At 72.5% G+C, this 113,063-nt stretch carries 113 protein-coding genes and 5 tRNA genes (1 of these 118 running past the window's edge); 67 read left to right on the forward strand and 51 right to left on the reverse strand.

Annotation, left to right across the window (positions count from 1 at the left end; all coding sequences use genetic code 11):
• Positions 1-125: 125 nt before the first annotated feature.
• From ABIC52_RS08990 to flgN, 6 genes are all read right to left on the reverse strand, one after another.
• On the reverse strand, positions 126-1,046 hold the full coding sequence (locus ABIC52_RS08990; protein ID WP_354027128.1) for a hypothetical protein: 921 nt from the start codon (positions 1,044-1,046) through the stop codon (positions 126-128).
• Positions 1,047-1,118: 72 nt separating this feature from the next.
• A complete protein-coding gene (locus tag ABIC52_RS08995) occupies positions 1,119-2,057 on the reverse strand; it encodes a hypothetical protein (RefSeq protein ID WP_209677009.1) in 939 nt (312 codons plus the stop codon).
• A 261-nt stretch (positions 2,058-2,318) separates the two neighbouring features.
• Entirely contained in the window at positions 2,319-2,687 is a 369-nt protein-coding gene (gene fliW, locus ABIC52_RS09000; RefSeq protein ID WP_126890605.1) for a flagellar assembly protein FliW, read from the reverse strand.
• Complete coding sequence (locus ABIC52_RS09005) at positions 2,684-3,565, reverse strand: flagellin N-terminal helical domain-containing protein (protein ID WP_250366829.1); 882 nt, start codon at positions 3,563-3,565, stop codon at positions 2,684-2,686. The genes fliW and ABIC52_RS09005 overlap by 4 nt, the downstream gene beginning before the upstream one ends.
• Before the next feature lie 2 nt (positions 3,566-3,567).
• Positions 3,568-4,983: a flagellar hook-associated protein FlgK gene (gene flgK, locus ABIC52_RS09010; RefSeq protein WP_354027129.1), complete on the reverse strand. Its 1,416-nt coding sequence runs from the start codon at positions 4,981-4,983 to the stop codon at positions 3,568-3,570.
• Positions 4,984-4,990: 7 nt separating this feature from the next.
• Positions 4,991-5,476, reverse strand: coding sequence for a flagellar export chaperone FlgN (gene flgN / locus ABIC52_RS09015; protein WP_126890608.1), 486 nt, complete (start codon positions 5,474-5,476; stop codon positions 4,991-4,993).
• Positions 5,477-5,967: 491 nt separating this feature from the next.
• Between flgN and ABIC52_RS09020 the strand changes: the two genes are divergently transcribed.
• The 17 genes from ABIC52_RS09020 to ABIC52_RS09100 all read left to right on the forward strand — a co-directional run bounded on the left by ABIC52_RS09020 (position 5,968) and on the right by ABIC52_RS09100 (position 20,803).
• On the forward strand, positions 5,968-6,783 hold the full coding sequence (locus tag ABIC52_RS09020; RefSeq protein WP_354027130.1) for a sigma-70 family RNA polymerase sigma factor: 816 nt from the start codon (positions 5,968-5,970) through the stop codon (positions 6,781-6,783).
• A gap of 121 nt (positions 6,784-6,904) precedes the next feature.
• Complete coding sequence (locus ABIC52_RS09025; RefSeq protein WP_354027131.1) at positions 6,905-8,041, forward strand: flagellin N-terminal helical domain-containing protein; 1,137 nt, start codon at positions 6,905-6,907, stop codon at positions 8,039-8,041.
• 92 nt (positions 8,042-8,133) lie between these two features.
• Positions 8,134-9,534 (forward strand): flagellar filament capping protein FliD, encoded by a 1,401-nt coding sequence (fliD, locus tag ABIC52_RS09030; protein ID WP_354027132.1) that lies wholly within the window; start codon positions 8,134-8,136, stop codon positions 9,532-9,534.
• A gap of 11 nt (positions 9,535-9,545) precedes the next feature.
• The gene (fliS, locus tag ABIC52_RS09035) at positions 9,546-10,022 is read left to right on the forward strand and encodes a flagellar export chaperone FliS (RefSeq protein ID WP_354027133.1); all 477 of its coding nucleotides are present in this window, start codon (positions 9,546-9,548) and stop codon (positions 10,020-10,022) included.
• Positions 10,012-10,377: a hypothetical protein gene (locus tag ABIC52_RS09040; RefSeq protein WP_354027134.1), complete on the forward strand. Its 366-nt coding sequence runs from the start codon at positions 10,012-10,014 to the stop codon at positions 10,375-10,377. Before fliS ends, ABIC52_RS09040 begins: the two co-directional genes overlap by 11 nt.
• A 362-nt stretch (positions 10,378-10,739) precedes the next feature.
• Positions 10,740-11,084, forward strand: coding sequence for a flagellar basal body rod protein FlgB (locus ABIC52_RS09045; protein WP_126890613.1), 345 nt, complete (start codon positions 10,740-10,742; stop codon positions 11,082-11,084).
• On the forward strand, positions 11,081-11,476 hold the full coding sequence (locus tag ABIC52_RS09050) for a flagellar basal body rod protein FlgC (RefSeq protein ID WP_224442989.1): 396 nt from the start codon (positions 11,081-11,083) through the stop codon (positions 11,474-11,476). Before ABIC52_RS09045 ends, ABIC52_RS09050 begins: the two co-directional genes overlap by 4 nt.
• A complete protein-coding gene (gene fliE / locus ABIC52_RS09055) occupies positions 11,476-11,838 on the forward strand; it encodes a flagellar hook-basal body complex protein FliE (protein WP_354027135.1) in 363 nt (120 codons plus the stop codon). Before ABIC52_RS09050 ends, fliE begins: the two co-directional genes overlap by 1 nt.
• Positions 11,838-13,514, forward strand: coding sequence for a flagellar basal-body MS-ring/collar protein FliF (gene fliF / locus ABIC52_RS09060; RefSeq protein WP_354027136.1), 1,677 nt, complete (start codon positions 11,838-11,840; stop codon positions 13,512-13,514). Before fliE ends, fliF begins: the two co-directional genes overlap by 1 nt.
• Positions 13,511-14,560: a flagellar motor switch protein FliG gene (gene fliG / locus ABIC52_RS09065; RefSeq protein ID WP_354027137.1), complete on the forward strand. Its 1,050-nt coding sequence runs from the start codon at positions 13,511-13,513 to the stop codon at positions 14,558-14,560. The genes fliF and fliG overlap by 4 nt, the downstream gene beginning before the upstream one ends.
• Complete coding sequence (locus ABIC52_RS09070) at positions 14,553-15,215, forward strand: FliH/SctL family protein (RefSeq protein ID WP_354027138.1); 663 nt, start codon at positions 14,553-14,555, stop codon at positions 15,213-15,215. The genes fliG and ABIC52_RS09070 overlap by 8 nt, the downstream gene beginning before the upstream one ends.
• Positions 15,212-16,543: a FliI/YscN family ATPase gene (locus ABIC52_RS09075; protein ID WP_354027139.1), complete on the forward strand. Its 1,332-nt coding sequence runs from the start codon at positions 15,212-15,214 to the stop codon at positions 16,541-16,543. Before ABIC52_RS09070 ends, ABIC52_RS09075 begins: the two co-directional genes overlap by 4 nt.
• The gene (locus ABIC52_RS09080; RefSeq protein ID WP_354027140.1) at positions 16,543-16,974 is read left to right on the forward strand and encodes a flagellar FliJ family protein; all 432 of its coding nucleotides are present in this window, start codon (positions 16,543-16,545) and stop codon (positions 16,972-16,974) included. The genes ABIC52_RS09075 and ABIC52_RS09080 overlap by 1 nt, the downstream gene beginning before the upstream one ends.
• Positions 16,971-17,696 carry a C40 family peptidase gene (locus ABIC52_RS09085; protein WP_354027141.1) on the forward strand — a complete coding sequence of 242 codons (726 nt, stop codon included), beginning with the start codon at positions 16,971-16,973 and terminating at the stop codon, positions 17,694-17,696. Before ABIC52_RS09080 ends, ABIC52_RS09085 begins: the two co-directional genes overlap by 4 nt.
• Positions 17,693-19,117, forward strand: a complete 1,425-nt coding sequence (locus tag ABIC52_RS09090; RefSeq protein ID WP_354027142.1) for a flagellar hook-length control protein FliK — start codon at positions 17,693-17,695, stop codon at positions 19,115-19,117. The genes ABIC52_RS09085 and ABIC52_RS09090 overlap by 4 nt, the downstream gene beginning before the upstream one ends.
• Positions 19,118-19,141: 24 nt before the next feature.
• Positions 19,142-19,573, forward strand: coding sequence for a flagellar hook assembly protein FlgD (locus ABIC52_RS09095; RefSeq protein WP_209677026.1), 432 nt, complete (start codon positions 19,142-19,144; stop codon positions 19,571-19,573).
• Positions 19,574-19,627: 54 nt separating this feature from the next.
• Complete coding sequence (locus ABIC52_RS09100) at positions 19,628-20,803, forward strand: flagellar hook protein FlgE (protein WP_354027143.1); 1,176 nt, start codon at positions 19,628-19,630, stop codon at positions 20,801-20,803.
• A 147-nt stretch (positions 20,804-20,950) separates the two neighbouring features.
• Here the strand turns inward: ABIC52_RS09100 and ABIC52_RS09105 are convergent, their stop codons facing one another.
• From ABIC52_RS09105 to ABIC52_RS09125, 5 genes are all read right to left on the reverse strand, one after another.
• A complete protein-coding gene (locus ABIC52_RS09105; RefSeq protein ID WP_354027144.1) occupies positions 20,951-22,003 on the reverse strand; it encodes a BLUF domain-containing protein in 1,053 nt (350 codons plus the stop codon).
• A 203-nt stretch (positions 22,004-22,206) separates the two neighbouring features.
• Complete coding sequence (locus tag ABIC52_RS09110) at positions 22,207-22,815, reverse strand: class F sortase (RefSeq protein ID WP_354027145.1); 609 nt, start codon at positions 22,813-22,815, stop codon at positions 22,207-22,209.
• Between the two features lie 33 nt (positions 22,816-22,848).
• On the reverse strand, positions 22,849-24,345 hold the full coding sequence (locus ABIC52_RS09115; protein ID WP_354027146.1) for a tyrosine-protein phosphatase: 1,497 nt from the start codon (positions 24,343-24,345) through the stop codon (positions 22,849-22,851).
• A 287-nt stretch (positions 24,346-24,632) separates the two neighbouring features.
• Entirely contained in the window at positions 24,633-24,836 is a 204-nt protein-coding gene (locus ABIC52_RS09120; protein WP_354027147.1) for a LacI family DNA-binding transcriptional regulator, read from the reverse strand.
• Positions 24,837-24,987: 151 nt separating this feature from the next.
• Positions 24,988-26,508, reverse strand: coding sequence for a SulP family inorganic anion transporter (locus ABIC52_RS09125; RefSeq protein WP_354027148.1), 1,521 nt, complete (start codon positions 26,506-26,508; stop codon positions 24,988-24,990).
• A 181-nt stretch (positions 26,509-26,689) separates the two neighbouring features.
• Between ABIC52_RS09125 and ABIC52_RS09130 the strand changes: the two genes are divergently transcribed.
• From ABIC52_RS09130 to ABIC52_RS09140, 3 genes are all read left to right on the forward strand, one after another.
• Positions 26,690-27,076: a MerR family transcriptional regulator gene (locus ABIC52_RS09130; protein WP_354027149.1), complete on the forward strand. Its 387-nt coding sequence runs from the start codon at positions 26,690-26,692 to the stop codon at positions 27,074-27,076.
• Between the two features lie 209 nt (positions 27,077-27,285).
• Positions 27,286-27,672 carry a MerR family transcriptional regulator gene (locus ABIC52_RS09135; protein WP_354027150.1) on the forward strand — a complete coding sequence of 129 codons (387 nt, stop codon included), beginning with the start codon at positions 27,286-27,288 and terminating at the stop codon, positions 27,670-27,672.
• A gap of 193 nt (positions 27,673-27,865) precedes the next feature.
• Positions 27,866-28,690: a hypothetical protein gene (locus tag ABIC52_RS09140; protein ID WP_354027151.1), complete on the forward strand. Its 825-nt coding sequence runs from the start codon at positions 27,866-27,868 to the stop codon at positions 28,688-28,690.
• Positions 28,691-28,747: 57 nt separating this feature from the next.
• Here the strand turns inward: ABIC52_RS09140 and ABIC52_RS09145 are convergent, their stop codons facing one another.
• The 4 genes from ABIC52_RS09145 to ABIC52_RS09160 form a co-directional block, all read right to left on the reverse strand.
• Positions 28,748-29,560 carry a GrpB family protein gene (locus ABIC52_RS09145; protein WP_354027152.1) on the reverse strand — a complete coding sequence of 271 codons (813 nt, stop codon included), beginning with the start codon at positions 29,558-29,560 and terminating at the stop codon, positions 28,748-28,750.
• Positions 29,446-29,862 carry a hypothetical protein gene (locus ABIC52_RS09150; protein ID WP_354027153.1) on the reverse strand — a complete coding sequence of 139 codons (417 nt, stop codon included), beginning with the start codon at positions 29,860-29,862 and terminating at the stop codon, positions 29,446-29,448. Before ABIC52_RS09150 ends, ABIC52_RS09145 begins: the two co-directional genes overlap by 115 nt.
• 75 nt (positions 29,863-29,937) lie before the next feature.
• Positions 29,938-30,597 (reverse strand): hypothetical protein, encoded by a 660-nt coding sequence (locus ABIC52_RS09155; RefSeq protein ID WP_354027154.1) that lies wholly within the window; start codon positions 30,595-30,597, stop codon positions 29,938-29,940.
• Between the two features lie 36 nt (positions 30,598-30,633).
• Positions 30,634-30,822, reverse strand: a complete 189-nt coding sequence (locus tag ABIC52_RS09160; protein WP_354027155.1) for a hypothetical protein — start codon at positions 30,820-30,822, stop codon at positions 30,634-30,636.
• Between the two features lie 180 nt (positions 30,823-31,002).
• Here ABIC52_RS09160 and ABIC52_RS09165 point away from each other — a divergent pair, with 180 nt between their 5' ends.
• The 6 genes from ABIC52_RS09165 to ABIC52_RS09190 all read left to right on the forward strand — a co-directional run bounded on the left by ABIC52_RS09165 (position 31,003) and on the right by ABIC52_RS09190 (position 39,045).
• Positions 31,003-31,887 (forward strand): helix-turn-helix domain-containing protein, encoded by an 885-nt coding sequence (locus ABIC52_RS09165; RefSeq protein WP_354027156.1) that lies wholly within the window; start codon positions 31,003-31,005, stop codon positions 31,885-31,887.
• Positions 31,888-32,306: 419 nt separating this feature from the next.
• Positions 32,307-32,639: a hypothetical protein gene (locus ABIC52_RS09170; protein WP_209823673.1), complete on the forward strand. Its 333-nt coding sequence runs from the start codon at positions 32,307-32,309 to the stop codon at positions 32,637-32,639.
• A gap of 428 nt (positions 32,640-33,067) precedes the next feature.
• Positions 33,068-34,474 carry a glycosyltransferase gene (locus ABIC52_RS09175; RefSeq protein ID WP_126892346.1) on the forward strand — a complete coding sequence of 469 codons (1,407 nt, stop codon included), beginning with the start codon at positions 33,068-33,070 and terminating at the stop codon, positions 34,472-34,474.
• Positions 34,471-36,384 (forward strand): right-handed parallel beta-helix repeat-containing protein, encoded by a 1,914-nt coding sequence (locus ABIC52_RS09180; RefSeq protein ID WP_126892345.1) that lies wholly within the window; start codon positions 34,471-34,473, stop codon positions 36,382-36,384. The genes ABIC52_RS09175 and ABIC52_RS09180 overlap by 4 nt, the downstream gene beginning before the upstream one ends.
• A gap of 3 nt (positions 36,385-36,387) precedes the next feature.
• On the forward strand, positions 36,388-37,542 hold the full coding sequence (locus tag ABIC52_RS09185; RefSeq protein WP_202976563.1) for a right-handed parallel beta-helix repeat-containing protein: 1,155 nt from the start codon (positions 36,388-36,390) through the stop codon (positions 37,540-37,542).
• 72 nt (positions 37,543-37,614) lie between these two features.
• A complete protein-coding gene (locus ABIC52_RS09190; protein WP_174234754.1) occupies positions 37,615-39,045 on the forward strand; it encodes a UDP-glucose dehydrogenase family protein in 1,431 nt (476 codons plus the stop codon).
• Positions 39,046-39,159: 114 nt separating this feature from the next.
• On the opposite strand, the gene ABIC52_RS09195 is transcribed toward ABIC52_RS09190, so the two are convergent.
• Positions 39,160-39,909 (reverse strand): inositol monophosphatase family protein, encoded by a 750-nt coding sequence (locus tag ABIC52_RS09195; protein WP_354027157.1) that lies wholly within the window; start codon positions 39,907-39,909, stop codon positions 39,160-39,162.
• Between the two features lie 150 nt (positions 39,910-40,059).
• Between ABIC52_RS09195 and ABIC52_RS09200 the strand changes: the two genes are divergently transcribed.
• The gene (locus ABIC52_RS09200) at positions 40,060-40,635 is read left to right on the forward strand and encodes a DUF6611 family protein (RefSeq protein ID WP_354027158.1); all 576 of its coding nucleotides are present in this window, start codon (positions 40,060-40,062) and stop codon (positions 40,633-40,635) included.
• Between the two features lie 73 nt (positions 40,636-40,708).
• Here ABIC52_RS09200 and ABIC52_RS09205 read toward each other — a convergent pair whose 3' ends face one another.
• The 5 genes from ABIC52_RS09205 to ABIC52_RS09225 all read right to left on the reverse strand — a co-directional run bounded on the left by ABIC52_RS09205 (position 40,709) and on the right by ABIC52_RS09225 (position 46,445).
• A complete protein-coding gene (locus tag ABIC52_RS09205; protein ID WP_209677046.1) occupies positions 40,709-41,383 on the reverse strand; it encodes an NUDIX domain-containing protein in 675 nt (224 codons plus the stop codon).
• Positions 41,384-41,771: 388 nt separating this feature from the next.
• Complete coding sequence (locus ABIC52_RS09210; protein WP_354027159.1) at positions 41,772-42,404, reverse strand: pentapeptide repeat-containing protein; 633 nt, start codon at positions 42,402-42,404, stop codon at positions 41,772-41,774.
• A gap of 563 nt (positions 42,405-42,967) precedes the next feature.
• Complete coding sequence (locus tag ABIC52_RS09215; RefSeq protein ID WP_354027160.1) at positions 42,968-43,900, reverse strand: acetamidase/formamidase family protein; 933 nt, start codon at positions 43,898-43,900, stop codon at positions 42,968-42,970.
• The gene (locus ABIC52_RS09220; RefSeq protein ID WP_354027161.1) at positions 43,897-45,345 is read right to left on the reverse strand and encodes an APC family permease; all 1,449 of its coding nucleotides are present in this window, start codon (positions 45,343-45,345) and stop codon (positions 43,897-43,899) included. Before ABIC52_RS09220 ends, ABIC52_RS09215 begins: the two co-directional genes overlap by 4 nt.
• Positions 45,346-45,515: 170 nt before the next feature.
• Positions 45,516-46,445: a proline iminopeptidase-family hydrolase gene (locus ABIC52_RS09225; protein WP_354027162.1), complete on the reverse strand. Its 930-nt coding sequence runs from the start codon at positions 46,443-46,445 to the stop codon at positions 45,516-45,518.
• A gap of 84 nt (positions 46,446-46,529) precedes the next feature.
• On the opposite strand from ABIC52_RS09225, the gene ABIC52_RS09230 reads away from it, so the two are divergent.
• Both ABIC52_RS09230 and ABIC52_RS09235 read left to right on the forward strand, forming a co-directional pair.
• The gene (locus tag ABIC52_RS09230) at positions 46,530-47,261 is read left to right on the forward strand and encodes a FadR/GntR family transcriptional regulator (protein ID WP_209677050.1); all 732 of its coding nucleotides are present in this window, start codon (positions 46,530-46,532) and stop codon (positions 47,259-47,261) included.
• Between the two features lie 204 nt (positions 47,262-47,465).
• A complete protein-coding gene (locus tag ABIC52_RS09235) occupies positions 47,466-48,563 on the forward strand; it encodes a type I restriction endonuclease (RefSeq protein ID WP_354027163.1) in 1,098 nt (365 codons plus the stop codon).
• A 57-nt stretch (positions 48,564-48,620) separates the two neighbouring features.
• Here ABIC52_RS09235 and ABIC52_RS09240 read toward each other — a convergent pair whose 3' ends face one another.
• Complete coding sequence (locus tag ABIC52_RS09240) at positions 48,621-50,201, reverse strand: Na+/H+ antiporter (protein WP_126891859.1); 1,581 nt, start codon at positions 50,199-50,201, stop codon at positions 48,621-48,623.
• A gap of 147 nt (positions 50,202-50,348) precedes the next feature.
• On the opposite strand from ABIC52_RS09240, the gene ABIC52_RS09245 reads away from it, so the two are divergent.
• From ABIC52_RS09245 to ABIC52_RS16205, 3 genes are read left to right on the forward strand one after another with little or no spacing between them, the layout of a single operon-like run.
• On the forward strand, positions 50,349-50,840 hold the full coding sequence (locus ABIC52_RS09245) for a helix-turn-helix domain-containing protein (RefSeq protein ID WP_209823667.1): 492 nt from the start codon (positions 50,349-50,351) through the stop codon (positions 50,838-50,840).
• A 3-nt stretch (positions 50,841-50,843) separates the two neighbouring features.
• Entirely contained in the window at positions 50,844-51,266 is a 423-nt protein-coding gene (locus ABIC52_RS09250) for a PIN domain-containing protein (RefSeq protein WP_354027164.1), read from the forward strand.
• Positions 51,263-51,391, forward strand: coding sequence for a VapC50 family PIN domain-containing toxin (locus tag ABIC52_RS16205; RefSeq protein ID WP_494337756.1), 129 nt, complete (start codon positions 51,263-51,265; stop codon positions 51,389-51,391). The genes ABIC52_RS09250 and ABIC52_RS16205 overlap by 4 nt, the downstream gene beginning before the upstream one ends.
• 285 nt (positions 51,392-51,676) lie before the next feature.
• Here ABIC52_RS16205 and ABIC52_RS09255 read toward each other — a convergent pair whose 3' ends face one another.
• The 3 genes from ABIC52_RS09255 to ABIC52_RS09265 form a co-directional block, all read right to left on the reverse strand.
• Positions 51,677-52,333 (reverse strand): DUF1345 domain-containing protein, encoded by a 657-nt coding sequence (locus tag ABIC52_RS09255; protein ID WP_354027165.1) that lies wholly within the window; start codon positions 52,331-52,333, stop codon positions 51,677-51,679.
• Between the two features lie 94 nt (positions 52,334-52,427).
• Positions 52,428-53,549, reverse strand: coding sequence for a DUF475 domain-containing protein (locus ABIC52_RS09260; protein ID WP_209677054.1), 1,122 nt, complete (start codon positions 53,547-53,549; stop codon positions 52,428-52,430).
• Between the two features lie 164 nt (positions 53,550-53,713).
• The gene (locus ABIC52_RS09265; RefSeq protein WP_354027166.1) at positions 53,714-55,291 is read right to left on the reverse strand and encodes a helix-turn-helix domain-containing protein; all 1,578 of its coding nucleotides are present in this window, start codon (positions 55,289-55,291) and stop codon (positions 53,714-53,716) included.
• A gap of 234 nt (positions 55,292-55,525) precedes the next feature.
• Here ABIC52_RS09265 and ABIC52_RS09270 point away from each other — a divergent pair, with 234 nt between their 5' ends.
• The 13 genes from ABIC52_RS09270 (at position 55,526) to csrA (ending at position 66,216) form a co-directional block, all read left to right on the forward strand.
• Positions 55,526-55,810 (forward strand): flagellar FlbD family protein, encoded by a 285-nt coding sequence (locus ABIC52_RS09270; protein WP_126891864.1) that lies wholly within the window; start codon positions 55,526-55,528, stop codon positions 55,808-55,810.
• A gap of 1 nt (position 55,811) precedes the next feature.
• On the forward strand, positions 55,812-56,627 hold the full coding sequence (locus tag ABIC52_RS09275; protein WP_354027167.1) for a motility protein A: 816 nt from the start codon (positions 55,812-55,814) through the stop codon (positions 56,625-56,627).
• Positions 56,628-56,629: 2 nt separating this feature from the next.
• The gene (locus ABIC52_RS09280; RefSeq protein ID WP_354027168.1) at positions 56,630-57,565 is read left to right on the forward strand and encodes an OmpA/MotB family protein; all 936 of its coding nucleotides are present in this window, start codon (positions 56,630-56,632) and stop codon (positions 57,563-57,565) included.
• Between the two features lie 65 nt (positions 57,566-57,630).
• Positions 57,631-58,512, forward strand: a complete 882-nt coding sequence (locus ABIC52_RS09285; protein ID WP_126891867.1) for a flagellar motor switch protein FliM — start codon at positions 57,631-57,633, stop codon at positions 58,510-58,512.
• On the forward strand, positions 58,509-59,213 hold the full coding sequence (gene fliN, locus ABIC52_RS09290) for a flagellar motor switch protein FliN (RefSeq protein WP_209677055.1): 705 nt from the start codon (positions 58,509-58,511) through the stop codon (positions 59,211-59,213). Before ABIC52_RS09285 ends, fliN begins: the two co-directional genes overlap by 4 nt.
• Positions 59,214-59,216: 3 nt before the next feature.
• Positions 59,217-59,810, forward strand: coding sequence for a FliO/MopB family protein (locus ABIC52_RS09295; protein WP_354027169.1), 594 nt, complete (start codon positions 59,217-59,219; stop codon positions 59,808-59,810).
• A complete protein-coding gene (gene fliP, locus ABIC52_RS09300; protein ID WP_209677058.1) occupies positions 59,807-60,631 on the forward strand; it encodes a flagellar type III secretion system pore protein FliP in 825 nt (274 codons plus the stop codon). Before ABIC52_RS09295 ends, fliP begins: the two co-directional genes overlap by 4 nt.
• On the forward strand, positions 60,631-60,903 hold the full coding sequence (locus ABIC52_RS09305; RefSeq protein WP_354027170.1) for a flagellar biosynthetic protein FliQ: 273 nt from the start codon (positions 60,631-60,633) through the stop codon (positions 60,901-60,903). Before fliP ends, ABIC52_RS09305 begins: the two co-directional genes overlap by 1 nt.
• Before the next feature lie 2 nt (positions 60,904-60,905).
• Complete coding sequence (locus ABIC52_RS09310; RefSeq protein ID WP_354027171.1) at positions 60,906-61,682, forward strand: flagellar biosynthetic protein FliR; 777 nt, start codon at positions 60,906-60,908, stop codon at positions 61,680-61,682.
• A gap of 6 nt (positions 61,683-61,688) precedes the next feature.
• A complete protein-coding gene (locus tag ABIC52_RS09315; RefSeq protein WP_126892610.1) occupies positions 61,689-62,879 on the forward strand; it encodes an EscU/YscU/HrcU family type III secretion system export apparatus switch protein in 1,191 nt (396 codons plus the stop codon).
• Positions 62,876-64,930: a flagellar biosynthesis protein FlhA gene (locus ABIC52_RS09320; RefSeq protein WP_209677060.1), complete on the forward strand. Its 2,055-nt coding sequence runs from the start codon at positions 62,876-62,878 to the stop codon at positions 64,928-64,930. The genes ABIC52_RS09315 and ABIC52_RS09320 overlap by 4 nt, the downstream gene beginning before the upstream one ends.
• Positions 64,905-65,942 carry a hypothetical protein gene (locus ABIC52_RS09325; RefSeq protein ID WP_354027172.1) on the forward strand — a complete coding sequence of 346 codons (1,038 nt, stop codon included), beginning with the start codon at positions 64,905-64,907 and terminating at the stop codon, positions 65,940-65,942. The genes ABIC52_RS09320 and ABIC52_RS09325 overlap by 26 nt, the downstream gene beginning before the upstream one ends.
• 4 nt (positions 65,943-65,946) lie before the next feature.
• Positions 65,947-66,216, forward strand: a complete 270-nt coding sequence (gene csrA / locus ABIC52_RS09330) for a carbon storage regulator CsrA (protein ID WP_126892520.1) — start codon at positions 65,947-65,949, stop codon at positions 66,214-66,216.
• 105 nt (positions 66,217-66,321) lie between these two features.
• On the opposite strand, the gene ABIC52_RS09335 is transcribed toward csrA, so the two are convergent.
• From ABIC52_RS09335 to ABIC52_RS09345, 3 genes are all read right to left on the reverse strand, one after another.
• Entirely contained in the window at positions 66,322-66,885 is a 564-nt protein-coding gene (locus ABIC52_RS09335; RefSeq protein WP_126892521.1) for a hypothetical protein, read from the reverse strand.
• A complete protein-coding gene (locus ABIC52_RS09340; RefSeq protein ID WP_354027173.1) occupies positions 66,882-67,547 on the reverse strand; it encodes a DNA-binding protein in 666 nt (221 codons plus the stop codon). Before ABIC52_RS09340 ends, ABIC52_RS09335 begins: the two co-directional genes overlap by 4 nt.
• Before the next feature lie 69 nt (positions 67,548-67,616).
• Positions 67,617-69,716: an acyl-CoA dehydrogenase family protein gene (locus ABIC52_RS09345; protein WP_354027174.1), complete on the reverse strand. Its 2,100-nt coding sequence runs from the start codon at positions 69,714-69,716 to the stop codon at positions 67,617-67,619.
• Between the two features lie 209 nt (positions 69,717-69,925).
• On the opposite strand from ABIC52_RS09345, the gene ABIC52_RS09350 reads away from it, so the two are divergent.
• Positions 69,926-71,389, forward strand: a complete 1,464-nt coding sequence (locus ABIC52_RS09350; protein WP_354027175.1) for a peptide MFS transporter — start codon at positions 69,926-69,928, stop codon at positions 71,387-71,389.
• 182 nt (positions 71,390-71,571) lie between these two features.
• Here ABIC52_RS09350 and ABIC52_RS09355 read toward each other — a convergent pair whose 3' ends face one another.
• The 5 genes from ABIC52_RS09355 to ABIC52_RS09375 all read right to left on the reverse strand — a co-directional run bounded on the left by ABIC52_RS09355 (position 71,572) and on the right by ABIC52_RS09375 (position 78,192).
• On the reverse strand, positions 71,572-71,874 hold the full coding sequence (locus tag ABIC52_RS09355; protein WP_209677071.1) for a hypothetical protein: 303 nt from the start codon (positions 71,872-71,874) through the stop codon (positions 71,572-71,574).
• A gap of 535 nt (positions 71,875-72,409) precedes the next feature.
• Positions 72,410-75,775, reverse strand: a complete 3,366-nt coding sequence (locus ABIC52_RS09360; RefSeq protein WP_126892117.1) for an ATP-binding protein — start codon at positions 75,773-75,775, stop codon at positions 72,410-72,412.
• On the reverse strand, positions 75,772-76,533 hold the full coding sequence (locus ABIC52_RS09365) for a DUF4194 domain-containing protein (protein WP_126892116.1): 762 nt from the start codon (positions 76,531-76,533) through the stop codon (positions 75,772-75,774). The genes ABIC52_RS09360 and ABIC52_RS09365 overlap by 4 nt, the downstream gene beginning before the upstream one ends.
• Entirely contained in the window at positions 76,530-78,044 is a 1,515-nt protein-coding gene (locus tag ABIC52_RS09370; RefSeq protein WP_126892115.1) for a DUF3375 domain-containing protein, read from the reverse strand. Before ABIC52_RS09370 ends, ABIC52_RS09365 begins: the two co-directional genes overlap by 4 nt.
• Positions 78,045-78,119: 75 nt before the next feature.
• Positions 78,120-78,192: transfer RNA gene (locus ABIC52_RS09375), tRNA-Val, on the reverse strand.
• A gap of 413 nt (positions 78,193-78,605) precedes the next feature.
• On the opposite strand from ABIC52_RS09375, the gene ABIC52_RS09380 reads away from it, so the two are divergent.
• From ABIC52_RS09380 to ABIC52_RS09420, 9 genes are all read left to right on the forward strand, one after another.
• Positions 78,606-78,677: transfer RNA gene (locus ABIC52_RS09380), tRNA-Gly, on the forward strand.
• A gap of 82 nt (positions 78,678-78,759) precedes the next feature.
• A tRNA-Cys gene (locus ABIC52_RS09385) sits at positions 78,760-78,833 on the forward strand.
• Positions 78,834-78,878: 45 nt separating this feature from the next.
• Positions 78,879-78,953 (forward strand) — tRNA-Val (locus tag ABIC52_RS09390).
• 119 nt (positions 78,954-79,072) lie between these two features.
• Entirely contained in the window at positions 79,073-79,756 is a 684-nt protein-coding gene (locus tag ABIC52_RS09395; protein WP_209823654.1) for an SMI1/KNR4 family protein, read from the forward strand.
• A gap of 234 nt (positions 79,757-79,990) precedes the next feature.
• Complete coding sequence (locus tag ABIC52_RS09400; protein ID WP_209823653.1) at positions 79,991-81,973, forward strand: alpha/beta hydrolase; 1,983 nt, start codon at positions 79,991-79,993, stop codon at positions 81,971-81,973.
• Positions 81,973-82,500: a hypothetical protein gene (locus tag ABIC52_RS09405; protein ID WP_354027176.1), complete on the forward strand. Its 528-nt coding sequence runs from the start codon at positions 81,973-81,975 to the stop codon at positions 82,498-82,500. Before ABIC52_RS09400 ends, ABIC52_RS09405 begins: the two co-directional genes overlap by 1 nt.
• Before the next feature lie 35 nt (positions 82,501-82,535).
• The gene (locus ABIC52_RS09410) at positions 82,536-83,045 is read left to right on the forward strand and encodes a hypothetical protein (protein ID WP_354027177.1); all 510 of its coding nucleotides are present in this window, start codon (positions 82,536-82,538) and stop codon (positions 83,043-83,045) included.
• A 103-nt stretch (positions 83,046-83,148) separates the two neighbouring features.
• Positions 83,149-83,643, forward strand: coding sequence for a hypothetical protein (locus tag ABIC52_RS09415; RefSeq protein ID WP_209677079.1), 495 nt, complete (start codon positions 83,149-83,151; stop codon positions 83,641-83,643).
• Positions 83,640-84,005 carry a hypothetical protein gene (locus ABIC52_RS09420; protein ID WP_126892109.1) on the forward strand — a complete coding sequence of 122 codons (366 nt, stop codon included), beginning with the start codon at positions 83,640-83,642 and terminating at the stop codon, positions 84,003-84,005. Before ABIC52_RS09415 ends, ABIC52_RS09420 begins: the two co-directional genes overlap by 4 nt.
• A gap of 58 nt (positions 84,006-84,063) precedes the next feature.
• Here the strand turns inward: ABIC52_RS09420 and ABIC52_RS09425 are convergent, their stop codons facing one another.
• Positions 84,064-84,270, reverse strand: coding sequence for a hypothetical protein (locus ABIC52_RS09425; RefSeq protein WP_354027178.1), 207 nt, complete (start codon positions 84,268-84,270; stop codon positions 84,064-84,066).
• Between the two features lie 305 nt (positions 84,271-84,575).
• Between ABIC52_RS09425 and ABIC52_RS09430 the strand changes: the two genes are divergently transcribed.
• Positions 84,576-84,647: transfer RNA gene (locus ABIC52_RS09430), tRNA-Gly, on the forward strand.
• Positions 84,648-84,709: 62 nt separating this feature from the next.
• On the opposite strand, the gene ABIC52_RS09435 is transcribed toward ABIC52_RS09430, so the two are convergent.
• From ABIC52_RS09435 to ABIC52_RS09455, 5 genes are all read right to left on the reverse strand, one after another.
• Entirely contained in the window at positions 84,710-85,504 is a 795-nt protein-coding gene (locus tag ABIC52_RS09435; RefSeq protein ID WP_354027179.1) for an FAD-binding oxidoreductase, read from the reverse strand.
• Complete coding sequence (locus ABIC52_RS09440; RefSeq protein ID WP_354027180.1) at positions 85,501-86,094, reverse strand: molybdopterin-dependent oxidoreductase; 594 nt, start codon at positions 86,092-86,094, stop codon at positions 85,501-85,503. Before ABIC52_RS09440 ends, ABIC52_RS09435 begins: the two co-directional genes overlap by 4 nt.
• 192 nt (positions 86,095-86,286) lie before the next feature.
• Positions 86,287-87,177 carry a glycosyltransferase family 2 protein gene (locus ABIC52_RS09445; RefSeq protein WP_209823649.1) on the reverse strand — a complete coding sequence of 297 codons (891 nt, stop codon included), beginning with the start codon at positions 87,175-87,177 and terminating at the stop codon, positions 86,287-86,289.
• On the reverse strand, positions 87,174-88,727 hold the full coding sequence (gene rfaE2 / locus ABIC52_RS09450; protein ID WP_354027181.1) for a D-glycero-beta-D-manno-heptose 1-phosphate adenylyltransferase: 1,554 nt from the start codon (positions 88,725-88,727) through the stop codon (positions 87,174-87,176). Before rfaE2 ends, ABIC52_RS09445 begins: the two co-directional genes overlap by 4 nt.
• Positions 88,724-90,148 carry an aldehyde dehydrogenase family protein gene (locus tag ABIC52_RS09455; protein WP_354027182.1) on the reverse strand — a complete coding sequence of 475 codons (1,425 nt, stop codon included), beginning with the start codon at positions 90,146-90,148 and terminating at the stop codon, positions 88,724-88,726. Before ABIC52_RS09455 ends, rfaE2 begins: the two co-directional genes overlap by 4 nt.
• Before the next feature lie 156 nt (positions 90,149-90,304).
• On the opposite strand from ABIC52_RS09455, the gene ABIC52_RS09460 reads away from it, so the two are divergent.
• The gene (locus tag ABIC52_RS09460; RefSeq protein ID WP_126892635.1) at positions 90,305-91,426 is read left to right on the forward strand and encodes a glycosyltransferase family 9 protein; all 1,122 of its coding nucleotides are present in this window, start codon (positions 90,305-90,307) and stop codon (positions 91,424-91,426) included.
• A 380-nt stretch (positions 91,427-91,806) separates the two neighbouring features.
• Here ABIC52_RS09460 and ABIC52_RS09465 read toward each other — a convergent pair whose 3' ends face one another.
• From ABIC52_RS09465 to ABIC52_RS09495, 7 genes are all read right to left on the reverse strand, one after another.
• Positions 91,807-92,511, reverse strand: a complete 705-nt coding sequence (locus tag ABIC52_RS09465) for an SDR family oxidoreductase (RefSeq protein WP_058727890.1) — start codon at positions 92,509-92,511, stop codon at positions 91,807-91,809.
• Positions 92,512-92,649: 138 nt separating this feature from the next.
• Positions 92,650-94,095 (reverse strand): PfkB family carbohydrate kinase, encoded by a 1,446-nt coding sequence (locus ABIC52_RS09470; RefSeq protein WP_354027183.1) that lies wholly within the window; start codon positions 94,093-94,095, stop codon positions 92,650-92,652.
• Positions 94,092-94,718, reverse strand: coding sequence for a D-sedoheptulose-7-phosphate isomerase (locus ABIC52_RS09475; RefSeq protein WP_058727889.1), 627 nt, complete (start codon positions 94,716-94,718; stop codon positions 94,092-94,094). The genes ABIC52_RS09470 and ABIC52_RS09475 overlap by 4 nt, the downstream gene beginning before the upstream one ends.
• The gene (locus tag ABIC52_RS09480; RefSeq protein ID WP_209677088.1) at positions 94,715-96,118 is read right to left on the reverse strand and encodes a glycosyltransferase; all 1,404 of its coding nucleotides are present in this window, start codon (positions 96,116-96,118) and stop codon (positions 94,715-94,717) included. The genes ABIC52_RS09475 and ABIC52_RS09480 overlap by 4 nt, the downstream gene beginning before the upstream one ends.
• Positions 96,115-97,116 (reverse strand): glycosyltransferase, encoded by a 1,002-nt coding sequence (locus tag ABIC52_RS09485; RefSeq protein ID WP_354027184.1) that lies wholly within the window; start codon positions 97,114-97,116, stop codon positions 96,115-96,117. Before ABIC52_RS09485 ends, ABIC52_RS09480 begins: the two co-directional genes overlap by 4 nt.
• 147 nt (positions 97,117-97,263) lie before the next feature.
• On the reverse strand, positions 97,264-98,382 hold the full coding sequence (locus tag ABIC52_RS09490) for a glycosyltransferase family 9 protein (protein ID WP_354027185.1): 1,119 nt from the start codon (positions 98,380-98,382) through the stop codon (positions 97,264-97,266).
• Positions 98,379-98,930: a D-glycero-alpha-D-manno-heptose-1,7-bisphosphate 7-phosphatase gene (locus tag ABIC52_RS09495; protein ID WP_126891590.1), complete on the reverse strand. Its 552-nt coding sequence runs from the start codon at positions 98,928-98,930 to the stop codon at positions 98,379-98,381. The genes ABIC52_RS09490 and ABIC52_RS09495 overlap by 4 nt, the downstream gene beginning before the upstream one ends.
• Before the next feature lie 61 nt (positions 98,931-98,991).
• Between ABIC52_RS09495 and ABIC52_RS09500 the strand changes: the two genes are divergently transcribed.
• The 4 genes from ABIC52_RS09500 (at position 98,992) to ABIC52_RS09515 (ending at position 102,105) form a co-directional block, all read left to right on the forward strand.
• Positions 98,992-100,017 (forward strand): glycosyltransferase family 9 protein, encoded by a 1,026-nt coding sequence (locus tag ABIC52_RS09500; protein WP_354027186.1) that lies wholly within the window; start codon positions 98,992-98,994, stop codon positions 100,015-100,017.
• A 61-nt stretch (positions 100,018-100,078) separates the two neighbouring features.
• The gene (locus ABIC52_RS09505) at positions 100,079-100,435 is read left to right on the forward strand and encodes a PRC-barrel domain-containing protein (protein WP_354027187.1); all 357 of its coding nucleotides are present in this window, start codon (positions 100,079-100,081) and stop codon (positions 100,433-100,435) included.
• Between the two features lie 110 nt (positions 100,436-100,545).
• Complete coding sequence (locus tag ABIC52_RS09510; protein ID WP_354027188.1) at positions 100,546-101,601, forward strand: SGNH/GDSL hydrolase family protein; 1,056 nt, start codon at positions 100,546-100,548, stop codon at positions 101,599-101,601.
• Positions 101,602-101,634: 33 nt separating this feature from the next.
• On the forward strand, positions 101,635-102,105 hold the full coding sequence (locus tag ABIC52_RS09515) for an NUDIX hydrolase (protein WP_126891594.1): 471 nt from the start codon (positions 101,635-101,637) through the stop codon (positions 102,103-102,105).
• 22 nt (positions 102,106-102,127) lie between these two features.
• Here the strand turns inward: ABIC52_RS09515 and ABIC52_RS09520 are convergent, their stop codons facing one another.
• On the reverse strand, positions 102,128-103,510 hold the full coding sequence (locus ABIC52_RS09520; protein WP_161972635.1) for an MFS transporter: 1,383 nt from the start codon (positions 103,508-103,510) through the stop codon (positions 102,128-102,130).
• A 231-nt stretch (positions 103,511-103,741) separates the two neighbouring features.
• Positions 103,742-104,608 carry a hypothetical protein gene (locus ABIC52_RS09525; RefSeq protein WP_126891596.1) on the reverse strand — a complete coding sequence of 289 codons (867 nt, stop codon included), beginning with the start codon at positions 104,606-104,608 and terminating at the stop codon, positions 103,742-103,744.
• Positions 104,609-104,683: 75 nt separating this feature from the next.
• On the opposite strand from ABIC52_RS09525, the gene ABIC52_RS09530 reads away from it, so the two are divergent.
• Positions 104,684-104,929, forward strand: coding sequence for a hypothetical protein (locus tag ABIC52_RS09530; RefSeq protein ID WP_209677100.1), 246 nt, complete (start codon positions 104,684-104,686; stop codon positions 104,927-104,929).
• 22 nt (positions 104,930-104,951) lie between these two features.
• Here ABIC52_RS09530 and yidC read toward each other — a convergent pair whose 3' ends face one another.
• Together yidC and ABIC52_RS09540 are read right to left on the reverse strand one after the other, a co-directional pair.
• Positions 104,952-105,686 carry a membrane protein insertase YidC gene (gene yidC, locus ABIC52_RS09535; RefSeq protein ID WP_126891598.1) on the reverse strand — a complete coding sequence of 245 codons (735 nt, stop codon included), beginning with the start codon at positions 105,684-105,686 and terminating at the stop codon, positions 104,952-104,954.
• 56 nt (positions 105,687-105,742) lie between these two features.
• Positions 105,743-106,045: a hypothetical protein gene (locus tag ABIC52_RS09540; RefSeq protein ID WP_209677102.1), complete on the reverse strand. Its 303-nt coding sequence runs from the start codon at positions 106,043-106,045 to the stop codon at positions 105,743-105,745.
• Positions 106,046-106,111: 66 nt separating this feature from the next.
• Between ABIC52_RS09540 and ybaK the strand changes: the two genes are divergently transcribed.
• The 3 genes from ybaK to ABIC52_RS09555 all read left to right on the forward strand — a co-directional run bounded on the left by ybaK (position 106,112) and on the right by ABIC52_RS09555 (position 110,105).
• Positions 106,112-106,597: a Cys-tRNA(Pro) deacylase gene (ybaK, locus tag ABIC52_RS09545; RefSeq protein ID WP_126891600.1), complete on the forward strand. Its 486-nt coding sequence runs from the start codon at positions 106,112-106,114 to the stop codon at positions 106,595-106,597.
• A gap of 95 nt (positions 106,598-106,692) precedes the next feature.
• Positions 106,693-109,284, forward strand: coding sequence for an ATP-dependent Clp protease ATP-binding subunit (locus tag ABIC52_RS09550; RefSeq protein WP_354027189.1), 2,592 nt, complete (start codon positions 106,693-106,695; stop codon positions 109,282-109,284).
• A 572-nt stretch (positions 109,285-109,856) separates the two neighbouring features.
• Positions 109,857-110,105, forward strand: coding sequence for a hypothetical protein (locus ABIC52_RS09555; protein WP_354027190.1), 249 nt, complete (start codon positions 109,857-109,859; stop codon positions 110,103-110,105).
• A gap of 135 nt (positions 110,106-110,240) precedes the next feature.
• On the opposite strand, the gene ABIC52_RS09560 is transcribed toward ABIC52_RS09555, so the two are convergent.
• Entirely contained in the window at positions 110,241-111,248 is a 1,008-nt protein-coding gene (locus tag ABIC52_RS09560; RefSeq protein WP_354027191.1) for a glycoside hydrolase family 6 protein, read from the reverse strand.
• Between the two features lie 164 nt (positions 111,249-111,412).
• Between ABIC52_RS09560 and ABIC52_RS09565 the strand changes: the two genes are divergently transcribed.
• Together ABIC52_RS09565 and thrS are read left to right on the forward strand one after the other, a co-directional pair.
• Positions 111,413-111,955, forward strand: a complete 543-nt coding sequence (locus ABIC52_RS09565; protein ID WP_126891604.1) for an adenine phosphoribosyltransferase — start codon at positions 111,413-111,415, stop codon at positions 111,953-111,955.
• A 94-nt stretch (positions 111,956-112,049) separates the two neighbouring features.
• On the forward strand, positions 112,050-113,063 hold the 5' portion of the coding sequence (thrS, locus tag ABIC52_RS09570) for a threonine--tRNA ligase (RefSeq protein ID WP_126891611.1). Its footprint extends 975 nt past the window's final position; only the first 1,014 of its 1,989 coding nucleotides appear in the window; the start codon lies at positions 112,050-112,052; the stop codon falls past the right edge of the window.

Below are 113,063 nucleotides of genomic sequence, written 5' to 3' on the forward strand. Positions count from 1 at the left end.
CCGTGGCGCGACCCCATCCCCCCCCAAAGCTATCACCGGGGGGGGGGGGGGGGGCGGGGGGGGGGGGGGGGGCCCCGCGGCCCCCGCGCCTCCCGTCCGTCGACGTGATCACGTCGTCACGTGCCTCAGTCGCGTTCCTCGCGGTGCGGGGTGTCCGCCCACAGGTCGTCGTCGGCCCGGCTCTTCCGGCGCCACGGCAGCGCGCGACGCTCGTGGTCGTCCGATCGCTCGTCCAGCGCGCCCGTCGCCTTGGCGGCGCGGCCGCGCTCATTCGTCGGCTTCGCCTCGAGCACGATGGTGAAGTGCCGCGGGGGCAGGCCGAAGCCCTCGCGGGAGGCCTGGACGACCTTCTTGCCCAAGGCGTGGTTGCCGAGCCCCCCGACCGCTGCACCGATGCCGAACGGGAGCGCACGACCGAGGACCGATGCACCCTGCCGCGCGGCGAACCGCTTGATGAACTGGTCGCGGACCTTGCCGCCGATGCCGCTCACGACCTGCTTCGGCAGCGAGGCCGTCACCATCTCGCCCCAGAACGCCGAACGAGCCTGGCCGCCGGCGGCCTGACCGGCGAGCTGCTTGACGAGCTGCGTGCCGGGAGCGCCGAGGATGAGGGCCATCACGAGGGTGCGGGAGCGCTCGGGGTCCTCGAGGGCGATGCCGTGCACCTCCGTCACCGACTGTGCGAAGAGGGCGGTGGCCTCGAGGAAGCCGACGGTCTCGGCACCGCTCAGTCCGAGGGCCGCAGCCATGCCGACGCCGGGGATGACCGCACTCGCGCCGACGGCAGCGCCGCCGGTCGTGACCGCCGCCAGGTACTGCCGCTCGAGGATCTGGATGACCTCGGCCGGACTCGCGTTCGGGTGACGTCGTCGGATCGAGTTCACGTGCGCGACCACCACCGGGCGCTGCACCGCGATCACGCGGTCGAGCATCTTCGCCCACCCCTTCGGGCTGTCGGGCGTCGGGGTCCGGTCGTCGCGGGTGTCGGACTGGACCGGGGCGGGCGGCATCGGCACGATCGCCCCGTCGTTGTGCTGTCGGGCCATGACGATGACGGTACGCCCGGGCGGTGGGAGCTCCGCTCGCGCGGGTCGCCGCGCGCGTCGACCTGGCGGAGATCACCGGCACGGGATGCCCGCTCGGAGGAGCTTCGCACGGAGTCGCTCGGGCTCCACCAGGTCGGCCCAGACGACCCGGACGACGGTCCTGACCTCGGGGAACGAGCGGACGAAGTCCTCGCGCTGCTTCTCGTGCCAGTGCGCGGCAGCGGCCTCCGGACCCTCGCCGTACTTCCCCCGCCCGTCCACCTCGACCACGACACCCTGGTCGGGGAACCAGAAGTCGACCACTGCGGTCCGCTCGCCCGTGCGCGTGAAGACGTGCTGCTGGACGGGCTCCGGCGCTCCCAGCTGTCGGAAGCGCACCCGGCACACCGACTCCGCCGGTGAGTCCGTCAGCGCCGACCCCATCCCGAGTGCGATCGCCGCCTTGTCGTGCGCAGTGGCAGACGCCCCGGCTGCCTCCGAGAGCATCGTCGGGAGCAGCTGACGGCCGTGCAACGCGGCGTCGATGATCGGGAGCGCGGTGCAGAGCGGTTCGGTCGCGGCAACATCGACCAGGACGTCGACGAGCGGTTCGACGGTCACGCCGGCGAACATCGACGGGCTGTACGGCGGCGTGCCGGCCCACCTTCCGCGAGGTGCTCGCGCGACGGCCGGACGGGTCCGCAGGTACGCGGTGGTCTCGACGCGAGACCGCCGTGGGTCCCGCAACTCCACGCGGTCCGGTGGGGCACCGACGAGGGGGAGCCCGTAGGCGAGTGCGGCGCTGCGGTGAGCGAGCAGTCTCGGGGGACGGATGCGGTGCGCGGTGGCGCGCACCAGTAGGAGGTGGTGTTCCTCCGGCATGAGGTCGGTGATCGCTGATGGATCGACCAGGACGCCGGGACGGATCGGCCGGAGCTCGCCACGCTGTGCACGACGTTGCAGTGCGCGGCGCTCTGCGGAGGTGAAGTGACTCGTCCGGATCAGCGGGACGGCGAGGACTCGTTCGTGCATGTCCGCCAGCCTCGCGTCCTCGACCGGGGCGATCGGCGGGGGTGAGTCGAACTGGGGATGGTGAGCCGAGCCTCCCGGCTGTGCAGGAGTGGCGGCGGCGAGAAGTGCGACGAAGTTGCTGTCGGACGACAGCGGATCTGTCGCGTCAGCCGCGGGCGAGCGCAGTCGCGCGAGAAGTACGACAAACCCGTCGTCGTACGACAGCGGGCGAGTCGTACGACAGCGCAGGCCCGACGTGACGCCCCGCGCCCGCGCCGCGCGCTACCGCCGCGCGAGCTCGGCGCGCAGCGGCAGGTCCTGGTCCTCGAGGATGAACTGCGCGCCGACAGCCGTGCGCGCGTGCACGACGACCGGGGCGAGCAGGTTCACCGTCGTGCCGGACGCCCCCGGGTTGGCGACGACGAGCAGCATCGCGTCGGCGGGGTCGGTCAGGCCGATCGTGGCCGCTTGCTCGTCGGTGAGCTCGGGCGCGTAGTCGGGCAGGTGCACCGCGGCGTCGAGCAGGAAGAGCCGGGCATCGTCGCCGTGCAGGGCGAAGAGCCCCTCGGCGCCGTCGACGGGCTCCAGGGTGAACACGGGTGCCGGCGACAGCCCGAACGGGGGCGTGGGGAAGGTCAGGTCGATGCTCATCGGAGGTAGTCCATCAGGGTCGGCTGCAGGACCTTCGCGGTGACGGCGAGGGCTGCCTGGTAGGTGGTCTGCTGCACCTGCAGGTCGAGGACGGCACCGGCGAGGTCGAGGTCCTCGATGCCGGCTCGGCGGGTCTCGAGTGCGACGGACGAGGTCTTCAGCGCGTCCTGCGCGCTGAGCGCCGCCGCGTGCCGCACGCCGACGTCGGCCTGTGCCGCTCGGAGGGTCCCGAGTGCCGCGTCGACGTCGTTGAGCTTCGGGTTCACGTTCACACCGTTCTGGAGGTCGGCGACGATGCCGTCGATCACCGCGAAGGCCGACGACGCGCCCGAGCCGAAGGCCGCCGCGCCCGGGGTGTCGACCCGCACGGTCTGGGCGTCGCCGACCCGTCGGGACACCGCCGTGGTCGCAGCGGCGAAGCCGTCGGCGCTCGTGTACGCGGTCGACGAGGTCGACGAGCCCGCGAACACCGACCGCGTGCCGTAGGTGCTGTTGGCGGCCGACTCGAGGTCGGCCTTTAGTGCCCGGAACTGCGTGATGAACGCGTCGCGGGCGGTGTCGTCCATCACACCGGAGTTCGCGGCCTGCACGGTCAGGTCCCGCACCGTCGCGAGCACCGAGTGGGCACCGGTCAGGGCACTGTCGGTCGTCGCGAGCCAGCCGACGGCGTCGTTCGCGTTGCGCGTGTACTGCGCGGCGGCGGCCTGCTCCTTCCGCACCTGCATCGACGAACCGGTGCCGACCGGGTCGTCCGACGGCTTCGCGATCGCCTGCAGCGTGGTGGCGCGCTGCGTGGCCTCGGCCACACGAGCGGCGTTGGCCTGTAGTCGCTCCGTCGCCGATGCGATCGACATCTGGGTGGTCACACGGGTGATCACGGTCAGCCCCTCCCGACGAGTCCGACGCGGTTGATGAGCGTGTCGAGCATCTCGTCGACCGCGGTGAGGACGCGCGCCGCGCCCTGGTAGGCGTGCTGGTAGCTCAGCAGGGCGACGTTCTCCTCGTCGAGGTCGACGCCGGCGCCGGACTGCTGCTGCGTGCGTGCGCTGGTCAGGGCGAGTCCGGTGAGCGTCGCCTCCGACGTGGCCGTCCGGGAGGCGCTGCCCACCCCCGCCACGAAGCTCGCCCAGGTGCTGTCCGCACCCCCGGCGACCGTGCCGAGTCGCGAGAGCGTGTCGGCGAACGAGTCGTCGAGTTCCCCCGCCGCGTTCCGCGTCGCGAGGCCCGTGCCGTCCGTCGGGACGACCGAGAGTCCCTGGGCCGCCGGTGTGCCGGTGGCGAGGGCGAAGAACGGCTGACCGGTGGCCCCCGAGGGCGTGGTGCCCTTCGCGTGCTCGGCGTTCACGGTCTCGGCGAGGCGGGTCGCGACCCGGTCGTACGCGGCGGAGGCCTCGGCGATCGCTCCACCGGTGCCACCGGAGGCCGGGGCGAGGAGCGAGAGCGCACCGCCGATCGAGCCGCCGTCGAGTGTCACCGTGCTGGCGCTGCCCGTGGTCCAGCGGAGGGCGACGGCCGTCCCGTCGCCGAGCCGGGTGCCGCCGTCGAGCGCGACGGTGCGGACGGTGTCGCCCTGCACGAGCGGGTTGCCGCCCAGCAGCACGTCGACGGTGCCGTCGGTGTTCGTCCGGACCGTGCCGCCCGCGAGTCCGGCGATCTGCTGGGTGAGCTGGTCGCGCTGGTCGAGCAGCTCGTTCGCGTTGCCGCCGGCGGCGAGGGTCGACCGGATCTGCCCGTTCAGGTCGGCGACCTGCGCGGCGGCGCCGTTGAGCTGGTCGACCTGGGTCGCGGCGGTCGATCGGACGGTGGTCCACTGCGTGTCGAGGGCCCTGGAACCGGTGGCCAGGCTGCCCGCGACCGTGGAGGCCGCGGCGATCACGGTCGAGGCGGCTCCCGCGTCGTCGGGGTGCGCGGCGAGGTCGCTCCACGCCGACCAGAAGACGTCGAGCTGCGCCGAGAGGCCGTTCTTCCCGGGTTCGTGCAGGCCGTCCTCGATCGCCGAGAGGCCCGTCGCGCGGGTCTGTGCCCACGCCGAGGAGCCGGTCGCGGTGCGGAGGCCGGCGTCGAGCGTCAGGGAGCCGAGACGGGCGATGCCGTCGACCGAGACGCCCTGGCCGGCGAGGGCCGCGGTGCCGTGCACGAAGCCGGTCTGGACGGCGGGGACCGACGACTGCGTCACACGCTGGCGGGTGTACCCGGCGGTGCCGGCGTTCGCGATGTTCTGCCCGGTGACGTCGATGCCCGCGCGGGCTGCGGTCAGGCCGGAGTAGGCGGTCGCGAGGGATCCGAAGGTGCTCACCACGGTGCTACAGGGTCCCCTCGAACAGGCGTGCGCCGTCGGAGCGGGAGCCGGAGCTGCCCGAGGCGTCGTAGGTGGACGCGTCGCCGACCGAGCCGGCGAGGGTCTCCTCGGTGGCCTGCGTCGCGGTGCGGAGGAAGCGGTCGTTCTCGTCGCGGAGCGCGCCGATCTGCGTCGTCAGCTCGACCATCGCGGTGAGGTGCGCAGCGAGGATCTCGCCCCAGGGGCCGTTCGGGGCAGCGGCCACCACGTCGCGCAGCGGTGCGTCGGGGTCGACGCCCCACTCCTCGGCGACGGCGGCGCTCGACGCGGCCCGCTCGAGTCCGGTGCTGCGGAGGCGTTCGAGCACCTGCTCGACCTCGCGGCTGGCGTGCGACACCCAGCGGGACCGCCCGGCGGCGAGCAGGAGCTGCTCCTCCTCGAGCTTGAACGTGAGCAGTTCGAGCAGTTCGCGCTCGCGCCAGAGGACGGCGGACAGGTCGTTCACGCTCATGGCTCCTCCCGGTTCGGGATCGGTGTCGGCGACGGTCGGGTCGTGCCGGTCCGCCTTCCGGTGGACAGCGGGGACTATCGACGCCGCCGCGTCGGACGTAAGCGGACCGCGGCGGTGGACGCGGCCACGAGGCGGGCGGATGCTGCTCCGTGGTGTCGGGCGGTGCCTCCAGACCGGGCCGTCGGGGGACGCGTCGTCACCCAGACCGGGGGACAAGAACGGTCGTGGCGGCCCGTGTGTCCGCCGAAGTGCGGACCGTCGGAACCCCGCGTCCCCCCGCACTGGGGACGTTCACAGCCGGCACCGGGGACTTCCCAGCCGATACATTCGGAACGCACCGCAGGGGTCCGCCCCGGCACCGCGTCGCAGGGGCGCGGGTGCGCCGCCCGGAGGGAACCGGGTGGTTCTTCGTCGACCGCACCGGCCTCCCGAGGGCCGGTGTCCGTCGCGCCCACGGACGGGTCAGTCAGCACGTCGACCAGGGGAAGCCAATGGACCGGAACGCACGCAACGCGATGATCGTGGAACACCTGCCGCTCGTCGGCTACATCGTGTCGGACGTCCGTGCGCGCGCCACCCACCTCGACCGCGACGACCTGGCTGCCGTCGGGTCCCTCGCACTCGTCGCCGCCGCCGAGGCGTTCGACCCGGATCTCGGCGTGCCCTTCGGTGCGTACGCCCGCACCCGGATCACCGGTGCCCTCGCCGACGACATGCGCTCCGCCGACTGGGCCTCCCGCGGCACCCGGAAGCGGATCCGCGAGACCCTCGCGACGCAGGAGGCCCTGTCCGCCCGACTCGGTCGCTCCGTCGGCGTGCAGGAGATCGCGGACGCGATGGGCGTCGACCGCCAGACCGCCGCCGACGCGATGTCCGACGCGGGCCGCACGGTCGGCACGCTCGACGAGACCGTGCACGACGTCATCGCGTCCGACCAGCCGCTGCCCGGCGAGGACCTGCTCGAAGCCGAGAAGCGCCGCTACCTGCGCGCCGCCGTGGCCGCGCTGCCCGACCGGATGCGGTTCGTGGTCGAGAACGTCTACTTCGGTGACCGCTCGGTCACCGAGGTCGCCGCCGAACTCGGGATCACGCACTCCGCGGTGTCGCAGCAGCGGTCCGAGGCGATGCGGCTGCTGCGCGACGGACTCGCCGAGCACTACGGCGACGGCACCGCGGTCGAGCCCGTGTCCCGCACCACCGCCGCACGGCGCAGCGCGTACCTGGCGCGGGTCGCCGCGAACGCCGCCGCCGGGGTCGCGAGGGCCGTGCAGGACGCGTCGGCGCCGACGGCCGTGGCGGCCAGTTGATCTTCGGCGAGGAGATTTCCTCGCCGACACCTAACGACCTCGGCGAACCTGCCGAGAGTCACGGATGTCAGCCCATGGACGGGCAGGCACCACCACCCAAGGATTCACGGAGGAAACCACCATGGGTATGTCCATCAACACCAACCTCTCGGCACTCAACACGTACCGGAACCTCAACTCGACGCAGAACGACCTGTCGAAGTCCCTCGAGAAGCTCTCGACGGGTCTCCGCATCAACCGTGCTGCCGACGACGCTGCCGGTCTGACGATCTCCGAGGGACTCAAGTCGCAGGTCGGTGGCCTCACGGTCGCCGCCCGCAACGCGCAGGACGGCATCTCCGTCGTGCAGACCGCTGAAGGTGGCCTCACCGAGACCCACTCGATCCTCCAGCGCATGCGCGACCTGGCCGTGCAGGCGGGTAACGACTCGAACAACGGCACCTCGCGTACGGCGATCTCGACGGAGGTCGGCGAGCTCCAGAAGGAGCTCACCCGTATCTCGCAGTCGACCAACTTCAACGGCCTCAACCTGCTCGACGGGTCGAACGCCACCATGAAGTTCCAGGTCGGTGCGAACGGTGACGCCAGCAGCCAGATCACGGTCGACCTCTCCGGTGCGAACGTGGCGGACGTTGCGAAGTCGCTGTCGGTGCTCAACGGCCAGGAGTTCGCTCCGACGGACATGTCGAAGCTTGCCGCCGGTACCTTCACGTCCACCAACGGCAGCACGGTGACGACGGTCACGACGGGCACTCTCACGGCTCCCAAGGACGGCACTGCCTACGCGGACACTACGGAGTACGCGGCCGCACTGAACGCTGACGACAAGTTCTCAGCGTCGTTCACCGCGGTCGCCGACAAGGACGGCAAGAAGCTGACCGTCGTGGCGAAGGACGGCGGCACCGTGTCGGCGAACGCTGCCACTGGGCTCGACGCAGGCACGGCGTCGAAGGCCGGTATCGCGTTCAGCTCCGCTGGCGAGGCACAGCTTGCCATCAAGGCGATCGACACGCAGATCGCCGCTGTGTCGTCCGCTCGCTCGAGCCTCGGTGCAGTCCAGAACCGCTTCGACCACGCCATCAACGTGACGAACGTGGCCAAGGAGAACCTGACCGCCGCTGGTTCGCGCATCACCGACGTCGACATGGCGCAGGAGATGGTCAAGTACACCCGCGACAACATCCTGAGCCAGGCCGGCACCTCGATGCTCGCGCAGGCGAACCAGAGCACCCAGGGCGTGCTCTCGCTCCTCCGCTAGCACCACCGACGCCGTCGTCCGGAGGAGTTCGAGTCCTCCGGACGGCGGCGTCACCACACCCACGACCACCCCCGACGACAGGGAGCCCCGCGATGTCGACGTCGTCCGTCTCGGGCAACAGTCTCGCGATCGACGGTCTGGTCAGCGGTCTCAAGACCACCGACCTGATCAACTCGCTGATGACCGTCGAGCAGGTCCCGCAGACCCTGCTCAAGAACAAGCTCACCGACACCAACTCGTTCGTGTCGTCGCTGCAGACGATCAACTCGCTGGTGCAGACCCTCGCGACGAAGGCCGGCGACGCCGCCAAGGCCACGTCGCTCGACGTGTACGCCGCGAAGAGCTCGTCCACCGGTGTCACCGTCGCGACCGACGCCACGGCCTCCGCCGGCTCGGTCAGCTTCCAGGTCGGGTCGACCGCCGCCGCACACGTCGGTGTCACCTCGGCGATGTCCACCTGGGCGCCTGCCGCGGAACCGCTCACGCTCGTCGGCGCCGACGGGAAGAAGACCACCGTCACACCGGCCTCGGGGTCGCTCGACGACGCCGTGACCGCGATCAACAAGGTCGGCGCGGGTGTCACCGCCACGAAGGTCGCCGCCGGCACCGACACCGACGGCACGAAGCTCTACCGCCTGCAGCTCAGCGCGACGAAGACCGGCGCCGCGGCCTCCTTCACGCTCTACCGCGGCTCGTCCGACGACGTGACGGCCGGTACCGCGACGAACGTCTTCACCGAGCCGGGTGCCGCGGTCGTCACGCAGGGCAAGGACGCCAGCGTCACGCTCTGGGCAGGCACCGCCGCCGCGCAGAACGTGACGAGCGCCACGAACACGTTCGACGACCTGCTCCCCGGGCTCGACGTCACGGTCACGCAGACCACGACGGACCCGGTGACCGTCACGGTCGCGCAGGACACCACGAAGGCCCAGGCCGTGGCGTCCGGGCTCGTCGACGCGTTCAACGCCATCACCTCGTACTACGCGACGAACACCGCGGTGACGAGCACCACGAGTCCGACCACCGGGACGACGTCGACGAAGGCCGGTGTCCTGACCGGGGACGGCACGACCCGCGACGCGGTGCAGCGCCTCACCACGACGATGTCGACCCCGGTCAACGGGAAGTCGCCGTCGTCGATCGGCATCGTCATCCAGAAGGACGGCACCTTCAGCTTCGACGCCGCGGTCTTCCAGAAGGCGCTGGCAGACGACCCGCAGGGCACGCAGGCCGTGCTGTCCGGCGTCGCGACGAACGTCGGCGCTGCGGCGACGGCAGCGTCGGACAAGTACACGGGGTCCATCACGACCTCGATCACCGGGCAGCAGTCGGTCGCGAAGGACCTGACGACCCAGATCGACAACTGGTCGGACCGGCTGACCGCGCGACGGGCGACCCTGCAGGCGCAGTACTCCGCCCTCGAGACCAGCCTCAGCAAGCTCCAGTCCCAGTCGGCGTGGCTCTCGGGCCAGCTGGCATCGACGTCGAAGTGACGGGAACGACCATGAACGCCTTCGACCTGCAGTCCGCCGCCTTCCGGCAGGCCGCGCAGCCCCGCACGGCTACCGACCAGCGCCGCGCGCAGTACACGAACGAGGCCGTGCTGTCAGCGACGCCCGCGCAGCTCGTCACGATGCTCTACGACCGCCTGCTCCTCGACCTGCACCGCGCCGAGGCCGCGCAGACCGCGTCCGACTGGGAGGCCGCGCGCGAGCAGCTGCTGCACGCCCAGGCGATCGTCGGCGAGCTGTCGTCCACGCTCCGGATCGACGTGTGGGACGGTGGCGAGGGACTCCTCGCGATCTACAACTACGCGTCGACGTCCCTGATCACCGCGAACGTGCACCGCGACGTGCAGGCCACGCGCGACTGCATCCGGATCCTCGAACCCCTGCGGCAGTCGTGGCACGAGGCCGCCGCCGCACTGCCGACGACCCAGGCGCCGCAGGGCGGTAGCGGGGGAGCCCTCGGTGTCGCCTGACGCCCTCGACGACACCACCGCCGACGCCGTCCACAGCGAGTGGGCGGCAGTGCTCGACGCCCTCGAATGCGAGCTGACCGCGAGCGGGCCGACCGCGACGGACGCGACCACGGACGGCACCGTGGAGACCGCAGCGACCGTCCTCGACGCGACCCCGTGGGCCGAGCCGACCACGCTCGGGCCGGTGCCGCGCGCACTGGTGGGGCGTGCCTCCCGGCTGTTGGCGGCGCAGCGCGACCGGATGTCGGCGCTCGAGACGGAGCGGCGGCAGACCCTGGAGCACCTCGGTGCGCTCCGGCAGGTCGCGGCGACGGACGAGCCGCGCGGCTCCGTGTACCTCGACGCTTCCGCCTGAGCCAGACCCGCACGAGCGAGTACGACGACAGATGCGTCGTCGTACGACAGCGGTTCCGTTGTTTCGGTCGCAGGTCGTCGCGCGTCTCCGGGCGAGACGACAGATGCGTCGTCGTACGGCAGCGGCATCGTCGCACCACGGCGGAGCGTGCGGCCCGGCCACGGCGAGCGGAGCGCGCGGCCCGGCCACGGCGAGCAGGCAAACGCCCGCCCCCGCCCCCCGTTCGGGGCGAGCCCTAACGCCCCACCCGCCGCCGCCGACAGCGCACCGCGAGCACGGATCGCTCACTCGTTCGGCCACGGATCGGCCACCGCCAATCGGCGACGTCGCACGACGTCGCACACCGAGGGGACGGGCCACCCGTGTTCGATTCCGTGACGAGCGTCGCGCTGCAGAGCGCGCTCGACGGGCTGTCGCTGCGGCAGCGCACCATCGCGAACAACGTCGCGAACATCAACACGCCGAACTACCACGCCGAGAAGGTGCGCTTCGAGGACGCCCTCGCGCAGTCGATCGTGCACGGTGACGGGCACACGACGCCGACCGTCGCGCGCAGCCTCGAGCCGACGAACGAGATCGGCAACAACGTGAACCTGGACCAGGAGACCCTGTCGAACGTCGACACGGTCCTGCGCTACCAGTTCGCCACCCAGGCGGTCGGCGGCGAGGCCACGGCCCTGCGCGCAGCGATGCGGACGAACTCGTGACGACCTTCGACGCGATCGGCATCGCGAGCACCGGCATGACCGTGCACCGGAAGTGGCTCGACGCGATCTCGGACAACATCGCGAACGTCAACACCGTCCGGTCGATGGACGACTCCGCGTTCCAGGCCCGCTACGTCGAGGTGCAGGAGGGCGCCGGTACGTCCGGCGCCTACGTCAAGGGCGCGGCGTTCGGCAGCGCCGCCGGCCGTGTGACCTACGACCCGGACAACCCGCTCGCGAACGCCGAAGGGTACGTCCGCATGCCGGACATCGACCTCGGCACGCAGATGGCGGACCTCATCATGGCCCAGCGCGGCTACCAGGCGAACGCCGCCGTGGTCGACCGTGCCAAGACCGCCTACGAGGCGGCACTGCAGATCGGGAAGAACTGATGCCCATCGACGCCCTGAACGGTGTGACCACCAACGCCATGACCCGCGCGTTCGCGGGTGCCGCCGACGCCGCGACCGGTGCCGGCGCGCTCGGCGGTGCCGCGGGAGCCGGAGCAGGCGCGGTCCAGCCGACCGCCGGCGGTGACGGCTTCGCCGCGAGCCTCGGCAACGCGGTCGACGGGCTGCAGCAGCTGCAGAGCAACTCGAAGACGCTCGCGCTCAAGGCCGTCACGGGCAACCTCGACGACATCCACGACGCCACGATCGCGTCCACCCGTGCCCAGGTCACCCTCGAGCTCGTCGCCGCCGTCCGCAACAAGGGCGTCGACGCGTTCAACGAGATCATGCGGATGCAGGCCTGATGCCCGCCGCGATGCAGAACACGTGGGGGCGCATCGTCGCCTACGTGAAGGGGTTCTCCGCCGCACAGCGCACCATCGCGCTGATCGGTGTCGCCGCACTCGTGCTCGGGGGCATCGCGCTCGCGAGCTGGCTCGGCAAGGCGTCCTACGCGCCGCTCTTCACCGGGTTGGCGGCGGCCGACGCGAGCTCGATCACCGACCAGCTGACGACCGACGGTGTGCCGTACCAGCTGACCGACGGCGGTGCGACGATCCTCGTGCCGCAGGACAAGGTGTACTCGGAGCGGCTGAAGGCGGCGTCGAACAACCTGCCGTCGTCGAACGAGGGCGGCTACTCGCTGCTCGACAAGATGGGCGTGACGAGCTCCGAGTTCCAGCAGGACGTCACGTACAAGCGCGCGATCGAGGGCGAGCTCGCGAAGACGATCTCGTCGATGGACGGCGTGAAGGCCGCGACCGTGCAGCTCGCGATCCCGGAGAAGACCGTGTTCGTCTCCGAGGAGAAGGACCCGACGGCGTCGGTGTTCGTCGCGACCGAGAACGGCGCGCAGCTCACCACCGACCAGGTGCAGTCGATCGTGCACCTGACGAGCGCGGCGGTCGAGGGCATGCAGCCCACCGACGTCTCCGTCGTCGACCAGAAGGGCCAGACCCTCTCCGCGGTCGGGACCGGCGCGACGGGCAGCGGCGCGGACCAGGCGGCCGACTACGACGCGACCACCCGGAAGAAGATCCAGGACCTGCTCGACACGACGCTCGGCCCGGGCAACGCCAGCGTGGTCGTCTCGGCGACGATGAACCAGCAGTCCGGCACCCGGACGTCGGAGAGCTTCGCGCAGCCGACCACCGGCCCGGTCGCCCTGAACGAGTCGAGCTCCACCGAGCAGTACGGCTCCGGATCCGGCGCGGGTGCCGGCGCGACCGGCGTGCTCGGCCCGGACAACATCGCGGTCCCGAACGGCACCGCCGGCGGCACGAACGCGAACGGCACGGCCACCGGCGACGACGGCTACAAGAACGAGTCGGCGACCAAGAACAACGCCGTCGACAAGACCACCGAGACGACGCAGATCCCCGCGGGCGGTGTCGAGCGGCAGACGATCTCGGTCGCCCTCAACTCCCGCGCGGACTCGGTGCAGAACGCCAACCTGCAGAGCATCAACGACCTGGTGTCCGCCGCGGCCGGTGCCGACAACACCCGCGGTGACCAGGTCCGCGTCGCGATGATGGACTTCGACGACTCCGCCGCGAAGGACGCCGCGAAGGCCCTCGAGGAGCAGCAGCAGACCGAGCAGCAGCAGGCGATGTGGTCGGCCATCCGCACCGCCGGCATCGTGCTCGCGGTCCTCGCCGCCGCGATCGTGCTCGCGATCGTCCTCGCCCGCCGTGCCCGTCGTCAGTCCCGCGAGGCCGTGGACGTCGGCGAGCTCGACGTCTTCGCCGGGGAGACCTTCGAGCTGCCGCTCGGTGCGGACGACCTGGCGATCCCCGCCGTCGAGCCGGAGACCGTCGCGCTGCCGACCCTGCCGCACGACGACGCCCCGACCGAGGTGCTGACCACCGACGAGATCAGTGCCGAACGTCGCCGCCAGGAGATCTCCGCACTCGCCGAGCGCGACCCGAAGCGCACCGCCGACCTGCTCCGCGGACTCCTCGACGACCGGTCGCCGGTGTGAGCGCCCTCGTCCCGGTCCCCGCCGGCAACGGGGCGGTCGAACGCACCCTGACCGGCGCGCAGAAGGTCGCGCTGATCCTCATGCAGATGGAGACCGAGCGCGCCGCCCAGGTGATGAAGCAGTTCACCGAGCTCGAGGCCGAGGAGATCAGCGCGGAGATCGTCCGGATGCGCCGCGTCGACGACAGCGTCGTGGACCGCACGATGAGCGAGTTCCACCGCATCACGCAGCGCGGGCGCGTGCAGAAGCGCGGCGGCAAGGACGCCGCGCTCGGGCTGCTCGAGGCGTCGTTCGGCTCCGAGCGCGCCGCGGGCGTGATGGACCGGCTGGCGTCGAACCTCGCCGGGCAGTCCTTCGAGTTCCTCGACGACGCCGAGCCCGGCCAGGTCGTCAGCCTGCTCGAGGGCGAGCTGCCGCAGACCATCGCGCTCGTGCTCGCGCACCTGCGCCCCGGGCAGGCGAGCGCGGTGCTCGCCGGTGTCGACGACCGCGTGCGGACCGACGTCGCCCAGGCGTTCGCGACGATGGGCACTGCCACCCCGGAGGCCGTCGGGATCGTCGCCGGGGTCCTCCGGCAGCGCGCCGGTGCCGTGGTGTCCCCGCGCGAGAGCGTCGAGGTCGTCGGCGGCATCGCACCCCTCGTCGAGATCATCAACCGCTCGGACGTCGCCACCGAGAAGGCCGTGCTCGACGGCCTCGAGGCGCGGGACCCGGAGCTCGCCGAGGACATCCGCTCGCGCATGCTCACCTTCGAGGACATCGTCAAGCTCGAGTCCCGCGACATCCAGCAGGTCCTGCGCGGCATCGACTCGAAGCTCCTCGCGACCGCGATGAAGGGCGCGCCGGCCCCGGTCGTCGAGACCATCCGTGCGAACGTCTCGGAGCGCAACCGCCAGCTGCTGGACGACGAGCTGCAGGCCATGGGCCCGGTCCGCGTCTCGCAGGTCGAGGAGGCGCGCGCCGAGGTGGTCCGCTCCGTCCGCGAGCTCGAGGCCGAGGGCACCATCACCGTCCACCGCGCCGAGGAGGACGAGCTCGTTGACTGACGTCACCGTCCAGCGCGTCGCGTTCCCGGTGCTCGGGAGCGCGACCACCCGCGACCTCGCAGCGGCCGCCGACGTGCGCGGGCACGCCGCCGGGTACGCAGCGGGCCTCCGTGCCGCGCAGGCCGAGACCGCCGCGCTGCACGCCCGGCTCGCCGCCGAGCACGCCGCACGACTCGCCGCGCTGCAGGCCGAGACGGTCCGCCGCGTCCAGGTGCTCGACGCCGCCACGAACGCGATGCTCTCTCAGGTCGCGCCGGTCCTGCGTGACGCCGAGGAGTCCCTGGTCGACGCGGCCCTCGACCTGGCCGAGGCCGTCGTGGGGCACGTGGTCCGGTCGGGTCGCCACGACGACGTGACCGGCGACGGCGACGGCCTGGAGGCACGCCCCACCCCCGGCGCGGCGGCCACCGTCCGACGTGCGCTCGCCTCGGTCGACGCGACGGTCCCGGTGGCGGTCCGGCTCAGTCCCGCCGACGCCGCCCGCGTCGCCGCCCTCGCGCTCCCCGTCCCCGTCGTCGCCGACGCCGCGCTGCACGACGGCGACGCGGTCGTCGACCTGCCCGACGGGGTGCTCGACGCCCGCATCGGCGCCGCACTCGACCGCGCGCGGGTCGCGCTGGGCCGTTCCGCCGGACGACCGGAGGTGTCCCGGTGACCGCGACGCTCCTCCGTCCCCGCGGTCTGGACGAGGCGATCGCCCTCGCCGCACCGCAGCGCGTCGGTGTCGTCACGAGCGCGGTCGGCCTCGGGCTGACCGTCGCCGGGGTCGACGCCCGGATCGGTGACGTCCTGACCGTCGGCGCCGAGGACGGTCCGCAGACCCCCGTCGAGGTCGTCGCCACCGACCCCACCGGCGTGCGCTGCATGCCGCTCGGACGCCTGGTCGCCGTGACCGCGGGCACACCCGTGCGCCCGACCGGTCGACCCGTGCTCGTGCCGACCGGCGCAGGACTGTTCGGGCGGGTGCTCGACGGCCTCGGACGGCCGATCGACGACCGCGGTCCGCTCGACACCGACGGCTGGGTGCCGATCGACCACGCGACGCCGAACGCGATGGCCCGCACCCGCATCGACGCACCGATGCAGCTCGGGGTCCGCGTGCTCGACACCCTGACCACCGTCGGCCGCGGGCAGCGCATGGGCCTGTTCGCGGGTTCCGGCGTCGGCAAGTCCTCGCTCCTGTCGATGATCGCGCGCGGCAGCGACGCCGCAGTGAACGTGATCGCCCTGGTGGGGGAGCGCGGCCGCGAGGTCCGGGAGTTCCTGGAGGACGACCTCGGACCCGAGGGACTCGCCCGCTCGATCGTCGTCGTGTCGACGTCCGACGAGCCCGCCCTGATGCGCCTGCGCGCGGCGTTCGTCGCGACCCGCATCGCGGAGTCGTTCCGCGACGCCGGGCAGGACGTCGTGCTCATGATGGACTCGCTCACCCGCGTCGCCATGGCACAGCGCGAGATCGGCCTGTCCGTGGGCGAACCACCCGCGACCCGGGGCTACCCGCCGTCGACGTTCTCGGTGCTCGCCGGGCTGCTCGAGCGCGCCGGGACCGACCGGGTCGGCAGCATCACCGGCCTGTACACGGTGCTGGTGGACGGCGACGACCACAACGAGCCGATCGCCGACAGCGCCCGGAGCATCCTCGACGGGCACGTCGTGCTCGACCGGAAGCTCGCCGTGACCGGGCACTTCCCGTCCGTCGACGCGCTCGGTTCGGTGTCCCGCGTCGCGTCGAAGGTCACCGAACCGTGGCAGCGCGCCGCGGCGACCGCGCTCCGGAAGGTGATGGCGGCGCGCCGGAACGCGCAGGACCTGCTCGACGTCGGCGCGTACCAGCCCGGGACGAACCCCCTCGTCGACGCTGCGGTGACCCACCAGGACGCCATCGACGCGTTCCTCCGGCAGGGCATGGACGAGCGTGCCGTCGCCGTGACGTCCTGGCGCGCGCTCGACGCCCTCGTCGCCCGACTGGGGGTGTCCGCCTGATGGTCAGACGCTTCCCCCTCGCCGGACTGCTGCGCCTGCGGCACGCCGAGCAGGACCGCGCTGCCGCCGCCCTGGCCGCCGCGAACGACCGGCTCCGCGACACCGCCGACGCCCGGTTCGCCGCTCGGCGCACCCTGGCGGACCGCGAGCAGGCGCAGCCCGTCACCGACGCCGCGACCCTCAGCGCCCTCGCCGCCGCCCGGGCCTCCACGCGCGGGATGCTCGAGGAGCTCGACGCCGTCGCGCGCACCCGTCGCGCCGAGGCCGACGGCGCCCAGGCCGCGTACTCGGCGGCCCGCCGTGCCGCACTCGGCCTCGAGAAGCTCGAGGGGCACCACGACCGCGAGCAGGCCGCCGCCGACCTGCGCGCCGAGCAGGACGCCCTCGACGAGATCGCGGCACGACGCCGCACGGAAGGTGGTGCCCGATGAGCGTGGACGCCGTGCTCTCCCGGATCGCCGACATCCGGTCCCAGATCGACGCCCTCCGCGGCGGCACCACGACCGCCGCCGGTCCCGCTTCGAGCGAGGGCACGAGCGGCGCGTTCGCCGACGCCCTGGCGACGGCGACCGGCACGTCGACCGGTGCAGCGACGACCGGCACGGCAGCGACCGACTCGGCGACGCGCACGCCGGCGACCTCGGTGGACGCCGGCCGCGGGACCCTGGCGACCGGCAGCGGCGCCACCGGGTCCGACGTCGTCGAGGACGCGAAGAAGTACCTCGGTGTGCCCTACGTCTTCGGCGGGACGACGCGGTCCGGTATGGACTGCTCCGGACTCGTGCAGACGGTGTTCAAGGACCTCGGGGTGACCATGCCGCGCGTGGTGCCCGACCAGGCGGACATGGGGGTGCCCGTCGGGTCGCTCAAGGACGCGAAGCCGGGCGACCTGATCATCCCGAAGGGCGAGCAGCACATCGTGATCTACGTCGGCGACGGCAAGGTGCTGCACGCGCCCCGCCCCGGCAAGGACGTCCGGATCGTGGACAACTGGTACAAGGACTCCGACATCGCGACCATCCGCCGCATCGTGCCGAGCGAGGCCGCGGCGCCGACGGCGGCCCGGTCCGTCCCGACCACCGGAGCGGCGCAGTCGGTCACCGACCTGCAGACCGCGGCGCTCCTGTCCGCGATGCGGGGGAGTGCGGCATGAGCACCGTGACCACGACACCCGTCCCGTCGGCGACCCCGGGGTCGACCGGCAGCGGCGCAGGACCCTCGTCGGCGTCCGCGCTCCCCTTCGGCGTCGCCCTCGCGGCCGTCGGCAGCGCCGGAGCATCCGTCGCAGGGGCGCAGACCGGGTCGACCGGAGCGGCCTCGTCCTCCGGGGAGCACACAGGGACGCGCCCGGCCGCGGCCGCCGCGACGGGCGCTGCCGAGACGCCCTCGGACGGCTCCGTCGCGGGTACCACCGTCGACCCGGTGCTCCTCGCCGCCCTCTCCGCGTCGGCCGTCGTCCCCGTGGTCCTGCCCGGCGCGGTCGTGCCCGTCGGCTCGGGCACCGCCGCCGGTCAGACCGCGCCGGGGGCCACGGGCTCCGACGTCGCAGGATCCGCCGCGGGCTCGGTTCTCCCGTCCGCCCTCGTCCCCGCGACCGCGACGCAGCCTTCGGTAACCACCGGCGCCCAGGGGACGTCCGACGTGCTGACCGCCGCCGGCTCGTCGGTCCCGTCCGCCCCGTCGGCCACCGACGGGGGAACGGCCGCGGCCACGACCGGTGCGACACCGGCGACCAGCGCAGCAGCGACGGAGGCAGCCCGAGCCGCGGGCGGCAGCACGACGCCGGGAACACCCCTTCGCGGACCGCGAGCCGTCCCGACCGAGGCCGCGACCGCGCCGTCCGGTCCGGTGACCGCGTCGAGCGCCACCACCACCGCCGCCATCGCCACCGCGGCGACCGGGCCGGCTACGGATCCGGCAGCGGCGCCGGCATCCACTGCGGGCCCGGCGGCCACCGCCGTACCGGTCGTGCAGACCGGCCCGGCCACGGGTCCGCGGACCGGCCCCGGCCCCGACACCGACCGGCGGCCGGGGGACCAGGGTGCTGCGAGCCTCCAGGCCGTGACCGCCCCGCGCGGTGGCGAGACGGCGTTCCCCGTCCCCGCTCCTGCGTCCACCGCACCGACCCCGCCGTCCGGAGCGGCCACGGCGAACGCTCCCGCGCCCCTCGCGCAGCAGCTCGCCCGTCCGCTGTTCACGCTCGCGCAGGCCGGCCCCGGCGACCACGTCGTCACGGTGCAGGTCGTCCCCGACCAGCTCGGTCCCGTCACCGTCCGCGCACACGTCACCGCGCACGGGATGCACGTCGAGCTGTTCGCCGCGTCGGACGCCGGACGCGACGCGGTCCGGCAGGTGCTGCCGGACCTCCGGCGCGACGCAGCCGGCAGCGGGGTCGCCACGACGCTCGACCTGTCGTCGCAGAACCACCCGGGGGCGCAGCCGGGTCGCGACGAGCGTCCGGCCCCGTCAGTGCCGCGTCCGGGACCCGACCTGGAGGCCCGCCCCACCCCGACCGCGCCGGTCACGACCCGACCCACCACCGTCCGATCCGTCGGACTCGACGTCCTCGCCTGACGCGGACACGAAGGAGACCACGCCATGCCCCTCGACGGCATCACCGGCTCGGTGGACGCTGCCACGCAGGCAGCCGCCCTCGCACAGACCGCGAGTGCGAAGAAGTCCCAGACCATGGACTCCGAGGTGTTCATGAAGCTGCTCGTCACGCAGCTCCGGAACCAGGACCCGTCCTCGCCGATGGACACGAACCAGATGATCAGCCAGCAGACGCAGCTCGCGACGATGGAGCAGATCACCAACCAGACCACGACGGCGAACGAGAACTTCTCGCTGCAGATGCGGATCGCCGCCGCGAACCTCGTCGGCAAGCAGGTCAGCTACACCGACGCGAGCACCGGGACCGCGGTCTCGGGCACCGCCACCGCCGTGTCGTACGCGAAGAGCGTGCCGACCGTGACCGTGAACGGGAAGGAGGTCGACCTCGACGTGATCTCCGGTATCAAGGCGGCCTGACCCGCCAACCCGCTCCTTCCCCCCTCCTGACTTCCTTCACCGAAAGGTCGCACCATGCTCCGCTCGCTCTACTCCGGCATCTCCGGTCTCCGTTCGCACCAGCAAATGTTGGATGTTACTGGAAACAACATCGCCAATGTGAACACCGTCGGCTTCAAGTCGTCCACCACCGTCTTCCAGGACACCCTGTCGCAGATGACCCAGGGCGCCGGGGGACCGCAGACCGGGATCGGCGGCACGAACCCCGCCCAGATCGGCCTCGGCGTGCAGGTCGCCGGTGTCTCCACCAACTTCGCCCAGGGCTCCGCGCAGGCCACCGGCAAGGCCACCGACCTGATGATCTCCGGCGACGGGTTCTTCGTCACGCGTCTCGGTGGCGACACCGTGTACTCGCGCGCCGGAGCGTTCGACTTCGACGCCGACGGTCGCCTCGTCACCGCCGACGGCAAGATCGTCCAGGGGTACTCGGCCACGAACGGCGTCGTGAACGACGGCGGTGGCCTCAGCGACATCATGCTGCCGATCGGTGCCGCCGCCCCGGCGACCGCGACCAGCTCGGCGACGCTCACCGGCAACCTGCCGTCCGACACCGCCGTCGGTGAGACGCTCAACCGCGACGCCACCGTGTACGACCAGTACGGCACCAAGCACACCCTGTCCGTCGGCTACACCCGTACGGCCGCCGGCTGGTCGGTCAGCGCCTCGAACGGTCAGGGCACCTCGGCCACCGGTGCGATCACCTTCGGCGCCGACGGCAAGATCACCAGCGGCCAGACGCTGCAGGTCGGCGGCATCGCCGTCGACATGACGCAGCTGTCCGGCTTCGCAGCCCTGAACACCGCGTCGATCTCGTCGCAGAACGGGCACGAGGCGGGGTCGCTGCAGGGCTACTCGATCTCGAAGGACGGCACCGTCGTCGGGTCGTTCTCGAACGGGTCCTCGCTGGCGATCGGCCGCATCGCGCTGGCGACCTTCGCCAACCCGGCCGGTCTCGAGAAGACCGGGGCGTCGGGCTACCGCGCCACCGCGAACTCCGGCACCGCGAGCGTGGGCGTGCCCGGGTCCGCCGGGGTCGGGTCGCTCGCGTCCGGCACGCTCGAGATGTCGAACGTGGACCTGTCGCAGGAGTTCACGAACCTGATCGTGGCGCAGCGCGGCTTCCAGGCGAACGCGCGGATCATCACGACCTCGGACGAGGTGCTGCAGGAGCTGACGAACCTGAAGCGGTAGGGGAGCGGAGCGGGCCTCCGGGCCGCGCGGATGCCCGGTGTGTGACTGCCCCTCGTGCCACGGATCGTCGTGGCACGCGGGGCAGTCCGTCCGCCGCACGTGGGGCCGAGCCCTCCGTCACCGACGGACCGCGACCCCGCGCAGGCGCTAGCGGGCCTCGGTGTCGGGCGTGTCCCAGTACGACGGCTGCTCGTACTGCTCGGACCATCCGCGACGCATCCGCGTCGCCGCACGGTCGAACGCGTCGACGAGGTCCGTGTCCGTGGTGAGCAGCGCCTGCAGGCGCAGCCCGTCGTACAGCGCCAGCAACTGCTGCGCGCCCCGGACCGGGTCCATCGTCGACGGCTCCCGTCCGTCGCGGACGTCCGCCGCGAGTCCGTCACGGATCGACTGACGGAACCGCCGGTACGTGGATCGGTAGTAGTCGGCGCCGTCCACCGTCGGGTCAGCGGCGGACGCGAGACTCGCCGCGAGGAGTTCCATCAGCGCCGGCTCCTCTGCGTGTGCGGCGAGGAGGGCATGCAGGAACGGGACCGTGCCCTTCTCCGTCATCAACGGCGCGAGCGGCGCCGCGATCGTCTGCGTCCACCGTTCGACGGTCGCGGCGAGCAGCGCCCGCTCCGTCGGGAACACCGCACGGACCTCGTCCGCGCTCATCTCCGCACGCTCGGCAACGACGTCGAGGGTGAACCGGGTGACGCCGCCGTCGTGGAGCGCGGTGATCGCGCCGTTGATCGCACGCGTGCGGGGCGCTTCGTCCGCCTCGGCTGTCCGGCTCGTCAACGGTGCCAAAGGGTGCTTCCGGAACCACTCCAACAGCCCTCGCGCCCGGGTCAACCCGAACGACGGGTCCGCCGGCTGGCTGGGCCCGAACAGGTCGCTGAAGCCCGGGACCTGCTGCATCAGCGGGTCGAGCGGCTGGAACGCCATCGACCAGTCCGGGAACGACCGCCGGGCGACGGGCTCGTCCGCCAGCACCCGCACGTTCGTGTGCCGAGGGTCACGGCGGACCTGTTCGAAGCGGACCGCGACGGTCTCGTCGTCTCCCTCGATGATCCCGAGGCAGTTGTCGCCCTTGTGCGCCAGGATGCCGGTCACCCCGAGCGCGCTGTTCTTCTCCCGTCCGACCGCGAGGATCTGCGCGAGCTCGGTGTCCGTGATCGGACGGGTCTGCGTGCTGGTGTAGACGATCGAACGCATCAGTGTTGGTCTCCCTGCCGTAGTGGAACACGGTGCACTCTCGAGTGAACTGCGCTGTCTACTGCTCCGCAACCCCCCGACCGGCCGTGGACGTACGGGCCGTCGGTCCGGGTCCGCTCGCGTGCCCCCCCTGGTCTCGCGGCGTCGCGGCGTCGCGGCGCGCCGTACGCCGAAGCACGGAACCGTCTGCGCGCGACGGAGACCTACACGCGCCTGGCTTCGATGACGGCGTTGTCGACGGACGGTCGACCATCGGGTCGCTGTAGACACGTCACGACGACGAGGCGGTCGGGGGTGTCCGCCCAGATCCGGGCATCTGCTCGGATGTCGCCCTTCGGGACGATCTCGGTGCGGGTCACCTGGTACGTGACGTCGTCGACCGTGATCGTTGCGCCGGCGGTCACTCGCGCCCTGCCGTCAGCGACGTCGATCAGGGCGTTGCCCGGCCCGACGCCCCCGCCCCGCAGCGAGTGCATCGCGACGAAGACGGTGCCGTGCGGTGCTGCCGACGGCGCGACACCGAGGTTCCGGACCCAGTACGCCGACGTCGCCCCGGGCGGATCGATGACGCCGTCGGCCACGTCCAAGGAGCCGAGCGGGACGTCGAGACCGACCGAGTCCACCACGAACCTGCCGTGACCGGCCGACGGCGCCGAGGCCCGCGGCGGTGGACCGTCGAGCTGCACGGTGTTCCCGGCGAGGTCGACGCTCGTCCTCGCGCCGGTCGTGTCCGGGTGGGGGGTGAGGAGCGCGCCGCCGGCGACCGCGACCATCGCGACCGCTGCTGCTGCCGCGACGGTCGTGAGGCGCACGCCCCGCTGCCCCCGCGGAGGTGTGCCGGGCACTCAGCGGCCCGTGCGCAGCCGCGAGCGGAGCCGGAGTCCGCCCAGGGCACCGAGGACGATGGTGCCGAGACCACCGAGGACCAGCCAGGGAGCATCGTCCCGACCGCCGGTGACCGTGCCGCCCGTCGCGACCGACGGTCCGACTGCCGCCGCGGTCGTCGTCGCGCGCCCGGCGGTCGACTGCTGTGTCGACGCAGACGTTGCCGCCGGTGCGACCGTGAGAGCGAGCGGGGCGCTGAGCGCGTTGCCCGCGGCGTCCGCCAGGAACAAGGTGTGCGCGCCGGGTGCGAGGTCGGCGGGCAGCGTGACCGTGGAGCGGCCGGTGCCGTCCGGTGCGGCGGCCACGTGACCGAGCACCCGCGGCGTCGAGTGCACGACGACATCGTAGACGGCTCCGGGCGCCATGCCGCTGCCCTCGACGGTGACCGCCGACCCTGGGGTGAGCGTTCCGTGGGCAGCGAGCGTCAGGGTGGGTCGGGCGACGGTCACCCGGTACGTCTCGGTCGTGGTGCCGTCCTCGGCCGTCACCGTGATGACGGCGGTGTCGCCCTGGACGGCGACGGTCGGTCGGGCTGCGTCGTTCGTCGTCGTGACGTGCACGTCGCCGCTCTCGAGCGTCGCGACCGCAGCGCCGACGGTCGCGCCCCCGGCCGTCGTTGCGGCGTCGAGCGGGACCGTGACACCGGCGACGGTGATCGCCGACGCGGAGGCGTCGTTCGAGACGAGGAAACGGGCGCGCAGGGCGGCTGCCTCGTCCGCGCTCACGCCGATCGTCTTCGACAGGTAGGAGCCCATGCCGGCGTACTTGGTCGCGATGTCGCTCTCGAAGGTGCCCTGCAGCAACGCGGGCGTCGCCCACGTGACGCCGAGCTGGGTGTTCGAGAGCAAGTAGTCGTGGAGGATGTCCGAGCTGCCGACACCCAGGACGCGGTCGAGCAGGTCGATGACGGTGCCCGTGCGGTCCATGCCGTGCGAGCAGTGGATGAGCACCGTGCCGCTGGTGTGGGTCGCGAGGAGCTGCAGGATCTGCGCGTAGGCGGTCACCATCGGCCCGCGGACCGATGCATCGACGAAGCCCTTGTCGACGAGATCGTGGTACATCGCGGTGTCGTCGTCGTAGTTGCCGTCGGCGCCGAACATCGAGATGTCGACGTCCTTCGCCCCGGGGATGGCGACGTCCGGCTTCTCAGCCACCTGGGTGGGGGTGCGGAGATCGATGACGAGGTCGACGTGGTACTTGCTCGCGAGCGTCTGCGCACCGGCGGCTGTGATCCTGTCGAGCGATTCCGAGCGGATGAGTCGGGACGAGTCCACACGCTGCCCGTCCAGGCCCGTGAACGCGCCGAGTTCACGGCCGTTCACCAGCCCGGGAACGTCGGTGATCGCGTGGTCCTGCCCGGTCAGAACGGGCTGGGCGTCGGCGTCGGCACGGGCAGCGGCGGTCGGGAAGGCGACCGCTCCGAGGACAGCGGCAGCGGCGACGGCGGTGGAACTCACCCGTGAGAACACGGAAGAACGGGCGGGGCGGCAGAACACTGGTCTCCTCGTCGACGGGGTACGGGTGTCGGTCGCGCGGACGTCCGAGCGACCCGCGGAGCATCGTGACGGCGCGATCGGTCCCGTCCGTGAACGCCCGAGGGCTGCCCGGTTACCGGGAGGTGAGGCGGGTCACAGGTCCGCCCGGACGGGTGCAGCAGCCCGTCCGCGTCGGAGTGGCGGAGTGGCGGAACGGCGGACGAGGAGGGTCTCGCCTCGCGTCGTTCCCGGCCCGGCACGACGGTTGCTCAGCCGCCACTCCGTCGTCTCGGTCGACGCGCGAGTGCTGCTGCCCGGTCGTCGCGGGTGTAGCCGAGCGCATGGATCGCGTGTTCGACGCGGGATCGTGTCGTGGGGCGGACGTTGGTGGCGCCGTTGAGGACGCGGGACACGGTTTGGTGGGAGACGTGCGCAGCTGCGGCGACGTCGTGGATGGTGGGAGATCTGGTCACGGTCGGCTCCTCGGTGGTCCTGAGGGGTGGGCACCGTCCGGGAACGACACGACGGTGCCCACCTGAGGCCGGTGGGTCAGGAACCGGCCTCGCTGCTCCGCCCGTTCACTCGGTGCCCCGGATCGGGGTCGGGCGGAGGTCGGAGGGGGCTTCAGTGGCCGGAGCCGAGGTTGCCGGCGAGGCGGCCGTGGAAGGCCTGGCTGGCGTCGTTCATCCCGCGGATCTCGACGCGCTTGCCGTGTTGGTGGTACTTGGTCTCGATCGCGTCGAGCGCGGCGACGGTGGAGGCGTCCCAGACGTGCGACCTGGTCATGTCGATGATCACGAGCTCGGGGTCGCCCGAGTAGTCGAACTGGGTGGTGAGCTCGTTGGAGGAGGCGAAGAACAGTTCGCCCTCGACCGCGTAGAGCGCGTGCTGCGCTCCGCCCGGCAGGGTCTCGATGCTCCGCGAGACGTTGGTGAAGTGGGAGACCCGGCGGGCGAAGACGACCATCGCGGCGATGACACCGATGATGACGCCGATGGCGAGGTTGTCGGTGGCGACGACGATGACGACGGTGAGGACCATGACGATGGTCTCGCCGACGGGCATCCGCTTGAGGGTGGAGGGCTTGATGCTGTGCCAGTCGAAGGTGCCGACGGAGACCATCACCATGACGGCGACGAGGGCTGCCATCGGGATGATCGCGACGACGTCGCCGAGCCCGACGACGAGGACCAGCAGGAACACGCCGGACAGGAACGTGGAGATGCGGGTGCGGGCGCCGGAGGCCTTGACGTTGATCATCGTCTGCCCGATCATCGCGCAGCCGCCCATCCCGCCGAAGAGGCTGGAGGCGATGTTCGCGACGCCCTGCCCGAGGGCTTCACGGGTCTTCCGGGAACCGGTGTCGGTGACCTCGTCGACGAGCTTCGCGGTCATCAGCGACTCGAGGAGTCCGACGAGCGCCATCGCGAGGGCGTACGGGGCGATGATCGTGAGCGTCTCGAGGTTCACCGGGACATCCGGGATGAACAGGGTCGGGAGGCTGTCGGGCAGCTTGCCCTCGTCACCGACGGTCGGGACGGCGATCGACGCGAACACGGTCACGAGGGTCAGGACGACGATCGCGACCAGGGGCGCAGGGATCGCCTTCGTGAGCCGGGGCAGCAGGACGATGATCGCGATGCCGGCGGCGGCGATCGGCCAGACGAGCCAGTCGACGCCGATGATGTTCGGCAGCTGCGCGGTGAAGATGAGGATCGCGAGCGCGTTGACGAACCCGACCATCACGGACCGGGGCACGAACCGCATGAGCTTCGCCGCACCCAGTCCGCCGAGGACGAGCTGGAAGAGCCCGCCGAGGAGGACGGTGGCGATGAGGTAGTCGAGGCCGTGCTCCTTCACCACCGGGGCGACGACGAGGGCGATCGCTCCGGTGGCGCCGGTGATCATCGCGGCGCGGCCGCCGACGAACGAGATGACGACGGCCATCACGAACGCCGAGAACAGGCCGACGCGCGGGTCGACCCCGGCGATGATCGAGAACGAGATCGCCTCGGGGATCAGGGCGAGTGCGACGACGAGGCCGGCGAGGACCTCGCGGAGCAGGATCTTCGGGTTCCGCAATGCGGACAGGACGGTGGGGCTGTGCTGCGCCTGAACGGGCACCGACTGCGTGACGGTGGTCACGGTTCTCCTTCAGATGGGGGTGCGGGCGCTGCGCCCGCGAGAGCTGTCGTGGGGCGCGTCGTCGCGCACGGCCGGCGGCGTCAGAGCGTCCAGCCAATCCCAACTCTTCCGCTGCGGGAAGGTTGGTATGGTCTGACTCTAACGCAACGGAAGGGTTGTTGCGCAAGTGGAGGGTGACGACATGACGATGTCGAACGAGTACCTGATGCACATCGGCGAGGTCGCCGAGCGCACCGGGTTGAGTGTGAAGACGATCCGCGACTACGACGCCGCAGAGGTGCTGCATCCGTCTGGTCGGACGGACGGCGGGTTCCGCCTGTACTCGGAGGACGACGTCGCCCGGCTGCTGATGGTGCGGCGGATGAAGCCGCTCGGGTTCTCGCTCGGAGAAGCGGGGATCCTCGTGGACGCGGTGAAGATGCTCGACGAAGCGCAGCCCGGCGCCGACGTGACCGCAGTCCGATCCCGAATTGCTGCGTTCATCCAGGACGCGGAGACGCGTCGGAACCGCCTCGACGAGCAGCTCCACATGGTCGACGAGTTCCTCCACGAACTCCGCGCCCACTGACCCGCCCTCACCGAGGCGCACTCTGCTGGCCCCGACGCGTGCGCTCAGGTCAGCTGCGGAGTGAAGGGTGTCGTGGAGCGCGGGCGACGACGGAGACGACGGCTGGGAGGATCGCGAAGACCAGCACCGGATCGGGCTCAGGTGCAGGAGCCCCAGGCCCAGCGGCGATACGCTCGCCAGAGCGCAGCGCGACCACGAAGGAGCGACGGATGACGGAGCGGGCAGCACCGGCCACGATGCACATCGGCGAGCTCGCCGATCGCACCGGACTGTCGAACCGCACCATCCGCCACTACGACGAGATCGGTCTGCTGCACCCGTCCGGCCGAACCGAGGGCGGATTCCGGCTCTACACCGACACCGACCTCGCCCGACTGCTCATCATCCGCCGCATGAAGCCCCTCGGCTTCACCCTGGAACAGATGGCCGAACTCCTCGCCGTCGTCGACGCCCTCGAAGCCGCCGACGACACTGACCGCGAACGGCTGCGCGGGCAGGTCGACGAGTACATCCGCGACACCGAAGAACGCCGCGCCAAGCTCGAACAGCACCTCGGCATGGCCGACGAGTTCCTCGGCATCCTCCGCAGCCGGTAGGGACGAGCCCATCCGGTAGCGCCTCGCGACCTGCCGCACCGACGTCTCGCCCCCCGACCGCCATCACAGCCCGTCGTACTGAAGCGGTACCGGACCGATTCCTGGGATGCGTCGAGGGTGCCCTCGAGCGTTCCGCACGATCTGTGCCGAACGGTCGATGCGACGACGCCGTCCGCACCCGTACGGTCGGGAGATGCTCCATCGAACCGCTGCCGTCACCGCAGCCCTCGTCCTCACACTCGTCTCGGTCGCGGGGTGCGCAGCAGGGCCGGGAGGCTCGGCCTCCTCCGCCACGGCGGCGGCGGTCCCGCAGCTGGACCCGCAGGTCGCATCCTCGCTCGACAACGCACTCCGCACCGTGCAGTCCAGCCCCGGTGTCGCGAGCGCGACGAACCGCATCGAGCTGCACCAGCGGTACACCGCCGCCGACGGGACGGACGTCACGCCCCCTGGCCTCGACGCATGGAACAACCGCGACGCCGGCCCGGCCGCACCGCCGCCGATCGGCGCCGTCTCCCGGGACGACCCCGGGCTCCCTCCGGTGCCCACACCCTCGGCTCGTCCCGCACCCCCGGCCGGCGCGACCGAGTCGCACTCGTTCTCGAGCGCCTTCGTGGTCACCATGGATCCGGACGCGACCCCGTCGGAAGCGGCGGCGGTCCCGGTGGCGATGGCGGAGCGGATCGCCTGGACCGGTGTCACCCTCACGCTGCAGGTGCCGGCCGGGCCAGGGCACGTCCTCACCTCCGTCACCTACTCGGGCACCTTCGACCAGCGAATCCCCGACGAGACCGCTCTCGGCGTCGCATCCGGGCTGGCCACGCTCGCCGCCACGCCTGGCGTCACGGGACTCGAGGCGAGCATCCCGCAGACGTTGCGCGTCGACTACGGCTCGCTCACGATCGGGGTCTCGCCGGCGGACGACGCCACGCTCGCGCGGGTCAGCGGCGTGATCGACGGGACCGCGTTCGCCCAGACGACGTTGCACGGGTCCTTCGGGAACGGTGCGAAGCCCTGATCGGAGGCAGGACCGCACGCTCGACCAGGAGCACCACAGGCGCAGGGATCGGTGTCGTCACGGTCGCGGACGAGGGTCGTGGGCGTGGCGCGGGTCCGCTGCGAAGGCTCGTTCGTAGATGTCGTAGACGTCCGAGGCCTTCGCATCGTTGTAGCGCACGCCGTCCTCCGCGTGCACGGCCTTCGCCTTCGCGTCGGCGTAGGCCTGACGGTCCTCGGGATGGGACCGCAGCCACTCCACGAACAAGCGGTGTCGTTGCGGCTCTACCGCCCCTGGCTGCCACACGTGCAGGTTGGCGTTGGGGCCGCCGAGGGTGAGTTGACGGTGCGGATCACCGGCCACCGCGTCGCGGAAGACGAGACGGAACCCGACGGCCTCGAGCCTCGGGAGCCAGGCGCGTTCATCGAGGAGCTCCGGCACGAGCAGGTCGGCGTCGATGACCGGCTTGGCGACCGTCCCGGGCACGGCTGTGGAGCCGACGTGCGCAACGGCGTGGTCGGGTCCGAGCGCGTGGGCGACGAGGTCTCGAACCCGCTCGAAGGCATCAGGCCACGACGAGTCGTAGGGCTGCAGGGGGCCGGGGTCGACCTGTCGGAACGCGACGCGCTGCAACTGACGAGCGGCGTTGCTGCCTGAGGCGAACGGCCGCCAGAGAGGATGTGTTCCCACAGCCACATCATGCACCCTCGATCTTCGCCGCCGTCCGTCGCCCGACCGGAGCGGACGAGCGTCCTCGCCCGGTTGCGCACGGGCTGTCAGACGATGCGCAGGGCCCGGAGCCGTTCGATGAGTCCTGCGGCATCGGGTGCCATCGACTCGAAGATCTGGTAGAGCGTCTCGGATCGATCGACCGGACCGACGGCCCAGCACCGTTTGCCGAGGCCGAAGGCGATCCCTGCTTCGACATGCGCAGCAGCGCCGGCCGGGAGCACCAGCACGAACTGCTCGGCCGCTCGGAGCGCGGCCAGGTCCTGCTCGAAGAGCTTCCGCACGGCCGGCGAATCGACAGCGGCGTCGTCCGCACCTCCTGGGGCCGCGAGCACGGCGGCCTCCGCGTCGTACTCTGCGCGCACGAACGAGTACGACGTGGCTCCGGTCTGGTCGAGCGCCGCAACGACGTCGAGCACCGCCGCTCTGTTCCGCCAACTGCCTGCGACGAAGAACGTGCTCATGAGGCGACGGTAGTGGGTCGCGACCCGGTCCACGTGACCCGCTGCGCCAGAGAGCAGCTGGCGCGCACTCACGAGTCAGCGCCGGCGCGGTTCCGGATGGAAGTACACGGTCACGGTGAGGTCGTCCTCGCCCGCGGTCACGCTGCTCGAGAAGGTGATGTCCTCGATCAGTACGTCGCCCAGGTCGTCGATCGTCTGCGCCACCCGACGCAGGAGTGCCGCGACATCGCCCTGTCCCTCGCCCATGGGATTGCTCTGCGAGAAGTGGTTGATCGTCCAGGTCGGCAGTGCCACCGCTCCGACCGACCCGGCGCCGGGCACGACGGGATCCGTCTCGGCGACAGGGCCCGTCTCGTCGGCTGGGCTCGTCTCCTCGGTCGGCGGACCGGCGGGTCGATCCGGCGGTGCCGCGGGCGTCTCCACGTCGCGCTGTCGCTCGCCTCCCGAGTCGAAGAAGGCGTCGAGGTACGCGTCGTCGGGCAGGTCGGAGTCGCGCAGCAGCGAGAACACCTCGGCACCGTCGCCCGGCTCGTCGAAGAGCTCGCACGACTGCGCGAGGCCGAGGTACTTCGTCCGCATGGTGTCCGCGTACTCGGCAGCGTCGTCCTCGGCCTTCGCGATGGCGTCCTCGGCGCTCGTGGCGAGGACCGTCACGATCCGCTCCTCGTAGGTGCCCGGGCGGTAGCGGAACACGCACCGGACGGCGAACCACCGGTCGGAGCTGGTCTCCTGCATGCACTGAGCGTAGGCCCGTCAGGGCCCGTGGTGCGGTCAGCCCGCGTGGCCACCACCGTGACCGCCGACGTCCGGCGGGGTCACCTGGCTGCCCTGGATCGTCGGTGCCGATCCGTCCGGCAGACCTCGGCCGTGCTTGCTCGTGAACCACCCGAAGAACTGCCCGATCCAGAAGACGATGAGCAGGGCCGCGCCGGCGATGGCGATCCACACTTCGGGGGTCATCCCTGCACGATAGCTGATCTGTCCTCGACTCGAAGCGGGCCAACCAGCAGTCCGACGGGAGGCGCGGTGCGGGCCCGCCCCGCGCCTCCCGTCCGACACGCGGTCCGGACCGCCTTGCTCCTGCCGCTGCGTCATGTGGTCTGCTCGGAGCACGTCCCGTCCCGACCCGAGAGGTCCGCCGTGCACTCGTTCCCGGTCCCACCCCGTCACGTCCCCATCGGTGACGCCGCGGCGTTCGTCGGCACCACGCCGCGCGCCATCCGGCACTACCACCAGCTCGGGCTGCTGCCCGAGCAGGAGCGGGGCAGCGACGGCCGGCGCCGCTACGGTTCCGCGGACATCACCCGGCTGCTCTGGATCCGGCGGATGGCGGACGCGGGCGTCGCGCTCGAGGACGTGCGGGAGGCGTTCGACGGTGCGGATCCGAGCACCCTCGGCGACGACGGGGCCGTCGCCGACGTGCTCGCACGTCTCGAGGAGCGGCTCGCCGAACAGGAGGCGGAGCTCCAGCGCAAGCGTGCCGCGGTGCGGCGGATGCGTGCACGCGGCAGCCGGCTCGGGCTGCTCGACGACATCGTCGCGCGACGGCTGGAGGATGCCCCGGCGGGCTCCCTGCGGTCGGACGACCTCGACACGCTGCTCGTCACCGAGCGCATCCTCGGCCCCCTCGGTGCCTTCGCGCAGGCCGGCCGCTTCCTCGCCCTCGCCCGCGACCCGGCGCTGCGCGCAGCATCCGATCGGGTCGACGCAGCCGAGCAGGCCCTTGACGACACCGTGGCCGTGGACGACCCGAGGGTGGCGCAGGTCGCCGCCGAACGACACGCCTTCGAGACCGCCCTGATGCGGGCCGTCGAGGAGTCCGGTCAGCTGGAGGAGGACGAGGCGGCCTTCGACGCCTGGGACGCACAGCACCCTGCGCAGGACGTCGACGTCGCAGCGGCCGCCGGGGGACGGGCCACGAAGGCTGCGGCGGTGATCAGGCGCCTGCCCCACGACCTCTCGCCGGCTCAGCTCCGGGCGATGGAGCTGGCCCTGCAGCTCGGGCTCGCCGGGGACGGCGCCTGAGCAGGATCACCGCGGCGCACACCGCGCCGATGACGAACGCGCCGCCGTGCAGGTCGCCCGCGACGAAAAGGACCACCCCGACGACCAACGTCCCGATCGACACGGCACTTACCCGGGTGGGCCGATCCCGCACGTTCGCGACGGCGATCGCCGCCGCCAGGCCCATCACGACGACGGAGTTCCCCGCTCCCACCGGCTGGACGACCGCTCCCCAGAACTGCGCACCGACACCGGAGACGAGCGCGATGACGCCGAAGGCGCGTCGGCCACACACCTGCTCCGCGAAGAACCCGACCACCGCGAGGCTTGGCTGACGCTGTCGATGTCGACAGCCGACCACAGGGGAGCGCGACGGGCTACGGCCGCAGCTGTCTGCCGGATCCGGGGCCGTGGACCGGGGCTCGCGCTACGGTGGCGGTGTGCACCCCGTCGCAGGTCCTCCGCCGTCCACGGACACCCGCTACGAGGTCGCGCGTGCGCTGCTCGTGGGCTCCGCCACGGCGTTCGCGCTGCTGTGGTCGGTGCTCTGGCTCCCGGTGCTGGTCACCGGGTCGCAGGGGAGCCTGTTCCTCTACCCGGTGGTGCTCCTGCTGGCAGTCGTCCCGTGGGGGACGACCTGGACGGCCCTCGCCCTCGCCGCGCGCTCCCGGAACGCGCGTGACGACCGACGCGCCTCTGCGGTCACCGGGATCAGCGCGATCCTGCTCGTCCTCGCCCCGGTCCTGCTCTGGTTCGGCCCCGTGGCGGGCTGACCCGGTCCCGTCCGGCCTCGCCGCGACGGACTGGAGGCGCGGGGGGGCGCCGCCCCGCGCCTCCAGTCCGTCGGCCGCGCGCCTCAGGGAGCCGTCGGAGGCAAGGACGGGGACAGAGGGGTACCGCACCAGTCTGGCGGAACACCGCCCTACGGCTTCGCGCAAACCCGCATTGCGGTCTCCTGTGCTTGTGGTGGGACACACCCGAGAGTACGTTCAGCCCAACGCTCAGCGTCGGATGCGGGACCACGGTCCTCGACCCGACCTGACGATGTGCAGCGACGGGGGGATCCGGCGCTGTCCCGACCCTCTCCGCACCGCCGACCCAGGCGGCTCCCGCGTCACCCTGCGCGGTGTGCCGTCGTGCGGTGCTGCCGAGTGTCGTGTTCCGTACCCGAAACCGAACACCGCACGAAGGACCCGACCTCATGCACCCGCTCGTCCTCTTCGCGTCGCAGACCTCGACCCAGGTCGTGCTCGACAACATCGCCGGCTTCGGCCACGAGGCACTCAAGTACTTCCCGATCGGCATCGCCGGCATCATCGTCTGGGCGCTCTGGCTCTACCGGGTCGTCCTCTCGGCCCGCGCCCGTCCGGTCGAGAACGGCTTCCGCACGACGACCTCGGTCGTGGTGCCGTCCTTCCACGAGGACCCCGACATCCTGCTGCGCTGCCTGGACTCCTGGCGGGAGCAGCACCCGGACGAGATCATCATCGTGCTCGACGTCGCGGACACCGAGGCCTACCGCCGGATCGTGGCGGTGGGCGACCCCACCGTCAAGCCGGTGCTGTTCCACCACGTCGGCAAGCGGAGCGCGCTCGGCGAGGGCATCCGCCGCGCGAAGTACGACGTCCTGGTCCTGGTGGACTCGGACACCTCCTGGGAGCCCGGTCTCCTCGAAGCCGTGCAGATGCCCTTCGTCGACGAGCGCGTCGGCGGTGTCGGCACGCAGCAGAACGTGTACCAGCGGAACTCCAGCATCTGGCGCATCATCGCCGACTGGCTGGTCAACCTGCGCTACTTCAACTACGTCCCGGCGATGGGCGCCGCGGGTGCCGTGCCGATCCTGTCCGGGCGGACCGCCGCCTACCGACGCTCCGCCGTCATGCCGGTGCTCGACAACCTCGAGAACGAGTTCTTCCTCGGGCGCCGGTGCATCGCGGGCGACGACGGTCGGCTCACGTGGCTCGTGATCGCGTCCGGGTACAAGACCGTGCACCAGTCGTCCGCGAAGGCGCTCTCGATGTTCCCGGCGAGCGGCAAGGCCTTCTTCAAGCAGCGCATCCGCTGGAGCCGCAACTCCTACCGCACGTACCTCACCGCCATCGCGAAGGGGTGGGTGTGGCGGGTGCCGTTCGTGACCAAGATCACGGTCCTGCAGATCATCCTGACCCCGGTGACCATGGGCATCACGATGTGGTACCTGCTGTTCAGCCGGCTCGAGCTCAGCACCGTCGGCGTGCTCTTCACCCTCGGCTGGCTGCTCTTCGGCCGGGCGGTCCGCGGCGTCTCGAACCTCAAGCGGCACCCGCTCGACCTGTTCGTGCTGCCCGTGCTGGCCCTCGTGGTGATCGCGGTCGCCCTGCCGATCAAGGTGTACTCGTTCGTCACGATGAACAAGCAGGGATGGCTGACCCGGCACGCCGACCAGGTCGGAGGGGACGGGCAGCAGGCCCGGACCCTCCAGCCCGAGACCACCTCCGGCCGTCGGGTCGCGACGCCCGGCATCGTCCTCCCGCAGGGCACGGTCGCTGCCGGCACCGCTGCCGGCGCCGCTGCTGCCGCTGCCGCGGTCTCCGTCTCCGCATCCGACGACCAGGCGGTCGCCGCATGAGCGCGCTGACGAAGGGGGCGCCGCGCATCGCCGCGGGGCTCCTCGTGGGAGCGGGGCTGCTGGTCGCGGGTGTCGTCGGCCTGCCCGGCGCGGCGGCCGCTGCGACCGGGTCCGGCCCGGCGGCCCCCGTTGCGGGACGCCCCTACCAGGGTGACCCGGACAAGGAGGCGCGGCTGGTGACGGCCGAGAACGACCGGATCTACAACGTCCGGGCACTGGCCTCGGCGGCGCGCTGGAGCGGCCTCGCGGTCTCGCAGCCCTACCGCCTCGCCACCGGCTCGTCGTACACGCTCGTCCTCGTCGCCCGCGGCGCGGCCTACACCGTCGACGACCTCGCACGGCTCGCGCCGTCGACGTTCGTCAAGCAGCCGGACGGCTCCTGGCTGCTCAGCGAGAACATCGTCGTCGAGAACGGAGCCACGCTGCGGCTCGCGAGCCCGGACGGGCTGCGCATCCACATGGCGAGCAACCACGAGGGCTTCGTGTCCATCGTCACCCAGGCCGGCAGCCTCCAGGTGGTCGGTTCGGCCAAGGCCCCGGTCGCCATCGACGCGTGGGACCCCCAGTCCGGTCGGGTCGACCAGCAGACCACCGACGGCCGTGCGTACGTCCGCGTGCAGGGCGGTACGGCGACGCTGCAGTACGCGGAGTTCTCCCACCTGGGGTTCTGGAGCGGTTCCACGGGCGGGGTGTCCCTGACCGGGACGAACCTCTCGACCCTCGACCAGGCCTCCGGTGACCAGCAGGGCAAGACCGAGCGGACGACCAAGGACGTCTTCGGCAACGCGATCCTGCCGACCGGTGAACTGCCGAAGTCGGGCAGCGCCACGGCCAGCGCCGGCGGCTACAGCTACGTCTCCGCCCTCGTGCAGCACGTGACCTTCGACGGGAACGCCTACGGCCTCTTCCTGACGAGCGCGGACGGCGTCACGATGTCGGACGCCACGGTGGAGCACTCGCTCATCGACGGCCTGGTGCTGCACCGCTACGTCACCAACTCGACGTTCACCTCGGTCCGGTCGACGGACAACGCGGTGGACGGGGTGAAGATGACGCGGGCGTCGACCGGCATCGTGTTCAGCCAGGTGACCGCGTCGGACAACGGTCGCAACGGGATCACGCTGAACGGCAGCGGGCTCGCAGCCGGTCCGAACGCGGCGGGCATGCCGACGACGACGTACGGCAACAACGCGCTCTCGGACAGCAACAGCTCCGGGAACGGCCGCTACGGCATCGAGGTGATCGGCGGGAAGAACGTCCGGATCAGCGGGTCGACGGTCGCGCGCAACGAGATGGGCATCGTCGTCCGGCACGACGCCGACGACGTGGTCGTCCGCAACAACGTCGTCAAGGACTCGACGCAGAACGGCATCGCCGTCCTCGACGGAGCGAGCCGGACCGAGGTCTCCGAGAACTCGGTGGACGGCGCCGACATCGGCGTCTACCTGCGGGACAGCGCGTCGTCGTCCGTGACGAACAACGCCATCGCGGACGCCCGCGTCCACGGTGTGACGACGGTCGGCGCGGTCGACGGCACCTCCGTCGAGAACAACACGGTCGTCGGCCGTGGGCCGAGCGCGATCGACCTCGCCCGGTCGGACGGTGCTGCCCAGCGGGGCAACACGACGGTCGAGTGGCACTCGACGAAGCCGTTCCTGGTCACGCTGCGCGCGGTCTTCCAACCGCTGACGGTGCTCTGGCTGCTGCTGCTGACGGTGGTCCTGGTCGCCGCGATCGGTGGCACACGACGTCGTCGTCGGGCGAAGCAGGAGCTGCCGTACGCCAAGCTGGCGCCGCTGTCGAGCTACACGCGCGGTGCGGTCGACCCGACCTCGCTGGGGTTGCCGCCCGTCGGGGGCCGCGGGACCCACGCTGCCGAGCCGGGTGCGGTCGCACCCTCGGGGAGCTGACCGGTGAGCGCACGACGACGCGGGCTGCGCTCCTACCTGCTGGTCGGGGGTGCCGGCCTGGTGGTCGGCGTCCTGGCCGTCGGCGGGCTGTGGGCGGCGACCACCGCATCGGACCGCGACGGGCAGCAGGACGCCCGTGCCCGCCCCACGTCGAGTGCCGCTCCGACGTCCGAGCCGACCCGGGCGCGGGACGTCCCCGAGCCCCGGGCGACGTCGACCGGCTCAGCCGCTCCCGGCGCCGGGTCCCCGGTGGACACCGCCCGGTGCGAGGCCTCGGCGACGACCACGGTGCGCACCGCGAAGGAGCTGCAGAAGGCCCTCCGCGACGCACGGGCCGGGAACGTCGTCCGGCTGGAGTCCGGTACCTACACCGGCCGCTTCGAGGCGTCCGCGGCGGGCACCGCCGACGACCCGGTCACGCTCTGCGGTCCCCGCGACGCCGTGCTCGACGGGGGCGGCACGGAGGGCGGGTACGTCCTGCACCTCGACCGCGCGTCCTACTGGTCGCTCGAGGGCTTCACCGTGCGGAACGGGCAGAAGGGCGTCATGTTCGACGGCGTCCAGCACTCGACCGTCAGCGGGCTCACGGTCACCGACATCGGTGACGAGGGCATCCACCTGCGCGCCGACAGCAGCGACAACACCGTCGTCGGGAACACCGTCACCAGGACGGGGCTCCGGAAGCCGCAGTTCGGCGAGGGCATCTACATCGGCTCGTCGAAGAGCAACTGGTGCAAGGTCTCGGAGTGCCGGGAGGACCGCAGCGACCGCAACGTCGTCACGGGCAACACGGTCGCCGACACCGCCGCCGAGAACGTCGACATCAAGGAGGGCACCACGGGCGGCACGCTGTCCGACAACTCCTTCGACGGTGTCGGCATGCAGGGCGAGAACCACGCCGACTCGTGGGTGGACGTGAAGGGCAACGGCTGGACGATCACCGGCAACCGGGGCGTCCGATCGCCGCTCGACGGGTTCCAGACGCACGAGCTGCTCTCCGGCTGGGGCACCGACAACACCTTCACCGACAACCGGGTCGACCTGGGCAACACCGACGGCGTCGCGTTCGCCTTCCGACCGGTCGAGGGCAACACCGTCTCCTGCGACAACACCGTGGTCGGCTCGAACGAGTTCAGCACCACGACCTGCACCGACTGACACACGACGGCCACCGCGGTCCGTCCGCACCCGTCCACACCCATCCTCCGCGACCCGAGAGCGAGCCTTGCCATGTCTGCTTCCGTCACCCCGATCCCGTCCTCCGGGATGCCACCCGTCGTCGAACGACCCCGCCTGACCGTCATCGGCACGGGGTACCTCGGCGCCACCCACGCCGTATCGATGGCCGTCCTCGGCTACGAGGTCCTCGGCGTCGACGTCGACCCTGCCAAGGTCGAGGCCCTGGTCGCCGGCCGGGTGCCCTTCCACGAACCCGGCCTGCCCGAGCAGCTCGCAGCGGCCCTCGCCTCCGGACGGCTCCGCTTCACGTCGTCGCTGCGCGAGGCCGCCGAGTTCGGCGACGTCCACTTCGTCTGCGTGGGGACCCCCCAGCAGCGGGGGTCGCACGCCGCCGACCTGACCTACGTCGATTCCGCCTTCCGCGAGCTCGCGTCGCACATCGACCGGCGTGCGCTGATCGTGGGGAAGTCGACCGTGCCCGTGGGCACCGCCGAACGGCTCGCGGCGCTCGTGGAGCAGGTCGCCCCTGCCGGAGCCGAGGTGGAGGTCGCCTGGAACCCGGAGTTCCTCCGCGAGGGCTACGCGGTGCAGGACACGCTGCACCCCGACCGGCTCGTGTTCGGCGTCCGGTCGGCGTGGGCGGAGGCGCAGCTGCGTGCGGCGTTCCGACCGATCCTCGACGAGGGGACACCGCTCGTCGTCGCCGACCTGCCCACGGCCGAGCTCGTGAAGGTGGCCGCGAACTCCTTCCTCGCGACGAAGATCTCCTTCATCAACGCGATGGCCGAGGTCTGCGAGGCAGCCGGAGCGGACGTCAGCGTCCTGGCAAGCGCCCTGTCGCACGACACCCGCATCGGCGGCCGCTTCCTCAAGCCGGGCCTCGGCTTCGGCGGGGGGTGCCTGCCGAAGGACATCCGGGCCTTCTCGGCCCGTGCGCAGGAGCTCGGCGTCGGTCAGGCGGTCCGGTTCCTCGACGAGGTGGACGCGATCAACCTGCGCCGCCGGCAACGGACCGTCGACCTGGTCACGGAGATGGCGGACGGTGACCTGGCGGGCAAGCGGATCGCGGCGTTGGGGGCGGCGTTCAAGCCGAACTCCGACGACATCCGCGACGCGCCGGCACTCGACGTCGCCCGGATGCTCGGCGAGGCGGGCGCCGTCGTCACCGTGTACGACCCCGAGGCGATGGAGAACGCCGCGCGGGCGTATCCGACCCTGCGGTACGCGCCGTCGATGACGGCGGCGGTGATCGATGCGGACGTGGTGGTGCTCCTGACCGAGTGGGAGCAGTTCCGCACGGTCGACCCGCACGACCTCGGCGCCCTCGTCCACCACCGGCGCATCGTCGACGGCCGGCACGCGCTCGACGCCGACGCCTACCGAGCGGCGGGCTGGGACCTCCGCGCCCTCGGACGTCCCACGGCGTCGGGCACCGTCGAGATCGTCGTCGACGAACAGGACCGCCTGCAGGCCACGGCCTGACGGCAGGACGTCTCGGCGGGGGTACCGCCGAGGACGCGTCCGGTGCACGACGAGGTGCACGGGACGGTGCGGAGGGGCGGCTTCGGGCAGTGCCGCTCCTCCGCGCAGGGCGGGTCAGGCGCCGAGCAGCTCGGCCGCCTGCCGCACCGCGGTCGGGGCACCGGCGAGGTGCCAGTCGTGGCCGTGGACCCGGACGACGGTCGCGACACCGCCGGCACCCTCGACGAGCGCACGCCCGGGCAGCCAGTCCCAGTCGGCGCAGTCCGTCTGCACCCAGAGCCCGATGCGCCCCGCTGCGACGTCCACCATGTCGCAGGACCCCGACCCGCTGATCCGCACCGTCGCCGCCGCGGCCAGGAGCACGGCCATCGGACCCGCCTCGGCAGCGCGCAGGTGGGAGCTGTTCAGGAACGTCGCCACGCTCGTCGCGGCGAGTGCCACGTCCGGTACCGGCGGCACACGCTCCCCGTCGCGGGTGGTCACACCGTCGGACGCCACCCAAGTCTCGTCGGCGGTCGGACGACGCACCGCACCGACCCGGAGCTCACCGTCGACCTCGAGCGACACCGCGCTGCACCACGCCGGCAGTCCGGCGACGTAGTTGAACGTCCCGTCGATCGGGTCGACGGTCCACCGGCGTCCGTCGATCGCCTCGGAGCGGGCGCCCTCCTCACCGAGCACGCCGTCGCCCGGACGGTGCTCGAGCAGCTGACGACGGACGAGCTCCTCGGCCGCGCGGTCCGCGGCGGTGACCAGGTCGGCGGCCGAGGTCTTCCGTTCCGCCTGCGCCCCGTCGCGCCGCATGTCGGCCGCGAGGCGAGCGGCGTCGGACACGAGGGCGGCGGCGAGGGTGTGGTCGTCCATCCGCCCACGGTAGCGGTCGACCGGCAGCGCATCACTGCCGCGGGAGCGCCGCCGCAGCAGCGTCAGGTCGGCGCACGGGAACCGGTCGACAGCGTCAGGAGACCGTGAGGACCGGCACGATCCCGGTCGGTCCGCCGCAGGGTGGACGACGTGGACGAGCACCGAGACCGACACCCGCACGCGCACCGCACCCGCCGGACCGGCTGGCATCCCTGGGGACGTTGCACCGTGCAGCCCGTCACCCGCGCCCTCTGGAGCGGCCGGACGCTCGAGGTGCACGCACCGGGGACCACCGCGGGCGAGCTCCTGCTGCTCCGGGCACTCCAGGTCTGGGGAGCGGCCGGCGCACTCGTGGCGGTCGCGCTCGTCGTGGCGCTGCACCGGGCGCCCGCGGTCGGCCTCGTCGTCGCCGTCCTGCTCTACGCCGCCGGCTTCGTCCTGCTCGTCCGGGTGACCCGCCGGGTGCGCCCCGGCGTGAGGACCCTGACGATCACGGTCTTCCACGGCAACGGTCGGCCCGAGGTGTACGGCGACGTCCGGCTCATCGAGGCGTCGCTCGACCTGCTGTGCCTCGTCGAGGACGCCGTCCGACGCGGGCAGGTGTCCCGGGTCGAGTACGAGCAGGTCTGGGGACAGGTGTGGCGGTCGATGCCCGAGCCGGTGGTCCGTCCTGCCGGTCGATCGCGCTCCCGCGAGGTGGCGCAGCGCCGTCGGTCGCACCGGTGAGCGGGTCGACCGCGCCCTCGGTGCTGGCCCCGAGCGCCGACCCGGAGGGCGACGACCCGTCGGTGGTCCTCGGCTACGACTGAGCGTGCTGCCCGTTCACGAGGCCGTGCAGCGCGGCCCACTGGAGCAGCAGGATCGTCTTCCCGTCGACGATCCGTCCGTCCTCGATCATCGCGAGCGCCTCCGAGGCCGGGAGTTCGAGCACCTCGATGTCCTCGCCCTCACCGGCGAGGCCGCCACCGACCTCGACCCGGTCGTCGGGGGAGTACTCGGCGACGTAGCAGTGCACCCGCTCGGTGACCGACCCCGGGCTCATGTACGCGGCGGTCACGTGTCGCAGGTCGCTCAGCCGCACCCCGAGCTCCTCGAGGGCCTCGCGTCGGACCGCGGTCTCCGGGCCGTCCTCGTCGAGCAGGCCCGCCGCGACCTCGACCAGCATGCCGTCGGGGTGGTCGTTGACGTACGCGGGAAACCGGAACTGCCGCGTGAGCAGCACGGTGCCGCGCGCTCGGTCGACCGGCAGCACGGCCGCGCCGTTGCCGCGGTCGTAGGTCTCCCGCTGCTGGGTGGTCCAGGTGCCGTCAGTCCCGCGGACGTCGAACGTCGTCCGTCGCAGCACGTGCCACCCGTCGGAGGTCACCTCGACGTCCCGCACCACGACGTCCGGGTTCCGGTCGAGGTCACGTCCGACCCGGTCGAGACCGGTCCGCCCCCTGCTGTCCGGTCCCGTCGCGTCGTCCGTCGTCATGCTCCCGACGCTAGCGGACAGCCGTGCGCTCGACGGCCGAGCCGGCCACGCGCGGTGCGGTTCCGCCCACCGGACGGGAGGCACGGGGCGGCCCCGCCACGCGCCTCCCGTCCGACGCCCCTCGTCCCATCCGGCCCTGCCGCACCCCGTCCGTCGTCCGTCGTCCGTCGCCCGTCGCCCGTCAGCTCGTGACCGGGCGCACAACCGGGAGCAGCTCGCGCGACGGAGATCCGTGGCGCGAGCTGCCGAGCGCGGTGCGGCAGCACGCCGCGCCGTCCGTCGGCTCGCGGCCCTGCCGTCCGCCGCCCCGCCGAACCCTGCAGGCACGCCGCTCGCGGCCCCGCCGCTCCCTGCGGCCCCGCCGCCCGCGGCCCCGCGACGGTCGCGCTCAGCCGCACAGCCAGTGCGTCGGCACCTCGAGCCAGGACGGCAGCAGCGTGCGTGCGTCGCCGTCCGCCGCGTTGACCTGCGACTGCACGAGGAGCAGGGCGCCGGACAGATCGGCACCGGCGAGGCGTGCGCCGCGCAGGTCCGCGCCGAGCAGCTCGACGCCGCTCAGGTCCGTCCCCCGCAGGTCCGAGCCGATGAGCACCGCGTTCCGCAGGGACGAACCAGGTCGGACCGCTCGCCGCAGGTCACGCCCGGCGAGGTCCTCGGGCAGGGAGCGTTCCTCGGCGTGCTCGTCCGCCGCTGCGAACCGCGCACGAGCCTCGTCCCGCAGGGCGTCGAGCAGGGGGAGGGCTGCGCGACGGAGTCCACCGAGGTCCAGCGCGGCGAGGGCGGCAGGGTCACCGCCGGACCGCGCGATGCAGTCGGCCGCCATGGCAGCGGCGCGGTCCGCGGTGTCGGGGTCCCAGCTCCGGTCGGCGACCTCGGTCAGGTACCAGGCGAGTTCGTGCAGCACCCGGACCACGGCGAACGCGGCGGACATCGCCGGTGCCAGGTCTGGACGCGCTCGCCAGGACACGCCGCCGAAGACGTCCTGGGTGACGCGCTGACCGGCGCCGGAGCACTCGAACACGGTGCACCCTCGGAAGCCGCGAGGGCGGAGGCGGTCGTGGATGGTGCAGGCGAAGTCGACGCCGAGCTCACCGCAGGGCGTTCCGGCGGGCTTGTCGACGGGGAAGTCCGCCGATCGGGCGAAACCGAGGAGGGTGCAACAGAGCGCGGCGCAACGGGTGCAGTCGGGGCGAAGGGCGGCGCGCGGATCCGTGTCGGGGCGTGTGTGGGTCATCAGAGGGTCTTCCTGTGGGTCGGGAGGGTGCGCCTGGCCGTCGGGACTCCGTCGAGGAGTCCCGTTCGCGGGCGCAGGCAATCACCTCCGGACGGCGGAGGGCCGGACGGGTGGCGCGGGGAGAGCGCTTCGTCACTGCACAGGGAGATGTGTCACTGTCGCGCAGTTTACCGCCCACCGGACGGGAGGCACGGGGCGGCCCGCCACGAGCCTCCCGGCCGTCGTCGTCCGTCCGGAACCCTCCGCACATCCGGAAGCAGCTCGCGCCACGGAGATCCGTGGCGCGAGCTGCTCCGCGTTGTGCGGCAGCACCGCGCGCTGCCGCCGCACACAGGCCCGTGCACGGTCCGCTACAGGACCGCCTTCGGCACCCGGTGCAGCGTCACCGCCCCGACCGCCGCGAACGGGTGCAGCGGATCCGGGTCACCGGACCCGGTCGGCCCACCGAGCTTCGAGTCGCCGACCGCGCTGAGCACGGCGTAGGCGTCCTCGGCGGTGAACCCGTGGTCCTCGACCAGGAAGGAGAACGCGTCCTCGTACCCGCGCCGCACGCTCTCCTGCACCGGGTCGCCGAGCCCGACGAAGAGCCACTCGTCGTCGGTCTCGATGCGCGGCGCTCGGAGCGGCCGCTCGCCCCGCACGAGGTCGACGGACACGATCGCGGTGCCCTGCGCCTCGATCGCGACGAACGACGATTCGCCCTCGGCCATGATCGCGTGGATGTCACCGATCGACAGCAGGGCACCCGGTACCCGCACCGGCAGGTACACGGTCGAGCCGGGTCGCGCCTCGGTGACGTCCATGTTCCCGCCCTCGGCGTACGCGGGCATGATCGTCGAGTTCGTCCCCGACGCCGGCGCGACGCCGATGCACCCGATCATCGGACGGACCGGGAACGCGTGCCGGTCGGTGACGTGCACGACGCCGTCTTCGATGGGGCAGCGGCGGGCGAAGACACCCTCGGGCATGACGTGCTGGAGCGCGCCGGACCCGGGCAGCGACACCGACCAGCCGTGGGTCGTCAGCTCGATGTCGTGGATGTGCACCGCCAGGGTGTCCCCGGGCTCGGCGCCCTCGACCCAGACCGGGCCGGTGACGGGGTTGATCGGTGCCTGCAGTTGCGCGAGGTCGTGGTGCTCGTCGAGCTCGGCGTAGACCGCGTCCGTCGTCTCGAAGCCGATCGTCTCGCCGGTGCCCGGGGTGATCCGGAGCACGGCCTCGCGGTCGGCGGAGAACCCGGGCCGCCCCAGGGTGTTCGGCAGGTGGTGGTCGGGGGTGGTCATCGCTGGCCCTTCTCGGTGGTGGTGGTGTCGAGGCCGCCGACGGACCCCTCGCCCAGTGTGCCGGGCTCCTCGGACCCCACCTCGGTCGAGCGGCCGGTCCGGCGGTAGTACAGGAACACCGCGGCGCCGACGACGAGCCAGACGATCCCGCCGACCTTCGCCTCGACGGCGGCGTTGAGCAGGACGTACCCGATGATCAGGAACCCGATGAGCGGCACGACGAGGTGCAGCAGCCAGTTCCGCGACCTCCCCCTCACCACGTGGTGCACGAACACCGACACGTGCAGGAGCATGAAGCCGAACAGTGCACCGAAGTTCACCAGGGACGAGATCGTGTCGATCTGCCCGACGAAGAACAGCACGAGGATCGCGGAGAGCACCGAGACGACGATGATCGCGTTCTGCGGGACCAGCCGCCCGTTGAGCTTGTGCAGGAACGCGGGCAGCTGTCGGTCGCGGCTCATCGAGAAGAGCAGGCGGCTCGTCGCGGCCTGTGCGGCCATGGCGTTCGCGATCCCGACGGCGAGCACGTTGACGGCGAAGAACGCGGTCGCCCAGCCGCTCGACGACGCCTGCTCGACGATGGTGAAGAACGCGTTCCCGGCCTCGCCCTCCGGGAAGGAGTCACGACCGCCCGCCAGCGCCGACGCGAGCCACGTCTGCAGCACGAACAGGAACGCGACGATGACGAGTGCCAGGACCATCGCGAGCCCGGCTCCGCCACGACGGCCGGTGGACTCCTCGGACAGGGTGGAGATGCCGTCGAACCCGAGGAAGCTCAGCACGGCGATCGACAGCGCCGAGGCGATCAGCGGCGCTGAGACCTTCGACGGGTCCCACACCTGGTCGGTGCTGAACGAGGCGCCGGGCACGGTCCCACCGGTGAGCGCGACGATCGCGATGACGACGAAGATTGCGACGAACACGAGCTCGATGAGCAGGAAGATGCGGTTCGCCAGCTTCAGCGACGAGACACCGAGCAGGTTGATGACGGTGTTGATCGCGACGAACACGAGCGCCCACAGCCAGCGGGGCGTACCGGGGAAGATGCCGACCATGCTCTCGGCCGCGAACACGTAGAGCAGCGTCGGGACGAGCAGGTAGTCGAGCAGGATCGCCCACCCGGCGAAGAAGCCGGCGGTGGGGTGGATCCCGCGGCCGACGTAGGAGAACACGCTGCCGGCGAGGGGGATCGACTTCGCCATCTGCGCGTACGCGAGCGCGGTGAAGATCATCGCGACGAGGCCGACCAGGTAGACGAGCGGCACCATGCCGCTCGACGCGTTGTAGACGGTGCCGAAGATCGCCCACGGGGCGATCGGCACCATGAAGACGAGCCCGTAGACGAGCAGGTCGGTGGTGGACACGGAGCGCTTGAGCTCCTGCTTGTAGCCGTAGGCCTCGAGCTGCTGCTGCGCGGAGAGCTCGCTGTGCTGCTGCGACATCGTGGTTCCGTTCGGGGAGACGGTGCGTGGGAGGGGGATGACGGACGGGAGGCGCGTGGCGGGGTGGGCGCGCCGGTCCGGTCCGGTGGGGTGTCGGACGGGAGGCGCGTGGTGGGGGTGAGGACGCGCCTCCCGTCCGACGGATGGTCGGCCTGGTGGGCCGGGCCTGGTCAGCCCGTGGGCTGGTCGCTGGGTGCGTGGTCGTCGTGCTCGGCGAGGAACGCCGCGACCACGCGGCGGAACTCCTCGGGCTGCTCCAGGTGCGAGCAGTGGCTCGCCCCGGGGAAGACGTGCTGGCGGACGTCGGCGATGCGCTCGACGAACGGCTGCCAGGTGGCGGGTGTCGCTTCGTCGTGCTCACCGGCGACGACGAGGGTCGGGACGACCACCCGGTCGAGCCGGTCGATCACGGTCCAGTCGCGCATGGTGCCGATCACGTGGAACTCGTTCGGCCCGTTCATCGTGTGGTAGACCGTCGGCTCGGCCTCCATCTGGGCCTCGGAGTCGACGAAGTCCTGCGGCATGGGGACCACGCGGCAGACGTGGCGCTCGTAGAACACCTGCGTGGCGGCGAGGTACTCAGGGTCGTCGACGGTGCCGGCCTCCTCGTGCCGGGTGAGGGCGTCCTGCACGTCCTCGGGCAGCTGTGCGCGGAGCTCGGCGGCGCCGTCGACCCAGAGCTGCATCGATGCGGGGGAGTTGCAGATCGCCAGGGAACGCAGGTGCTCCGGCTGCCGCACGGCGATCTCGGAGCCGAGCATCCCGCCCCACGACTGGCCGAGGACGTGGTGGTCGCCGAGGCCGAGGTGGGCGACGAGGGCCGTGTACTCGTCCACGAAGAGCTGCGGGGTCCAGGACTCCGACGGTGCGTCGGGACGGTGCGAGCTGCGGCCGCAGCCGAACTGGTCGTGGTGCACGACGCTGCGACCGGTCTCGTCGGCGAGGGCCGCGAGGTTCCTGAGGTAGTCGTGCGCCATGCCGGGGCCGCCGTGCAGGACCACGAGGGGGAGCGCGCCGGGGGTCGGAGCGTCGGGTTCGGTGACGCGGTACCAGGTCTCGCCGTCCTGGAACGGCATCGTGCCTTCGGTGATGCGGGACATGACGCACAGCATGGACCCGGCAAAGGTTCCCTGCAATACCTTTTCTCGTGCTTTAACGTGGACGAAACGCAAGGAGGGGGCGGAGTGCCAGATCGCGCGACGGAGACCCGGGTCGACGAGGTCGAGGACCGGCTCGTCACCGCCGTGGCGGTCGGCGAGTACCTGCCCGCTTCACGGCTCCCACCCGAGCGGGAGCTGGCCGTGCTCCTCGGGGTCGGACGCGTCACCGTGCGCGCGGCCCTCGCCCGCCTGGTCGACCGGGGCCTGCTCGAGACCCGCCGGGGCCGGGGCGGCGGCACCTTCGTCCGCTCGCAGTGGCCCGACTCGTCCTCCGACGCCGTCGGCCGGACGTTGCTCGCCCGCTGGGCCGGCATCCGCGACACCACCGACGCGATCGCCCTGCTGCACGGCGCCCTCGCCACCGCCGCGGCCGAGCGGATCACGGACGACGAACGCGCGACGCTACGAACCCGGCTCGAGGACTTCCGCGCCGCGGCGTCCGGGCTCGAGAAGCAGCAGGCGGACGCCGTGCTGCACCGCACGATCATCGACGCGGCCGGCAACGCGGTGCTCGCCACGGCGCTCGCCGACCTCGAGTCGCAGGTGTCCATCGCGGCGCCCGCGCACCTGTGGGGTACCGCCGAGGGCATGGCCGAGATGGAGGAGCGCGCGCTGCACGAGCACGAGGGGCTCGTCGAGGCCGTCTGTGCGGGCCGACCGGTCGACGCCGGGGTGCTGGCACGCCGGCACGTGGGTATCGACCTCGAGCTGCTCGAGCGGGCGATGCTGCGAGCGGGTCAGGTCCCGACCGGTTGACGCCTGTCGCAACGGAACCGCGAATGATCGTCTCCGCAGCCGCTTGGTTCGGCAGGGCGGCTTGGAGACGGTGCCGGAAGCGCGGTGCTGATGTTCAGTCCTCGGTCGTCATCTCTGCCCGTTGCTTGTCCCCAGGACAGGGGGACCGGCGGTCCACTTGAAGGACGATTGCTCAATTACGCTGAGCTCGACCGAGGAGGAACAGTGGAGTTCGAAGAACGTCTTGCAGCGCTCGCGACCAAGGTGCAGAACCAGCGAGAAGCCATCCAGACCGAGGAAGCGACGAAGAACGCGTTCGTGATGCCGTTCATCTCGACCATCCTCGGTTACGACGTGTTCAACCCGCTCGAGGTGGTACCCGAGTTCACGGCCGATGTCGGAGTGAAGCGTGGTGAGAAGGTCGACTACGCGATCATGCGCGACGGTGAGGTGCAGATCCTCATCGAGTGCAAGAAGTCGACTGAACCACTGAAGATCGAGCACGCTTCGCAGCTGTTCCGCTACTTCTCCGTCACGAATGCGCGCATCGCCGTTCTGACGAACGGAGAGGTCTACAACTTCTACACCGACCTCGACGCCCCCAACAAGATGGACGACCGCCCCTTCCTCGTCCTCGACCTCGCGGACATCGACGAGACACTCCTCCCGGAGCTGAGCAAGCTGACGAAGGACGTCTTCGACCTCGATTCGGTCATCAGCGCGGCGGAGGAGTTGAAGTACGTCGGGTCGATCAAGCGAGCAATCGCGGGGCAGTTCCGGGAGCCAGATGAGGACTTCGTTCGCCTCTTCACCTCCCGTGTGTACGAGGGGCGGTTCACACAAGAGACACGAACGCAGTTCAAGACCCTCGTCTCGAAGGCATCGAAGCAGTTCCTCAACGAGCAGGTGAACGACCGCTTGAAGACCGCTCTCGGCGCTTCTTACAGTGCGCCGATGCAACCCGAGGCCCCGGCTGCTGCATTGACGAGTGCCGCAGTCGCTGAGGAGGACCTCGACCGCGAGACGGAGATCGAAACGACGCTCGAGGAGCTCGAGGGGTACCAGATCGTCAAGGCGATCGCTTGCAGCGAAGTGAAGCCGGACCGCATTGCGCACCGAGACCAGAAGTCGTACTTCGCAGTACTCCTGGATGACAACAACCGCAAACCCATTGCACGCCTCTGGTTCAACGGCAAGAAGCAGAAGTACCTCGGGCTCTTCGACGAAGACAAGGTGGAGACCAAGCACGCCGTCGACGGCATGGACGGGATCTACGAGCACGCGGAGGCGATCCGGGCGACGGTGCGTCGCTACGGAAGCTGACTCGGGCGCTTCGTCGTTGCGTTCGTCGGCGGTGACGGGAGCAATCCCGGGGCGGGGTCAGGCCGGCGTCGACCCCTCGAGCCGCGCCTCCTCGGCGTCGTAGCCCGCGCGGACCTGCCGGAGCACCACGTCGTCGATCTCGTCGTCGTCCCGCAGCCGCAGCAGGGTGGCGGCCTTGTGCCGTACCAGGGCGAGCTCCAGTGCGACCGTCGCGTCGTGGCGTTGCAGGGTCGGGTGGTCCTCGTCCTCCTCCTCACGCGCCTGGATGACGTCGAGGTGGGCTTCGAGGTCGCGCCGGACGCGGTCGACCGTCGCCCGGTCGGCGCCTGCCTTCCTGGCCAACCGGGGGAGGGCGTCGAGCGCCTCCTCGACCGCGGTGCGCTCGGCGTAGCGTCGTTCCTCGCCGACGGACTCGTCCTCGGGCAGCGCCGCGCGACGCAGGACGGCGGGGAGCACGAGGGCCTGGCCGACGATGGTCACGACGACGACGCCGGCGGTCACGAAGACGATGAGGTCGCGGTCGGGGAAGGCGCCACCCGACTCGAGCGTGCGCGGGACGGCGACGGCCATCGCCAGGGAGACCGCACCGCGGAAGCCGGCGAAGCCGCTCACGAGCCGGTCGCGGCGGCCCTCGCGGGGCTCGCCGCCGAACCGCCGGGTGACGAGCCAGACGGTGCCGCCGAGCGTGCCCTCGAAGGCGAAGCGGACGAGGACGAGCACCACGGACACCGCGAGCACGAGGCCGACCCCGGTCCAGAGTTCACGGGCGTCGAGTGCGCGGGCAGCGACCATCGCCTCGATGCCGACGAGCACGAACAGCGCACCGTTCAGCAGGTAGGTGAGGAACGACCAGAACGCACGGACCTGCTGCCGGGTCTCCGCCCGGTCGAGCTTCGGCGCCACCTGGCTCACGACGATGCCCGCGGCGACGACGGCGAGCACCCCGGACGCCCCGACCGCCTCGGCACCGAGGAACGCCGCGAACGGCACGAGCAGCGTCACGAGGTTCTCGAGCACGACCGTGTCGACCCGTCGGAGGACGAGCGAGCCGAGCCATGCGGCGAGCAGCCCCGCCGCGACCCCACCGACGTACGAGAGCACGAGCATGCCGGAGACGTTCCAGAACGTGAGCTCCTGGGTGCCGACGGTGACGGCGACCGCGATGCCGTAGACCACCAGGGTCGTGCCGTCGTTGACGAGGCTCTCCGCACGCAGCACCGTGACGTTGCGGCGGGGCAGCATCTTCGTGAGCACCCCCACGGCAGTGGCGTCGGTGGGTGCGACCGCGGCGCCGAGCACCCAGGCCGGACCCCACGGCATGCCGAGCAGGTGCAGGAGCGTGGCGACGACACCGGCGGTCACCACGACGAGCAGCGTGCCCATGAGGACGATGCCGCGCAGGTTCTTCCGGATCTCACGGAGCGAGGTGGTCAGGCTCTCCCAGTAGAGCAGCGCGGGGAGGAACAGCAGCAGCACCGCGTCGGCGGGCAGCTCCACCCGTCCGAACGTGGGGACGAACGCGAGCAGCGCACCGATGACGAGCAGGAGCACGGGTGGTGCGATCCTGATCCGGTCGGCGACGGCAGCCGTCACGGCGATGGCGAGCCCGAGGGCCACCACCAGTTCTGGACCGAGCACGTGTCTCCTCGCGGTTCGTCGGACGCGTCAGTCAACGCCGCGGGTACTGCGAGTCCTTCCCGATCCGCGTCCTGTGGCCGGTTCGTCGGTTTCCCCGGTCACGACGTCGATCTGCACCCTTTCGGTTCTTGCGGATACGATCGGTCCATGGCGATCTCGACCTCACCCCGCAGCCGGAACGCCGGAGCCCGCACGTACCTGCCGACCGACGACTCGAGGGATGACCTCGTCGACTTCGCTCGGCTCCTCCACGAGAGTTCGGCGGAGCCGCACAAGGGCGCGGCGTTGCGTGCTCCCGACGGATCGGAGCGCCCGATCCCCGAGGAGCTCTTCGCGATCCTCGAGCAGGTCGCGGACGCTCTCGCCAACGGGAGCGGTGTCACGGTCGCCCCGAACGACATGCAGATGACCACGCAACAGGCTGCCGACTTCCTCGGCGTCTCGAGGCCGACGTTGATCAAGTACCTCGAGGACGGCACGATCCCCTTCGACAAGCGCGGTCGTCATCGCAGGGTCCTCATCCGCGACGTCGTGACGTTCCAGGAGGACTTCCGCGTCAGTCGACGGGCTGCACTCAGGGAGATGGCTCGCGGGACGCAAGCGCTGGAGCGACAGCAAGCGGCCTCAGCCGGAGCGTGACCGATGGCGTTCCCCGCCTTCTTCGACGCGTGCACCCTCTACGGCATCCGGCTGACCGACCTGGTGCTCCGGCTTGCGGATGCGGGAGCGTTCCGAGCGCTGTGGTCTGACGGGGTCCTCGACGAGGTGCGGAGGAACGTCGTCGGCGCGGGCGTCGACCCGTCGCGGATCGGCAGCCGGATCAGGGCAATGCAGCGGTTCTTCCCGGACGCGACGGTGACCGGGTACGAAGCGCTCACAGCGGCGACGACGTGCGATCCGAAGGACCGCCACGTCCTGGCCGCCGCCGTCCGGGCGAAGGCCGACGTGCTCGTGACGTTCGACGTCCGAGACTTCCCGGAGGCTTCCATCGCACCGTTCGATGTCGAGGTCGTGCACCCGGACGACTTCCTGCTCGACCAGCTCGACCTGTTCCCGGTGTCGTGACGAGGGTCCTGCTCGAGCTGGCGGAGGACTACGACGACCCACCGCTCACGATCGACGAGGTGCTGGAGGATCTCCGCCGCGCTGGCGTACCGCGCTTCGCGTCGGATGTCCGCCGGTACCTGTGAGCCCGATGCGTCCTGCCCGGCCCCTTCGCGTCGGGGGCGGCCGGCCTGCTCCGGTGTGAGGGATCGGATCTGCGTCGCTGGCGCACGGAGCACGATGAGTCGGGATCGCCGCCGACGGCTCGGGGTCGCGCTCGTGGTCACCGCGGCCGTCGTCCTGCTGGCCGGCTGCGTCGGTCAGCCGCCCGGCTCCACCACCGCTCGGGACCGGAGCGCCCCGGACGCGCAGCACCACGGCCCCGCTCCGACCGACCGCTCGTGGGGACGGATGCACCCTGGGAGCCCGACTCAGCTTCCCAACCCCGCGACCAGGTTGATCACGCTGGCGATCACCACCGTGCCGAAGAAGAACGACAGGAGCGCGTGCCGCAGGGTCGTCGCCCGGATGGTGCTCGACGTGATCGTGGTGTCCGACACCTGGTACGTCATGCCGACCGTGACGGCGAAGTACGCGAAGTCCGTGTACCGCGGTGGTTCCGGCTGGTTGAAGTCCACCCCGCCGGGCGTCTCGCTGTAGTAGAGCTCGGCGTACCGCAGCGTGAAGAGCGTCTGCACGAGCAGCCAGGACAGCAGGACGCTCACGACACCGAGGGCGGCGGCCAGGTCCTGCGCCGTGCCGTGCAGCCCGCGAGCGGTGCTCAGCACGACGAGGATCGCGACGACGCTCGCTCCCGAGGCACCGACGAGCAGCAGGTCCGACGTCGTCCGCTTCGGGTCCTCGCGAGCCGCCCACCGCGCTGTGCGGTCGGCGTCGGCGCGGAGCAGCGGGAAAGCGGTGACGACGTAGACGGCACACGCCGCGGCCCAGCCGACCGAGGCAGCCCAGCGGGGCCCGGCGGTCAGCGCCGTGACGACCGCGACGACGACCCCGACCGCGACCATCAGCACGAGGCGGTGACGGTAGCGGCGGGACCGCCCCGTCCGCGGGTCCAGGGGTGCGCTCATGCCGCTCAGCATGCTGACCGGAACCGTCAGTGCGCCCGGGACACCGGGCAGCCGCGCTGAGCGTGCACCCAGGGCGCTACGGAGTGCGATCGCGTCAGCCGGCCAGCGTCCGCCGCCGGGCCCGTCGTGCCCACGCCCGCCACGGCAGCGAGCTGGCCAGCGCGAGACCGATCACGACGGTGCCGAACCAGGCCACGACCGTCCCGGGGACCGGGACGAGCAGGCTGGTCCAGAGGAGGACCGCGAGGACCCCCAGGACGTACGCGGCCCCTGCCTTCAGGTACCGGAGGCGCTTGAGCGTCGCCGCCTGGTCCAGGTGCGAGGTCGTCCGGGCGAGGAAGACTGCGCCGACGGCGATGGCAGCGACCGCGAGTGCGGCCTGCTCGAGCGCACCGAGTCCGTCGGCGCCGAGCAGACCCGACCCCGACAGGCTGTACACGCCGTCCAGGATCTCGAACAGCATGAAGACCACGAGGCCGCGCTCGAAGACCACCGTCGAGGCGTAGGCGTGCACCCGCCACGCGCCGCGCGTGCCGACCGACCCGGTGTCCGTGCCGTCCACGCCCCGCAGCGCCCACCGCGCGATCCGCTTGGACACGAGGTACGCGCCGACGCCGGCCGCGCCGCCGACGGCGACCGGCAGCACAGCGTCCGGCGTCCACGCGTCCTGCCGTCCGACCAGGACGGTCGTGCCGAGCACGCCGGTCGCAGCGGTGACCACGGACCAGGCGCGCGGCCGCGCGACCCGGGCGAGCCGTGCCTCCAGACCGCCCAGCCAGGACCGCCGTGACAGGCGGTCGGTGTTGAACAGGTACTCGGCGAACACCGACCAGATGAAGGCTGCGCCGAAGGCGGCCAGCGCGGGCCGGACCTCGGCGAGGTGTGCCGAGAAGGACCCGGGGGCGAAGACAGCCTCGTCGACGGCTGACGCGGGGTCCGTCGCCCCGCCGACGGCGACGGCCGCGGGTGGCAGGACCAGGCGCATCGCGAGCACACCGGCGACGATGCCGATCGACAGGAAGAGCCGTCGCGCCGGGGAGTGCAGGCGCCCTGCGATGCCCGCCATCGGGACCGACGAGTCGGCGGCCATGGCGATCTCGAGCAGGGCGAGCGCGCCGAAGGCCAGAGCTGCTGCCGGGCCGAGCGCGACCCATGCGACGGTCGCGGCCGCCACGGTGAGGACGAGGGGGACGGTCAGGAGCGATCTCGTGGCCATGCCCCCATGCAGCACCTGGCGTCTGGATCGTGGGTCCGTCCCGTCTGGCAGACGCCCTGGAGGCTCCGGTGCGTTCTCCGCGACGGGTGACGGCCCGTCCCCACTTGCGGGGACGGGCCGTCGGGTGCGGCGACCGGCGGGGTCGCCGAGGTGGCGCTGTGGGATCAGTCGTGGAACGTCTCGATGGACGCACCGAGCGAGTTGAGGCGCTCCTGCAGCTGCTCGTAGCCGCGGGCGATGATGCCGACGTTGCGCAGGACGCTCTCACCCTTCGCCGCGAGCATCGCCAGCAGGATGACGACGGCGGGTCGCAGCGCCGGCGGGCAGCTGACCTCGGCACCCGAGAAGTGCGTCGGACCGGTGACGTCGAGACGGTGGGGGTCGCGCAGGGTCACGGTCGCGCCCAGGCGGGTCAGGTCGAGCAGGTGGATCGCCCGACCCTCGTACACCCAGTCGTGCACGAGCGTGGTGCCCTCGGCCATCGCCGCGATGACGACGAAGAACGGCAGGTTGTCGATGTTCAGGCCGGGGAACGGCATCGCGTGGATCTTGTCGATCGGTGCGTGCAGCTCGGACGGGTGCACCGTGATGTCGACGAGGCGGGTGCGACCGTTCGCGGCGGCGTACTCCTCGCTGACGTCGAAGCGCAGGCCCATCTCGGCCAGGGTCGCGAGCTCGATCTCGAGGAACTCGATCGGCGCACGGGTCACCGTGAGGGTGGACTCGGTGACGATGCCGGCGGTCAGCAGGCTCATCGCCTCGACCGGGTCCTCGCTCGGCCAGTAGTCGACGACCTCGTCGATCCGGCTCTTCCCGGTGATGCGGAGCGTCGTCGAGCCGATGCCCTCGACCTGCACCCCGAGGAGCTCGAGGAAGAAGCAGAGGTCCTGCACCATGTAGTTCGGGCTGGCGTTCCGGATCGTCGTGACGCCGTCGCGAGCGGCCGCGGCGAGGATCGCGTTCTCGGTGACGGTGTCGCCGCGCTCGGTCAGCACGACGGACTTCGTCGGCACCTCGGTGTTCGCCACGTCGACCTCGTACCACCCGGAGGTCGCCTCGACGTCGACCCCGAACGGGCGGAGCGCGATGAGGTGCGGCTCCACCGTGCGGGTCCCGAGGTCGCAGCCGCCGGCGTAGGGCAGGCGGAACGAGCCGTACCGGCCGCTGAGCGGGCCGAGGAACATGAGCACGCTGCGGGTGCGGCGCGCCGCGTCGGCGTCGATCGCGTCGAGGTGCAGGTCCGACGGCGCGACGATCTCGAGCACCTCGCCGTCCTCGGACCACGTGACGGTCGCGCCGAGGCTGCGGAGCACGTCGATGATGCGGTCGACCTCGACGATGCGGGCGACCTTGTGGAGGCGGGTGACACCACGGTTCAGCAGCGACGCGCAGAGCAGCGCGACCGCGGCGTTCTTGCTCGAGTTCACCGCGATGGAGCCGCTGAGCTTCCGCCCGCCCTGCACGCGCAGGTGCGCGCGCTGCGGGGCGCCGCCGATGGACACGATCTGCTGGTCGAGGGCGTCGCTGATGCGCGTGAGCATCTCGAGCGACAGGTTCTGGCCGCCCTGCTCGATGCGGTTGATCGCGCTCTGGCTCGTCCCGACGCGTTCGGCGAGCTGGGACTGGGTCATGCTGCGGCCCTTGCGGGCGCCCCGGATCAGGGCGCCGACCTCGCGCAGCGGAGCGGCAGGCGAGGTGCCGGTCGGCTCGGCGGGCGTGACGACGGTGGTGGTGTCGGACATGGACGTCACGGTAACACGCTCATGAGATAAAACCGGGGATGGATCCCGGCGTTCTCGCAGGTTCAGATCGGGAATAACTCGTCCATGAGAAGTTGCGCGACGGGTGTCCTTCCGCAGTGGGCGTCGCGCTAACGCCGCTCGGCCGACCGCCGATAGTCATCGCTGCACACCCACGGACGGGTCTGCATCCCGCCCCACGGACGGCGGCGGGACGATCGAGAACCAGGACGGGCCATGATCGTCGTCACACGACTCAACGGCAGCGCATTCGCTGTCAACCCCGACCTCGTGGAGCGCATCCAGGAGACGCCGGACACGACGCTCATCATGGTCGACGGCGCCAAGTACATCGTGCGCGAGTCCATGGCCGACGTCATCGGCCTGGTCGCCGCCTACCGTGCGCGGATCGTCGGCATGGCCTACGGCACCGACACCGCGACGAACGCGACCGGCCCGCAGCCCACCCTCGCTCCGGTCGCACCGCTCGTCGCTGCCAGTCGCCGGGACGGGGGTCGCTGACGTGGACATCGCAACGATCGTCGGGATCCTCCTCGCCTTCGGCGCCCTGTTCGGCATGGCGCAGATGGAGCACGTCGAGATGGCGGGCCTCTTCCTGCCCGCGCCGATGCTCCTCGTCTTCGTCGCCACCATCGGCTGCGGTGTCGCGAGCACGACCATGAAGGACGCCCTCGCCGCCTTCAAGACCGTCCCGAAGGCGTTCACCGGCAAGGTGACCCCGCCGCAGACCGTCATCGACGACGTCGTCGGGCTCGCCGAGACCGCTCGGGCCAACGGCCTGCTCGCGCTCGAGCAGGAGGCCGACAAGCACGACGACCCGTTCATGAAGAAGGCCCTGCAGAACATCGCCGACGGCACCGACGGCGACGAGCTCCGGATCCTGCTCGAAGACGAGATCGAGTCGAACGCCGCACCGATGCGGAGCGCCAGCGCGTTCTTCATGAGCCTGGGCGGCTTCGCCCCGACGGTCGGCATCATCGGCACGGTCGTCTCGCTGACCCACGTCCTGGCGAACCTCGGCAAGCCCGACGAGCTCGGCCCGCTCATCGCGAGCGCGTTCGTCGCGACGCTCTGGGGCCTGCTGACCGCGAACTTCCTCTGGCTGCCGTTCGGCGGCAAGCTCCGCAAGCTCGCGCAACTCGAGGCCGACCGGCAGACCCTGCTGATGGAGGGGCTGCTCGCGGTGCAGGCCGGCAGTCAGCCCCGACTGCTCGGTGAGCGCCTCACCGCGATGGTGCCGCCCGCCGCACGCGGTGCCGTTGGCAAGGGCGGGAAGGCCGCCAAGGCCACCGCCGACGACCAGCAGCTGGCGGCCTGACCGTGAGCGCGAACCCCCGCGGGCGCGGGCGCGGTCGGAAGAAGGGCGGCCACGACGAGGCCGAGCACCCCGACGAGCGCTGGATGGCGTCGTACATGGACATGATCACGGTGCTCATGTGCATGTTCCTCGTGCTCTTCGCCATGTCGTCGGTGGACCAGGAGAAGTACATCGCGCTGAAGAACTCGCTCGCGACGGGCTTCGGCGAGGTCAAGTCCGGGAAGGTGGACACCGCGTCCGGGACGATCGTCTCGAAGTCCCAGGTGACGAAGGACGGCAAGGGGTACGCGACGGACAAGTCCGACGCCGATCACTCGACCGCCGCGTCCGGCGCCGACGACACGAACGTCGACCCGGCCTCGACGGCGGTGCCGCCGGTGGCGTCGAAGGCCGACCTGGCAGCGGCGCAGCGGGAGCTCGACGACCTCAAGGCCATCGAGGCGGCCATCCAGGGGAACCTCGACCAGGCGGGGGAGTCGTCGAAGGTGCAGTTCGCGGTCGACGACCGCGGTCTGACCGTCCGGCTCGTCGGCAGCGAGACCTACTTCGCGACGAACAGCGCCGACCTGTCCGACCAGGCCCGCCGGATCATGGACGCCATCGCCCCGGTCCTGAAGACCAGCGGGCACGACGTCAGCGTCGAGGGCCACGCCGACCAGCGGAACTCCACCGCCCCGTACGCGACGAACTGGGAGCTCAGTGCCGCCCGCGCCACCGGGGTGCTCCGTGACCTGGTCGAGCGCGGCGGGATGCCGGCGGACCACGTGCAGAGCGTCGGGTTCGGCTCGAGCCGCCCGCTCGCCAAGGGTGCCAGCGACGCGGACAACACGTTGAACCGACGGGTCGACATCGTGGTGCTGTCGAACCAGGACCAGGACGTCAGCGAGCTGATGCCGGCCCTCGCGACGGCACAGGACGGAGCACGACAGGGGGGATAGACCCCGACGCCCCAGAACGGGGCACAGCGCTGACGCCTGCCCGTCGTCGGCCGACAGACGCACCCGTGACCGAGACCCTGCCCGCGCCCGAGGTGTACGACTTCGCGCGCCCGTCGACGCTCGCCCGCGAGCACGCACGGGTCCTCGAGCTCGCCTTCGAGACGTTCGCACGGCAGTGGGGCACGCAGCTCACCGCGAAGGTGCGTGCCGTCAGTCAGGTCACCTGCGAGCAGGTCTCGATGACGACGTACGACGAGTACGCCGCGTCCCTGCCGGCGCTGACCGGCATGGTCCTGCTGCCGATCGCCGACACCGCACCGAAGGGTGTGCTCCAGGTCCCGCTCGACGCCGCGCTCACGTGGGTGTCGCACGCCCTCGGCGCCTCGAAGCCGCTGCCGACCCCGGAGCGCACCTTCACCCCGATCGAGCAGGCGCTCGTGCGGAAGATCGTCGAGGACGCCCTCGACGACCTCCGCTACTCGTTCGGCGGGCTCCTCGCGCACGAGGTCACCACCGGCGGGTTCCAGTTCAACAGCCAGTTCGCCCAGGCCGCGCAGAAGGGCGACCTGATGATCGTCGCCGCATTCTCGATCCGGGTCGGCGACCGGGTCGCCCCCGGCACGCTCGCGCTGCCCGCCGAGGCGGTGCTCCCGCAGCTCGGCGAGGACACGACGAGCGTCTCGGCGGCCGACGCCCGCGCCCTGCTCGACGCCCAGCTCGCGAGCGTCCCGGTCGGCGTCAGCCTGCACTTCGCGCCCGCCGCCGTGCTGCCCACGCAGGTGCTCCGGTTGGCCGTCGGCGACGTCCTGCCGTTGCCGCACCCGCAGCACCGCCCCCTCACCATCGCGGTCGACGGCGAGCCCGTCGGCACCGCCGCCGTCGGCGCGAACGGCTCGCGCCTGGCCGGCATCGTCGTCACCACCACCGATCCGGAGCAGCACGCATGAGCGCCACCACCACCCTCCACGCCACCGCGGCCGAGTCGCTCGCGGCGCAGCTCCCGACGGCGGCACCCCTGACCGCCCTGCCCCTGCCGGGAGGCGCGACCCCGGTCGTCCTCGAGGCAGCGGTCGACGGCGTGGTCGCGTCCTTCGTCGGCGGGCTCTCCGCGGACCTCGCGCTGGTCCTCACCGACCTCGGTTCCGTCGTCGCCGCCGGCGGCGCGGACGCCGGCCTGGTCGACGTCACCGACGTGCTGCGCCCGTCGCTCGAGGCCGCGGCCTCCGTGCTCGGCGTCGGCGTGCTCGGGGACGCCCGCCGCGAGTCGGCCGCGTCGCTGTTCGCGGACCCGGAGACGATCGTCTTCGAGCTCACCGCGGGCGGGGTCCCCGGCGGCTGGTTCGGTCTGCGCGTCCGCGAGAACGGCACGGTGTCGGCTCCGGCCGCCGGCGCGGTCCCCGCCGGGAACCTCGGCCGCATCAACAACGTCGAGATGACCCTGACGGTCGAGATCGGCCGGACCCGGATGTCGGTGCGCGACGTGCTCGGCATGGAGCCCGGTGCCGTGGTCGAGCTCGACCGCAGTGCCGGTGCCCCCGCGGACGTCCTGCTCAACGGCCGGCTGATCGCCCACGGCGAGGTCGTCGTCGTCGACCAGGACTACGCGGTCCGCATCACGAAGATCCTCGACGTCGCCGAGACGGTCTGACGCGTGGACACCCTCTGGATGGCCCTCCGGGTCGCCGTGTCGCTCGGCGTCGTGCTCGCCCTGATGTGGGTGCTGCACCGCCGTGCGACGAAGGGCGGGCTCGGAGCCGTGACGAAGGCGCGCGGACGTCGCTCGGCCGCGGTCGAGGTCGTCGGTCGCCAGGGGATCGGCGGCAAGGCGAGCGTCGTCGTCGTCGACGTCGACGGGGAGCGCCTCGTGCTCGGCGTGTCCGAGCAGAGCGTCTCGCTGCTCCGCAGCGGCCCGACCCCTGCACCGGAACTCACCATCGTCACCGGACCGGTCGTCCTGCCCACGGAGCCGCGCACGTCGGCGCCGGCCACGACCGCCGACCGGTTCCGTGTGGAACTCGAGCGGCAGGACCACGCGACCACGGGCCTCCCGGCCGACACCGCGACGGGCACCGCGACGGGCACCGCGTCGAGCTCCACGGTGCCGCTCCCGATGCGGCCCCGCGGCAGCGCCCGCCGGCCCGCGCGTGCCGTCGTGCCGACCGCCCAGCAGCTCCAGGGGTCCGTGCTCTCCGCCGACACGTGGCGGCAGGCCGCGGCCGCGCTCCGAGGCCGGCGGGCCGGGTGACGGCCGCGCTCCGGACCGGCCGCACCGCCACCCTCGTCGTCCTCGGGCTGGCGACGGTCGCCGGGCTCGTCCTCCTCACCACCACCGGCGCGCACGCCGCCGGTGTCACCGGCCCGACCGCGCCGGCCACCCCGACGGCGCCCGCGAGCGGTGACTTCAGCGTCAGCGTGAACGGCCCCGACGGCACCCCGTCGTCGGCGATCGTCACGCTGCTCGGCATCACGCTGCTCAGCGTCGCGCCGGCGCTGCTGCTCATGATGACGTCGTTCACGAAGATCTTCGTGGTGCTCGCGATGACCCGGAACGCGCTCGGGCTGCAGGGCATCCCGCCGAACCAGGTGATCGCCGGGCTCGCGCTCTTCCTGTCCCTGTTCGTGATGGCCCCGGTGCTCGGGCACATCAACGACGACGCGCTGCAGCCCTACCTCGCCGGGCACATCGACTTCGCGAAGGCGGTCGAGGTCGGCACGAAGCCGCTGCGGACGTTCATGCTGCACCAGACGCGCGAGGAGGACGTCGCGCTCATCACCCGGGCCGCCGGTCAGGCGAACCCGAAGGACCTCGACGCCGTGCCGATGACGACCGTCATCCCGGCGTTCGTGATCTCCGAGCTCCGCAGCGCCTTCATCATCGGGTTCGTCATCTTCGTCCCGTTCCTCGTCATCGACCTGGTCGTCTCCGCCGCGCTCATGTCGATGGGCATGATGATGCTGCCGCCGGTGATGATCTCGCTGCCGTTCAAGATCCTGCTGTTCGTCCTCGTCGACGGGTGGGGGCTCATCATCACGTCCCTCATCGAGAGCTACCAGGTGGTGCACTGATGAACCAGCAGGCGGTCATCGACCTGGTCCTCCAGGCGCTCGTGGTCGCGGGCAAGCTCGCCGCCCCCGTGCTCGTGACGTCGCTCGTCGTCGGCTTCGCGATCTCGCTCTTCCAGTCGGTGACGCAGATCCAGGAGGTCACGCTCTCGTTCGTGCCGAAGGCCGTCGCAGTCGCGATCGCGCTGGTCGTCTGCGGCAACTGGATGATCGCCGAGATGATCGCGTTCACCCACGTCGCGTTCGACATGATCCCGAAGCTCCTCGGGACGTAGCCGTGGACCTCGCCATCGACGCGGACCAGCTCGAAGCCACCATGCTCGCCGGGGTCCGACTCGTCGCCTTCCTCGTGATCGCGCCGCCGTTCGCGTACAAGGCGTTCCCCGGCACGGTGAAGGTGATCCTCGGGCTCGGCCTGGCGATCGGCGTCGCACCGCGGGTCGGGCTCGGGTACACCGCGCTCGACGCCGGCGGGTTCCTGCTCGCCCTGCTCACCCAGCTGCTCGTCGGCCTCGGGCTCGGCTTCCTCGTGTACCTCGTGTTCGCCGCGGTGCAGTCCGCCGGTGGGCTCATCGACCTGTTCGGCGGCTTCACCCTGGCGCAGGCGTACGACCCGCAGTCCCAGGTGAACGGCGCGCAGTTCACCCGACTGTTCCAGATGGCGTCCCTCGCGCTGCTCTTCGCGAGCGGGGGATACCAGCTCATCGTGGCCGGGCTCGTCCGGTCCTTCGACGCGGTGCCCCTGGTCGCGGCGGACGGGTCCCCGGGCACCTTCGCGATCGGTGGCTTCGCCTCGGTCCTGGTGCACGCCGCGTCGCAGATGTTCCTCGCGGCGCTGCAGATCGCGGGCCCGCTCGTCGTCGTGCTCTTCCTGGCCGACGTCGGACTCGGGCTCCTCACCCGCGTGGCACCGGCGCTCAACGCGTTCCAGATGGGCTTCCCGATCAAGATCGGGCTCACCGTGATCTTCGCCGGAGCGCTCTTCATGGCCCTGCCGGCCGTCGTGTCGTCGCTGACCGGCGACGCCGTCGCCGCGATCACCGGGCGGGGGTGAGGCGACGTGTCCGACGGAGGGAGCGGCGAACGCTCCGAGAAGGCCACCCAGAAGCGGATGCAGGAGGTGCACCGCAAGGGGCAGCTCGGCCGGTCGCAGGACCTCGGTGCCTGGGTGGGCATCGCGACGGCGGCGCTCGTCATGCCCGCCGCGATCGGCAACGCCGCCGGGGCGGGGGAGCAGCAGCTCCGCGTGGTGCAACACGTCATCGCGGACCCGACGATCCCGGCGGTCCGGCAGGCACTGGCCGACGCGCTCGGGTCCGTCGCCGCGACCGTCGGCCCGATGCTCGCCGTCGTCGCGGTCGCCGTCGCCGCGGTGTCCGTCGCGCAGGGTGGCGTGCACTTCCGCAGGATGACCCCGCAGCCCGACCACTTCGACCCGGTCGCCGGGGTCAAGCGGGTGTTCGGCGTGCAGGCGCTCTGGAACGGCGTGAAGGCGCTGCTCAAGACCGCCGTCGTCGGGCTCGTCCTCTGGTTCGCCGTGCAGTCGCTCGTGCCCGTCCTCATGACGAGCGGTTCGCTGCCGCTGTCGTCCGTCCTCGACGCGGCGAAGGAGGGCACCGGCACCCTGCTCCGCGCCGCCGTCGCCGCCGGGCTCCTGCTCGCCGCAGTCGACGTCCTCGTCGTCGTGCGCCGCAACCGGAAGCGCACGATGATGACCAAGCAGGAGGTCAAGGACGAGTCGAAGCGCACCGAGGGCGACCCGCTCGTCAAGGGCCAGCGCCGATCCCGCCAGCTCGCGATGAGCCGCAACCGGATGATCGCCGCGGTCGGGGACGCCGACGTCGTCATGACCAACCCCACGCACTACGCGGTCGCGCTGCGCTACGAGCCCGGGAAGTCCGCGCCCCGGGTGGTCGCGAAGGGCGCCGGGCCCGTCGCCGACGTCATCCGGTCCACCGCCGAGGCGTCCCGCGTCCCGATCGTCCGCGACGTCCCGCTGACCAGGGCACTGCACGCCGCGTGCGAGCTCGGGCAGGAGGTCCCCGTCGACCTCTACACCCCGGTCGCCCGGGTGCTCTCGTTCGTCATGGCGCTCAAGGCCCGCGGTGCCGCAGCCGGGACGCACGCCGCGCCGACGCCGACCACCGCCGACGAGGTCGCGACCGTCCTCGACCCCACCACGCTCACCGGCGACGCCCGACCACGGCGCCTCCGCACCCGTCCGTCCACTGCCGAAGGGGCACCCGCATGAACCGCAAGGACCTGCCCAAGCTCGCCGTCCCGGTCTTCATCGTCGGCATCGTCCTGCTGCTGATCCTGCCCGTGCCGTCGTTCCTGCTCGACGTGCTCATCATCCTGAACATCCTGTTGGCGCTGGTGATCCTGCTCACGACGCTGTTCGTGAAGAAGCCGCTCGACTTCTCGGTGTTCCCGTCGCTGCTGCTCGTCGCGACGCTCTTCCGGCTGGGGCTCAACGTGGCCTCGACGCGCCTGGTGCTCGGCGAGGGCTTCGCCGGAGACGTCATCCAGGCGTTCGGCCACGTCGCGGTGTCCGGATCGATCATCATCGGCGCCGTCGTCTTCCTCATCCTCGTCGTCATCCAGTTCGTCGTCGTGACGAAGGGTGCCGAGCGCGTCGCCGAGGTCGGTGCGCGGTTCACCCTCGACGCCATGCCCGGCAAGCAGATGGCGATCGACGCCGACCTGAACGCCGGGCTCATCACGGACGCCGAGGCGAAGGAGCGCCGTGCGGCGGTCTCCGCCGAGGCCGACTTCTACGGCGCGATGGACGGCGCGTCGAAGTTCGTCAAGGGCGACGCGATCGCCGGCATCCTCATCCTCGTCATCAACATGCTCGGCGGGGTCGCGATCGGCATGCTGCAGAACGGGCTGTCCGTCACCGACGCGCTGTCGAAGTACGGCATCCTCACGATCGGCGACGGCCTGGTCTCGCAGATCCCCGCGCTGCTCATGGCGGTGTCCACGGGCATGATCGTCACCCGGTCGGGCGCGGAGACCGAGATCGGTGCGTCGGCCACCACGCAGCTGACCCAGTCGCGGAACGCGCTGATGATCGCCGGTGTGGCCGCCATCGCGATGGGGTTCATCCCGGGCATGCCGATCATCCCGTTCCTGCTCATCGGCGCCGGACTGCTGTTCGCCGGCTGGCGGCTCTCGCGGCAGGCGGCGCAGCAGGCGGCAGCGGTCGAGCAGCAGCAGGCGCTCGAGGCCGCGGCGCCGTCGTCGGACAGCCCGGAGGACCTGCTCGAGCAGATGCGCGTGCACGCGCTCGAGATCCTGCTCGCCCCGGACCTCGTCGACATGGTGTCCGGGTCCTCCGACGACCTGCTCGGTCGGGTACGAGCGCTCCGCCGGAAGATCGCGGTCGACATGGGCATCGTCGTCCCGCCCGTCCGGACCCGGGACAGCATCGAGCTGCCGCCGTCGACCTACGCGATCCGCATCGCCGGCGTCGAGGCCGGACGGGGCACCGCACCCTCCCGCAGCGTGCTCGCACTGGGCGACCAGCTCGACGGGCTCCCGGGTACCGCTACGGTCGAGCCGGTGTTCGGGCTCGCCGGCAAGTGGGTCCCCGCCGAGCTCCGGCACGCCGCCGAGATGACCGGCGCGACCGTCATCGACCGCGTGTCCGTGCTCGTCACGCACCTGCAGGCCGTGATCGGCGACAACGCCGCACGACTGCTCACCCGCGAGGACGTCAAGGTGCTCACCGACGGTGTCAAGCAGGTGAACCCCGCCGCGGTCGAGGAGCTCGTCCCCGGCATGCTGTCCCTCGCCGAGGTCCAGCGCGTGCTCCAGGGCCTGCTCGCCGAGCGCGTGCCGATCAACGACCTCGGGCGCATCTGCGAGGCGCTGACCCTGCGGGCGAAGGTGTCGACCGACCCCGAGGGGCTCGTCGAGTCCGCGCGCGCCGCCCTCGGCCCGGCCCTGCCCGCACGCCACGCCGAGGCCGGCACGCTCCGCGTCATCATGATCGACCCGCTGCTCGAGCAGTCGATGCTCGAGGGGCTGCGTCCGTCGGAGCAGGGCACCCAGATCGTGCTCGACGCGCACCGCATCGAGCAGGTCCTCGGCTCCCTCCGCGACGCCGTGCGCAGCGTCGAGGAGCAGGGGCTGTCCGCCGTGCTCGTCTGCGCTCCGCAGCTCCGGCCGGCCGTGCACCGCATGGTGTCGGCGCAGGCGAACGGCCTGCCCGTGCTCTCCTACCAGGAGGCCACGGCGGCGGGCTCCACCATCGAGACCGTGGGAGTGGTCCGTGCCGCCGACCCGATCGCTGCGTAGCGGCCCCACGCTCGAGGCGGTCCGGGACGCCCTCCGAGCCGAGTTCGGCGCCGGCGCCCGGATCGTCTCGGCGGAGCGCGTGTCCACCCCCGGCATCGGCGGACTCTTCCGCCGCGCCCACGTCGAGGCCGTCGTCGAGGTGCCCGACCCGCTCGACCCGCCGACCGCACGGGTCGCCATCGCCGACGGCCCCGTGACCCGGATCGGCATCGCCGCGCTCCTCGCCGACGCGGAGGCCGCCGAGGCGCGCATCGCCGACGGTGACGGCACCGCCTCGACGCGGGCCGACGCGTTCGCCTCCGTGCTCGACGGCTTCGCGGCGGACGGCATCACGGCCGGCCCCACCGTGACGGGCGCCACCGCGACGGGCGCCACCACGGCCGGCGCCCCGCGCCCCGGCCGCGCCGGTACGGACCCGACACCGGTCGACGGAGCCGGGTCGCGCCTCCAGGACGTCACGTCGCTCACCGTGCCGGGTACGGACGAGGACCCGGGCCGTCCGGGAGGCACGCTGCCGGTCACGGGACCGGCTCCCGTCGCCCCGGTGGTCACCGTGCTCCCCGGCGTGGCCACCACGTCCGCGCCGACCACCGTCGCTCCGGTGCTGCCGGTCCCGGCGGTGCGGTCGGCCGACGGGGACCTCGTGCTGCTCGTCGGACGACCGGGCGACGTCGACGCGGCGGCCGGCGTGTTCGCCGGACGGTACGGGTTGCGCGCGACCGACGCCGCCGACCGGCGGGCCGGGATCCTCGCGCGCGCCGAGGGCGTCCGGAACGGGTACGCGCTGCTCGGCGTGTCGGCGTGGGACGACGCGGCGACGGTCGAGGGGCTCGCAGCCGACCAGGTGTGGGTCGTGGTGGACGTCGGACGGAAGACCGGGGACTCGCGGGCCGTGGTGCTCGCCGTCGCCGGTCGGGTGCCCGTCGCGGGCGTGGTCGCGATCGGCGCGCGGGAGACCGCCACGCCGGAGTCCGTGCACCGTCTGGGGCTGCCGGTGGTGTCGCTAGGCTGACGGGGTGCTGGTACTCACGCGGAAGGTCGGGGAGCGGATCCTCATCGGTGACGACGTCGTCATCACGGTCCTCGACAGCCGCGGGGACGGGGTCCGGATCGGCATCGACGCTCCGCGCGGGGTCAAGATCCAGCGCGAGGAGGTCGTCCGCGCCGTGATCGAGGCGAACGCCGAGGCCGCTGCTGCTGCGGCCCCCGCCGCCGAGGGCAGCGACGACGCCGAGGCGCGCCTGCGGGCCGCGCTCGGTGATCTCGGACGGCCCGAGCAGGGCTGAGCACGCCGGGCTCGCGAGGGCGGGTGCGGGTTGCGGGTGGGGGTTGCATGCGCGGGCACGTCGGTGCCGGTGCCGGTGCCGGTGCCGGTGCCTTTGCCTGAGCCGTCAGGCGGGCAGGCCGATCGCGGTCCAGGCGGCGAGCCCGGCCCAGCAGGTGCTCGTGAGCGTCCCGACGATGAAGCGCTCCCGCGCCTCGGCGGAGTCGAGCTCCGAGAAGCGGCCGAGGCCCTTCACCGCGACGACGGCCGCGACGATCTCGAGCCGCCCCACCAGCACCGCGCCGATCACCGCGAAGCGTTCGAGGAACCCGATCGCCGCCCCGCCCCGGAGCACCTCCGGACGGCGTCGCACGACCGCGGGCTCGTCGGCACGCGACACGAGTATCCCGCCGTGCTGCCCCCGTTCGACGCCGTCGCGCATCGCGAAGCCGAGCACCGTCCCGGTGACGGCGCTGCCCGCGAGCACGCCGAGGGCGACCACCGCGGTGGTCCCGAGCACGTGCAGCGCGGTCGACGGGGCGGCCGGCACCAGGTCGAGGAGCTCGGCGGCGAGGACGACGGCGACGAGCACGACCGCGGGGACCGCACGGGCGAGCGGTGGGACGCGGTGCACGGCGCTGAGCCCGGCCGCGGCGAGCAGCACGAGTGCCCCGACCAGCCAGAGCGTCATGCCGGGGTGTCCGTTCCAGCAGCGGCGGCCGGTTCGGCCGGGGTGTCCGCTTCTGCAGGGGTGGCCGGTTCGGCCGGGGTGTCCGCCTCGGTTAGGAGCCGCGTCAGCGCCGCGTGCACGGCGTCGTCGGAGCGCAGGTCCGCGGCGAGCCAGCGCTTGGCGACCGCCTGCGGGGTCACGCCGAGCAGCCGGGCAGCCTCGGTCCGCGAGTGGCCGGCGCGCAGCAGGTCGGCGAGCTCCCAGCCCTCCCGGGACCGGCGCTGCCGGGCGCGGACGGTCTGCGCGACGAGGGGTTCGACGTCGGCGGTGGCGAGCCGGCGACCCGGGGCGACCTCGAGCGCCAGGTGCTCGGGGGCCTCCTTCGCCCGGTCGACGGCCGCACGCGCCTGCACGAAGGCGTCGCCGCGCGCCGCACGCGTCGAGACCGGCACCGGCTCCTCGACGTCGCCGACGCCGATCCCGATGCTCCACCCGTCCGTGCGCGCCAGGGCGAAGACGACGTCGAGCAGGGTGCCCGCGTCGTCGAGCAGGAACTGGAACTCGTCCCCGGCGGTGCGCTCCGGCGGCAGCACCACGCGCCCCTCGGACACGGATCGGACGACGTCGATGGCCTGTTCCACCCGGTCGTCGTCCGAGCGACTGCCCACCTGGTCCACCGTCACCGCGTACATCGCACCTCCGCCATCAACCCTACAAGGTTGATTCCGCCGATATCAACCCTCAGAGGTTGATCACGGACGGGGCTTCTTCTCCTGCTCCGGCAGGCGTCCAGCGGCGGCCTCGGCGGCGAACCACGCTGCCGCCTCCTCCTGACGTGCCCGCTCCTCGCCGAGGGCGATCGGTGCGCGGACGTGCTCGGGAGCGTAGCCGAACGACTCGACGAGCTGCGGGACCACCGGGCGGAGACGGGCGACCAGCCGGTCCACGTACGCCGAGACCGCACGGGCACGCTGCGCGGACAGGCGGCCGTGCACCAGGTGCCAGTCGAGGTGCTGCTCCAGGAGCCCGAGGGCGAAGAGGTCGCGCAGCCACACGAGCACCCGCCGGGTGTCACCGGGGGCGACGGACTCGATGGCGTCGGTGAACGCGTCCCACTGCATGAGCTCGGCGTGGGCCTTCGCGGCCTCGATGAGTTCGTGCTGCGAGCGGTTGAGCAGCTTCGCGGCATGCGCCCGGTCCTTGCCGGCGGAGGCGAGGCGCACCCCGATCTCCGACACCATCGTGTCGACACGGCCGGCGAGCAGCGCGCGCTGCGTGCGCGGGTCCTGCAGGTCCGTGACGCTGGCCGCCAGGGAGCCGCGGTCGGCCACCGTCTGCCCGAGGCGTCGGATGCCGGACGCGTCGGCGAGCCTCGTGGCGGCCTGCGCGGCGACGAACCGGGCGGTCGAGGCTGCGTCCCGGGGGGCCTTCGCCCGGAAGTCGGTGAGCAGGCGCTTGCCGACGAGCTGCAGCAGGATCGTGTTGTCGCCCTCGAAGGTGACGTAGACGTCGAGGTCGGCGCGGAGGCTCGTGAGCCGGTTCTCGGCGAGGAACCCGGCACCGCCGCAGGCCTCGCGGCACTCCTGCAGCGTGTCGAGCGCCGACCAGGTGGACATCGCCTTGAAGGCGGCCGCCTGGGTCTCCAGGTCCTCGCGCCGCTGGGGGGTGTCCTCGCGCCCGCTGAAGACGTCGTCGAAGGTCTGCAGGAGCTTCTCGTGCGCGAAGGACTGCGCGAAGACCGTCGCGAGCCGGGGGATCAGTCGGCGCTGGTGGCGGCCGTAGTCGAGCAGCACGCCCTCGTCGCCGCCGCCGGTCGGGAACTGCCGACGCTCGGCGGCGTAGGTCAGCGCGATCTGCAGGCCGATCTTCTGCGCGACCACGGCGGCGCCGTCGAGCGAGACCCGGCCCTGGACGAGCGTGCCGAGCATCGTGAAGAAGCGACGACCGGGCGAGGCGATCGGGGAGGTGTACGTGCCGTCCTCGGCGACGTCGCCGTACCGGTTCAGCAGGTTCGTGCGGGGGACCCGGACGTGGTCGAACCAGAGGCGACCGTTGTCGATGCCGTTCAGGCCGCCCTTCACGCCGTCGTCCTCGCCGCCGACGCCGGGCAGGAACGCCCCGTCCTCGTCGCGGAGCGGCACGTAGAACGCGTGCACGCCGTGGTCGACGCCCTGCGTCACGAGCTTCGCGAACACCACGGCCGCGCGCCCGTGCAGGGCCGCGTTGCCGATGTAGTCCTTCCAGGCCCCGCGGAACGGCGTGTGCAGGACGAACTCCTGCGTGTCCGGGTCGTAGGTCGCCGTCGTCGCGATGCTCTGCACGTCCGAGCCGTGCCCGGTCTCGGTCATCGCGAAGCACCCGGGGACGTCGAACCGGATGATGCCCGGCAGGAACTCGCGGTGGTTGCGCTCGGTGCCGAGGTGGTGCACGGCGGACCCGAACAGCCCCCACTGCACGCCGGCCTTGATCTGCAGCGACGGGTCCGCCGTCGTCAGCTCCTCGAACGCTGCGAGGTTGCCGCCGTGGTTCTCCTGGCCGCCGAACTCGGTCGGGTACGGCCGCTGGATCGCGCCGGCGTCGACGAGCACGCGCAGCTGCTCGAGGACGCGCGCGCGGTGCTCCGCGATCGGCTGCCCCTCGATCTTGTGCAGCCCGGGGTCGCGGGACAGGCGCCGGGAGATGCGGCGGTCCTCGGCCCAGCGTCCGAGCAGGAGCTCCCCGAGCAGCGTCGTGTCGATCCGGACGTCGGTGTCCGTGCCGCCCGTCGGGGTGCCCGCTGCCGGGTCGCCCGTGGCGTCGGCGTTCGGGGCCTCGGTCGTCGAGGTGGGGCGTGCGGGTGCGGTGTCGACCATGGGGGAGCCTTCCTGAACTGCTCTGTCCGTGTTGCACTCGACACGGTAGGCACCTCGGCCGAGTGTTGGTCGAACGCCGTGCGGGCGCACAACGGCCACCAGTCGAGCGGCATCGTGGTGGTGGGAATCCTCCAAGACCCGGCCCCGGAAGTTTGTACGCGCCCCGCCTCGATTCGGACGAGCGGGGTGTGCGGGGGCACAGTGGACGGATGTCTCGCACCACCCCGCCCAGCGCTCCGGCGCAGCAACGCACCTTCTTCGGGCAGCCGTTCGAGCTGTCGACGCCCTTCGCGGTGGAGCTCTGGGAGCGGTTCTCGTTCTACGGCATGCAGGGCATCGTCCTGATCTACATGTACTACACCGTCACGCGTGGCGGCCTCGGCATCGACGAGGGCGTCGCGAACGGCATCATGGGTGCGTACGGCGGCGCCGTGTACCTGTTCACGATCATCGGCGCATGGGTGGCGGACCGGCTGATCGGTGCCGACCGGACGCTCTTCACGAGCGCGGTCGTCGTCATGCTCGGCCACATCGGACTCGCCCTGATCCCGGGTGTGGCCGGCGTCGGGGTCGGACTCGTGCTCATCGCGCTCGGCTCCGGCGGCCTCAAGGCCACCGCCACGACGATCGTCGGCGGGCTCTACAGCCGCGAGGACCCGCGCCGTGACGCCGGCTTCTCGCTGTACTACCTCGGGGTGAACCTCGGCGCCTTCTTCGGTCCGTTGCTGACCGGGCTGCTCCAGTCCGCGCTCGGGTTCCACTACGGCTTCGGGCTCGCCGCGGTCGGGATGGCCGCCGGCCTCGTGCAGTACGGCATCCGTCGGCGCAAGCTGCCGGAGTCGGTCCGGCACGTCACCAACCCGGTCGACCGTCGCCGGCTGCCGCTCGTCGCCGTGCTCGTCGTCGTCGCCCTCGTCGTCGTCGTGGTGTCGGTGCTCACCGGACTGCTCACGGTGTCGAACCTGCCGACGGTCGTCGTCGCGATCGTCGTCGTGGCCACCATCGCCTACTTCGTGGTCATCCTGAACAGCGGCATCACGGCCGACGAGCGGTCGCGCGTCTTCGCCTTCATCCCGCTGTTCATCGCGAGCGCCGTCTTCTGGTCGCTGTACCAGCAGCAGTTCACCGTCGTGACCCAGTACTCGGACCAGCGCCTCGACCGTTCGTTCGGCGACTGGGAGATGCCGGTGTCGTGGGTCCAGTCGATCAACCCGATCTTAATCATCGTGCTGTCCGGTGTCGCGGCGGCGATCTGGACGAAGCTCGGCGACCGTCAGCCGTCCACGCCGACGAAGTTCGCGCTCGGCACCGGGATCATGGGCATCGCGTTCCTGCTCTTCCTGCCGTTCGCCGGCACGGGGCGGAACGGCACGCCACTCATCGCCCTCGTTGCCATCCTGCTGGTCTTCACCATCGCCGAGCTCCTGCTCTCCCCGGTCGGACAGTCCGTCGCGACGAAGCTGGCACCGCCGAGGTTCCAGACGCAGATGGTCGCGCTCTTCTTCCTCTCGGTGTCCCTCGGCACCGCGGCGACGGGCGTGCTCTCGCAGTACTACTCGCCGACGAACGAGGTCCCGTACTTCACCGTCCTCGGCCTGGTCGCCGTCGCGGTCGGGGTCGTGCTGCTCCTCTGCGCGAAGCCGGTGCTCCGCCTCATGCGCGGCATCCGCTAGCCCCGAGGCACATCCGGTAGCCTGGACGCGGCCACGACGGCCACCGCCACACCGGCCCCGCAACCCAAGGAGTCACCAATGCTCGAACTCATCGCAGGCGTCATCATCGGCATCGGCGTGCTCGGTGGCGTGGGCATGTGCATGGCCGTCGCCGCCATGCTCAAGAGCGGCAACGAGGAGTACTAGACCTCGTCCGAGGCAGCCGGTCCGACCGGCACCAGCTGACGACCCAGGACGGTCGCGCGCTCGAAGGGGCCGCGGCCGTCCTTCGTGTAGGCGGGCTCGTCGAACGCGACGGTCCAGGTGCGCTGCATCCCGCCGAGCTGCACCCCGCCGGGAGCCACGATCACCCCGATGGGCGCACCGTCCCACTGCTCACCGCCGCGGTCGGTGTCGACCACCTGCACGAGAGCGCCGATGCCGAGCCCACCGGCGTCTGCGCCGGCGTCATCGGGGCGGGGGCTGCGAGCACGTCGTCCGAACACCCGCCCACCGTACCGCGCCCTGTCCGCCCGACCCCGTCCGACGCGAGCGGGCAGGACACGCCGCGCCCCCACCGCCGAGCGGGCGGTATCCGTCGCCTGCGGCCCCCGACCGTGACAGATCTCGCCCGCTCGCGGGCAGCGGGCAGCGGGCAGCGGGCAGAGGGTACCGGGAAGCGGGCACGGGGCGTCGGTGGACGGGGGCAGTCGGCAGGGCGGCGTCGGGCGGGACGGCGGGCCGGACGGGAGGCGCGTGGCGGCGCCGCACCGTGCCTCCCGTCCGGCGAGAGGGCAGGACATGCCGCGCGCGGTGCGTCGAGCGGGCGGTACCTGTCGGCCGTAGGCCCCGACCGTGACGGATCTCGCCCGCTCGCGCCGCCCTCGCCGCGCCCCCGCCCCGGCCCGGCCCGCGCCGGTCGCACGACGTGCCGTCCGCTCCCGTTGCGGTCGCACGACGTGCCGTCGCGTCGAGAGGTGAGCGGCAGGTCGTGCGACCGCAACCGAGCCCCCGCCGACCGACCGCCGGCCGCCACCGGCGTCAGGCGCGGGCGATCTCCGTGATCGACGAGTGGCCCGTCTCGGGGTGCTTCCGCATCGACAGCAGGCGCTCCATCGACGGCTCGAGCGCGGTGACCTTGTCGAGCGGAGCGCTCACCACGAGCTGGAACCCGAGCCGGAGCCACGCCGTCACGGCACGCCCCGCGAACTCCGAGTCCGCCTTGATGAACGCCTCGTCGAGGAACACCGGCGCGAACCGGGGCCGCGGCCGGGTCTCGTCGCCGAGCTGGTAGCGCAGCGCCGCCCCGACGATGAACGCGACGAGCTCCTGCGTCTCGCCACCGGACTTGTCCCCGAGCGACGAGTACACGCCGAGGTCGTTGCCCTCGGTGTCGTACCGCACGGCCGTGATCTCCATGTGCCGTCGGACGTCGAGTACGGCGTCGCGCTGCGTCGTCCGTCCGCGTGCTGCCGCCGGGTCCGGGCGGATGACCGCCATGAACCGGCGGAGCCTCCGGAAGCGGGTCTCGAGCACGTCGTCGGTCAGTTCGGTGTCCACCGACGCCGACAGCGCGCGGAGCTCCCGGCGGAAGGCGGTGACGTCCTCGCGGGTGACCCGGCGGATCTGGATCTTCAGCCGGTCCCGGTTCGCGCCGAACGGCAGCTCCCGGAGGATCTCGTTGACCGGCTCGAGTCGCTCCTCGATCTCGACGACCGCGCGGTCGAAGGCACCGGCGAGCGGCACGAGGTCCTCGCCGCTCCACTGCGACAGGCGACGACGCCACTCGCTGCGGCGTGCGTGCAGGCCGGTTGCGAGGATCTGGTCGAGGATCGCGTGGTAGTCCGGGTACGAGGCCACGCCGGTGCCGAGGTTCGGGTCGGGCCACGCGTCCTGGTACCGCTGGAACGTCAGCGTGAGCGCGGTCGACGCGGCGGCGGCGCCGTCGAGTGCCTGGGCGAGCCGCTCCTCGAGCCGGCGTCGGAGTCGGCGTGCGGCGTCGTCGAAGCCGTCGATGCCGTCCGGGGCGCCGACCTCCTCGAACGTCTCGGCGAGCAGCCGGGACTGCTCGTCGTCCGGCAGCGACTCCGGGGTGTCCTCGAACCGTGCGAGGATCTCGGCCGCCGCGTCCTGCCCGTCGACGAGCACCGCGTGGCGCTCCTCGAGCCGGGTGACGGACAGCCGCGCGGCGGCCCGTCGGTCGGCTGCTTCGTCGAGCGAGCGTCGGAGCCGGGCGACGGACTCGCGCAGGGTCCGCAGTCCGTCGTCGGCGGCGAGCAGCGCCTGGCGTTCGGCGTCGAGGCGGGCCAGCGACTCGTCGAGCCCGGCGACGTCGATGCCGTCCCAGGTGGTGTCGACCACGTGCTGGTGCGCGGCGCGCAGGGCGTCGAGCGTGGCGATGTCCTGCGCGACGTCGGTGCGTCGGGCCTCGAGCGTCGCGAGGTCCTGGGCGATGGCGGCGAGCTCCTGCTCCACCGACGCCATCCGGGCCTCGTTCGTGAAGCCGATGACGTTCGACTGCCGTCGGTCGCCGTGTGCACCACGACGGCCGTCGCGGAGCTGTCCGGACGGGGTCACGCGGCGTCCGCCGCCACCGAGCTCCGTGGCGGAGTCCACGCACCGCGCGTCGATCCGGTCGGACTCGATGCGCTCGCGCACCCAGGTGCTGAACGGGGAGTCCTTGATCGCGAGCTTGCCGGAGACCATCGCCGGGTCGCCGTCGAGGTCGAGGTGGGGGCCCGTCGGGACGCCCTCGAACTGCACCCGGACCGGCAGCTGCAGCGCGTCGATCGCCTCGCTGAACGACGACAGCTGGTCCTCGTCGACGAGCAGCGTGCGGGCGACGGGCGCCAGCACCGACTCGATCGCCGTGCGCCAGTGCTCCTCGGCGGGGAGCACGTCGAGCAGCTCCGCGACGAACGGCAGCGCGTCGGGGGAGATGCCGGCGGCCCGGGCCATCGCGAGCCGCGCCTCGTGCATCGGCAGCGGCATCGCGCCCTGCCGGTGCTCGAGCGACCGGCGCTCCTGGCGCAGGGTCCGCTCGCGGTCGAGGAGCGGGTACTCCTCGCGCGTCAGGGCGTCCCGGCGGTCGTCGAGCTCGCCGCGGGCCGCGGCGTACGACCCGAGGAACGCGTGCGATGCCGCCTGCGCGTCGGTGAAGGTGCGCTCGGAGGAGAGCGCCAGCCCGAGCGCGGTGGTCCGGTCGTCGAAGGTCGCGCGTGCTCGGGCGACCGCGTCGCGCTCGCGGGTCCGACGGTCGATGCGGTCCTCGAGCTGGGCGAGGGCGTTGCCGCCCTGGTCGCGGAGGCGTCCCTCGGCCTCGCGGAGCTCGATCTCGACGGCGGCGTGCCGGGCCTCGGTCGCGGCGACGTCGGCGCGGGCGGCGGTGCGCTCGCGTCCGTTCCGCTCGACCTCGGCGTCGAGGAGTGCACGCTTCCGGGACGCCGTCCAGTGCGCGAAGGGGGAGACCTCGGCGCCGGTGGCGATGCCGTCGAGGGCGTCGGCCGCGGCCTTCGACCGGGCGATCTCGTCGTGCAGCTCGACGATGGGGGAGAGGATGCGGACCTTGCGCTCCTCGGTGTCCATCGCCTCGTACGCCTCGTCGAGCGCGGAGAAGTGCGCGAGGGCGCGGTCGGCCGCCTCGTAGGTGCCCGGGGTCTCGAGCACGAGCGACTTGTACAGCGCGTCGACCGTCGGCAGGTGCTGCCCGGCCTGGATCCGCGCGAGGAGCCGCATCGCCCGGTTGCCGCCGCCGGAGTCGCCGATGCCGAGCCGGGTCTGCAGCGTGTACGCGAGCTCCTGGTAGGTGTCCCGCACGACGAGGCCCGGCACCCGGCCGGTCAGCTCGAGGTGGTGGAAGCGCGACGGCACGAACTCCTCGAGCCGGCGCAGGTCGAACGTGTCGTCGACCGTCGCCATGGTCATCTGGATGTCGCCCACCCCGCGTGCCCGCTTCGGTACGAGGTACGCGCGCAGCACCGTGAAGCGCCGCTCGTCGTCGTTCCGGAAGGTCACCGCGACGGCGCCCCACGTGGTCTGGTCGTCGCCGCGCAGGTTCACGTCGCGCAGCGCTCCCGTCTCCGGGTCGCGGCGGGTGTCGACCTTGCCGCGCAGGTACGTGAGCAGGTTCCGCTGGTCGGCGCTCCGCGCACGCCCGGTGGTCGCGTCGTTCGAGGCGCCGTTGAACGGCACGTCGGACGGCATCATGACCGCCAGGTAGGCGTCCATCAGCGTGGACTTGCCGGTACCGGAGGCGCCGGAGATGAGCGTCGCGGTGCCGGACAGCTCGACCTGGCGGTGTCCGTGGAAGCCGCCCCAGTTGACGACCTGCATCGACTCCGCCCGCCACTGCGCGACGGTGTCGAAGAGCGCCGGCATCCCGCCGGCGTCGATCAGGGTGTCGGTCATGCGTCTGCCTCGCCTTCGTCGTCGGTGTCGGCGGGTCCGGCCGGGAGGCCCGGTGCGGCCCCGGCGAGCGGCGCGCCGTCGTCCGTGGTGGCGTTGCGGAGCCAGCGGTCGAGTTCACGGAGCTGCTCGAGGGGGAGCAGGACCTCGACGACGCTCGCGACGCGGAAACGGTCCGGGTCGGTCGTGCGGATGAGGATGCGCGCGGTCACCAGGCGCTCGACGGCCTTCGCCACGCGGGACTCGTCGCGGGTGCGGTCGGTGGTCGCCGGGAGGAACCCGGACACGTGCCCGAGGATCTCGGAGCGGTCGACGACGACCTGGTCGAGGCCCGGGCGCGTGTCCGCCCGCAGGCGCATGCGCAGGTAGACGAGGACGATCGTCTCCTCGCGGGTGTACGGCACGTCGCGGAGCAGCGTCGGGAAGGAGCGGCGCTGGCTCTCCGAGCGCGCTTGGCGCTTCCAGGCGACCTCGCGGTCGCGGTCGACGTGCAGTTCGAGGAACAGGTCGTTGAGCCGCGACCGGAGCTGGTGCTCACCGTCGGTGATCGCGCGCCACTCGTCGGTGTGGGTGCGCGCGCTCACGTAGGTGTGGCGGAGCAGCGCGACCAGGGCGCGGCGCTGCGGCTCGTCGAGGCGGCCCTCGTCGCCCTCGAAGAGGGCGAAGCTCGAGTCGTCGCGCTCGTCGAGCCGGTCCTGCTCGAGTGGGTCGCTGCCCTCGGGGTCCGTCTCGTCGACGGGAGCCGTCGTGATGTCGCTCACCGTGCCTCCAGGCCGTTGTCGTCGTCGTGCTGGTCGTCCGCCCGTGCGCCGGTCAGGGACGCCGAGGGCATGTGGAAGGTGACCGTCTCGCCGTCCGGACGCACCGTGCGGTGCGGGACCAGGTGCGTGGCGGTCTCGAAGTCGTCGTTGCCCGTGAGGAGGTGCGCGAGCCCGAAGAGCTCGACCGGCCGACGCTGCTCGGGCGGCAGCGCGTGGAAGGCCGAGACGCTGTCCGGGGCGCTGCGGAGCGCGGCGCGGAGCTCGGCGAGCAGCGGACCGCCGTGGCGGCGCAGCGACTCGACGTCGAGGTCCTCGAAGACGTCGTCGTCGGGTTCCTCGATGGGCGGGGGCACGGCCTCGTTGTCGGGGTCGTAGAAGCGCTCGCGCAGGGTGCCGATCTCGGCGGTCGCAGGGAGCAGTCCGAGCGGGACGCGGTCGCGGGCGGACCGCTCGTCGATCCACGCGGCGAGCCCGCGGTTGACCGAACGGAGCACCGCGTCGAGCTCACGGTCGCGGACGACGTCGTGCGCGACGATCTGGTCGCGGAGCGTCGCGGTGAGCTGGCGCCGCTGGGCGAGGACGTCCTCGATGCCCTGGCGCAGGATGCTGACCGTGTTGCGGAAGGCCCGGCGTTCACCCGCTCCGAGGGACTGGGCGAACGGGTGGGCGAGGATCGTGGCGATGTCGTCGCGGAGCCGGAGCAGCAGGGCGTCGTCGCGCAGGAGCTCGAAGGCGCCCTCGAAGGCGCGGCCCTCCGGGGTGGCCTGCATGAGGTCGTCCGTGCGCGCCAGGTAGTCGTCGAGGATCTCGCCGATCGGGCGGACCTCCTGCCGGAAGTCCTCGACGATCGAGCGGTGCATCGTCGCGACCGCCTCCTCGACGCGCTTGAAGTCGCTGGGCAGCTGCCGGATGAGGTCGGCGACGTTCGTGTAGCCGTCGTGCATGCGGGCGTCGTCGACCTCGGTGACCTCGCCCCGGGCGATGCGCTCGCGTTCGGCCTGCAGCTCGGCGATCTGGGCGTCGATGCGCCGCACCTGCACGTCGGGGTCCGGCTCCGCGCTGGCAGCCCAGCGGTGCACGGCGTCGACGATCATCGCCAGGCGGCTCTCGCTGATGAGGGCCCGGTCGGCGCTCAGGGCGTCGACGAGGTTCAGCGCCTCGAGGGCGTGACTCGTCAGCGAGTACTGCTCGTCGCCGTCGGGGGAGTTCGAGCGGACCAGCCACTGCGCCGCCACCCAGTCGCGGCAGAGGGCACGGCCGTTCGGGCGGGCGTCCGACTCGCCCTCACCCTGCTCGCTCGCGGGGACGCGGGCGCCGGTGGACTGCAGTCGCGCGACGTGCTCCTCGACCTGCAGGTGCATGCGGTCGGCCGGGACGTACTGCACGTCGCGGTCGAACACCGTGCGGAAGACCGCGATGACGGCGGCGCTCGTCGGGCGGGACATCAGCCGGAGGGTCGGGCGGTCGAGCACCGCGCGCACGCGGGAGAACTCGAGGTCGACGTCGGTCATGGGTCCTTGCTCGTGGGTCCTTCGTGGGGAACGACAAGAGCCCGACGCTGTTGCGTCGGGCTCTCGGTGGTGGTGTGGGCGATACCAGACTCGAACTGATGACCTCTTCGGTGTGAACGAAGCGCGCTACCAACTGCGCCAATCGCCCCCTGCACTTGCGTGCCAGTCGATAATAGCGGACGTTCGGGGCTGCGCCGAACACGGCGCGTCACCCGGGTGTGGCGCGTGTGGTGCCGGTGCCTGTGCTGGTGCTGGGTTCGTGGCGCCTGGTACCCGTGGTTGCGCATCGTGCTCGTGCGTGCTGGCACCCGGTGGGATCGGGCGTACTCGGTGGGAACGGGTGTGCCTGGCGATCCGCGACGACCAGGTACGCCCTTTCCCACATGGCACTGCGCTCGTCATGGGAAGGATCGGGCGCCCGCGGACCCCCTCGATCCGCATGAACGCGGGGGACACGCCCGGTGAACGAGGGGGATTTTGGCGGATGCTGTCCGGTTCGTATAGAGTTCTTCTCGTCGCCGCGACAGCGGAGAGACAGAAGCGGCCCTCGGGTCGTGGAATGCGGATGTGGCGCAGTGGTAGCGCATCACCTTGCCAAGGTGAGGGTCGCGAGTTCGAATCTCGTCATCCGCTCGAGTGTGGGAGTCTTCGGACGACCACGACTCACCAGAGGGTATCCCACCGTTCGGGTACTCACGGAGACGTGAACCTCGATGGTGGGGTGGCCGAGAGGCTAGGCAGCGGCCTGCAAAGCCGTCCACGCGGGTTCGAATCCCGTCCCCACCTCCAGCAACACCCTCCAAGATCCTGCACGATCCCGGTCAGCAGATCTCTGGGCGATTGGCGCAGCGGTAGCGCGCTTCCCTGACACGGAAGAGGTCACTGGTTCGATCCCAGTATCGCCCACCACTTCAGAACCCCCGCTCCGGCGGGGGTTCTCGTGTTTCCGGGATGCTGCTCCCGCTGCGAGCCGGGCGACGCAAGACGGTTCGGGCACGTCCTGCTGGCGACGTCACTACGGTGGACGGATGGACTCGGACGGACTCTTCCGGCCGGGGAACCAGGACCTCGCACCACACGACGACACGACCGCGGCGCTGCGGGCAGCGTTCGCCCGGCTCGTCGCCCTGGTCCCCGGCGATCTGATGCTGCGCCCGCCCGCGGCGGAAGCAGACCTCGCGGCGGCAGAGGCGCACCTCGGTCGGCGTCTGCCGGTCGACGTCCGAGCGCTCTACCTCCTCCACGACGGACAGCACCAGTACACGCCGCAGGACCCGAGGTTCGCCTGCGGCATCTTCGCCGGGCTGCCGCTGCTGCCACTGCACGACATGCTGGCCGCGTGGGACCAGTGGGACGGCTTCGAAGCGCAGACGGACATGGACGAGTTCGCCTCCTCCAGCCCCAGTGGCTTCGTGCAGCCGAAGTACTCCACCAGGGGATGGATCCCCCTCACCCACGACGGCAGCGGGAACCACATCGGCGTGGACCTCGCCCCCGGACCCGCCGGCACGGTCGGACAGGTCATCACCTTCGGCGCGGACGACGACGAGCACCAGGTGCTCGCCCCCTCGCTCCTGTCGTACCTCGACCAGGTCGGCACGCTCATCGCCTCGGGTGCACTCACTCCGTCGGACGACGAGGACGACCCCGACTGGACCCTGTCCGCGCCGCAGTCGCAGCTGTTCCACCCGAGCGGGACCGCGACGACCTGAGCCGGCACAGCAGGCTGCCGAGGACGACTCGCGACGGGTTCCGGTCCGGTGGGGCTGCCGGGTGTGCGTCCGATGAGTCTCCGTCGCGTCGGGCGTCCGTACCGGAGGCACACACCGCGGTGCGCGCACCTGCGGTGGGTCCGTCCGCGGATCCTGGGCCGTGTCGTGTTCTCGACGGTCCTGCCCGCCCATCCCTGACCGATCTGCGTACAGTGGACGTGCAAGGGGGAGCACATGGGGGACATCCAGTACGACGAGGCGGCGGCCGATGCCGTCGTCAGGGCAGCCGGCGCCGCCGCCGATCGCCTGCGCGGGCAGGGGGCAGCGCGTCGGAGCGCCGCCGAAGCAGCCCTGGACGACTTCCGCGGCGCGTACGCGAAGCGCTTCGAGGAGTCGGTGCAGATCGAGGCCGACGACCGGCCGAAGCTCACGTCCGCGCTCGACGACCTCGTCGACCAGGTGACCGAGGCCTCCGCTGCAGCGGAGCAGGAACGGCAACGCCGCGAGCAGCTCGCGGCGTGGCAGCTCCGGCAGGACGAGCGGGACCGCCAGGTCGCGGCCGATCCGCTCGGGCTGCACGGGAGTCCGTCGCTCGGTGTCTTCGACTTCAAGCCGTCGGAGACCCCGACCGCTCCGCCGACCATCACCGTGGCGTTCTCGGCGCGGGGTCGGACGCGCACCGGTGGCGGGACGGCAGAGGGGACCAGCTCGGCCGTCCCCGGTTCGCTCCGGTCCTTCGCGAGCGACAGCCGCGCCGCAGATCGCGCCGCGGAGGAGAAGCTCACGACGCTGCGGTCCGCCTGGCACCGCTTCACCGGGAGCTGCGGCTGGGTGCGCGTCGCGAACGCGTCGTTCCTGGCCGGCGCGGACCGGCTGCTCGACGAGAACCGCGAGGATGCTGCGTGGCTCGAGCGGATCGCCGACGCCTTCGACCGGGCCGGTGGTTCCGCCGATCTCTCGAACGCGACACTCGACATCGCAGCACCGGCCGACCTGCCTCCGGCGCTGCAGCAGATGCTCGATCCGGACCTGACCGCGGCCGAGGTCGCGGCACTCTGGGCACAGCTCGGATGGTCGTCCTCCCGCAGGCAGGACGTCCGAGCGCTGCCCCTGCCGGTACTCGCTCGCCTCGGCAACCTCGAGGGTGTCGCCTACTGGGCCCGCGACGCGGCGAACCGCACCGTGCTCGACGCCCGGATCACCGAGGCCGAGCAGGAGGTGGAGGCGCTGCAGTCCACGATCGCGTACGACAACGGGACGGCCTGGAGCCGAGCGTCGGAGAACCTCAAGGCGTTGCGGGACATCCGCACCGGTGCGCAGTTCGTTCCCGGGTCGCAGTCGGGTGACCGGTACGTCGTCTCGCTGACCGACGACGTGCCACCACTCGCTGCCGTCGCGATCGGCGACCTGGACACCGCTCGCAACGTGACGTGGGCGGTCCCCGGCATGGGGTCGTCGACCACCGGCATGAACGCGTGGGCGTCCTCGGCGCAGAACATCTACGACCAGCAGCGGGACAGCGTCGACGACGACAGCCCCTTGCAGCAGCACGCCGTCATCGCGTGGATGGGGTACAAGGCCCCGCCCGTCCCCGTCATCTCGGGCAGTCCGGATCCGGGGGTGCTGTTCAACGGGTACGCCGAGCCGGGCGGAGACGCGCTCGCAGCCTCGATCAAGGGGCTGGATGCCGTGCGTGGAGGGGACCTGCCCCGGACGAACGTCGTTGCCCACTCCTACGGATCGACGACGGCAGCGTTCGGTCTGACCCAGGCGGGCGTTCACGTCGACTCGTTCACGACGATCGGTTCAGCGGGCATCCCGAACTCGATCCCACGAGCAGACGACATCCACGCCGATGACGTCTACGCCGGTCAGGCCCGGAACGTGTGGGCGCTCCCGGGCGACGAGAAGGGCGACCAGTGGGCGGGCACCGGTCGGCTCAGCCCCGTGCACGGGATCGACCCCACGTCGCCGAGCTTCGGTGCGTCCGCGTTCGGCGCCGACGGCGTGGAGAAGGACGGGGAGAAGCTGCGCGGCGTCAAGGACCACGGCGTCAGCACCCCCGACGGCGAGGGCTACCTCGACGTGAACACCGAGTCCCTCGCGAACATCGGGTACGCGACGACCGGTCAGCCGGAAGAGATGACCGACTACGTGGCCAAGGGACCGACGGACTTCGAGCGCGACCTGCTCGAACAGATGATGAGAGCACCGTGATGATGAAGCGATCCTCGACGAGAACACGTCGCACCGCCCTGCTCGGTTCGACCACGGCACTCGTCCTGCTCATGCTCACCGCCTGCGGGAGCACCACCACGACACCGAGAGGCTCCGACATGGATCCGTCGACCGCGAAGAAGTCCATCGTCGATCTCGTCGAACGGTCGACGGCTGCCGTGGGGGGCGATTGGAAGGTCTACCGCGGCCCTGCGGTCGAGCCGTGCGGACAGGACGTGGAGGATCGCGTCCGGTACGTCTACATCGTGGAGCGAGAGGGGTCAGCCACCGGGCTGCAGCGCGATGTCGATGCGGTCCGTGCCGTCTGGAAGGACGCGGGTATGGACGTGGTCGACACGGCCACGGCTGGAGGGGACACGCGCGCCGGCATCCGCGGGACCGGCGACCCCGTGACCTCCATCGGGTTCGACGCGAAGCCGGACCGGTACAGCATGTCCGGAGTCAGCGTCTGCGCGTCCGGGAACGCGTCGGAGCTCCGCGACGAGGAGTTCTCGGACCAAGGCTGAGCCGATCGACTCCTCGGACAGATGATGACGGCGCCATGACGACCACCGCACCTCGGCACCGGTCGAGCACCTGGCTCGCGCTTGCAGCGGCCGTCGGCCTCTCGCTCGTCCTCACCAGCTGCGCCGACAGCAGCACGAAGCCGAAGGAGACCACCGTGCGGGCGTCCGAAGCCGAGAAGTCCATCGTCGACCTGGTCGAGCGCTCCTCGGAAGCGATCGGCGGGGAGTGGCGCGTGTCACTCGGGCCGCCGGTGGAGGCGTGCGGCGAGGGCGTCGAGGACCGCGTGCGGTACGTCTACGTCCTGGAGCGCGACGGTTTCCCCGAGAGCGCCGAACGGGACATCCGTGCCGTCACGGAGCTCTGGGAGCAGGACGGCATCGAGGTCTTCGACACGGAGACCGGCGGGGACGAACCACTCCGGGGTGTCCGGGGCAAGGGCGGTCCCACCACGTCCATCGGGTTCGACGCCCACCCCGCGCGCTCCAGCCTTTCCGGTGTCTCGGCGTGCGCGCCGGGGCGCGCAGACGACCCGGCTCGGGGATGAACCACAGCGTGAACGATCGCCGGCACGTGCGGTCGTTGCTCGGACACGGCGCGGTCGTCGGTCGCACGACTCGTGGTGCCGCGCGCGGTCAGGAGGAGGAACGATGAGTCGCCGGTCGAACGCGTGCGTCGCCGTGCTGGTCGCGACCGCAGCGGTCCTGTCAGCCTGCAGCGCCGGCTCCGGCGGAGCGCGTGCGGACGCGTCCGAGGCGAAACGGTCGATCGTCGACGTGGTCGAGCACACCACGGCGTCGATCGGCGGCGAGTGGAGCGTGTACAGCGGTCCTGCGGCGGAGCGCTGCGATCGTGCAGGCGCTGCGCCCGGCGCCCGGTGGAGCTACATCGTCGAACGGGTGGCACCGGCGGGAGTCGATCCGGCCGCGGACGTCGAACGGGTCGAGCAGGCGTGGCAGGAGCAGGGCATCGCGGCCGAGCGCTTCGAGAGCGGATCAGCGGATCCCCTGCTCGGCGTCCGCGGCGCCGGAGGCCCGGTGACGTCCGTCGGCTTCGACGCCTTCCCCCAGCGCTACAGCGTGACCGGGGAGTCGACGTGCTTCGACGGGAGCGTCGACGACCTGCGGGGAACGGGCGAGGGATGACCGACGACCAGCGAACCGACCGGGTGACGGACCGGGACCGACGGGCCTACCGGATCGTCTCCCGCATCGGCTTCGTCGCTGCTCCCGCGATGTTCTTCCTGCCGCTCCTCGTCCCGATGGTCAGCGGGGGGTACCAGTCGTGGGCGGTCGTGTGCATGACGGCGGCGTTCGCGGTGCTCGTCTCGGCGTCCTCGTTCGCCGCCATGGCGAGCACGCCGCCTGACGGGAAGCCCGGGGTGCACCAGCTGTGGGCGATCCCGGTCGCCGTCTTCGCCCTGCTGCCCGGAGCGGTCCTCTCCTCCGGGCTCTACCTGACGATCGTCTCCCTGCTGAGCCAGGCAGCTGCGACAGCGCCGAACTGAGGGAAGACGCCCGCGTGACAGGACACGCCGGCCCGACGGAGGCCGGCAACGGCGCTCGTCAGACCGGACGGTAGATCGCGATCGGGGGAGCGGATGGGTCGCCGTCGTCGTGGGCGTCGCCAGTCGCGAGCCAGGTGCGGCCCTCGTGCTCGATCGTCGTCGGCAGGTCACCGTGCACCAGGATGTGGACCGCGGGGGCGTCCCCGTCGATCAGGTCGACACCGTGTGCCTCGGTGCCACCGGGGTTGTCGTGCACGTAGCTCATGCTCCGAGTGAACCCGGTCGGGCCTGGGAACCCGGGACCGTCCGGCCGCTCGCAGGGTTCGGGTCGCCGCGATCGGCCGGACGGGGGGTGGGTCGCCCCGGTGCTCCGGTCGTGTGGGCCGGGCACCGAGAGATCATCCGGAACCGATGAGGATCCGGATTGGTCGACGACCGCACCGTGCGGTTTCCCGCAATCCCGCAATGCCGCAATCCCGCAATTCCGCGACCGCGCAACGACGGACGACGCGCCCGGCCGCACCCCGGATCACGGGCGCGGGACCGAAACGGGGTAGAGTGTTCCCGTACGCGGATGTGGCGCAGTGGTAGCGCATCACCTTGCCAAGGTGAGGGTCGCGAGTTCGAATCTCGTCATCCGCTCGGAACACGAAGGCCCTGGTCACCGACCAGGGCCTTCGTCGTGCACCAGCCGGCTCACGCCCTCAGGCGCCGCCGAAGCGCTCCGCCCGGACGTCCGACAGGTCGTGCCCGAGCTCGCCGAGCCACCGCAGCACCTGCTCGACGAACGGGGTCGACCCGCAGACGTACACGAGCGCGCCGACGTCGGGCCCGAGCACCGACCCACCGAGACGCTCCCGCGTGAGCCGGCCCACGGGCTCGCCCGATCCCGATGGTGCCCGTCGGCTGTACACGTGCGTGACCTCGAGCGGTGCGGTCGCACGCAGGGCAGCGTCGAGCTCCTCGCGGAAGAAGACGTCCTCCGGGGTACGGGTGGCGTACAGCAGCCGGAACGGTACCGGGTCGTCCGCCTCGGCGTGCGCGGTGACCATCGGGAGCAGGGGGACGATTCCCGACCCGCCAGCGATCAACTGCACGGGCCGGTCGGACGCACCCGGACGCCACACGAACCACCCGCCGAGGGGGCCGTGCACGTCGACCGCGTCGCCGACGTCGATCGCGTCGACGAGGAAGGGCGAGACCTCGCCGCCCTCGACCCGGTCGACGGCCAGCGTGACCCGGGTGCCGGCACCGGCCGAGGCGATCGAGTAGGAGCGGGAGGCCTGGTAGCCGTCCTCGGCGGTGAGCCGCAGGTCGAGGTGCTGGCCGGGGTCGTTGCCGGGCCAGGTCGGCACGTCGAGGACGATGCGACGCGCGTTCGGGGTCTCGGTCGCGACGGAGGCGACGGTGGCGGGGTGCCAGGCCGGCCGTCTGCGGACGGGAGCCGAGCCACCCGGGGCGATCCGCGCCTCCAGGCCGTCGACGGGCGGTGTGCTCACCAGTACCGCTCCTCCTTCCAGGGGTCGCCGTGCATGTTGTAGCCGGCGTTCTCCCAGAAGCCGGGCTCGTCCTCGGCCTGCATGACGATGCCGCGCACCCACTTCGCGCTCTTCCAGAAGTACAGGTGCGGCACGAGCAGGCGGGCCGGGCCGCCGTGCTCGGGGGTCAGGGGCTCGCCGTCCGCCTCGAACGCGATCCAGGACTGCCCCTCGAGGAGCTCGTCGAGCGGCACGTTCGTCGTGTAGCCGCCGAAGCTGTGCACCGTGCAGAAGTCGAGCGAGGTCTCGACGTCCGCGAAGAGCCGGTCGAGCGGGACGCCGCGCCACGGCATGTCGAGCTTCGTCCAGTGGGTGACGCAGTGGATGTCGACGGTGACGTCCTCGACGCCGAGCGCGTGCACCTCGTCCCACGACCAGGTGTGCAGGCCCGACTCGGTCCGGATCGAGAAGCTCCAGTCCTCGGGCGCGATGTCCGGGGTGGCTCCGGCGGAGAGCACCGGCCAGTCGCGGACGACGGTCTGTCCCGGCGGGATGCGCGGGTCGTCGCGGTCGTCGCGGCGGCCGCCGAAGCCTCGGGTGAACGTCGCCATCGTGGTCCTCCTGGTCACTGGTGGTGTGGCCATCCTGCCCTGTGCACCGGCTCGCGGCACAGGGCACGCCCGGTGGGGCCCGCGTCCGGCGGACCGGCCGGGAGGCTCGTGGCGATCCCGCCGGCCGGCCTGCGTCCGTCCCGCGGCCGGTCCGGGTGCGGCGCGGTGCGCTCAGCGGCGGCGCGGTGCGCCTCAGCGGTGGTGCGGTGCCGTCTCGTGGTCGTCGAAGAGCACGTCCGGGGCGTCGACCCGTCGGTCGTTCACGGTGGTCGGGCTCTCGAGGTGCACCGCGCCGGACGGCAGGATGCCCGCACCGCCGAAGCGCTCCATGACCCGCCACTGGGCGACGACGTCCTCGCCGGAGTGCTGCGGGGGCAGGGCGTCCCAGAACCGGAAGCCACCGACCTGTTCGAGCGCGGCGCGGTCGTACACGACGCACGCACCGACCCAGGCGACCCGGTAGGGCACCCACCCGCCGGTCTCGACGTCGAGCTCCGCTGCGACGTGCGCCGGGTTCGCGGCGTTGTGGAGCGAAAGCCGGTCGAAGCCGGCCGTCCCACGGCGCACCACCTCGGGCACGACCGGACCGTCCCACGGCTCGAACACGGCCGTCTCGTGCGGACGGCGGTCCTGCAGGTACGACAGCCCCTGCACGGCGCTCCCGACGAAGCCGCACCCGAGGTCGCGGAGCGCGTCGAGCATCCGGCGGACGGTGCCCGGCTCGAGCCAGACGTCGTCGTCGAGGTAGAGCACCGCAGGGGCGGTGGCGTGGTCGAGGAGGTGCTGCCGGTGCTCCGCCAGGCCACGCCGTTCCGGGTGGGCGAGGAGCGTGACGGGCCGGCCCTGTGCCTCCAGGACGCGCAGCATGGCGGCCACCGCCGGCTCGGCGGCGGCGTCCTGACCCGTGGACTGGTCGCTGAGGACGAGGCGCAGGTCGACGTCGGTCTGCGCCGCCAGCCCGGCGAGCGTGGTGGCGAGTTCGGCGGGCCGCCCGACGGTCGGGACCAGGACGTCGACCTCGGCCGGTCCGCGGTCGTCCGTCAGGGGGCGCGCCCAGGCGCCGGACCAGCGGGCGGCGGTCACGGTGCCGGGTCGGGCTCGACGGCGGGTGCCGGGGAGTCCGCGGCGTCGGTCGCCGGAGCCGTGCCGGCCGCGGCAGCCGCAGCGGCGGTGGCCTCGCGGATGCGTCGCACGACGGCGGTCGTCGAGTGCTCGGGAACGTAGTCGACCATCACGACCTCGCCGCCGTACGCCCGCACGACGCCCGTCTCCTCGAGCATCTCGGGGGAGTAGTCGCCGCCCTTGACGTAGACCTCGGGACGCAGGCGCTCGATGAGCGGGATCGGGGTGTCGGTCGCGAAGACGGTCACCAGGTCGACGCAGGCGAGGGCGGCGAGGACACCGGCGCGGTCCTCGGCGGTGTTGATCGGACGCTCCGGACCCTTCAGCCGTCGGACCGAGTCGTCGTCGTTGAGGGCGACGACGAGCAGGTCACCGAGCTCGCGGGCCTGCCGCAGGTAGGTGGTGTGCCCGCGGTGCACGACGTCGAAGCAGCCGTTCGTGAACACGACCCGGCGGCCGGCGGCGCGGGCGGACTCGACGGCCAGCGCGAGGTCGTCGTGGTCGACGACGGTCGCGGCGGGCGCCGTGACCGACTCGATCAGCGCGGCGGCGGTGCAGACCGACGTACCGGCCTCGCGGACCACGACGTCGGCCGCTGCCTGGGCGACGGTGATCGCGTCGCGGAGCGGGGCGCGGACGGCGAGGGCGACCGTGGCCGCGGCGCAGAACGTGTCGCCCGCACCCGAGGCCTGCTGCTCGGAGGCGGGGGTGGCGCGGGTGCGGAAGGCCTGGTCGGCGTCGGACTCGAGCAGGACGGTCCCGTCGCGGTCGAGGGTGACGACGGCCGCACGGGCGCCGCTGCACGCGAGGACCTCGAGGCGGGCGTCCACCACGACCGGTACCCGGGCGGAGCCGGTGCCGAGGTCACGCCCGAGCAGCCCGGCGGTCTCGCCGGCGTTCGGCGTGACGAGGTCCGGGTGCAGGTCGGCCCAGCGGGTGAGGTCGTGGGCGTCGACCACCACGGCGCCGGGCCGGTCGCGGTCGAGCACGGGGACGACGTCCTCGGGCTGCACGCCGAGACCGTAGTCGCACACGACGGCGGCGTCGGCGGAGCGGACCGCGCGGGCGACCGCCTCGCCGAGCCGGGCTCCTGCGCGGGCGTCCGGCACGGCGGCGATCTCGTCGACGCGGACGACCACGCGGTCGCCGCCGACCACCCGCGACTTCGTCGTGGTGCGCGCACCCTCGACCTCGACCAGGTACGTCGTGTCCACGCCGGCGGACTCGAGCCGCTCGCGGAGCACGCGGCCCGACTCGTCGTCGCCGATCAGGCCGACCATGCGGACGCGGGCACCGAGGGCGCGGGCGTTCACCGCGGTGTTCGCCGCACCGCCCGGCACGGCGACGGTCTCGGTCACGCGGACGACCGGAGCGGGCGCCTCACGGGAGACGCGCTCGGCCTCGCCCACCGTCCAGCGGTCGAGGATGCAGTCGCCGACGACGACGACGAGGGGTTCGCGGTCGTCGACCGAGGCGACCAGGTCGCGGACGAGACGGACGTCGGCGGTCATCGGGTTCCTCCGGTGGTGGTGCGGGCGGGAGCGGCTTCGAGGTGGACGACGGTGGTGGTCGTCATCTCGTCGAGCAGGTGCGGGCCGTAGCCGAAGCCGGCGCCCGACGCCCCGCGGGGCTGGGCGCTGCCGCCCGGCGCGCCGCCGAACACGGCGTTCACCTTCACGGTGCCGACGGGCAGCTCGGCAGCGGCACGGAGTGCGTGGCCCGTGTCGCCGGTGAGCACCGTCGCGGCGAGGCCGTACCGGTCGGCCGCTGCGAGACGCAGCCCCTCGTCGAACGACTCGACGACCCGGACCGGTGCGATCGGACCGAAGGTCTCCTCGGTCACCACGAGCATGTCGTCCGTGCAGTCGGTCAGGACGGTGGCCGGGTAGAACGTGCCGACGCCTCCGGGGGTCGTGCCGCCCGTCCGGACCACGGCGCCGCGCTGCACGGCGTCGTCGACGTGCGCCTGCACCGTGCTGCGGAGCCGGTCGTCGACGAGCGGTCCGAACTCGGCGGCGGACGACGCCGTCCGGCGCTCGGCCTCGGCGACGAGCGCGGCGGTGAACTCCTCGGCGACGTCGCGGTGCACGTAGACCCGCTCGACGCTCGTGCAGATCTGGCCCGTGTTGGCGAAGGCGCCGAGTGCCACCTGCGCGGCGGCCCAGGTCGGGTCGACGTCGGCGTCGACGACGACCGCGTCGTTGCCGCCGTTCTCGCGGATGACGTGTGCGCGCGTCCCTGCGGCGACCTCCGAGAGGCGGTCGCCGGTGGCGGTGGAGCCGACGTGGGCGTAGACGTCGATGCCGTCCTGCTCGAGCAGCGCCTCACCGGTCGCGGCGTCGCCGTCGACGCCGACCAGGACACCCTCCGGCAGGACCTCGGCGAGCAGCGCGTTCAGGCGGGCGATCGTGCCGGGGCACCGCTCGCTGCCCTTGTGCACGACGGTGTTGCCGGTGACGATCGCGGCACCCAGGATGCCGAGGGCGACGGCCACCGGGTCGTTCCACGGCGTCAGGGCGAGCACGACGCCACGGGGGTGGGGGACCGACCAGTCCGCGGCGCCGAACTGCCCGCGGAGTGCCTCGCCACGGTGGACCGGGCCGAGCTCGGCGTACTGCACCAAGGTCCCGATGCCGGCCTGCACCCCGCCCATCGCGTCGCCGGGCACCTTGCCGGTCTCGCGGGTGTTCAGGTCGGCGAGCTCCTGGGCGTGCTCGCGGAGGTGTGCTGCTGCGGCGTGCAGGAGGGCTCCGCGTTCCGCCGGTGCGGTGCGCGCCCACCCGGGAGCGGCCGCCCGTGCGCGCGCGACCGCGTTCACGACGTCCTCGCGCGTGGAGCGCGGTGTCGTCGTGGCGATCGACCCGTCGACGGGGTCGGTGACGACCAGGTGGTCGGTGTCGGTCGCGGTCGCTGACGGGGTGGCGATGCTCATGGTGTCCTTCCGGAGACGGGCGTACCGGTCCACGCTGCCCGGGGGCACCTGTGCGGGGCTCCGGTTTCGCGTCCTCGGTCCGCGGAGCGCACTGCGGGGCGCGTCGCCCGGTCCGGCCCGGCAGTCCTCACGGCTCGGAACGGGTAGACGGGTCTGGTGCAACTGATCGGCAACGGTGGAGACCGCTTCGACGACGTCCGGGAGATCGCGGTGCTCCGCGGCGGTGGCTTGGGAGACCTGATGTTCGCGGTCCCCGCCCTCGACGCGCTCCACGCCGCGTACCCCGACGCCCGCATCACGCTGCTCGGCAGCCCCTCCGCCGCCGCGCTGCTGCGGGGTCGGACGGATGCCGTGCACGCCTTCGAGGAGCTCCCGGTCGTCCCCGGCGTGCGCGACGCCGGCGACGGGGCCCCCACGCTCGAGGACTTCGAGTCGCGGCTGCGCGGCCGGTTCGACCTCGCCGTCCAGCTGCACGGTGGCGGTCGGAACTCGAACCCGTTCCTGCTCCGCCTCGCCGCGCCGCACACCGTCGGCACCGCCACCGAGGACGCCGAGGTGCTCGAGCGCTGGGTCCGCTACGTCTACTACCAGCACGAGGTGCTCCGCGGGCTCGAGGTCGTGTCCCTGGCCGGTGCCGCGCCCGTCACCCTCGACCCACGGGTGGACGTCACCGAGGAGGAGCGGCAGGCCGTGCGCGACCGGCTCGACGTGCGCGGGCACCTCGTCGCGGTGCACCCGGGCGCGACCGATCCACGTCGGCGCTGGAGCCCCGAGCGGTTCGCGGCCGTGGTGTCCGCGCGGCTCGACGCCGGCGACGACGTCGTGCTCGTCGGCGACGCGACCGACGTGCCTGCCGCGCAGGCGATCCGCGGGGCGGTCCCGGTGGCGCTGCAGGACCGACTGCACGACCTGACCGACGCCCTGCCGCTCACCGAGCTCCCCGCGGTGCTCGCCGCTGCCGACGTCATGGTCGGCGACGACTCCGGCCCGCGACACCTCGCCGTCGCGGTCGGCACGCCCACGGTCGGCGTGTTCTGGTTCGGCAACGTCGTGAACGCGGGCCCGATCGACCGCGGACGGCACCGGGTGCACATGTCCTTCGTGACGCGCTGCCCGGTGTGCGGCGTCGACGTCACGCAGGTCGGGTGGACCGCGGAGCGCTGCGAGCACGACCCGTCCTACGTCGACGAGGTGCAGCCCGAGGCCGTGCTCGCCGACGTCGAGGACCTGCTCGCCACGGTGCGGCCTCGGGAGCGCGCAGCCGAACCGGTCGCCTGAGCCGGCGCTGGGGTGCGCCCGGAAGTCGGCTCCGGCCCCGCCGCGATCCGCGCGAGCGGGCCGGACTTGCCACGCGCGTTGCGTCGTGCGGGCGGGATCCGTCGTCGGGTGGTGCCGAGCGTGACAGATCGGGCCCGCTCGGCAGGGCGGGAGCGAGCGGACGCGAACGAGTCCGGGCAGACGGGGACGACCCCGACCGGGCAGGACATGCCGTAGGCGTGCCGTCGTGCGGGCGCAATCCGTCGTCGGGCGTTGCCGAGCGTGACAGATCTGGCCCGCTCGGCGGACGGAGGCGACCGACGGAGCGGGCCGGCCACGGACGCGACGGGAGGCGCGGTGCCGTGCGGCACCGCGCCTCCCGTCGCGTCGTAAGCGGGTGCCTACGGCCAGCTGGGCTCCGTCGCCGGCATGATCGACAGCTCGCGGATCTCGCACCCGGCGGGCTGCGACAGCGCGAACAGGATCGAGTTCGCCACGTACTCCGGCTCGATGAGCTGCGCGTCCGGACCCGGCTTGTACTGCTCGGTCCGGCCCTCGAAGAACGCGGTGCGCATGCCCGCGGGGATGATGTTCGTCACGCCGATGCGTCCGGCGGTCTCGGCGGCCAGCGCCTGCGAGAAGCCACGCACGCCGAACTTCGACGCCGAGTAGGCCGTGCCGTCGCCGACGCCCTTCAGCGCGAGCGACGACGAGATCGTCACGACGCGACCGTGCGTCGCCTCGAGGGCGGGGAGCGCCGCGCGCACGACGGCGGCGGTGCCGAGCAGGTTCACGCCGACGATGCGCTCCCAGTCGCCGGAGGAGATCCCGCCGATCGGGGCGGGCTTGTCGATGCCCGCGGCGGTCACGACGGCGTCGAGGCCACCGTGGCGCTCGGCTGCCTCGCGGACGGCGCGCTCGGTCGCCTCGGTGTCCGTGACGTCCACGGCGACGGCGTCGGTGCCCTCCGGCACGCCGTCGACGCGCAGGTCGAGGACGATCGGGGTGCCGCCGGCCTCGGCGACCGCGGCGACGACCGCCGCGCCGAGACCCGAGGCGCCGCCGGTGACGAGGACGCGGCCGATGGGGGTGGTGGGGACGGGCATGGACTTCCTTCCGGGAGTGGCGTGGTGCCGGTCCGCCGGCGGTGCCGACGGGACGTGTGTGGTGACCGGTGCCGGACGGGAGGCGCGTGGCGGCGGTGCGCCGCGCCTCCCGTCCGTCACGTGGTCGGGTCGCTCGGGTCAGCCGACCGCGGCGAGTGCGGCGGCGAGCCGTGTGGTGGACCGACCGGGGTGGAACGGGACGGTGACGACCCGGCCGCCCCACTCGGCGAGCGTGGCCGCCTCGGGGAGCTCGCTGGCCGCGTAGTCGCCGCCCTTCGCCCAGACGTCCGGGTGGAAGCGGCGGAGCGCCTCGTCCGGGGTGTGCTCGTCGAAGACGACCACCGCGTCGACGCAGTCGAGTGCAAGCAGCAGCTCGACCCGGTCGTCCTGCGTCATGATCGGTCGCTCCGGGCCCTTCAGGGCGCGGACCGAGTCGTCCGAGTTGAGGCAGACGACCAGGCAGTCGCCGAGCGCCCGGGCCGCGGAGAGCGTGCGGGCGTGCCCGGCGTGCAGCAGGTCGAAGCAGCCACCGGTCGCGACGACCGTCCCGCCGGCGCTCCGGACCTCGTGCACGACGCGCAGCGCGTCGCGGTCGACACCGGGGACGGGCACCGGTGCGGGACCGTCGTCGGCGAAGAGCGCCGTCACCCCGCCGGCCGCCAGGTACTCGGAGGCGGCGAGCACGCCGGCGGCGACGGCGTCGGTGACGTCCGCACCCTCGGCGAGGGCGATCGCGACGCCCGCGGCGAGCCGGTCGCCGGCGCCGCAGGGGTCGCCGGCGGTCACGGACGGGGCCGGGACGAAGCGGCTGTCGAGCGCACCCGGGCCGGTCCCGTCGCCGCTGCGGCGGGAGGCGACGAGGGCACCGCGGTCGCCCATCGTGACGGCGACCGCGGCGACGTCCCAGGTGCGGACGAGTTCGGCGGCGGCGTCGGTGGCGAAGGGGACGCCCTCGCCGGACAGGTCGGTGAAGCGTCGGGCCTCGCTGGTGTTCGGCGTGACGACGGCGGTGCCGGCGACGGGGGAGGCGCCCTTCGGGTGCGGGTCCCAGACCACCGGCGTGGTGCGGGCCACGGTGGCCAGGGCGTCGCGCAGCCCCTCGGACGCTGCGACACCGCGGCCGTAGTCGGCCACGACGATCGCGTCGGCACCCTCGAGCGCGGCGGTCATCTCGGGCGTGGTCCCGGGGACGGGTGGGGTGGCGCACCCCTCGTCGATCCGGACGAGCGCGTGGTCGACCACGCGGACGCGGGTCTTGACCGGGGTCGGGGCTCCGGAGGGGCCGGCGACCACCCGGACGTCGGGCAGCAGGGCGCGGATCTCGTCGGCGCGGTCGTCGTCGCTGAGCACGGTGACGAGCGTCACGTCGTGGCCGTCCCGCACGAGCATCGACGCGACCAGGCCGGCACCACCGGCGCGGCGGTCGTCGGTGCGGACGTCGACGACGGGCACCGGGGCGTCCGGGCTGAGCCGCTCGCTGGTGCCCGAGACGTCGACGTCGAGCAGGGTGTCGCCGACCACGACGATGCGGCGCCGGGTGCCGTCGGCGTGCGCCTGACCGGCGGTGCTGTCGTGTGCGGTCACCGGCGGCCACCGCGGCGCAGTGCCGGCTCCATCGCACGGCACAGGGCGTGCACGAGGACGAGCTGCGCCTCCTGCACGTTGGCCGACGGGCCCTCGATGCGGATCGCGTCGTCGACGGCGTCGGCGAGCGGGTTCGGGCCGGGACCGGTCATCGCGATCGAGCGGGCACCGACGGCCCGCGCGGCCTCGGCGGCGCGGAGCAGGTTCGGGCTCTTGCCGCTCGTGCTGAGGAGCACGACGACGTCACCGGCGCGGGCGTGCGCCGTGACCTGGCGGGCGAAGACCTGGTCGTAGCCGTAGTCGTTGCCGATCGCGGTGACGGCGGAGCTCTCGGCGTGCAGGGAGATCGCCGAGTACGCCGGGCGGTCCCCGTCGAAGCGGCCGGTGAGCTCGGAGGTCAGGTGCTGCGCCTCCGCGGCCGACCCGCCGTTGCCCGCGGCGAGCAGCCGACGGCCGGCGACGAGCCGCGCGGCGATGTCGTCCGCCCACGCGGCGATGTGGTCCTTGTGGTCGACGAGCGACGCGATCACGGGCACCGAGGCGGCGATGTGGTCGACGACGGTCCGGACGCTGGCGCTCCCGGTCTCCGGCTCGCGGGTGCCGGTCTGCTGCTCGATGGTCATCGTGCGGTCCTCTCCGTCTGGTGCGGCAGCACCGCGGGCGTCGGGCGGGCGGTCCGTCCGGCGCGTCCGGGACGGGCGCCCGGGGTGGTCGTGGCGGGGGTGATCGTGACGGGCTCGTTCGACCCGGGTGCGGTGTCGGTGCCGGTCGCGGCCACGGGCGCGGCGAGGCCGTTCGCGGCACCGGCGACGAGCCGCTCGTAGACGCGCTCGCTCTCGGCGGCGACCTTGTGCCAGGTGTACCGGGCCTCGGCGCGTTCGCGTCCGGCGCGTCCGTAGGCGTCGCGGCGCTGGGGGTCGTCGAGGATCGCGCCGACGGCGGCGGCCACGGCGTCCTCGTCGCGGGGCGGGACGTGCAGGCCGGTGGCGTCCTCCACGACGGTGTCGATCAGGCCACCGACGCTCGACGCGACGACGGGGCGGCCGCACGCCATGGCCTCGAGCGGCACGATCCCGAAGGGCTCGTACCAGGGGGCGCAGACGACGACGTCGGCGCTGCGGTAGACGGCGGGCATGTCGTGCTGCCCGAGCTGGCCGCGGAAGGTCACGTGCTCCCGGACGCCGAGGGACCGGGCGAGGGCGTCGAGGCGCTGGTACTCCGGGTCGTCGGCCAGGTCGGCCCCGGCGGTGCCGGCACCGCCGACGACGACGAGCTCGGCCTCTCGGCCCTCGTCCAGCAGCTTCGCGAGGGCGGCGATGGTCGTGCCGACGCCCTTCCGGCGCACCAGGCGGGACGCGGTCAGGACCCGGTGGGGGCGTCCGCGCTCCTCGACGGGGCCGTCCGGCCGGAAGAGCTCGGTGTCGACCCCGCACGGCACCACGGAGATGGCGTGCAGCGGCACGCCGAGCGCCTTGAGCTCGAAGGCCTCGTCGGAGCACGTCGCGACGACCTGGTCGACGCTCCGGCCGACGGCGGGCTCGATCCACTCGCGCTCGGCGGGGCTCGTGTCGGCGGTGCCCTGGTGGCGACGCTTGACGACGCCCAGCGCGTGGAAGGTCTGCACGACGGGGATCCGGACACCGCCGGTCCGGGCGTGGACCTGCTTGACGGCCTCGAGCGCGGCGTGCCCGGACATCCAGAAGTGCCCGTGCACCACGTCGGGACGGTCGACGAACCACTCCGCCGCGAGCACCGACGCGAACGTGTCCATGAACGGGAAGAGGTCGTCCTTCGGCACGTGCCGGGCGGGACCGGCGTCGACGTGCACGACCTCGACGCCGGGGCGCAGGAGCACGCGGACGGGCTGGTCGGCGTCGTCGCGCCGCGTGTACACGGTCACCTGGTGGCCGCGGTCCGCCAGGGCTCCGGAGAGCTCGGCGACGTGCACGTTCTGTCCACCGGCGTCGACTCCGCCGAGCACCGCGAGCGGGCTCGCGTGCTCGGACACCATCGCGATCTTCATCGGAGGCTCCCTTCCAGTGCGGCGTCCGCCGCGCGTCCGCGTCGCGCACCACGCGCGACGGCGTCGTCGAGGAGGTCGTCCCAGTCCGCCAGGTACCGGCCGAGCGCGTGCCGCGCAAGCGCGGCCTCACGGGCGACGGCACCGCGGCGGCGGGCCTCCTCGGGGTCCTCCAGGAGCGTCCTGGAGGCACGGACCAGGTCGTCGACGTCGGTCGCGATCGCGCCGGCCTCGGCGGGCACGGTCCGCGGTGCGTCGGTCGTCGCGAGCACGAGGACCGGCATCGCCATGTGCATCGCCTCGATCAGCGACAGGCCGAGCGACGTCCACCGGTTCGGGTGCACGTAGGCGCGCCGCTGTGCGAGCGCGGCGTGCATCGGGTCGGCGGGCACGTCGCCGAGGGCGACGACACGGTCACCGAACCCGAGTTCGGGCAGGCGGTCGGTGCCCATGCCCCAGAGGTCGACGGGCGCGACCTCGGCGAAGCGGGGGAGCAGGTCGGTGCCGACCACGCGGCCGCGACGGACCGGCTCGTTGATCACGACGCCGAAGCGCTCGAGCTCGCCGGTGTACAGCGGCCCCGGGTCGACGACACCGTGCTCGACCACCGTGGTGCGGGTCGTGCCGCAGTCCCACATCAGGGCGTTCCAGTGCGTCACGTGCGCGATCACCAGGTCGCCGCGGTCCCGCATCGGGTGCAGGCTGCTCGGGACGTCGACCCGCGGGGCGTTGTGCTCGACGAAGACCGTCGGCACCTGGCGTCCGCCGAGCAGGCGCCTGGCCTCCTCGAGCTCCTCGGTGCGCTGCAGGACGACCACGTCGACCTCGGCGGCGGCGATGTCCGCCGGGTCGATCTCGATCGCGTTCGTCGGCCAGTCCCGCCCGCCGCGTCCGAGCCCCCAGCCGTCGCGGGCCGGGGTGGTCGGGATGAGGTACTCGTGGGGGCCGCGGACGAAGGCGTCCATCCAGCCGCCGTGCACGTGCCACACGAGGATCCGCATGCAGGGCCTTTCGACGGGTCGGTGCCCCTCCGGACAGCTGCTCCGTCGACGCTCGCGCGCGCTGCGCGGGTGCCGGGAAGAGGAGCAGGAGGAGCAGTGGCGCACGCTACGGGAGCACCGCTGGTGCTCCTCGCAGCTTCTCCGGCTTCATCCGCGGAGCGCAGTGCCGCGCCCGACGGGTCCGGACCCGTCCCCGCCTGCCAGCAGGCGTCCGTGTGCTGCGAGGACGTCCTTCACGCGCACTCCGGACAGGCACGGGTGCCCCGGGACCGGGCACTCGCGCGCCCGGCTCAGGCGGCAGGCGGCGGACTGGTCGCCGAGCAGCTCGACCTGCGGCGTGTAGGGCGCCCACTTCACGGCGGGCACGACGGGGGAGAACAGGCTCACGATCCTCGCGCCCACCGCGGCAGCGAGGTGCGCCGGGCCGGTGTTCCCGACGACGACGACCTCGGCACCGGCGAGCACCGCGGCGAGCTCTGCGGGCGACGTCCGACCGCCGAGGTCGACCGCGGTGTCGCCCGCGACGGCCGCGGTGAGGTCCCGCTCGCCCGGGCTGCCCGTGACGACCACCGGGACCCCGCGCTCGGCGTACGCGGCGACGAGGGCGCGGTGGTGTCCCTCCGGCCAGGAGCGTGCGGGGACGCTCGCGCCGGGGTGGACGACGACGTAGCGGTCCAGGGCGGCCACCTCGGGCGGTGCGACGGCGTCGTGCCGCACCACGAGCCTCCCGTCGTCCCCCGGCGGCAGGGCGAACCCGGCGGCCTCGGCGATGCGGAGGGCACGCTCGGGCTCGGGGAGGCCCTCGGGCAGGTCCTCCCCGGGCCGGAGTCGGACGTCGAGCAGCGACCCGGGGTGGTCGACCGACGCGCCGGAGACCCGGGGCACGCCCGCGAGCCGGAGCAGCAGGGCGACCGGCAGGGGCGACTGGTGGAACGAGGTGAGGACGACGGCCTCGTCGGGCTGCTCCTCGGTGACCAGCGCGCGGAACTCGCCGAGCAGTGCGTCGTCGATCGGTCGGGCGGTCTCGGTGACCCACGGTGCCGCCCAGACGCGCACCCGGTCGACCCCGGGCAGCAGTTCGGCTGCCGGCGACCCCTGCGGACCGCAGAGCATCGTGACGTGCGAGGCGCCGGCGGCGACGGCGCGGACGGCGGGCCCGGCGACCAGGACGTCGCCGAACGAGTCGAGCCGGACGACCAGGACACGCGGGCCGCTGCGCGCGCTGCCCGACGTCGGCACGGCACGCGTGTGCTCGGGACGGCTCACGCGAGCGCTGCCGGGACGCGGGCCAGCACCAGGGACACGGCGTCGTCGAGGGAGGTCGCGACGGTCCCGGCCTCGTCCACCTCCGCGGTGCGCGTCCGCGGGGTCGGCACCAGGATCCCCTGCGCACCCGCGGCGGCGGCGGCCCCGACGTCGGCACCGATGTCCCCGACGACGACGACCTCCGACGGGTCGAGCCCGAGCCGACGGGCCGCGTCGAGCACCATGCCCGGACGCGGCTTGCGGCAGGCGCACCCGTCGCCGGCGTCGTGCGGGCAGACACACCAGACGTCGAACGGGCCGACCAGTTCGTCCACCCGGGCGTTCGTCGCGTCGACCTGCTCGCGGGTCGCCAGGCCCTTCGCGATCGCCGACTGGTTCGTCACGACCCCGACGCGCAGGCCGGCGGCACGGGCACGCTCCACCGCCCGGTGCGCACCGGGCACGGGGACGACCTTGTGCGGGTCGGCGTTGTACGGGACGTCGATGACGAGGGTGTCGTCACGATCGAAGAGCAGACCGCGGACGACACGGTCCTTCGCGAGAGCCATGCTCCTTGGTACCGTCCGCCGGCCGGGAACCGGCCCAGGCGTGGCCGGATACCGTCGGACCGTGACCGCCGTCCCCGCCCTGCCCCCGTCCGACGGACGCCCGGACCTGCTCGTCCTGCGCGCCATCAAGCTCGGCGACGCGCTCGTCGCCGTCCCCGCCCTGCACGCACTCCGCCGGGCGTTCCCCGGTCACCGGATCACCCTGGCGACGACCGCGTGGCTCGCCCCGGTCGTCGAGCTGCTGCCGGTCAACGTGCACCTCGCGCAGCACGGCCTCGACCACCCGATCGCCGCCCCCGCCGGCGCGGTCGACGTCGTGGTCAACCTGCACGGCGCCGGGCCGGAGTCGTCCGACCTCGTCGCCGCGCTCGGTGCCCGACGGGTGATCGGCCACGCCGACCCGACGCACGGCTACGAGGGCCCGGAGTGGCCCGACGACGTCCACGAGCGGGAGCGCTGGGCGGACCTGATGACCTGGCACGGCATCCCCGCCGACCCGGACGAGGTCGCCATCGCACGGCCCGTCGCGCCGTCCGTCGCGCCCGGTGCCGCCGTCGTGCACATCGGTGCCTTCCACGGTGCGCGGCACTGGCCGACCGACCGGTTCGCGGACGTGGTGCGCGGGCTGCGGGACCGCGGTCTCGACGTGGTGCTGACGGGAGGCGCGGACGACGTCGAGCGCGCCGCCACCGTCGCACGGACGGCCGGCCTGCCGCCGGAGGCGGTCCTCGCCGGTGCGCTGGAGCTGCAGGCGTTCGCGGGCGTCATCGCCTCGGCCGCGCTCGTCGTGACGGTCGACACCGGGGCGGCCCACCTCGCCTCCGCCTACGGGATCCCGTCCGTCGTGGTCTTCGGTCCGGCACCGCCCGAGTCGTGGGGTCCGCCCGCCTCCGGTCCGCACGTGGTGCTCACGGACGCGTCCGTCCGGCGCGGTGACGTGTTCGCCGAGGACCCGGACCCGGCGCTCCTGGCGGTCGGGGTCGACGACGTGCTCGCGGCGGTCGACTCGCTGCCGGTCGATGCTGCCGCTGCCGCTGCCGCTGCCGCTGCCGCTGCCGCGCCGGCCGCTCCGACCGCTTCGCCGTGAACCCGCCGAGTGCTCGTCGGTAGCGTCGAGGCGTACCTGTCCTGCTCGAAGGGAGCGCCCCGTGTTCGAAGCCGCCAACATCCGTGACTGGATCGGCCTGCCCGTCGTCGACGAGACCGACGACAAGATCGGCACGCTCGAGAGCATCTACTACGACACCGCGACGTCCGAGCCCGCCTTCGGCGCCGTCACGACCGGGCTGCCCGGGTTCCAGAAGCTGCTCTTCGTCCCGCTCGTCGGTGCGACGGTGGCGCCGAAGCACCTGCTCGTGACCTTCTCGAAGAAGCTCGTCAAGGACGCGCCGTCGATCCCCACCGACGGCGAGCTCGAGGCCTCGACCGAGCCGGTGCTGTACGAGCACTACGGGCTGCGGTACCAGACCGGCAGCAACGGCGAACGGCGCCTGGGCCGACGCTGACACCGCCGCTCGGGACGGGCAGGTAACCTTGCCCGTCCCGTCGCCGTGTCCACCCGGAGGACCCCCTGCACCGCACTGCCCGCCCGAAGCGGCTCACCGCCGTCGCCGCCGTGCTCGCCGTCCTCGCCGCGACCGTCGTCGCGCCGTGGAGCCCGATCGCCGGCGTGGGCTCGTTCGTGGGGGTGCCTGGCGAGCGTGCCGTCGCGGCGCCGATGTGGCCGGTGCCCGCGCCCTACCCGGTCACGGACGACCCCGACGAGACGCTGTCCGACCTGCCACCCGGCAGCGAGTACGTCGCCCTCGGTGACTCGTACTCGGCCGGCTACGGCCTGTCCGATCCCACGCGCCTGCCGACCAGCGCCTGCGGCCAGTCCGCGCGTGACTACCCGCACCGGCTCGCAGCGCGCTTCGGCTTCGACCTAACCGACGTCACGTGCGCCGGCGCCACCAGCCGTGACGTGGTGTCCGGTCACCAGTTCCGCGGCGTGCCGCCCCAGGTCAGCGCGCTGTCCGAGGACACCCGGCTCGTCACGCTGACGATCGGCGGCAACGACGCCGACCTGTTCGGCACCGCCGCGTCCTGCCTCGCGCTGTCGTCCCGCGGGCCGGTGTTCTCCGGCCGTGATGCACCGTCGTGCCGCAGCACGCTGGTGCACGACGGCGTGGACGACCTCGACGTGCGGATCCGCTCGCGGGTCGCACTCGGGATCGCCGACACGCTGGCCGCGATCCGACAGGCCGCTCCGAACGCTGTCGTGGTCTTCCTGGGGTACCCGGCGATCTTCCCGGACGCCGCGCACACGCCGGCGGGGGGCTGCTTCCGATCGGCGCTCGACCTCGGGTCGCTGGTGGGGTCGTTCCCCCGGGACACCTACCCGTTCACGAACAGCGACGTCCGGTACCTGCACGACGTCCAGGAGTCCTTGAACGAGGTCTCGGCGTCCGCCGCCGAGGCCGCGGGGGTCCCGTTCGTCGACGTGTTCGCCGCAACGCAGGCGCACTCGGCCTGCGCCACCGACGACCCGTACGTCGCCGGCGTCTCGCTCTCCGGGGCCGGGGACCTGAGCCGCATCGACATGGAGCCCGGGGCCCTGCACCCGAACGGGCGCGGCGTCGCATGGCTGACCCGGCAGCTCGCGGCCGAGCTCCGGACGCTCGCGGGCTGACCGCTGCGCGACGGCGGGTCGTAGGCTCGACCGGTGGTCACCAGCGCCGGGCTCCTGCTGCACCGTCGATCGCCGGTCGACGGGTCACTCGAGGTCCTCGTCGCGCACATGGGTGGGCCGTTCTGGCGTCGTCGTCCACGCGCGTGGTCGATCCCGAAGGGGCTCCTCGAGGACGGGGAGGACCCCCTCGCCACGGCACGCCGCGAGTTCGCCGAGGAGATCGGCGTCCCCGCTCCGGACGGCCCCGTGCTCGACCTCGGCGAGGTCCGGCAGGCCTCCGGGAAGCGCGTCCGGGTCTTCGCCCTGCGGGCGGACGGCTTCGTGGTCGACGAGGTGCGGAGCAACACCGTGCAGGTCGAGCTCCCGCGTGGGTCCGGACGGTTCGTGGAGGTCCCCGAGGTGGACGACGCGCGGTGGGTGGCCGTCGACGAGGCCCGCGAGCTGCTCGTCTCCGGTCAGGTGGCCTGTCTCGATCGACTGGTCGCGGCGACCGACGACGGGTGACGCACGGAGCGCTGCTCCCGGCTCAGCGGCGCCGCCGGGACCGCACCGACCCGGTGGCGGTCGAGACGGAGCCCGTGACGACGCCCACGGACCCGGTGATGGTCGCGATCGCGCGGCTGACGACGGGGACCGAGCTCGTGACGACGGCCAGCGACGACGTGATCGCCTCGATCGAGGTCGTCGACAGGTGCTCCTGCGTGTGCGAGTGCACCGGGAAGCCACGGCGCGCTGCGAGCACGACGCCGAGCGAGCCGACCAGCACGACGGCCCCGGCGAAGGGCAGGTACTGCAGGCCGACCGCTCCGAGCGCCTGACCGCCCACGGCGGCGCCGCCGGCGATGCCGATGTTCGACGCGCCGTTCACCAGGGCACCGGCGATGTCGGGGGAGACGCCGCCCGTGCGGATCGCCGCGGCCATGAACAGCGTGCCGGTCGTGCCGTTCGCCGCCATCCAGACGCCTGCGACCACCATCGTGCCGAGCAGCGACCCGTGCACGAACGGCAGCACGGCGAAGGCGGCAGCCATCACCGCGACCGCCGCGACCAGGGTCTGCCGCGGTGCCCGGTCGACGAACATGCCGGCGAGCCAGAGGCCGACGATGCCGGTCCCGCCGAGCACGAGGAGCGCTCCGCTCACCATGCCGGCGTCGAGTCCGGCGTCGATCGCGTACGGCCCGATGTAGGTGTAGACGACGTAGTGCCCGGCGAAGAGCAGCAGGTCGGCGACGATGACGGAGAGCAGCCCCGTGCGCGCCCAGGCACGCGGCGAGCCGACGTGCGGTGAGGCGGTCCCGCCCACCGCGGGCAGGAACGCCAGCGCGACCAGCGCGAGCGCGGCTGCGGCGAGCGCGACGGATCCCACGGCCGGACGCCACCCGATCGTCTGCGCGACCCACGTGGCGAGCGGAACGCCGAGGACGAAGCCGAGCGAGCTGCCGGAGTAGACGAACGCGATCGCCCGACCCGCGAGCCGCGGCGGGACGATCCGCGTCGCGTAGGCGGACGCCACCGAGAAGAAGAGCGCGTGCGCCACACCGCCGACGACCCGACCTGCGCAGACCACGGCGAAGCTCGGCGCGAGGGCGACCAGCAGGTTCGAGACCGCGTAGCCCCCCAGGGTCGACACCAGCACCGCCTTGCGGGGGAGCCGTGCCGTCAGTGACGTCAGCGGGAGGGCGAGGATCGCGACGGCTGCCGCGTAGACGGTGACGACGATGCCCATCGTGGACTCGCTGACCCCGAGGTCGCGGCTCATCGTGCCGAGCAGCCCGACCGGCATGAGCTCGGTGGTGATCGCGAAGAAGGTGGCGAGCCCGAGCACGGCGATGCCGACGATCGACTGGGTGGTGACGGTGATCGGCCGCGTGTTCGTCGACACGGCCGAGGTGGTGGTGTTGGTGGACACGCTTGCTGACCTCCTCCGGGGAACGCCGGAGCACGCGTCGGACCGGCCGTCGTGACGGCGGTGCGCGGTGCGCGCTCGCGGTGGGTGTGGTGCGGGTCGGACGACCCGGTGTTGTGACGACTCCACGGCGAGTGCGCTCATCCAGTGTTGCACGGAGCATCCGGATCGCGCGAGGGGGCCGCCGAAGATTCTTGTAGCGCTCCAACGAGATGCTCGGACGAGCATTCCCGGTCAGTTCTCGTTCGTCACCGTGCCCTGCACCCCGCCACCGCGCAGGGTGATCGTCAGCGTCCCGCTCGCCGACTGCGCGGAGAGCGACACGTTCCCGTGCAGGGCGTCCTCCCGCGGGTAGCACGCCGTGGTCGACTCGAGGCGGTTCGCGGTCGCCACCAGGCAGATCGTCTCGCGGTCGGTCCCGACCCCCGCCCACACGTTCCACGGGGTCTCGAAGGCGCTGCCGTCCAGTGCGCGGTTCGTGAAGACCAGGCGCGTCGTCCGGAGGCTCACCGGAGCCTCGACCGGTCCCGGCAGCTGGTCCGCGTAGGTCTGCGGGATGTCGAGGAGCTCCTCGAGCGTGATCGCCCCGGGTGTCGGTGTCGTGCTCGGCGCGGCGACCCGCTCGCCGTCGGAGGTCCCGACCAGCGTGCCCGCCGCGAACGCCAGGCCGACGACGACCGCGGCGCCGAGCGCGATCCAGACGCGGGGGCGCGCGGTCCAGAGCAGCCCGCTCGCGCGCGTCCGCCACGTGCCCGGCCCGGCCGGGAGGCCCGCCACACTCCCGTCACGGACCGCGCCCGCTCCCGTGGCCGGTCGGTCGTCACCGGTCGGCCCTGCCGCTCCGGTGCCCGACGCCAGCGTGGTCTGCTGCGACTCCTGCTGCGGTGGCTCCGGCGGCTCCTGCTGCTGCGGCGGCGGCTCGTGCGTGTCCTGCACGACCGGCTCGGCGCCGTCACGTGCCCGGAGCGCGAGTCGAGCGCGCGCAGCGACCGCCGGCTCGACCCCGGCACCCCATGCGAGGGCCTCCAGTCGTGCCCGTTCCGCCGTGACGTCCTCGTCGGCCATGCGCGCTCCCGGTCCGGACGCACCGGACACGCTCATGTTCCCACCCGGACGGCGCGGCGTCCGGCCCCAGCGCGGGGGGGCTGTCCAGTCCCCGAGGGGTAGACGGGTCGCATGACGACCGACGCAGGAACCGGGCACGACGGCACCCGACACGACGCCACCCGACACGACGCCGACCCCGAGACCCTGGAGCCGCTGAGCCACGACACCCAGTCCGGTGAGGCCGACTACGTGGCGACGAGCCCGGGCGGCGCCGGCACCGAGCGGCACGTCCCCACCCCGGACGAGGAGCAGGGTCGCGGCACCGAGTACGACCCGGTCGACCAGGGCCCGCAGCAGGAGGGCCAGGGCGGCTGACCCCTCGGCTGCTGTACCGGCCTCAGCGCACCAGGCGTCGCAGCACCGCTCGTTCCCCGAGCGCCCAGACCGCGCTCGTGACGACGTACAGCGTGGCGGCGAGCGGCACCACCGCGGCGAAGACCACCGACACGAAGGGCGCCCACCGGACCAGCACCGCGGAGGCTCCGGCCCCCGGCTGCCCCGAGGGTCGCTCGACGGGGTTCCAGCGCGCCGCGGCTCGACGTGACGCCTCGACCGCCACCGCGAGGACGGCGAGCAGCACGAGCACCACCCAGGCGTGGCCCCAGAGCGGGGATGCGACCACGGCGAGCAGCGTGTGCCCGAGCGGGATCCCGACCAGTGTCGCGTCGAGCAGCGTGTTCGCGACTCCGGCGATCGAGGCGTGGGTGAACAGGGCGTACACGAGCGACAGGACCGGCGCCTGCGCGAGCACCGGCAGGCATCCGGCCAGCGGGGAGACGCGTTCCGAGGTGTACAGGCGCTGCACGGCCTCCTGCAGACGGCGGGTGTCGGACCCGTACCGACGGCGGAGCGCGGCGAGCTGCGGCGCGAGGCGTCGGCGGTCCCGCTCGGCACGCACCTGCAGCACGGAGAGCGGGACGAGCACGATGCGCACGACCAGGGTGAGCGCGACGACCGCGAGCGCGGCGGCCGCGCTCCCGGCGACGGGGGAGAGCGCGGCGGTGAGGGAGGTGAGCAGGTCGGCGCCCGCCTGCAGCAGGGTGCTGACGACGGGCAGGGTGGAGAGGTCCATGACGTTCCGTTCGGTGGAGGGGTCGACGACGACGTGACCCGACCACCCGCGGGCGGTCAGGCCGGTGTCGGCACTCCCGGTGCTCGCGACCGCACCTGGCCGTCGGCGTCCGGGTGGCTCCACGCGATCCGCGTCGGCCGCTCCACCGCCGCGCCGGTCCGCTCGGCACGGCCGGCGTCCGGATCGACACCGAGCACGGTCGCGAGCAGGCGGACGACGAGCACGGTGACCGCGACCGCCGCGAGCCCGAGTGCGGCCACGGCGAGCAGGGGAGCCGGGGAACCGCCGGGACCGAGCAGTGCGGCGTCGCCGGTCTGCAGCACCGCGAGGGCACGCAGGAGGAGTTCGACGACGGTCATGGTCCGTTCAGCGTAACCCCCGCGTGCCGCGGTCGACCGGCAGGCTCGGGCGGGCAGGATCGGGCCATGACCGCAGGATCGCCGAGCACCCCAGCGACCCTCGCCCTCGAGCGGGCGGGGATCCCGTTCACGCCGCACGTGTACGAGCACCACGAGACCGCGACGAACTTCGGCGAGGAGGCGGCGGCGGCGCTCGGGCTCCGCGAGGACCAGGTCTTCAAGACCCTCGTGGTCGCCGTCGACGGTCAGCTGGCGGTGGCGGTCGTCCCCGTCGCGGACCGGCTCGACCTCAAGGCGATCGCAGCGGCGCTCGGCGGGAAGAAGGCCACGCTCGCGCAGCCGGCCCTCGCCGAGAAGCGGACCGGGTACGTGGTCGGCGGCATCAGCCCGGTCGGCCAGAAGACCCGCCTGCGCACGGTCGTCGACGCGTCGGCCCTCGAGCACCCGAGCATCTTCGTCTCGGGTGGACGTCGTGGGTTCGACATCGAGGTCGCCCCCGAGGACCTCGTCCGGGTCACCGAGGCGTCCACGGCACCGATCGCGCGGACCTGAGTCGAACCGACGCAGGTTCCTCCACCGGTGGGGAATGGCGCCGCTCCTCCTGCGTTGCATTGAGTCGAAGGCACTCAAGTTCCCAGGAGGTCCCGTTGCCAGCACCCTTCGGTCCGACCGGTGGCGACGACGCGTTCGACGCGTTCCTCGCCCGGCTCATCGCGGCCCAGCAGGCCGGCGCCCAGCGATCCGTACCGCTGGGACGCCCGGTCGACATCACGCGGCTCCTCAGCCGCCGCACCCACGAACTGCTCCAGCGCACCGCCGAGTACGCCGTCGCACAGGGCCAGCACGAGATCGACGCCCTGCACGTCCTGCACGTCCTCGTGCGGACCGAGCCCTTCGCCGCGGTCGTCCGCAGCGCCGGCGTCGACCCGGAGCAGTTCGCCGCCGAGGTCGAGCAGCGCCTCCCCGTGCCGTCCGAGCCTCGTCGCGAGCGGACCGGCCAGCCCGCACTGACCGGCACGGCGCAGCGGATCCTGCTCGAGGCGACGCAGGCCGCCCGGGCCTTCGGCAGCACGTACACCGACCCCGAGCACGTCTTCTTCGCGCTCGTCACCGACCAGGACACCGTCGCCGGGCAGCTGCTCGCGAGCGCCGGCGTCACCCCGCAGCACCTGCAGGAGCACGCCCAGCAGGCAGCGGCAGCAGCACGAGAGGGGCGTCCGATGCCCGGAGCCACCGACACCACGGCCGAGTCCACGAGCGACACCCCGACGCTCGACCGGTTCGGCACCGACCTCACCGAGCGCGCCCGTGACGGCCGCATCGACCCCGTGGTCGGCCGCGCGGACGAGATCGAGCAGACCGTCGAGATCCTGCTCCGCCGCACGAAGAACAACCCCGTCCTCATCGGCGAGCCCGGCGTCGGGAAGACCGCGATCGTCGAGGGGCTCGCGCAGCGCATCGCCGACGGCGACGTACCGAGCCTGTTGCAGGGCAAGCGCGTCGTCGCCCTCGACCTCGCGGGCATGCTCTCCGGCACCCGCTACCGCGGCGACTTCGAGGAGCGCCTGACGACGGCGATGGACGAGATCGCGGCGCACGCCGACGAGCTGATCGTATTCGTCGACGAGCTCCACACCGTCGTCGGTGCCGGCGGCGGCGGCGAGGGCGGGTCGATGGATGCCGGCAACATCCTCAAGCCCCGCCTCGCCCGCGGTGACCTGCACCTCGTCGGTGCGACGACGCTCAGCGAGTACCGCCGCATCGAGAAGGACGCGGCGCTCGAGCGGCGCTTCCAGCCGGTCACGGTGGGGGAGCCGAGCGTCGAGGACGCCGTGGCGATCCTCGCGGGCCTCGCCCCGCGGTACGCCGAGCACCACGACGTCACCTACACCGACGGCGCCCTGCGCGCTGCGGTGGAGCTGTCGCACCGCTACGTCACCGACCGGCACCTGCCGGACAAGGCGATCGACCTCATCGACCAGGCCGGCGCCCGCCGACGCCTCGCCCTGTCGGGCGACGCGGACGTCGAGGCGCTCCGCGACCAGGTCGCGGAGCTGCGGGCCGACAAGGACCGCGCGGTGGCCGAGGAGCGCTACGAGGAGGCGTCGCGCCTGCGTGACGAGATCGACGGACTGGAGGCGCGGATCACCGCCGCCTCGCAGGCGGACGCGAGCAGCGCCTCCCGGCCGTCGTCCACCGACCGCGTGATCACCGAGGCGGACGTCGCCGAGGTGGTGTCGCGCGCCACCGGCATCCCGGCGACCCGCCTGTCCCAGGGTGACCGCTCGCGCCTCGCCACGCTCGAGGACGAACTCCACGAGCGCGTCGTCGGCCAGGACGACGCGGTACGCGCGATCGCGACCGCCGTCCGACGCAGCCGGACCGGCATGGGCGACCCCCGCCGCCCGGTCGGCAGCTTCCTGTTCCTCGGTCCGACGGGCGTCGGCAAGACCGAGCTCGCCAAGGCCCTGGCCGGATCGCTGTTCGGCGACGAGTCCGCGATGCTGCGCTTCGACATGAGCGAGTTCGGCGAGCGGCACACCGTCTCGCGCCTGGTCGGTGCCCCTCCCGGGTACGTCGGGTACGACGAGGCCGGCCAGCTCACCGAGCGCGTCCGTCGCAACCCGTACTCCGTCGTGCTGCTCGACGAGGTCGAGAAGGCGCACCCGGACGTCTTCAACCTGCTGCTGCAGGTGCTCGACGACGGTCGCCTCACCGACGGGCAGGGGCGCACGGTCGACTTCCGCAACACGGTCGTCATCATGACGTCGAACCTCGGTTCAGAGTTCCTCGCGTCGCGCTCCGGCGCGCTCGGGTTCTCGGCATCGGCGGACGGCGGGTACGCGGAGGACGACCTGCGCGCCCGGGTGATGGGCAAGCTGCGCGAGTCGATGCGCCCGGAGTTCATCAACCGCATCGACGAGATCGTGCTCTTCCGCAAGCTGTCGCAGGAACAGCTCCGGTCGATCGTCGACCTGCTGCTGCAGGACACTGCGCTCCGGCTCCTCGCGCAGGGGATGACCCTGTCGGTGTCCGACGCGGCGACGGAGTGGCTCGCCGAGCACGGCTACGAGCCGGAGTACGGCGCCCGACCGCTCCGCCGACTCATCCAGCGCGAGGTCGACGACCGCATCGCGACCCTCGTGGTGGACGAGCAGGCGCGCGAGGGCGACACCGTCCGGATCGACGTCGAGGACGGCGGGCTCGTGGCCCGCGCGTCCGCCCCTGCAGCGGTCTAGTCCGACCCGACCCCGAGCACGGCCCCGGTACCCGAGCGGCACCGGGGCCGTTCCGCGTCCGGCGGTGCCGATCGTGTTCGGAGATGCAATTCCAGGAATGTTGGGGAAAGGGGTTGCGCTCGCATTCCCGACGCCGATAGTGTTCACGAGCATCACCGGCTGTACGAGACCGAGAGGGGGCCGACAATGATGATCTGCACGACGAACCCGTTCCGTGGAATCCGTGGGATCGGCGGCACCCCGCTCCGTTCGCACTGACGCGGGACGTCCCGCTCCAGCTGTTCTTCCTCGATCGACCGAGGCATCCGCACCGCTGCACTGACGTGACCACGCGGTGACGCCGTACCGGTTGCTCCGGCACAGCCCTGCTGCGCTGGGCCGGACCGCGAGCGGCGGACGTCTCCCGCGACGACTCCACGCGGTGACCCGAGCCGGTCACCGACAATGCAGCCGTGCATTCCTGCGCGCCCTGCGATCATTCTCGCCCGCATTCCCCGGGCGTTCTTGCGGACCCGTTCCCGACGCATTCGTGCGCTCGGCAGTCGGGTTCACCGTCATGCCCTCGGGCACCCATGAAAGGCACCATCGTGTCGAACGACATCGACGTCCGTCCCCCCGATACCCGCGCGGTGCGCCGCCGGGTCACGCTCGCCGACCGCATCGCCCTCCGGATCGGCATGTCGCTGATCATCTGGAGTCGCCGGACGCACCGGGTGCGTCCCACGGTCGACCCCGCGACCCGGCAGCGGCTCGACCGCGAGCGGCGCGAGCGCGAGCTCGACCTGCTCGTCCGGAGCGCCCGCATGCGCATGTGGCGCTGACGCGCGCTCGGTCTTGCGCTCGAGCGCTGCACCACCTCCGAACCACGAGGACGACATCGAACCAGGCCCGTCGCCTGGTTCGATGTCGGGTTCCTGGTTCGACGCCGACGCCGACGCCGACGTCCCCGTCCGCGCCTACCGCTTCCGGTTGGCCACCAGTGCCACCGCGTACGACGGGAACCACGTCCCCGCCCGCGGTCCGCCGTTGCAGGTCCCGTCGCTCGCCCCGGGCGTCTTGACCCAGAGCAGGGCGTCGAGCCGGGTCGTGCCCGCTGCGACCTGCGGTCGCCCGCCGAGTCCGGCCCCGGTCGGGTTGCACCAGGTCCCGAGCCATCCACGGCCGTTCCGCGACACGTCGACGACGTACCGTGCACCGCCCGTCATCGTGCTGAGTCGCTCCGCGTAGGCCCGCTCGCCGTCGACGCCGTAGAAGTTCGCGACGTTCGTGAAGAAGCCGCGGGCCTGGGCGACACCGGCCTCCCGCAGGTAGGTCGCCTGCAGTTCCGCGCTGTTCCAGTTCTCGTTCCCGCCGTCCAGGTACGTCGGCACGCCCGCCGCGGCGAAGTCGCGCACGGCGGCAGCGATGATCGCCGGCCGGCGCGCGCGTTCGGCGGTGCACGAGCTCAGGTGCGCCAGCGAGTCCGGCTCCACGACCACCACTGCCCGGTGCCCCATGAGGTCGGCGGCGATGCGGCGGTTCCACTCGGCGTACTGCGACGGGCTGAGACCACCTGCCGAGTAGCCACCGCAGTCGCGGTTCGGGACGGCGTAGGTCACGAACACCGGTGTGGTGCCGGCCTTCTCCGCAGCGGCGAGGTTCCGTGCGATCACCCGGTCCAGCGCGTCGCCCGTGTACCACTCGCCGAGCCAGATCGCGATCGGCTGCTGCGCGATGGTCCGGGCCGCAGCGGCCTCGGTCGTCCTCCCCGCCGCGCTGAGCGCCGCCGCTGCCTGCGCGGGCTGGCTGTCCGGCTGCACGAACAACCCGCCGGCGAAGACCTGCGCCGGGGTCGCGGTGTGCAGGGCGGCGACCGGCACCGGTGCCGCGGACGCAGCCGTCGCAGCCGCGGGGGAACCGACGGTGCTCGCCACCGCCGTCGCCGCGACGGCCAGCGTGAGCAGTGTCCTGATCCTCGAGTGCATGGTCCCCGTCCCGTTCCCGTCCGTTGCCGGGACGCCCAGGACGTCCCGTTCCACCTGCCGCTGACCATCAGAACCCGCGGAGCGGCGGCGGGGCGATCTCCAGAACGAGGGACAGGCACCGACGGTCGGCGTGTGCCGTGCCCGCGGTCGCGTACCGTTGTGCAGTGACCGAAACCGCAGCTGCACTCGTCGAACGCCTGACCGCCATCGTCCCGGACTTCCCGAAGCCCGGCATCCTGTTCCGCGACGTGACGCCGGTGTTCTCCGACCCCGTGGCCTTCGGTCGTGTCTGCGAGGCACTCGCCGCGCCCTTCGCGATCGGCGGCGGCTTCCAGGCGGTCGCCGGCATCGAGGCCCGCGGCTTCGCCCTGGCCGGCGGCATCGCGGCGCAGCACCAGGTCGGCGTGCTGACGGTGCGGAAGGCCGGCAAGCTCCCCGGCGAGGTCCTCAGCGAGCAGTACGCGCTCGAGTACGGCGAGGCCGAGCTCGAGCTGCGCCCGGGCCAGCTCCCGCAGGGCACGCGCGTGCTCGTCGTCGACGACGTCCTCGCGACCGGGGGCACCGCGGCGGCGACGATCACCCTGCTCGAGCGTGCCGGGTACGAGGCGATCGGGTTCGCATCCCTGCTCGAGCTCGACGGGCTCGCCGGCCGGGAGCGCCTCGAGCCCCGCCTGCCCGTCACCACCCTCGGCCGCGTCCCCGCCTGAACCGGCCCGGCCGCGCACTAGTCTTGACCCACCCCTGAACCAACCGAGGAGCACCACGATCGTGACCGACGCAGTCGCACCCGAGCCCGCAGACCTGCCCCAGGCACCCGAGCCCCGCACCGCGACGACGGCCACGACGGGCACCGAGCTGTTCGACGGGGAGCGCGGCGTCGTCGCCATCCGCGTCGACGGCGTCCTCAAGGACCTCGACGCGACCGTGCAGGACGGCGAGACCGCCGAGGCCGTGACACTGCAGGAGCAGGACGGCCTCGACATCCTCCGTCACTCCGCCGCCCACGTCCTGGCGCAGGCGGTGCAGCAGATCAACCCCGACGCCGAGCTCGGCATCGGCCCGCCCGTCACGGACGGCTTCTACTACGACTTCGGCGTCGCCGAGCCCTTCACGCCCGAGGACCTCAAGGCGATCGAGAAGGGCATGGACCGGATCATCCGGCAGGCCCAGCGCTTCCGTCGCGTCGTCGTCACCGACGACGAGGCGCGCGAGCGCATGGCGGGGGAGCCCTTCAAGCAGGAGCTCATCGGCCTCAAGGGTGCAGCGGACGAGGGCGACTCCGGCGAGAGCGTCGAGGTCGGTGCCGGCGAGCTGACGGTCTACGAGAACGTCGACCCGAAGACGGGCGAGGTCGTCTGGCAGGACCTCTGCCGCGGCCCGCACGTCCCGCACACCCGCTGGATCGGCAACGCGTCGAAGCTCATGCGCGTCGCCGCGGCGTACTGGCGCGGCTCGGAGAAGAACCCGCAGCTGCAGCGCATCTACGGCACCGCGTGGCCGGACAAGGACCAGCTCAAGGCGTACCAGCTGCGCTTGGAAGAGGCGGCGAAGCGCGACCACCGCAAGCTCGGCGCCGAGCTCGACCTGTTCTCGTTCCCGGACGAGATCGGTTCGGGTCTGGCGATCTTCCACCCGAAGGGCGGCATCATCCGCCGCGAGATGGAGGACTACTCGCGCCGTCGGCACGAGCAGGAGGGCTACTCCTTCGTCTACACGCCGCACATCACCAAGGGCGACCTGTTCGAGCAGTCCGGCCACCTCGGCTGGTACAAGGACGGCATGTTCCCGGCCATGCACATGGACGAGGCACGCGAC

It is taken from the genome of Curtobacterium oceanosedimentum (assembly GCF_040545555.1).
Taxonomy (GTDB): Bacteria; Actinomycetota; Actinomycetes; order Actinomycetales; family Microbacteriaceae; genus Curtobacterium.

Bases quoted from the DNA above. Each gene is read 5' to 3' on its own strand.
- ABIC52_RS08990 (WP_354027128.1), bottom strand. From the start codon at position 1,046: ATGGCCCGACAGCACAACGACGGGGCGATCGTGCCGATGCCGCCCGCC.
- ABIC52_RS08995 (WP_209677009.1), bottom strand. From the start codon at position 2,057: ATGCACGAACGAGTCCTCGCCGTCCCGCTGATCCGGACGAGTCACTTC.
- fliW (WP_126890605.1), bottom strand. From the start codon at position 2,687: ATGAGCATCGACCTGACCTTCCCCACGCCCCCGTTCGGGCTGTCGCCG.
- flgN (WP_126890608.1), bottom strand. From the start codon at position 5,476: ATGAGCGTGAACGACCTGTCCGCCGTCCTCTGGCGCGAGCGCGAACTG.
- ABIC52_RS09020 (WP_354027130.1), top strand. From the start codon at position 5,968: ATGGACCGGAACGCACGCAACGCGATGATCGTGGAACACCTGCCGCTC.
- ABIC52_RS09025 (WP_354027131.1), top strand. From the start codon at position 6,905: ATGGGTATGTCCATCAACACCAACCTCTCGGCACTCAACACGTACCGG.
- fliD (WP_354027132.1), top strand. From the start codon at position 8,134: ATGTCGACGTCGTCCGTCTCGGGCAACAGTCTCGCGATCGACGGTCTG.
- fliS (WP_354027133.1), top strand. From the start codon at position 9,546: ATGAACGCCTTCGACCTGCAGTCCGCCGCCTTCCGGCAGGCCGCGCAG.
- fliE (WP_354027135.1), top strand. From the start codon at position 11,476: ATGCCCATCGACGCCCTGAACGGTGTGACCACCAACGCCATGACCCGC.
- fliF (WP_354027136.1), top strand. From the start codon at position 11,838: ATGCCCGCCGCGATGCAGAACACGTGGGGGCGCATCGTCGCCTACGTG.
- ABIC52_RS09080 (WP_354027140.1), top strand. From the start codon at position 16,543: ATGGTCAGACGCTTCCCCCTCGCCGGACTGCTGCGCCTGCGGCACGCC.
- ABIC52_RS09085 (WP_354027141.1), top strand. From the start codon at position 16,971: ATGAGCGTGGACGCCGTGCTCTCCCGGATCGCCGACATCCGGTCCCAG.
- ABIC52_RS09090 (WP_354027142.1), top strand. From the start codon at position 17,693: ATGAGCACCGTGACCACGACACCCGTCCCGTCGGCGACCCCGGGGTCG.
- ABIC52_RS09095 (WP_209677026.1), top strand. From the start codon at position 19,142: ATGCCCCTCGACGGCATCACCGGCTCGGTGGACGCTGCCACGCAGGCA.
- ABIC52_RS09100 (WP_354027143.1), top strand. From the start codon at position 19,628: ATGCTCCGCTCGCTCTACTCCGGCATCTCCGGTCTCCGTTCGCACCAG.
- ABIC52_RS09105 (WP_354027144.1), bottom strand. From the start codon at position 22,003: ATGCGTTCGATCGTCTACACCAGCACGCAGACCCGTCCGATCACGGAC.
- ABIC52_RS09130 (WP_354027149.1), top strand. From the start codon at position 26,690: ATGACGATGTCGAACGAGTACCTGATGCACATCGGCGAGGTCGCCGAG.
- ABIC52_RS09135 (WP_354027150.1), top strand. From the start codon at position 27,286: ATGACGGAGCGGGCAGCACCGGCCACGATGCACATCGGCGAGCTCGCC.
- ABIC52_RS09140 (WP_354027151.1), top strand. From the start codon at position 27,866: ATGCTCCATCGAACCGCTGCCGTCACCGCAGCCCTCGTCCTCACACTC.
- ABIC52_RS09150 (WP_354027153.1), bottom strand. From the start codon at position 29,862: ATGAGCACGTTCTTCGTCGCAGGCAGTTGGCGGAACAGAGCGGCGGTG.
- ABIC52_RS09155 (WP_354027154.1), bottom strand. From the start codon at position 30,597: ATGCAGGAGACCAGCTCCGACCGGTGGTTCGCCGTCCGGTGCGTGTTC.
- ABIC52_RS09160 (WP_354027155.1), bottom strand. From the start codon at position 30,822: ATGACCCCCGAAGTGTGGATCGCCATCGCCGGCGCGGCCCTGCTCATC.
- ABIC52_RS09175 (WP_126892346.1), top strand. From the start codon at position 33,068: ATGCACCCGCTCGTCCTCTTCGCGTCGCAGACCTCGACCCAGGTCGTG.
- ABIC52_RS09180 (WP_126892345.1), top strand. From the start codon at position 34,471: ATGAGCGCGCTGACGAAGGGGGCGCCGCGCATCGCCGCGGGGCTCCTC.
- ABIC52_RS09190 (WP_174234754.1), top strand. From the start codon at position 37,615: ATGTCTGCTTCCGTCACCCCGATCCCGTCCTCCGGGATGCCACCCGTC.
- ABIC52_RS09195 (WP_354027157.1), bottom strand. From the start codon at position 39,909: ATGGACGACCACACCCTCGCCGCCGCCCTCGTGTCCGACGCCGCTCGC.
- ABIC52_RS09205 (WP_209677046.1), bottom strand. From the start codon at position 41,383: ATGACGACGGACGACGCGACGGGACCGGACAGCAGGGGGCGGACCGGT.
- ABIC52_RS09215 (WP_354027160.1), bottom strand. From the start codon at position 43,900: ATGACCACCCCCGACCACCACCTGCCGAACACCCTGGGGCGGCCCGGG.
- ABIC52_RS09220 (WP_354027161.1), bottom strand. From the start codon at position 45,345: ATGTCGCAGCAGCACAGCGAGCTCTCCGCGCAGCAGCAGCTCGAGGCC.
- ABIC52_RS09225 (WP_354027162.1), bottom strand. From the start codon at position 46,445: ATGTCCCGCATCACCGAAGGCACGATGCCGTTCCAGGACGGCGAGACC.
- ABIC52_RS09245 (WP_209823667.1), top strand. From the start codon at position 50,349: ATGGCGATCTCGACCTCACCCCGCAGCCGGAACGCCGGAGCCCGCACG.
- ABIC52_RS09250 (WP_354027164.1), top strand. From the start codon at position 50,844: ATGGCGTTCCCCGCCTTCTTCGACGCGTGCACCCTCTACGGCATCCGG.
- ABIC52_RS09255 (WP_354027165.1), bottom strand. From the start codon at position 52,333: ATGAGCGCACCCCTGGACCCGCGGACGGGGCGGTCCCGCCGCTACCGT.
- ABIC52_RS09260 (WP_209677054.1), bottom strand. From the start codon at position 53,549: ATGGCCACGAGATCGCTCCTGACCGTCCCCCTCGTCCTCACCGTGGCG.
- ABIC52_RS09265 (WP_354027166.1), bottom strand. From the start codon at position 55,291: ATGTCCGACACCACCACCGTCGTCACGCCCGCCGAGCCGACCGGCACC.
- ABIC52_RS09270 (WP_126891864.1), top strand. From the start codon at position 55,526: ATGATCGTCGTCACACGACTCAACGGCAGCGCATTCGCTGTCAACCCC.
- fliN (WP_209677055.1), top strand. From the start codon at position 58,509: ATGAGCGCCACCACCACCCTCCACGCCACCGCGGCCGAGTCGCTCGCG.
- ABIC52_RS09305 (WP_354027170.1), top strand. From the start codon at position 60,631: ATGAACCAGCAGGCGGTCATCGACCTGGTCCTCCAGGCGCTCGTGGTC.
- ABIC52_RS09320 (WP_209677060.1), top strand. From the start codon at position 62,876: ATGAACCGCAAGGACCTGCCCAAGCTCGCCGTCCCGGTCTTCATCGTC.
- ABIC52_RS09335 (WP_126892521.1), bottom strand. From the start codon at position 66,885: ATGACGCTCTGGCTGGTCGGGGCACTCGTGCTGCTCGCCGCGGCCGGG.
- ABIC52_RS09345 (WP_354027174.1), bottom strand. From the start codon at position 69,716: ATGGTCGACACCGCACCCGCACGCCCCACCTCGACGACCGAGGCCCCG.
- ABIC52_RS09350 (WP_354027175.1), top strand. From the start codon at position 69,926: ATGTCTCGCACCACCCCGCCCAGCGCTCCGGCGCAGCAACGCACCTTC.
- ABIC52_RS09360 (WP_126892117.1), bottom strand. From the start codon at position 75,775: ATGACCGACACCCTGATCGACGCCGGCGGGATGCCGGCGCTCTTCGAC.
- ABIC52_RS09370 (WP_126892115.1), bottom strand. From the start codon at position 78,044: ATGACCGACGTCGACCTCGAGTTCTCCCGCGTGCGCGCGGTGCTCGAC.
- ABIC52_RS09395 (WP_209823654.1), top strand. From the start codon at position 79,073: ATGGACTCGGACGGACTCTTCCGGCCGGGGAACCAGGACCTCGCACCA.
- ABIC52_RS09400 (WP_209823653.1), top strand. From the start codon at position 79,991: ATGGGGGACATCCAGTACGACGAGGCGGCGGCCGATGCCGTCGTCAGG.
- ABIC52_RS09405 (WP_354027176.1), top strand. From the start codon at position 81,973: ATGATGAAGCGATCCTCGACGAGAACACGTCGCACCGCCCTGCTCGGT.
- ABIC52_RS09410 (WP_354027177.1), top strand. From the start codon at position 82,536: ATGACGACCACCGCACCTCGGCACCGGTCGAGCACCTGGCTCGCGCTT.
- ABIC52_RS09415 (WP_209677079.1), top strand. From the start codon at position 83,149: ATGAGTCGCCGGTCGAACGCGTGCGTCGCCGTGCTGGTCGCGACCGCA.
- ABIC52_RS09420 (WP_126892109.1), top strand. From the start codon at position 83,640: ATGACCGACGACCAGCGAACCGACCGGGTGACGGACCGGGACCGACGG.
- ABIC52_RS09425 (WP_354027178.1), bottom strand. From the start codon at position 84,270: ATGAGCTACGTGCACGACAACCCCGGTGGCACCGAGGCACACGGTGTC.
- ABIC52_RS09440 (WP_354027180.1), bottom strand. From the start codon at position 86,094: ATGGCGACGTTCACCCGAGGCTTCGGCGGCCGCCGCGACGACCGCGAC.
- rfaE2 (WP_354027181.1), bottom strand. From the start codon at position 88,727: ATGACCGCCGACGTCCGTCTCGTCCGCGACCTGGTCGCCTCGGTCGAC.
- ABIC52_RS09455 (WP_354027182.1), bottom strand. From the start codon at position 90,148: ATGAGCATCGCCACCCCGTCAGCGACCGCGACCGACACCGACCACCTG.
- ABIC52_RS09465 (WP_058727890.1), bottom strand. From the start codon at position 92,511: ATGCCCGTCCCCACCACCCCCATCGGCCGCGTCCTCGTCACCGGCGGC.
- ABIC52_RS09475 (WP_058727889.1), bottom strand. From the start codon at position 94,718: ATGACCATCGAGCAGCAGACCGGCACCCGCGAGCCGGAGACCGGGAGC.
- ABIC52_RS09480 (WP_209677088.1), bottom strand. From the start codon at position 96,118: ATGAAGATCGCGATGGTGTCCGAGCACGCGAGCCCGCTCGCGGTGCTC.
- ABIC52_RS09485 (WP_354027184.1), bottom strand. From the start codon at position 97,116: ATGCGGATCCTCGTGTGGCACGTGCACGGCGGCTGGATGGACGCCTTC.
- ABIC52_RS09495 (WP_126891590.1), bottom strand. From the start codon at position 98,930: ATGGCTCTCGCGAAGGACCGTGTCGTCCGCGGTCTGCTCTTCGATCGT.
- ABIC52_RS09525 (WP_126891596.1), bottom strand. From the start codon at position 104,608: ATGAGCGTGTCCGGTGCGTCCGGACCGGGAGCGCGCATGGCCGACGAG.
- ABIC52_RS09530 (WP_209677100.1), top strand. From the start codon at position 104,684: ATGACGACCGACGCAGGAACCGGGCACGACGGCACCCGACACGACGCC.
- yidC (WP_126891598.1), bottom strand. From the start codon at position 105,686: ATGGACCTCTCCACCCTGCCCGTCGTCAGCACCCTGCTGCAGGCGGGC.
- ABIC52_RS09540 (WP_209677102.1), bottom strand. From the start codon at position 106,045: ATGACCGTCGTCGAACTCCTCCTGCGTGCCCTCGCGGTGCTGCAGACC.
- ybaK (WP_126891600.1), top strand. From the start codon at position 106,112: ATGACCGCAGGATCGCCGAGCACCCCAGCGACCCTCGCCCTCGAGCGG.
- ABIC52_RS09555 (WP_354027190.1), top strand. From the start codon at position 109,857: ATGAAAGGCACCATCGTGTCGAACGACATCGACGTCCGTCCCCCCGAT.
- ABIC52_RS09560 (WP_354027191.1), bottom strand. From the start codon at position 111,248: ATGCACTCGAGGATCAGGACACTGCTCACGCTGGCCGTCGCGGCGACG.